This window comes from Pseudorhodoplanes sp., assembly GCF_059499825.1.
This window is the reverse complement of record NZ_JCABZI010000011.1, coordinates 280803-395911: the sequence shown is the minus strand read 5'-3', so window position 1 is coordinate 395911 and position 115109 is coordinate 280803. Positions and strand designations below refer to the sequence as shown.

At 63.7% G+C, this 115109-nt stretch carries 99 protein-coding genes (2 of these 99 cut by a window edge); 54 read left to right on the top strand and 45 right to left on the bottom strand.

The genetic code is table 11. The features are described 5' to 3' along the window. The 8 genes from AC5I5I_RS17920 to AC5I5I_RS17885 all read right to left on the bottom strand — a co-directional run. Positions 1-723, bottom strand: the 5' portion of a protein-coding gene (locus AC5I5I_RS17920; protein WP_495975278.1) for a sensor histidine kinase. Its footprint begins 339 nt before the window's first position; only the first 723 of its 1062 coding nucleotides appear in the window; it begins with the start codon at positions 721-723; its stop codon lies beyond the left edge, outside the window. A 9-nt stretch (positions 724-732) separates the two neighbouring features. Further along, entirely contained in the window at positions 733-1170 is a 438-nt protein-coding gene (locus tag AC5I5I_RS17915; RefSeq protein ID WP_495975277.1) for a response regulator, read from the bottom strand. Beyond that, entirely contained in the window at positions 1167-2660 is a 1494-nt protein-coding gene (locus tag AC5I5I_RS17910; RefSeq protein ID WP_495975332.1) for a sensor histidine kinase, read from the bottom strand. Before AC5I5I_RS17910 ends, AC5I5I_RS17915 begins: the two co-directional genes overlap by 4 nt. A gap of 82 nt (positions 2661-2742) precedes the next feature. After that, positions 2743-4095, bottom strand: a complete 1353-nt coding sequence (accC, locus tag AC5I5I_RS17905; RefSeq protein ID WP_495975276.1) for an acetyl-CoA carboxylase biotin carboxylase subunit — start codon at positions 4093-4095, stop codon at positions 2743-2745. Positions 4096-4244: 149 nt separating this feature from the next. Further along, positions 4245-4730, bottom strand: a complete 486-nt coding sequence (gene accB, locus AC5I5I_RS17900; protein ID WP_495975275.1) for an acetyl-CoA carboxylase biotin carboxyl carrier protein — start codon at positions 4728-4730, stop codon at positions 4245-4247. Positions 4731-4733: 3 nt separating this feature from the next. Continuing rightward, the gene (gene aroQ, locus AC5I5I_RS17895) at positions 4734-5186 is read right to left on the bottom strand and encodes a type II 3-dehydroquinate dehydratase (protein ID WP_495975274.1); all 453 of its coding nucleotides are present in this window, start codon (positions 5184-5186) and stop codon (positions 4734-4736) included. Between the two features lie 140 nt (positions 5187-5326). Further along, on the bottom strand, positions 5327-6073 hold the full coding sequence (locus AC5I5I_RS17890) for a DsbA family protein (RefSeq protein WP_495975273.1): 747 nt from the start codon (positions 6071-6073) through the stop codon (positions 5327-5329). Between the two features lie 23 nt (positions 6074-6096). Beyond that, on the bottom strand, positions 6097-7536 hold the full coding sequence (locus AC5I5I_RS17885) for a M48 family metalloprotease (RefSeq protein WP_495975272.1): 1440 nt from the start codon (positions 7534-7536) through the stop codon (positions 6097-6099). 164 nt (positions 7537-7700) lie between these two features. Here AC5I5I_RS17885 and AC5I5I_RS17880 point away from each other — a divergent pair, with 164 nt between their 5' ends. The 8 genes from AC5I5I_RS17880 to AC5I5I_RS17845 all read left to right on the top strand — a co-directional run bounded on the left by AC5I5I_RS17880 (position 7701) and on the right by AC5I5I_RS17845 (position 16191). Continuing rightward, positions 7701-8876: a pyridoxal phosphate-dependent aminotransferase gene (locus AC5I5I_RS17880; RefSeq protein WP_495975271.1), complete on the top strand. Its 1176-nt coding sequence runs from the start codon at positions 7701-7703 to the stop codon at positions 8874-8876. A 5-nt stretch (positions 8877-8881) separates the two neighbouring features. After that, complete coding sequence (locus AC5I5I_RS17875) at positions 8882-9616, top strand: YoaK family protein (protein WP_495975270.1); 735 nt, start codon at positions 8882-8884, stop codon at positions 9614-9616. Between the two features lie 93 nt (positions 9617-9709). Further along, positions 9710-10231 carry a DedA family protein gene (locus tag AC5I5I_RS17870; RefSeq protein ID WP_495975269.1) on the top strand — a complete coding sequence of 174 codons (522 nt, stop codon included), beginning with the start codon at positions 9710-9712 and terminating at the stop codon, positions 10229-10231. Positions 10232-10362: 131 nt separating this feature from the next. Beyond that, positions 10363-11385: a S1C family serine protease gene (locus AC5I5I_RS17865; protein ID WP_495975268.1), complete on the top strand. Its 1023-nt coding sequence runs from the start codon at positions 10363-10365 to the stop codon at positions 11383-11385. Between the two features lie 347 nt (positions 11386-11732). Continuing rightward, a complete protein-coding gene (locus AC5I5I_RS17860) occupies positions 11733-12641 on the top strand; it encodes a LysR family transcriptional regulator (RefSeq protein WP_495975267.1) in 909 nt (302 codons plus the stop codon). Positions 12642-12850: 209 nt separating this feature from the next. Continuing rightward, complete coding sequence (locus AC5I5I_RS17855) at positions 12851-14458, top strand: methyl-accepting chemotaxis protein (RefSeq protein ID WP_495975266.1); 1608 nt, start codon at positions 12851-12853, stop codon at positions 14456-14458. A gap of 172 nt (positions 14459-14630) precedes the next feature. Next, positions 14631-15599, top strand: coding sequence for a Bug family tripartite tricarboxylate transporter substrate binding protein (locus AC5I5I_RS17850; protein WP_495975265.1), 969 nt, complete (start codon positions 14631-14633; stop codon positions 15597-15599). A 136-nt stretch (positions 15600-15735) separates the two neighbouring features. Continuing rightward, positions 15736-16191, top strand: coding sequence for a cupin domain-containing protein (locus AC5I5I_RS17845; RefSeq protein ID WP_495975264.1), 456 nt, complete (start codon positions 15736-15738; stop codon positions 16189-16191). 157 nt (positions 16192-16348) lie between these two features. On the opposite strand, the gene AC5I5I_RS17840 is transcribed toward AC5I5I_RS17845, so the two are convergent. Beyond that, positions 16349-17326 carry a Bug family tripartite tricarboxylate transporter substrate binding protein gene (locus tag AC5I5I_RS17840; protein WP_495975263.1) on the bottom strand — a complete coding sequence of 326 codons (978 nt, stop codon included), beginning with the start codon at positions 17324-17326 and terminating at the stop codon, positions 16349-16351. 104 nt (positions 17327-17430) lie between these two features. Here AC5I5I_RS17840 and AC5I5I_RS17835 point away from each other — a divergent pair, with 104 nt between their 5' ends. After that, positions 17431-18627 carry an FAD-dependent monooxygenase gene (locus AC5I5I_RS17835; protein WP_495975262.1) on the top strand — a complete coding sequence of 399 codons (1197 nt, stop codon included), beginning with the start codon at positions 17431-17433 and terminating at the stop codon, positions 18625-18627. A gap of 72 nt (positions 18628-18699) precedes the next feature. Here AC5I5I_RS17835 and AC5I5I_RS17830 read toward each other — a convergent pair whose 3' ends face one another. Both AC5I5I_RS17830 and AC5I5I_RS17825 read right to left on the bottom strand, forming a co-directional pair. Further along, positions 18700-19719: a hypothetical protein gene (locus tag AC5I5I_RS17830; RefSeq protein WP_495975261.1), complete on the bottom strand. Its 1020-nt coding sequence runs from the start codon at positions 19717-19719 to the stop codon at positions 18700-18702. A 130-nt stretch (positions 19720-19849) separates the two neighbouring features. After that, positions 19850-20506, bottom strand: coding sequence for a glutathione S-transferase family protein (locus AC5I5I_RS17825; protein ID WP_495975260.1), 657 nt, complete (start codon positions 20504-20506; stop codon positions 19850-19852). A gap of 130 nt (positions 20507-20636) precedes the next feature. On the opposite strand from AC5I5I_RS17825, the gene AC5I5I_RS17820 reads away from it, so the two are divergent. The 8 genes from AC5I5I_RS17820 (at position 20637) to AC5I5I_RS17785 (ending at position 33589) form a co-directional block, all read left to right on the top strand. Then, entirely contained in the window at positions 20637-21848 is a 1212-nt protein-coding gene (locus AC5I5I_RS17820) for a polyhydroxyalkanoate depolymerase (protein ID WP_495975259.1), read from the top strand. A 213-nt stretch (positions 21849-22061) separates the two neighbouring features. Beyond that, a complete protein-coding gene (locus AC5I5I_RS17815) occupies positions 22062-22586 on the top strand; it encodes a chemotaxis protein CheW (RefSeq protein WP_495975258.1) in 525 nt (174 codons plus the stop codon). A gap of 47 nt (positions 22587-22633) precedes the next feature. Further along, a complete protein-coding gene (locus tag AC5I5I_RS17810) occupies positions 22634-24460 on the top strand; it encodes a methyl-accepting chemotaxis protein (RefSeq protein ID WP_495975257.1) in 1827 nt (608 codons plus the stop codon). 77 nt (positions 24461-24537) lie between these two features. Beyond that, a complete protein-coding gene (locus AC5I5I_RS17805) occupies positions 24538-26508 on the top strand; it encodes a methyl-accepting chemotaxis protein (protein ID WP_495975256.1) in 1971 nt (656 codons plus the stop codon). 226 nt (positions 26509-26734) lie between these two features. Next, positions 26735-27244, top strand: coding sequence for a chemotaxis protein CheW (locus AC5I5I_RS17800; RefSeq protein WP_495975255.1), 510 nt, complete (start codon positions 26735-26737; stop codon positions 27242-27244). A gap of 128 nt (positions 27245-27372) precedes the next feature. Then, complete coding sequence (locus AC5I5I_RS17795) at positions 27373-28542, top strand: ABC transporter substrate-binding protein (RefSeq protein WP_495758591.1); 1170 nt, start codon at positions 27373-27375, stop codon at positions 28540-28542. 74 nt (positions 28543-28616) lie between these two features. Beyond that, positions 28617-31418 carry a methyl-accepting chemotaxis protein gene (locus AC5I5I_RS17790; protein WP_495975254.1) on the top strand — a complete coding sequence of 934 codons (2802 nt, stop codon included), beginning with the start codon at positions 28617-28619 and terminating at the stop codon, positions 31416-31418. Positions 31419-31678: 260 nt separating this feature from the next. Then, on the top strand, positions 31679-33589 hold the full coding sequence (locus AC5I5I_RS17785) for a methyl-accepting chemotaxis protein (protein WP_495975253.1): 1911 nt from the start codon (positions 31679-31681) through the stop codon (positions 33587-33589). On the opposite strand, the gene AC5I5I_RS17780 is transcribed toward AC5I5I_RS17785, so the two are convergent. From AC5I5I_RS17780 to AC5I5I_RS17760, 5 genes are all read right to left on the bottom strand, one after another. Next, entirely contained in the window at positions 33586-35091 is a 1506-nt protein-coding gene (locus AC5I5I_RS17780) for a tripartite tricarboxylate transporter permease (RefSeq protein ID WP_495975252.1), read from the bottom strand. The two genes, AC5I5I_RS17785 and AC5I5I_RS17780, sit on opposite strands and share 4 nt — an antisense overlap. 1 nt (position 35092) lies before the next feature. After that, positions 35093-35551, bottom strand: a complete 459-nt coding sequence (locus AC5I5I_RS17775; RefSeq protein WP_495975251.1) for a tripartite tricarboxylate transporter TctB family protein — start codon at positions 35549-35551, stop codon at positions 35093-35095. A gap of 66 nt (positions 35552-35617) precedes the next feature. Further along, the gene (locus AC5I5I_RS17770) at positions 35618-36589 is read right to left on the bottom strand and encodes a Bug family tripartite tricarboxylate transporter substrate binding protein (protein WP_495975250.1); all 972 of its coding nucleotides are present in this window, start codon (positions 36587-36589) and stop codon (positions 35618-35620) included. A gap of 139 nt (positions 36590-36728) precedes the next feature. Continuing rightward, on the bottom strand, positions 36729-37085 hold the full coding sequence (locus AC5I5I_RS17765; protein WP_495975249.1) for a hydroxyisourate hydrolase: 357 nt from the start codon (positions 37083-37085) through the stop codon (positions 36729-36731). Positions 37086-37191: 106 nt separating this feature from the next. Then, positions 37192-37887 carry a GntR family transcriptional regulator gene (locus tag AC5I5I_RS17760; RefSeq protein WP_495975248.1) on the bottom strand — a complete coding sequence of 232 codons (696 nt, stop codon included), beginning with the start codon at positions 37885-37887 and terminating at the stop codon, positions 37192-37194. Between the two features lie 218 nt (positions 37888-38105). On the opposite strand from AC5I5I_RS17760, the gene AC5I5I_RS17755 reads away from it, so the two are divergent. The 4 genes from AC5I5I_RS17755 (at position 38106) to AC5I5I_RS17740 (ending at position 41792) form a co-directional block, all read left to right on the top strand. Next, on the top strand, positions 38106-38447 hold the full coding sequence (locus AC5I5I_RS17755) for a hypothetical protein (protein ID WP_495975247.1): 342 nt from the start codon (positions 38106-38108) through the stop codon (positions 38445-38447). 66 nt (positions 38448-38513) lie between these two features. Continuing rightward, on the top strand, positions 38514-39632 hold the full coding sequence (locus AC5I5I_RS17750) for a TRAP transporter substrate-binding protein (protein WP_495975246.1): 1119 nt from the start codon (positions 38514-38516) through the stop codon (positions 39630-39632). Then, the gene (locus tag AC5I5I_RS17745) at positions 39625-40215 is read left to right on the top strand and encodes a TRAP transporter small permease subunit (RefSeq protein ID WP_495975245.1); all 591 of its coding nucleotides are present in this window, start codon (positions 39625-39627) and stop codon (positions 40213-40215) included. Before AC5I5I_RS17750 ends, AC5I5I_RS17745 begins: the two co-directional genes overlap by 8 nt. Then, positions 40215-41792 (top strand): TRAP transporter large permease, encoded by a 1578-nt coding sequence (locus AC5I5I_RS17740; RefSeq protein ID WP_495975244.1) that lies wholly within the window; start codon positions 40215-40217, stop codon positions 41790-41792. Before AC5I5I_RS17745 ends, AC5I5I_RS17740 begins: the two co-directional genes overlap by 1 nt. Before the next feature lie 13 nt (positions 41793-41805). Here the strand turns inward: AC5I5I_RS17740 and AC5I5I_RS17735 are convergent, their stop codons facing one another. The 3 genes from AC5I5I_RS17735 to AC5I5I_RS17725 form a co-directional block, all read right to left on the bottom strand. Next, positions 41806-42633 (bottom strand): CmcJ/NvfI family oxidoreductase, encoded by an 828-nt coding sequence (locus tag AC5I5I_RS17735; protein WP_495975243.1) that lies wholly within the window; start codon positions 42631-42633, stop codon positions 41806-41808. A gap of 129 nt (positions 42634-42762) precedes the next feature. Then, complete coding sequence (locus AC5I5I_RS17730) at positions 42763-44823, bottom strand: bifunctional aldolase/short-chain dehydrogenase (protein ID WP_495975242.1); 2061 nt, start codon at positions 44821-44823, stop codon at positions 42763-42765. A 46-nt stretch (positions 44824-44869) separates the two neighbouring features. Next, positions 44870-47902 (bottom strand): Rne/Rng family ribonuclease, encoded by a 3033-nt coding sequence (locus tag AC5I5I_RS17725; protein ID WP_495975241.1) that lies wholly within the window; start codon positions 47900-47902, stop codon positions 44870-44872. 832 nt (positions 47903-48734) lie between these two features. Between AC5I5I_RS17725 and AC5I5I_RS17720 the strand changes: the two genes are divergently transcribed. The 3 genes from AC5I5I_RS17720 (at position 48735) to AC5I5I_RS17710 (ending at position 51151) form a co-directional block, all read left to right on the top strand. Then, on the top strand, positions 48735-49097 hold the full coding sequence (locus AC5I5I_RS17720) for a DUF3597 domain-containing protein (RefSeq protein WP_495975240.1): 363 nt from the start codon (positions 48735-48737) through the stop codon (positions 49095-49097). 153 nt (positions 49098-49250) lie between these two features. Then, positions 49251-50789 carry a caspase family protein gene (locus AC5I5I_RS17715; RefSeq protein ID WP_495975239.1) on the top strand — a complete coding sequence of 513 codons (1539 nt, stop codon included), beginning with the start codon at positions 49251-49253 and terminating at the stop codon, positions 50787-50789. A 158-nt stretch (positions 50790-50947) separates the two neighbouring features. Further along, positions 50948-51151 carry a hypothetical protein gene (locus AC5I5I_RS17710; protein ID WP_495975238.1) on the top strand — a complete coding sequence of 68 codons (204 nt, stop codon included), beginning with the start codon at positions 50948-50950 and terminating at the stop codon, positions 51149-51151. A 66-nt stretch (positions 51152-51217) separates the two neighbouring features. Here AC5I5I_RS17710 and AC5I5I_RS17705 read toward each other — a convergent pair whose 3' ends face one another. Beyond that, entirely contained in the window at positions 51218-51442 is a 225-nt protein-coding gene (locus tag AC5I5I_RS17705; RefSeq protein ID WP_495975237.1) for a PilZ domain-containing protein, read from the bottom strand. A gap of 295 nt (positions 51443-51737) precedes the next feature. Here AC5I5I_RS17705 and AC5I5I_RS17700 point away from each other — a divergent pair, with 295 nt between their 5' ends. Then, positions 51738-52991 (top strand): N-acetylmuramoyl-L-alanine amidase, encoded by a 1254-nt coding sequence (locus tag AC5I5I_RS17700; RefSeq protein ID WP_495975236.1) that lies wholly within the window; start codon positions 51738-51740, stop codon positions 52989-52991. Positions 52992-53087: 96 nt separating this feature from the next. Here AC5I5I_RS17700 and AC5I5I_RS17695 read toward each other — a convergent pair whose 3' ends face one another. Then, positions 53088-57332, bottom strand: coding sequence for an autotransporter domain-containing protein (locus tag AC5I5I_RS17695; protein ID WP_495975235.1), 4245 nt, complete (start codon positions 57330-57332; stop codon positions 53088-53090). A gap of 392 nt (positions 57333-57724) precedes the next feature. Between AC5I5I_RS17695 and AC5I5I_RS17690 the strand changes: the two genes are divergently transcribed. Both AC5I5I_RS17690 and prfB read left to right on the top strand, forming a co-directional pair. After that, on the top strand, positions 57725-60244 hold the full coding sequence (locus tag AC5I5I_RS17690; protein WP_495975234.1) for a penicillin-binding protein 1A: 2520 nt from the start codon (positions 57725-57727) through the stop codon (positions 60242-60244). Between the two features lie 99 nt (positions 60245-60343). Further along, positions 60344-61475 (top strand): peptide chain release factor 2 gene (prfB, locus tag AC5I5I_RS17685; RefSeq protein ID WP_495975233.1). Its coding sequence is split into 2 segments (ribosomal slippage): positions 60344-60412 and positions 60414-61475, totalling 1131 coding nucleotides; the frame shifts between segments, so codons are not numbered across the junction. A 444-nt stretch (positions 61476-61919) separates the two neighbouring features. On the opposite strand, the gene AC5I5I_RS17680 is transcribed toward prfB, so the two are convergent. Together AC5I5I_RS17680 and bcp are read right to left on the bottom strand one after the other, a co-directional pair. Next, positions 61920-63332 (bottom strand): M23 family metallopeptidase, encoded by a 1413-nt coding sequence (locus tag AC5I5I_RS17680; protein ID WP_495975232.1) that lies wholly within the window; start codon positions 63330-63332, stop codon positions 61920-61922. 100 nt (positions 63333-63432) lie between these two features. Continuing rightward, positions 63433-63903 carry a thioredoxin-dependent thiol peroxidase gene (gene bcp / locus AC5I5I_RS17675; protein WP_495975231.1) on the bottom strand — a complete coding sequence of 157 codons (471 nt, stop codon included), beginning with the start codon at positions 63901-63903 and terminating at the stop codon, positions 63433-63435. Positions 63904-64181: 278 nt separating this feature from the next. Between bcp and AC5I5I_RS17670 the strand changes: the two genes are divergently transcribed. After that, positions 64182-67604, top strand: a complete 3423-nt coding sequence (locus AC5I5I_RS17670; protein ID WP_495975230.1) for a YhdP family protein — start codon at positions 64182-64184, stop codon at positions 67602-67604. Between the two features lie 12 nt (positions 67605-67616). Here AC5I5I_RS17670 and tyrS read toward each other — a convergent pair whose 3' ends face one another. Next, positions 67617-68870: a tyrosine--tRNA ligase gene (gene tyrS, locus AC5I5I_RS17665; RefSeq protein ID WP_495975229.1), complete on the bottom strand. Its 1254-nt coding sequence runs from the start codon at positions 68868-68870 to the stop codon at positions 67617-67619. Positions 68871-68944: 74 nt separating this feature from the next. Here tyrS and AC5I5I_RS17660 point away from each other — a divergent pair, with 74 nt between their 5' ends. Beyond that, positions 68945-70096, top strand: a complete 1152-nt coding sequence (locus AC5I5I_RS17660) for an anhydro-N-acetylmuramic acid kinase (protein WP_495975228.1) — start codon at positions 68945-68947, stop codon at positions 70094-70096. A 146-nt stretch (positions 70097-70242) separates the two neighbouring features. On the opposite strand, the gene AC5I5I_RS17655 is transcribed toward AC5I5I_RS17660, so the two are convergent. Continuing rightward, positions 70243-72357, bottom strand: a complete 2115-nt coding sequence (locus AC5I5I_RS17655; RefSeq protein WP_495975227.1) for an ATP-binding cassette domain-containing protein — start codon at positions 72355-72357, stop codon at positions 70243-70245. Positions 72358-72455: 98 nt separating this feature from the next. Next, the gene (locus AC5I5I_RS17650) at positions 72456-73121 is read right to left on the bottom strand and encodes an alpha/beta hydrolase (RefSeq protein WP_495975226.1); all 666 of its coding nucleotides are present in this window, start codon (positions 73119-73121) and stop codon (positions 72456-72458) included. A gap of 280 nt (positions 73122-73401) precedes the next feature. On the opposite strand from AC5I5I_RS17650, the gene AC5I5I_RS17645 reads away from it, so the two are divergent. From AC5I5I_RS17645 to AC5I5I_RS17605, 9 genes are all read left to right on the top strand, one after another. Next, positions 73402-74562 carry a cysteine desulfurase family protein gene (locus tag AC5I5I_RS17645; protein WP_495975225.1) on the top strand — a complete coding sequence of 387 codons (1161 nt, stop codon included), beginning with the start codon at positions 73402-73404 and terminating at the stop codon, positions 74560-74562. Positions 74563-74651: 89 nt separating this feature from the next. Then, positions 74652-76151 (top strand): Fe-S cluster assembly protein SufB, encoded by a 1500-nt coding sequence (sufB, locus tag AC5I5I_RS17640; RefSeq protein WP_495975224.1) that lies wholly within the window; start codon positions 74652-74654, stop codon positions 76149-76151. Continuing rightward, positions 76148-76444 carry a hypothetical protein gene (locus tag AC5I5I_RS17635; protein ID WP_495975223.1) on the top strand — a complete coding sequence of 99 codons (297 nt, stop codon included), beginning with the start codon at positions 76148-76150 and terminating at the stop codon, positions 76442-76444. Before sufB ends, AC5I5I_RS17635 begins: the two co-directional genes overlap by 4 nt. Before the next feature lie 13 nt (positions 76445-76457). Beyond that, positions 76458-77213 carry a Fe-S cluster assembly ATPase SufC gene (sufC, locus tag AC5I5I_RS17630; RefSeq protein ID WP_495975222.1) on the top strand — a complete coding sequence of 252 codons (756 nt, stop codon included), beginning with the start codon at positions 76458-76460 and terminating at the stop codon, positions 77211-77213. A 6-nt stretch (positions 77214-77219) separates the two neighbouring features. Beyond that, on the top strand, positions 77220-78539 hold the full coding sequence (gene sufD / locus AC5I5I_RS17625; protein WP_495975221.1) for a Fe-S cluster assembly protein SufD: 1320 nt from the start codon (positions 77220-77222) through the stop codon (positions 78537-78539). Then, the gene (locus AC5I5I_RS17620) at positions 78536-79783 is read left to right on the top strand and encodes a cysteine desulfurase (RefSeq protein ID WP_495975331.1); all 1248 of its coding nucleotides are present in this window, start codon (positions 78536-78538) and stop codon (positions 79781-79783) included. The genes sufD and AC5I5I_RS17620 overlap by 4 nt, the downstream gene beginning before the upstream one ends. After that, positions 79780-80199: an SUF system Fe-S cluster assembly protein gene (locus AC5I5I_RS17615; RefSeq protein WP_495975220.1), complete on the top strand. Its 420-nt coding sequence runs from the start codon at positions 79780-79782 to the stop codon at positions 80197-80199. The genes AC5I5I_RS17620 and AC5I5I_RS17615 overlap by 4 nt, the downstream gene beginning before the upstream one ends. Further along, positions 80199-80621, top strand: a complete 423-nt coding sequence (locus AC5I5I_RS17610; protein ID WP_495975219.1) for a VOC family protein — start codon at positions 80199-80201, stop codon at positions 80619-80621. Before AC5I5I_RS17615 ends, AC5I5I_RS17610 begins: the two co-directional genes overlap by 1 nt. A 126-nt stretch (positions 80622-80747) precedes the next feature. Beyond that, entirely contained in the window at positions 80748-81137 is a 390-nt protein-coding gene (locus tag AC5I5I_RS17605) for a HesB/IscA family protein (RefSeq protein WP_495975218.1), read from the top strand. Here AC5I5I_RS17605 and AC5I5I_RS17600 read toward each other — a convergent pair. Continuing rightward, a complete protein-coding gene (locus tag AC5I5I_RS17600) occupies positions 81104-81997 on the bottom strand; it encodes an alpha/beta fold hydrolase (RefSeq protein WP_495975217.1) in 894 nt (297 codons plus the stop codon). The two genes, AC5I5I_RS17605 and AC5I5I_RS17600, sit on opposite strands and share 34 nt — an antisense overlap. Positions 81998-82000: 3 nt before the next feature. After that, complete coding sequence (locus AC5I5I_RS17595; RefSeq protein WP_495975216.1) at positions 82001-82972, bottom strand: Bug family tripartite tricarboxylate transporter substrate binding protein; 972 nt, start codon at positions 82970-82972, stop codon at positions 82001-82003. Between the two features lie 125 nt (positions 82973-83097). Here AC5I5I_RS17595 and AC5I5I_RS17590 point away from each other — a divergent pair, with 125 nt between their 5' ends. Next, on the top strand, positions 83098-84111 hold the full coding sequence (locus AC5I5I_RS17590) for a LysR family transcriptional regulator (RefSeq protein WP_495975215.1): 1014 nt from the start codon (positions 83098-83100) through the stop codon (positions 84109-84111). Between the two features lie 6 nt (positions 84112-84117). Beyond that, positions 84118-84501 carry a TfoX/Sxy family protein gene (locus AC5I5I_RS17585; protein ID WP_495975214.1) on the top strand — a complete coding sequence of 128 codons (384 nt, stop codon included), beginning with the start codon at positions 84118-84120 and terminating at the stop codon, positions 84499-84501. A 4-nt stretch (positions 84502-84505) separates the two neighbouring features. Here AC5I5I_RS17585 and AC5I5I_RS17580 read toward each other — a convergent pair whose 3' ends face one another. Next, a complete protein-coding gene (locus AC5I5I_RS17580; protein ID WP_495975213.1) occupies positions 84506-85573 on the bottom strand; it encodes a GGDEF domain-containing protein in 1068 nt (355 codons plus the stop codon). Positions 85574-85757: 184 nt separating this feature from the next. Further along, positions 85758-87167, bottom strand: a complete 1410-nt coding sequence (locus AC5I5I_RS17575; RefSeq protein ID WP_495975212.1) for a DEAD/DEAH box helicase — start codon at positions 87165-87167, stop codon at positions 85758-85760. A 201-nt stretch (positions 87168-87368) separates the two neighbouring features. Between AC5I5I_RS17575 and AC5I5I_RS17570 the strand changes: the two genes are divergently transcribed. Further along, positions 87369-88076, top strand: a complete 708-nt coding sequence (locus AC5I5I_RS17570) for an alpha/beta fold hydrolase (protein WP_495975211.1) — start codon at positions 87369-87371, stop codon at positions 88074-88076. 59 nt (positions 88077-88135) lie between these two features. Here AC5I5I_RS17570 and AC5I5I_RS17565 read toward each other — a convergent pair whose 3' ends face one another. The 7 genes from AC5I5I_RS17565 to AC5I5I_RS17535 form a co-directional block, all read right to left on the bottom strand. Further along, positions 88136-88834: an ABC transporter ATP-binding protein gene (locus AC5I5I_RS17565; RefSeq protein ID WP_495975210.1), complete on the bottom strand. Its 699-nt coding sequence runs from the start codon at positions 88832-88834 to the stop codon at positions 88136-88138. 5 nt (positions 88835-88839) lie between these two features. Next, positions 88840-89976 (bottom strand): ABC transporter permease, encoded by a 1137-nt coding sequence (locus tag AC5I5I_RS17560; RefSeq protein WP_495975209.1) that lies wholly within the window; start codon positions 89974-89976, stop codon positions 88840-88842. Further along, positions 89973-91148: an efflux RND transporter periplasmic adaptor subunit gene (locus AC5I5I_RS17555; protein ID WP_495975208.1), complete on the bottom strand. Its 1176-nt coding sequence runs from the start codon at positions 91146-91148 to the stop codon at positions 89973-89975. Before AC5I5I_RS17555 ends, AC5I5I_RS17560 begins: the two co-directional genes overlap by 4 nt. 176 nt (positions 91149-91324) lie before the next feature. Further along, complete coding sequence (locus AC5I5I_RS17550; RefSeq protein ID WP_495975207.1) at positions 91325-92242, bottom strand: DMT family transporter; 918 nt, start codon at positions 92240-92242, stop codon at positions 91325-91327. 110 nt (positions 92243-92352) lie between these two features. Then, a complete protein-coding gene (locus tag AC5I5I_RS17545) occupies positions 92353-93369 on the bottom strand; it encodes a D-alanine--D-alanine ligase family protein (protein ID WP_495975206.1) in 1017 nt (338 codons plus the stop codon). Beyond that, positions 93366-94391, bottom strand: coding sequence for a putative zinc-binding metallopeptidase (locus AC5I5I_RS17540; protein ID WP_495975205.1), 1026 nt, complete (start codon positions 94389-94391; stop codon positions 93366-93368). The genes AC5I5I_RS17545 and AC5I5I_RS17540 overlap by 4 nt, the downstream gene beginning before the upstream one ends. A 4-nt stretch (positions 94392-94395) precedes the next feature. Continuing rightward, positions 94396-95400, bottom strand: a complete 1005-nt coding sequence (locus AC5I5I_RS17535; RefSeq protein ID WP_495975204.1) for a Bug family tripartite tricarboxylate transporter substrate binding protein — start codon at positions 95398-95400, stop codon at positions 94396-94398. Positions 95401-95587: 187 nt separating this feature from the next. Between AC5I5I_RS17535 and AC5I5I_RS17530 the strand changes: the two genes are divergently transcribed. The 3 genes from AC5I5I_RS17530 (at position 95588) to AC5I5I_RS17520 (ending at position 99502) form a co-directional block, all read left to right on the top strand. Continuing rightward, positions 95588-97090 (top strand): caspase family protein, encoded by a 1503-nt coding sequence (locus AC5I5I_RS17530; RefSeq protein ID WP_495975203.1) that lies wholly within the window; start codon positions 95588-95590, stop codon positions 97088-97090. A 144-nt stretch (positions 97091-97234) separates the two neighbouring features. Next, entirely contained in the window at positions 97235-98401 is a 1167-nt protein-coding gene (locus tag AC5I5I_RS17525; RefSeq protein WP_495975202.1) for a 4-hydroxybenzoate 3-monooxygenase, read from the top strand. Positions 98402-98518: 117 nt separating this feature from the next. Then, on the top strand, positions 98519-99502 hold the full coding sequence (locus tag AC5I5I_RS17520) for a Bug family tripartite tricarboxylate transporter substrate binding protein (RefSeq protein WP_495975201.1): 984 nt from the start codon (positions 98519-98521) through the stop codon (positions 99500-99502). Between the two features lie 88 nt (positions 99503-99590). Here the strand turns inward: AC5I5I_RS17520 and AC5I5I_RS17515 are convergent, their stop codons facing one another. After that, the gene (locus tag AC5I5I_RS17515; RefSeq protein ID WP_495975200.1) at positions 99591-100313 is read right to left on the bottom strand and encodes a GntR family transcriptional regulator; all 723 of its coding nucleotides are present in this window, start codon (positions 100311-100313) and stop codon (positions 99591-99593) included. A 90-nt stretch (positions 100314-100403) separates the two neighbouring features. Between AC5I5I_RS17515 and AC5I5I_RS17510 the strand changes: the two genes are divergently transcribed. The 4 genes from AC5I5I_RS17510 to AC5I5I_RS17495 are packed head-to-tail and all read left to right on the top strand — an operon-like array spanning position 100404 to position 104210. Continuing rightward, on the top strand, positions 100404-101330 hold the full coding sequence (locus AC5I5I_RS17510; RefSeq protein ID WP_495975199.1) for a fumarylacetoacetate hydrolase family protein: 927 nt from the start codon (positions 100404-100406) through the stop codon (positions 101328-101330). A gap of 26 nt (positions 101331-101356) precedes the next feature. Then, positions 101357-102352: a TRAP transporter substrate-binding protein DctP gene (gene dctP, locus AC5I5I_RS17505; protein ID WP_495975198.1), complete on the top strand. Its 996-nt coding sequence runs from the start codon at positions 101357-101359 to the stop codon at positions 102350-102352. A gap of 5 nt (positions 102353-102357) precedes the next feature. Continuing rightward, complete coding sequence (locus AC5I5I_RS17500; RefSeq protein ID WP_495975197.1) at positions 102358-102885, top strand: TRAP transporter small permease; 528 nt, start codon at positions 102358-102360, stop codon at positions 102883-102885. A gap of 29 nt (positions 102886-102914) precedes the next feature. Continuing rightward, the gene (locus AC5I5I_RS17495; protein ID WP_495975196.1) at positions 102915-104210 is read left to right on the top strand and encodes a TRAP transporter large permease; all 1296 of its coding nucleotides are present in this window, start codon (positions 102915-102917) and stop codon (positions 104208-104210) included. Position 104211: 1 nt separating this feature from the next. Here the strand turns inward: AC5I5I_RS17495 and parE are convergent, their stop codons facing one another. Further along, complete coding sequence (parE, locus tag AC5I5I_RS17490) at positions 104212-106287, bottom strand: DNA topoisomerase IV subunit B (RefSeq protein ID WP_495975195.1); 2076 nt, start codon at positions 106285-106287, stop codon at positions 104212-104214. 179 nt (positions 106288-106466) lie between these two features. Between parE and AC5I5I_RS17485 the strand changes: the two genes are divergently transcribed. From AC5I5I_RS17485 to AC5I5I_RS17470, 4 genes are all read left to right on the top strand, one after another. Next, positions 106467-107009, top strand: a complete 543-nt coding sequence (locus tag AC5I5I_RS17485; RefSeq protein WP_495975194.1) for a DedA family protein — start codon at positions 106467-106469, stop codon at positions 107007-107009. Positions 107010-107027: 18 nt separating this feature from the next. Further along, entirely contained in the window at positions 107028-107810 is a 783-nt protein-coding gene (locus tag AC5I5I_RS17480) for an FkbM family methyltransferase (protein WP_495975193.1), read from the top strand. A gap of 220 nt (positions 107811-108030) precedes the next feature. Then, positions 108031-109047 carry an MBL fold metallo-hydrolase gene (locus tag AC5I5I_RS17475; RefSeq protein WP_495975192.1) on the top strand — a complete coding sequence of 339 codons (1017 nt, stop codon included), beginning with the start codon at positions 108031-108033 and terminating at the stop codon, positions 109045-109047. Between the two features lie 74 nt (positions 109048-109121). Further along, a complete protein-coding gene (locus tag AC5I5I_RS17470) occupies positions 109122-110090 on the top strand; it encodes an MBL fold metallo-hydrolase (protein WP_495975191.1) in 969 nt (322 codons plus the stop codon). A 76-nt stretch (positions 110091-110166) separates the two neighbouring features. On the opposite strand, the gene copM is transcribed toward AC5I5I_RS17470, so the two are convergent. Further along, the gene (gene copM, locus AC5I5I_RS17465) at positions 110167-110580 is read right to left on the bottom strand and encodes a CopM family metallochaperone (RefSeq protein ID WP_495975190.1); all 414 of its coding nucleotides are present in this window, start codon (positions 110578-110580) and stop codon (positions 110167-110169) included. A gap of 66 nt (positions 110581-110646) precedes the next feature. Continuing rightward, positions 110647-111000 (bottom strand): hypothetical protein, encoded by a 354-nt coding sequence (locus tag AC5I5I_RS17460; RefSeq protein WP_495975189.1) that lies wholly within the window; start codon positions 110998-111000, stop codon positions 110647-110649. A gap of 291 nt (positions 111001-111291) precedes the next feature. On the opposite strand from AC5I5I_RS17460, the gene argC reads away from it, so the two are divergent. Beyond that, positions 111292-112350, top strand: coding sequence for an N-acetyl-gamma-glutamyl-phosphate reductase (gene argC / locus AC5I5I_RS17455; RefSeq protein ID WP_495975188.1), 1059 nt, complete (start codon positions 111292-111294; stop codon positions 112348-112350). Positions 112351-112354: 4 nt separating this feature from the next. On the opposite strand, the gene AC5I5I_RS17450 is transcribed toward argC, so the two are convergent. The 3 genes from AC5I5I_RS17450 to AC5I5I_RS17440 are packed head-to-tail and all read right to left on the bottom strand — an operon-like array spanning position 112355 to position 114057. After that, positions 112355-113143 (bottom strand): sulfite exporter TauE/SafE family protein, encoded by a 789-nt coding sequence (locus AC5I5I_RS17450; protein ID WP_495975187.1) that lies wholly within the window; start codon positions 113141-113143, stop codon positions 112355-112357. Between the two features lie 26 nt (positions 113144-113169). Next, positions 113170-113712 (bottom strand): rhodanese family protein, encoded by a 543-nt coding sequence (locus AC5I5I_RS17445; RefSeq protein ID WP_495975186.1) that lies wholly within the window; start codon positions 113710-113712, stop codon positions 113170-113172. Positions 113713-113760: 48 nt separating this feature from the next. Beyond that, positions 113761-114057 carry an ArsR/SmtB family transcription factor gene (locus AC5I5I_RS17440; protein ID WP_495975185.1) on the bottom strand — a complete coding sequence of 99 codons (297 nt, stop codon included), beginning with the start codon at positions 114055-114057 and terminating at the stop codon, positions 113761-113763. 127 nt (positions 114058-114184) lie between these two features. Between AC5I5I_RS17440 and AC5I5I_RS17435 the strand changes: the two genes are divergently transcribed. Beyond that, positions 114185-115054 (top strand): MBL fold metallo-hydrolase, encoded by an 870-nt coding sequence (locus AC5I5I_RS17435; protein WP_495975184.1) that lies wholly within the window; start codon positions 114185-114187, stop codon positions 115052-115054. Positions 115055-115095: 41 nt separating this feature from the next. Here AC5I5I_RS17435 and AC5I5I_RS17430 read toward each other — a convergent pair whose 3' ends face one another. After that, on the bottom strand, positions 115096-115109 hold the 3' portion of the coding sequence (locus AC5I5I_RS17430; protein ID WP_495975330.1) for an MAPEG family protein. It continues 397 nt past the right edge of the window; the window shows 14 of its 411 coding nt (coding positions 398-411); its start codon lies off the right edge, out of view — the gene reads right to left on this strand; its stop codon occupies positions 115096-115098.

The window sequence follows — 115109 nt, the reverse complement described above, 5'->3', positions numbered from 1 at the left end:
GAGACTGAGGGCGGTTGTGTCCGACGCATCGGTCTTGGCGAGATCGTCCACGAGTGCCGCGAGATACTGGTCGACGGAGACCGACTGGACGTCGTCCGACGTGTACAGCCGCTTGTGCACCTGGGCGACCGCCATCACGCGGCGGGTGGCGTCCGTCAGCGCGACCTTGACCTGTGCGTTCTTGGACGAACCACCCTGCAACTGCAGGAAGGCCGCGATCAGTTGCAGCGAATTGCCGACGCGGTGATTGACCTCGCGCAGCAGCATCGCGCGCTCGACCGCCAGCTTCTCGAAGCGGTCGCGCTGCTCGCGCAGTTCGGCTTCGGCGGCTTCATGGGCGCGGCGCAGCCGCATGGCGTCGGCGGCGCTGGTGAGCGCTGCGAGCAGCAGCGGGACAAACTGGCCGGACGCATCTTTCAGCACATAATCGAAGGCGCCAGCCTTGAGGGCGGCGACCGCCACGGTGGAATCCTGTTCGCCGGTGACGATGATCACCGGAGGATGGTTCGGCACCTGATGGATGCGCTCCAGCGCGCCAAGCCCGTCAAGGCGCGGCATATGATGGTCGAGCGCGACGACGTCGAACTGCTCCTCCTGCAGCCGTTCGACCGCCGCAAGACCGTCCTCCACCGTGACCACGCGAATGCCCTGCGCGCCGAGCCCGCGCTCCACCAGCCGGCGGATCCCCGGGTCGTCATCGGCATAAAGGACGCTCTTCGGCATGCGTATGGCTCAGTCCGTCGCCGGCACCTGGATCACCGAGAAGAACAAGCCGAGCTGACGAATAGCGTTGGCGAAGCTTTCGTAGTTCACCGGCTTGGTAATGTAGACATTGGCGCCGAGATCGTAGCAGCGCTTGATCTCGCGCTCGTCGTCGGTGGTGGTCAGCACCACGACCGGCGTCAGCTTCAAATGCTCGTTCTCTTTCACCCGCTTCAGAATATCGACGCCGCTCATATCGGGAAGATTGAGGTCGAGCAGGATCAGCAATGCGCGGCCGCTATTGGCGCTGCCTGAGCCGTCGGGGCCAAACAGAAAGTGCACGGCGTCGGTGCCGTTCTTGAACGGCAGGATGTTGTTGGTGACGCCGGCCCTGCGGATGTTGCGCTCGATCAGTAGCGCGTGGCCCTCGTCGTCCTCGATCATAACGATGGTAACGTGTTCGCTCATGCGGCTTGTCTTTCGTCCTCTTGCATGCGGCGCGGCAACGTCACGATAAACGTCGAGCCTTCGCCGAGCACCGATTTCAGCGTCATGTAGCCGCCCAGCCGGCGGACCAATGCGCGGGTATGGGCAAGGCCGATGCCTTCACCTTTCTGATCCTGCACGCCGGCGCGGCGAAACAGGTCGAAGACGCGCTGATGATCCTCGGGCGCGATCCCGCGACCGTTATCCTCAACCTCGTAAACAACCTGTGCATTGTCGACGCGCCCGCGAATTCTGATCCGGCCCGGGCGGTCAGCGCGCGAATATTTCAGTGCATTGTCAACCAGATTGGAAAAAATCTGTTCCAGCGCCAGCCGGTCGCTCTTGAGCGGTGGAAGCGGCTCGACCGTGATTTCGGCGTCCTTTTCCGCAGCCTGGTGTGCGACCGCATCGGTCAGCGTTTTGATCAACTGGTCCATGCTCACATATTCAGGCTTGAAGGTCCGTTGCCCCTCGCGGGACAGTTTCAGGATCGAGTTTATCAGCCGGTCCATCTTGCCGATCGAGCTTTTGATGAAAACCAGTGATTCATCAAAGTCTTTTGACAATTCTAGTGTCTTCCGCTCCGCTTCGGTATCTTTTTCCTGCATGGCGGAAAGCTGCTCGAATGTGTCTTTTTTAATAGACTCAATCTCTGTTGTGAATCCCATGATATTGACCAGCGGCGACCGCAGATCGTGGCTGACGATATAGGCGAAACGCTGAATTTCGTCGTTGGCTTCGCGCAGGTCGGCGGTGCGTTCGGCGACCGTGTTTTCCAGATTTTCGTTGGCCTCGATCAGGGCGCGCCGGGCCTGTTCGCGCTGGCGGCTGTTGCGCTGGACCAGGTAGACGGATATCGCGCCGATCAGCAGGATGATGCCGGTGCCGGCGAGGTTGGCGGCGAGCAGAAACTTGCTGGTTCTGGCGGAATCGTTTCGTCTGCTGTCGAGCAGGCGGCGCTCATCGGCAATCATGTCGAGCACGCGGGTGCGGATGTCCTCCATCAGGTCGCGGCCTTCGCCGCCGCGCACGCGTGTTTGCGCCTCTGCGAAATCTCCCTTGTCATAAAGGGCGATCGCGTTTTCCATCTCGGTCAGCTTGCTGGCGGCAAGTGCCGCGACGGTTGCCAGATCGCGCGACTGGTCCTCGTTATCGATGATCGCGTCGCGGGCGCTCTGCAGCGCAGGCAGGGTATTCTTGACGGCCTGCTCGTACTCTGTGCGATACGGCGACTGGCCGGTGAGAAGAAAGCCGCGCTGCGCCGATTCCGCACGCCGCAGGTTTAGCAGGATCAGGGAAAGCCGGTTCTGCACGTCCATCGTGTGAATGACGAGGTCGGATTCCGTGCGCGAGCGTTCGGTCAAAAAGATCGACGCTGCGCTGATCAGAATGAGGATAACAAAGCCCAGCGCGAGCAGGATCGGCTGGGCACCGGGCGACCGGGCAGGACCGGCCGTCTCAACGGAACTCATGGCGGGAAGGCGCTCCTCGTGGAGTCGATAACCTGACCAAACGCCGGCCGACGCATTTTGTTCCGGCCCGCGCCCCGCTTTCTCAGCCGTCCATGCCGCCCTGGGCCAGGAATTTTTCCAGCCAGTGGATCGAGTAATTGCCGTCGATGATGTCCGGATTGCGCACCAGCGTCCGGAACAGCGGCAGGGTGGTCTCGACCCCGTCGACCACGAATTCGTCGAGCGCACGCTTCAGCCGCATCAGGCATTCCTGCCGGGTCTTGCCGTGCACGATCAGCTTGCCGACCATGGAGTCGTAATAGGGCGGGATGGTGTAGCCCTGATAGGCGGCGGAATCGACCCGAACGCCGAGCCCGCCGGGCGGGTGATAATGCAGAATTTTCCCCGGCGACGGCCGGAAGTTGACCGGGCTTTCCGCGTTCACCCGGCATTCGATGGCGTGACCATGGAAACGCAGGTCCTCTTGCCGGCACGGCAATTCGCCGCCGGCCGCGACGCGGATCTGCTCCAGTACCAGATCTATGTCGGTGATCATTTCGGTCACCGGATGCTCGACCTGGATGCGGGTATTCATCTCGATGAAATAGAACTCGCCGTCCTCATAGAGAAACTCGACGGTGCCGGCGCCGAGATATTTCATCTCCCGCATCGCATTGGCGCAGATCTCGCCGATCCGGTCGCGCTGTGCGGTGTTGAGTGCGGGCGAGGGGCTTTCCTCCAGCACCTTCTGGTGCCGGCGCTGCAGCGAGCAGTCGCGTTCGCCGAGATGGATGGCGCCGCCGCGTCCGTCGCCGAGAATCTGGATTTCGATATGCCGCGGCCGCTGCAGATATCGTTCCAAATAAACCGCGTCGTCGCCGAATGCCGCTTTGGCTTCCGAGCGCGCGGTGGAGAGCGCGAGGCTCATCTCCTCTTCGGTCAGGGCGACCTTCATGCCGCGCCCGCCGCCGCCGGAGGCAGCCTTCACCAGCAGCGGATAGCCGATTTCGCGGCCGATCCGGAATGCCTCCTCGTCGGAGGTGACGCCGCCTTCGGAGCCGGGCACCACGGGAATGCCGAGCTTCTTCGCGGTCCGCTTGGCCTCGATCTTGTCGCCCATGGTGCGGATATGCTCCGCCTTGGGACCGATGAAGCCGATATTGTGCTCGGCGAGAATTTCGGCGAAGCGCGCATTCTCCGACAGAAAGCCGTAGCCCGGATGCACGGCATCGGCGCCGGTGATCTCGCAGGCCGCGAGCAGCGACGGCACGTTGAGATAGCTGTCGCGGGCCGGCGGCGGCCCGATGCAGACGCTTTCGTCGGCAAGCCGGACATGCATGGCGTCGGCGTCGGCGGTGGAATGCACCGCGACCGTCAGGATGCCGAGCTCCTTGCAGGCGCGCAGCACCCGCAACGCGATCTCGCCGCGATTGGCGATGAGGATTTTTTCAAACATGTCGGTCTCGCGTCCCGGGCGCGGTGCAGCGCGTTAGCGATGCGCCGCAGAACCGGGACCCTTAAGCCTTGGACGGATGGACCCCGGGTCTGCAGCGCAACACTGCGTATCGCCCTGCGCCCGGGGAACGGAGTTGAGAGACATGCGTGTCACTCGATAATCATCATCGGTTCGCCGAACTCGACCGGCTGGCCGTCCTCGACGAGAATTTGCGTCACGACGCCACTGCGCGGCGCCGGAATCTGATTCATCGTCTTCATCGCTTCGATGATGAGGACGGTGTCGCCGGCCTTCACGCTCTGGCCGATGTCGACGAATGGCTTGGCGCCGGGCGAGGGCGCGAGATAGGCGGTGCCGACCATGGGCGAGGGCAGCATGCCCGGATGTTTGGCGAGATCGGCGCCGGCCGCCGGTGCTGCGGCCGCGGGACCTGCGGCTGGGGCAAGCACGGGTGCACTGACGCTGACCGCGCGCGCGGCGCGTCCGATCCGGATGCGCTGGCCGTCGCGTTCGATCTCGATCTCGGTCAGCCCGGTCTCGTCGAGCAGTTTCGCCAGCCCGCGGATGGTGTCTTCGTCGTAAGCGGCGGGATGCTGGGCCGCCCGGCCCGGTTTCTTGTCTTTGTCAGACGCCACGTGTCAGCCCTTCGATGGTGTGAGCATGGCCGCGAGTCCGTCGATCGCGAGCACATAGCCGTTGACGCCGAAACCGCAGATCACGGCCCTGGCGGCAGGAGAGATATAGGAATGCCTGCGGAATGAGTCGCGGGCATGGACGTTGCTGATATGCACCTCGATGGCCGGGATGCCGGATGCCAGCAGCGCATCCAGGATCGCGACCGAGGTGTGGGTATAGGCGGCCGGGTTGATGACGATGCCGGACGCCTGCTGTTGGCGCGCCTCCTGGATCCAGTCCACCAGCGCACCCTCGTGGTTGGACTGGTGGAATACGATCGAAAAGCCATGCCGCCGGCCGGCGTCGTGGCACATGGCCTCGACGTCCTTCAGGGTGGTGCGGCCGTAGATCTCCGGCTCGCGGGTGCCGAGCAGGTTCAGGTTCGGGCCGTTCAGGACATAGACCGTCGTCGCCATCGGGCCAAAGTCGCGCCGTCACTGGATGCGGAAAAACAGGGCGCGGGCGCCCCGGCGGGCCTTCTTATAGGCGGGTCGACCGGGGAGGAAAAGCCCGCTCGCGGCCGAGGCGCGAGGCCCCGGCCGGCCGGGCCGGCGCCTCAGCAGGTGGCCTTGCCGCAGCGCGCGTTGTTGATCTTGGCCTGCAATTCCTTGACGCCGACGGCGCCGACCACGGCCTCGTTGCCGACCACGTAGGACGGCGTGCCCTGGAACCCGAGCGCCTCGGCCAGCGCGAAGCTCTCCTGCAAAGCGGCCTTGACCTCGGCGCCGTTCATGTCCTTTTCGATCCTGGCCATGTCGGCGCCGACTTCCTTGGCGACCGCGAGCGCGCGAGCCTTGTCGACCTGTCCGCGCCCCGAGAGAAGCTTCTGGTGGAAGTCCAGATAGCGCTTGCCGCTCTTGTCCTGCATCGCGACCGCGACCGCGACCTGGGCCGCGTCCATGCTGCCCTGGCTCAGCACCGGCATCTCCTTCAGCACGACCCGCAGGTTCGGATCGGCCTTGATCAGGGTCATCATGTCGTCGAGTGCGCGCTTGCAGTAGCCGCAATTGTAATCGAAGAACTCGACCATCGTGACGTCGCCGTTCGGATTGCCGAGCGTCACCTGGCGCGGTGAGTTGAACAGCGTCTGCTTGTTCTCGACGATCGCGCGCTTGAGCTTCTCGCTCTGCGCCAGCGCCTGCAGTTCTTCGATCATTTCCGGATGCTTGATGAAATAATCGCGGATGATCGTTTCGATTTCGCTGCGTTGTTGCGGCGTAAAGCTCTGCGCCGTTGCGGCGCCGGCCGTGAACAGGGGTACCGCCACGGCGATTGCGGCGAGCAGGCGGGAGAGGATGATCATCGAAAAGGGTCCTTGTGACAGGGTCAGTTCGGGCGATTGCCCGCCGTCGGTACTTTGGCAGCAACGATATCGTCGGCGCGGACCCATGCGGGCGAGCCCACCGGGAGGCGGATCTTTGCGCGCGCGGCCAATTCGCGTGCGGTCTTGATGTCGCCGCGGGCGAATGCAGCCTGCGCGGAGGCGAGATCGGCCTGGGCGAGATCGCCCTTGCGGCCATAGGCCATCGCCAGTTGCTGATAGCCTTGCGGCGTATCGGGCTCGCGGGCGAGGCCGTTGCGCAGGATCGTGATCGCTTCATCGGCATGCGCCGGATTGTTGGTGGCGACCAGCGCCTGACCGAGCATGATCTGGATCAGCGTGGGATCCGGAGCGAGCGACACCGCACGGCGCAGCGGCGCAACCGCCTCGGCGGCGCGGCCGCTTTCGAGCAGGGCCTGCCCCTTCAGTTCATGGAAATACGGATTGTTGGGCTGCACCGCGATCAGGGCGTCGATCTGGGCGACGGCGGAGCGGATGTCGGAATGACGATAGGTCGCGATCGCGCGCGCATAGCGCGCCGGCAGCGAGGTGTCGCTCAACGGATAGCGGCGCGCCACCGTTTGCGGCGCCTCCATGAAGCCCGACAGCTTGGCGCGCATCATGTCATGGCGCGCCTGCAATTCCGGCGGGTCCTTCTTGTCCCAAAGCGGGCTGGTGCGCGCGATCTCGGTCAGGGCTGCAATACGCTCGGTCGGCATCGGATGCGATTGCGCATAAGGGTCGGCGAAACGCGCAGTGAACATCGACTGGTCGGCGAAGCGCTTGAAGGTCTCGTACATGCCCTTCGCGGACTGGCCGGTCGCAGCCAGGAACTTCACCGCCGCCCGGTCGGCGGCCTCCTCATGCGCGCGCTGGTAGGACAGCAGCGTGCGTTGCGCGACATGCTGGCTGCCCATGATGGCCGCCATGCCGGCCTGACCCGCGCCGTCGGCGGCGCCGCCGCCTGCCGCGCTTCCGGCCGCAATGGCGGCTGCGCCGATAAGCATGCCGATCAGGGCGGCGGTCTGCACATTCGCCAGTTCCTGGCGCAGCTTGGAGAGATGGCCGCCGGCGATATGGCCGGTCTCGTGCGCCATCACGCCGATGATCTGATTCGGCGTCGTCGATTCGGCCAGCGCGCCGGTGTTGACGAAGATACGGCGGCCGTCGACCACGAAGGCGTTGAAAGACTTGTCGTTGATCAGCACGATCTTGACATTGGCCTTGCCAAGGCCGGCGGCGCGCAGGATCGGCTGGGTGTAGTCGCGCAGCAATTGTTCGATCTCGGCGTCGCGGATCAGCGGGATGCCGCCGCCGCGCTTCTGCGCGGCGGCCGGGAGCGGCGGAACAGCCAGCGCCAGCGCCGTCAGCGCCACGAGCAGGCGCGAGACTGGCTTCGCGGTCACCGTCCTGCTAGTCCTGTGCGGGGTTGCGGCTGGTGTCATAACGCTCTGATTTGTCTTGCTAACGACGCGAACCTAATCAGCCCGCCGGAGGCGGTCAAATCACGCCGAGGTCATGGTTCGGAACGGTGGCAAAGCAATCCCGCGAATGCGGCAGGAGCGGGGCATATGCCCGGACGTAAGCCGAAAACAGGCGCCTGAAAGAGATGCTGGAACGCGCTCGCCAGATTTTGTCGCCCTCCGCGCGCAGCGATGTTCCTCCCTTCATGGTGATGGACGTGATCGCTGCGGCGACGCGCGTCGAGGCCGCGGGTCATCATGTGATTCACATGGAGGTCGGTCAGCCGGCAGCGCCCGCGCCGCGGACCGCGATTCTCGCTGCGAAGCAGGCGCTGGACGGTCCGCTGCGCTACACCGAAGCCCTCGGCATCGGCTCGCTGCGGTCCCGGATCGCGCGCCATTACGCCGAGTCGTATAATGTCGATCTCGATCCCGCCCGGGTGATCGTCACCACCGGCTCCTCGGCCGGTTTCATTCTGGCTTTTCTGGCGATGTTCGAGCCGGGCGACCGGGTCGGCATCGCCAATCCCGGCTATCCGCCCTACCGCCACATCCTCAAGGCGCTCGGCTGCGAGCCGGTGCTGATCGAAACCGGCGACGCCACGCGCTGGGCGGTGACTCCTGAAGCGGTGCTGGCCGAACATCGCAAGCAGAAACTTGCCGGATTGCTGGTGGCGAGCCCGGCCAATCCGACCGGCACGATGATGCGGCCCGAGGCGCTTGCCGCCCTGATCCGGGTGACCGGGGAGGCGGGCATCCGCTTCATCTCGGACGAAATCTATCACGGACTCGATTATGCATTTCCGTCCGAGACCGCGTTGCGGATCTCGGATCATGCGCTGGTGATCAACTCGTTCTCGAAATATTTCTGCATGACCGGCTGGCGCATCGGCTGGATCGTCGCGCCCGAACCGCTGGTGCGGCCGATCGAACGGCTGCAGGGCAATCTCGCGATCAGCGTGCCGACGCTGTCGCAGATCGCGGCCGAGGCTGCTTTCGACGGCCGCGACGAGATGGACGCCGTCAAGCACGGCTATGAGGACAACCGCCGCATCCTGATCGACGGCCTGCCGACGGCGGGGCTCGAAACCTTCCTGCCGGTCGACGGCGCCTTCTATCTGTATGCAAACGTGGCACGTTTCTCCGACGACTCGTACGCGTTTGCCAAACGCATGCTGGAAGAGGCGCATGTCGCGGCAACGCCCGGCGTCGATTTCGATCCGGTCGACGGGAGGCATTACCTGCGCTTCTGCTATGCGCAATCGCAGGCCGACATGCACGAGGCGGTCGCGCGCATCGGCGCGTGGCTGCGCAAGCGATGAGCGCGGTGAGTGGACCCGCACCGCTGCCACGGGCGGTGCCGCCGCTGCTCAGTCTCGTCGCCGGCTATGTCGACAGCATCACCTTTCTCGCGCTGTTCGGATTCTTCGCCGCGCAGGTGACCGGCAGCTTCGTGGTGGCGGCGGCCGAACTCGTGGTCGACGATCGCGGCGTTGCGGCAAAGATGCTGGCGATCCCGGCCTTCATGCTGGGCGCCGGCACCGCCGCTGCGATCATCATCGTGCGCCGCGGGAGCAAGCGCTCCTCGCTGCCGCTGGTGTTCGCGCTGGAAGCGCTCTTGCTCGCCGGCTTCGTTGCGCTCATGCTCTATTCATGGCCAATCACCGATCCGGACGCGTGGCTGGGAGCCATTGCCGGCCTGTTGTCCGCGGCGGCGATGGGCGTGCAATCGGCGCTGGTGCGTCTTTTGTTGCGCGGCGTGCCGCAGACCAATGTGATGACCGGCAATTCCACCCAGCTTGCGATCGACGCGACCGAACTGCTCTATGCCCGCCTGCGGCCAGCGCGGGTTGCCGCCGATGCGGATCTCGCGGCGCAGGTGGCGGAGGCGCGCAAGCGCTTCGCCATGGTGTTCGCGGTGCTGATGGGTTTTCTGATCGGCGCGCTCGGCGGCGCTCTGGCCTATGCCGCGGGCGGACCCTGGAGCGCGTGCCTGGCCATCGTGGTGGTCGCCGGTCTGATCGCGTGGTCGGCGAAGCGCGGCGGCACTGATCCGATGTGAGGGCGGTGTCGTAGCACGACTCTTGCACGGGAAAGATGGGTAAGGCAGAGACGGGGTCATGAACAAGCTCGGCGATACGTTTGGGAATTGATCATGCTTGCAACGCTGCATGAAGGCTGGTCGATCTTCGAGCCGTTCATCAAGACCTATGGCGCGTTCGCGATCTTCGCCATGATCTATCTGGAATCGATGGGCTCTCCGGTGCCGGGCGAGACCGGCGTGATCGCGGCCAGCCTGCTGGCGGCTCAGGGCGAACTCTCGATCGTGTCAGTGTATGTCGCGGTGCTGGCGGGCGCGATCCTTGGCGACTCGACCGGCTTTCTGGTCGGCCGGCTTGGCGGCAACACGCTGTTGCGGCGGTTCGGGCCGCGGATCGGACTGACCGAGGAAAGGCTGGACAATATCGAACAGCGCTTCACCAAGGGTGGAGTCTGGATCGTGGTGGTGGCGCGCTTCATTCCCCTGATGCGCCAGGTCAACGGTCTGCTGGCGGGGTCGCTGGCAATGCCGTTTCCGCGCTTCCTGCTGGCGCAGTCATGCGGCGCCTTCCTGTGGACGAGCCTCTATACGCTCGGGCCATACTTCTTCACCGAGGCGTTCAAGCACCTGCGGTGACGGGTCAAGCGCGCTCCCTTTAACTTTCCCGCGCCACGCCTATATCTGCCGACACCCCAACAGCGCGGCCACGGAATGGCGCCCGTAGACCGATCTGCGGCCGCGCGCGTACATGTTTGTGAGAGCGTGCCATGCTCGACGTCACCAATACGTCCGTGTTCGACACCGACCTGTCTCAGCCCCATATCGAGAGCGCCGCGCAGGATGCGGCCCTGCTCGATGCTTATTCCCATGCTGTGATCGGCGTCGCCGATCGAGTCGGTCCCGCGGTGGTGCGGGTCGAGACCCGCAAGACCGACGGCAAGGGCCGCCCTGCCGGCGGCGTCGGCTCCGGCGTCATCATCGCGCCGGACGGCCTCGTGCTCACCAACAGTCACGTTGTCGATGGCGCGCGGGAGGTCCGCCTCACGGATTCGGAAGGGCGGGTGATGGATGCGCGCTTGCTCGGCGAAGACCCCGACACCGATCTGGCGCTATTGCGCGCGGACTCGGTGCGCAACCTGCCGGCCGCACCGCTCGGCGATTCCAAGGCGCTGCGGCGCGGACAGCTCGTGGTCGCGATCGGCAATCCGCTCGGATTTGAATCGACCGTGACCGCGGGCGTGATCTCCGCGCTCGGCCGCTCGCTGCGCGCGCAGACCGGACGCCTGATCGAGGATGTGATCCAGACCGATGCCGCGCTCAATCCCGGCAATTCCGGTGGACCGCTGGTCACGTCGCATGGCGAGGTGATCGGCATCAATACGGCGATCATCATGGGCGCGCAGGGCATCTGTTTTGCGGTCGCAAGCAACACCGCGCAGATCGTGTTGAGCGAACTGATCCGCCATGGCCGGGTCCGGCGCGGATTCATCGGCATCGCCGGCCAGACCGTCGCGGTGCCGCGCCGTCATGCGCGTGCGGCCGACATCGACAATGCGTCGGGCGCGATGATCACCACCATCGAGCAGGGCGCGCCTGCCGATACCGGCGGGCTGATGACTCTCGACGTCATTGTCAAGGTCGATGGCCAGACGGTCACCGGCGTCGACGATCTGATCCGTCTGCTCAATGCCGACCGGATCGGCCGCAAGGTGACGTTCGATGTGCTGCGGCGCGGCATGCTGCGCCAGTTCGATGTCACGCCGTCCGAGCGCGTTGCGGCGCGGGAGTGAGTCCGGCATGCCGGGTGGGTGGATGCAGCAAGACACGCTTGTCTTGCTGCATAAAATCATCTGATTAAATATCAAAATTAATGTTTATGCCAATTTTGCTTCAGCAAATTTTGCGCGCCAAACTGGTTTCCGTCGTGCCGGGTTGACGCTCGGGTAGCATGACTCCTGTGCAACGCAAACGAAATGCAATCGCGTATGAAAAAACGCAGATCGCTTGAGAATCCGCAAAAGATGAATGTAATTAGTGCCATTGTAATGTGTGGCTCGTCGGTTGGCGTTGAACAACCTGGTGCCGAGACAATGGGTCGTGTCGCGTTTGTCCCGGGCCTCAACATGAAGCGACCCAAATGGTTTTGCGATCCGAGGTCATTCCAAGCGAACTCCTCCGCACATTCCTGCTGATTGAAAAAACCGGAAGCTACACTGACGCGGCCGATATCCTCGGCCTCAGTCAGCCGGCAATCAGTTCGCACATGAAGCGACTGCAGCAGATGGTCGGCGGAGAGCTCTTCGATAAAAGTCATGGCGGATTTTCGCTCACAAGCCGGGGCGAAACCGTTAAGCAATATGCGACGCGCATTCTCAATCTGAACTGGCAGATGCTGAGGCTGTGCGGAGCCGGGGAGGGAAAGCGGACCTTTAGAATTGGAGTTCAGAGCGTGTTCGCAGCGACTCATCTCGCGAGCATGCAGCAAAACATCGCCCGCAAGCTGCCAAATCACCGCACGGTCATCACATGGGGAACGGGCGCGGAAATCCACGACGACCTCAAGGCAGGTTATCTCGACGCGGCGTATATCGTTCGCGACGGAACTGATGAGCGCGGCCAGGGCTGGGACGAAACAATGTGCTGGGTCAGTTGTCCCGGCTTTGTTGTCGGCGAAGGGCGTCCGATTCCGTTCTTGAGCTGGCCAGACAGCCTGTCCGACAGGCTCGCGATCGCGTCGCTGTCGCAGAGCGAAACGCCTTATACCGTCGTGCTGGTAGCGTACGATCTGGCGACGCTTCTGTCCGCGATACGCGCGGGAATCGGGGTTTGCGTGTTGCCGCAGCGGCTGGTGCCGAAAGACCTCAGGACGGCCGAGCACCACTTCCTGCCGCCGTTGCCGCTCGCGCGTTCGCGCATCTACGTCAACGAAGGTCTGCCGCAACAGCAAGCGCAGCTTCTGCGGGAGGCGATCGAAGAGGTTATGCCTCCGAACGCGCAATGTGGCCCTGAGGCCCGAAGCCGCTTGCCGGAACCGGCATTGATCTAGATCATTTTCGTTTGCGGATTTTGGTCGCGACGGCTGCTTTTCGCCGACGCGTGATGCCGTATGTCCGGTCAAGTGTGGTCGCGCTGATCCCGCATTCAAAAATCTTATTGCCGCAGAAAGCGCCCATTAATTGAGCGAGGCTATCGTCCAGACAGATGCAAGGCAAAGACGCGCGAATCTTTTGCGCGGTTCGGGGGATACGCTGCACCATGTCTATCAACGACAATTCGTCATTGAACACTCGTCTCGACTTCATGGGGATGGACGAGAAGTCGAAACAGAATCTCAAGGCCCTGAAGCCGCTCATAGACAAGTCGCTTCCGGGCATCCTTGACGACTTTTACAAGAAGCTTGGAACGGTCCCTGACGTGGCGCGCTTCTTCACGGAATCGAGCCGTGCGTCGCAAGCCAAGAACGGTCAGGTTCGCCATTGGGCGCGCATCAGCTCGGCTGAGTTCAGCGAGGACTATCTCAAGAGCTCGCGCGTCATCGGACAGACGCACGCCCGGATCGGACTTGAACCGCGCTGGTACATCGGCGGATATGCGCTGATCTCGGCCGGGCTTATCCATGCGGCATTGAACGAAATGTGGCCGAAGGGATTCCTGAAGGGCAACAAGGGACACGAGCAGGCGGCGGACGCGATATCGGCGATGGTCAAGGCCGTGCTCCTCGATATGGATCTGGCGATCTCGACCTACATCGACGCCGCTGAAGAGGCGCGAAAGGCCGCCGAGGAAGCCAACGCACGGGCGGCGAAACAGCAGGCCCAGGTCGTCGAGCTGCTGAGCCGGAACCTGTCGCTGCTCGCTCAGGGCGATCTGACATGCCAGCTTCCGGACGTGCCCGAGCAATATCAGCAGTTGAAAGACGATTTCGACAGCGCCGTGAACAAGCTCAACGAGGCGATCGGCGCGATTGCCGTTGTCGCTCAGGAGGTGACCGGCGCGTCGCAGGAGATTTCCAGCGCCACCACCGATTTCTCAGGCCGCACCGAAGAGCAGGCCGCGAGCCTGGAAGAGACTTCGTCGTCGATGGAAGAAATCGCGGCCACGGTGAAAAACAATGCCGATAACGCGAAGCGGGCCAACGATCTGGCACAGGGTACGCGCGAGATCGCCAATCGCGGCGGCGAGGTCGTCTCCGAGGCGGTGACGGCGATGGCGCGGATCGAGGAATCGTCGCGCAAGATAGCCGACATCATTTCCGTCATCGACGAAATCGCGCGGCAGACCAATCTGCTCGCGCTGAATGCGGCGGTCGAGGCGGCACGGGCCGGCGAGGCGGGTCGCGGGTTTGCGGTGGTCGCGTCCGAAGTCCGCAGCCTGGCGCAGCGCTCTTCGCAGGCAGCGAAGGACATCAAGGATCTGATTTTGAATTCCACCGGCCAGGTCAAGGACGGTGTCGAACTCGTCAACCGCACCGGTTCGACCCTCAGCGAGATCGTCGAATCCATCAAGAGCGTCGCCCAGATCGTCTCGGAGATCGCAACCGCCAGCGCGGAGCAGTCGAGCGGGATCGAGCAGGTCAACAAGACGCTCACGCAGATCGACGAGATGACCCAGCAGAATTCGGCGATGGTCGAAGAGAATGCAGCCGCGGCCCGCACGCTGGACCAGCAGGCCGAAGCGATGGTGGAACGACTGGCTGCGTTCACGCTCGCAGGCCACGCCGCTCCGGAACAGAAGCGGTCGAAGGTCACGCCGATCGCGCCGCGCCAGCCGGCGAAAAAGCAGGCCGTGGCGGGTGGCCCGGCGCGCAGGATGCAGGCCGCACTGGCGACCGCGGTCAAGACGGATACCTGGGAGGAGTTCTGATCTCTCGGTAAGCGCCACGCGGCGGACTCGTGTCCGCCGCGTTATCGTTTGGAATTGACGTGATCTGCCCGGCCGGCGGGGTGTGCTGTCAGGTCTCTCCCCAGGCGTCTTGCCAAGCGCGTCCCGATATGGCCTTTGCGTCCGCAGCAAAGGATCAATCGGGAGAACGCTCGTGCGCCGCGTCGTCAAAATTGCAAGTGTGTGTTCCGCGCTCGCTGCGTTTGCCGCAACACCGTCCGCGCAGGCGCAGGACTATCCGAACAAGCCGGTGAAACTGCTGGTGGCCTTCGCGCCCGGGGGGCCGGCGGATTCGATCGCCCGCATCATCGGGCAGAAGCTCAACGACCGCTGGAAGCAGAGTGTGGTAGTCGAGAACCGCGGCGGCGCCGGCGGCAATATTGCCGCGATGCAGGCGGCCAAGGCGGATGCCGACGGCTATACGATTCTGGTCACCACTTCGGCCTTCGCGGTCAACCAGACGCTGACGAAGAATCCGGGTTATGTGCCGGGCGATTTCAAGGCGGCGGGGATCGTCGCGACTACGCCGAACCTGATCATCGGCGCGCCGACGCTCAAGGCGAACGATCTGAAAGAAGCGATCGAGGCCGCGAAGACCGAGAAGATGACCTACGGCACTGCCGGCGCCGGCACCACGCCGCATCTGTCGGCGGAGCGCATCTTCAAGCTCGAGGGCAAGGTCGACATTCCGCATGCGCCGTTCACCGGCGCGGGTCCGGCGACGCAGGCCGTGCTCGGCTCGCATATTCCGCTGGCCAGCGTTGCGCTGTCGGCGGCGGTGCAGAATGTGCAGGCCGGGCAGGTTAAGGGACTGGCCGTGACCAGTAAGGACCGCGTCAAGGCATTGCCGAACGTGCCGACCGCGCGCGAGCTTGGCCTCGGCGAGGCCGACGACACCACCTGGGTGGTGTTCTTCGTACCGGCGAAGACGCCGGACGCCGTCATTCAGAAGATCAATGCCGACGTCAATGCCATCCTGGCGGACAAGGACACCGAGGCGCAGCTCGAGAAGATCGGCTTCATGCCGGTCGGCGGCTCGGTGAAGGACGCCGACACTTACGTGCAATCCGAAACCAGCCGCTGGGGCGATATCATCCGCCGCGTCGGCCTGGAGCCGAAATAGCCATCTGTCATTCCGGGGCGCGAGCGAAGCTCGCGAGCCCGGAATCCAGAACCGCACATGCGGTATTTGCAACGCTGTCCGGGCCCGCGCGTCCCGGTTACAACAATCAACGACATCTCGCGATAGAGGTTTTGCAATGCAGGTTCGCCGCGTCGTCACCGGCCACAAGAAAGACGGAAAGGCCACCGTCCTGATCGACGAGATCTCGACGGACGTGATCAATCCGCGCCAGGGCTGCACCTTCTTCAATATCTGGTCGACGCCGCTGCCCGCCAACAACGAGGGCGACAGCGACGGCGCCAAGGAGATCGTTGGGACCGCGATGAAGGATCGTGCGGTGTTCCGCGTGATCGAATACGCGCCGGGTGTTGCGCCGCGCAATCACCGCACCAATTCGATCGACTACGCAGTGGTGCTGTCGGGTGAAATCGACATGACGCTCGACGACGAGATCGTGCATCTGAAGGCGGGCGATGTGCTGGTGCAGCGCGGCACCATCCATGACTGGATCAACAATGGCGACAAGCCTTGCGTGATCGCGTTCGTGCTGATCACCGCCGATCCGGTCGGCGCGCTTCAGGCGGTGGGGTAGGGCACAATCGTTGAACTGTGACCGTCACCCTGACGTGCCCGGCCGAAGGCCGGCCCTCGAAGAGCGATGGCCCCTGAAACGTTCCGTGCTGTTCATCCTTGGAGCCTTGCTACTCGCTCGCTCCTCAGGATGACGGATCGAGTGCGCCGTTATGGCGCTACCCCCCGATCTTCACATTGGCTTCCTTGATCACCTTGTTCCAGCGCGCGACCTCGTCGCTCAGATATTTCGCGGTTTCCGCAGTCGAGCCGCCGACCACTTCGGCCGAAAACGTCTTCAGCTTTTCCTGAATTGCAGGATCGCGCAGCGCCTCGTTGATGTCGGCGTTGATCTTCTCGGTGATCGCCTTGGGTGTCTTGGGCGGAGCCACGACCGCATACCACGCAACGGATTCAAATCCCGGCAGCGTCTCGGCAATGGTCGGCACGTTCGGCAGCGATGACATGCGCTTCGGTGTCGCAACGCCGAGCAGCTTCAGCTTTCCGCTCTGTACCAGCGGCAGCGATACGCCGAGATTGTCGCACATGAAATCAACATTGCCGGCGATCAGGTCCTGCAGCGCCGGCGCAGTGCCACGATAGGGGATGTGCTGCACCTTCACGTCGCCCATCATCTGCAGCATCTCGGAGGTGAGATGCGATGTGGTGCCGTTACCCTGCGTAGCTGATGTGACCTTGCCGGGATTGGCTTTCAGATGCGCGATGAATTCCGGCACCGTGGTGGCCGCGATCTTCGACGGATTGACCATAATGCCGTTCGGCACCTGCGCCATCACGATGATCGGTTCGAATTTCGACGCATCGAAATTCAGGTTCTTGTACAAATTCTGGTTGATGACGAGCGGCGGCGGCGGCGCCGACAGCAGCGTGTAGCCGTCGGGCTCGGCGCGATAGGCTTGCTCGGAGCCGATATTGCCGGCCGCGCCGGTCGGGTTTTCGATGATCACCGGCTGGCCCCATTTCCTCGACAGCCAGTCCGCGACCAGCCGCGGCACAGCATCGGCGGTTCCGCCGGCCGGGAACGGCACGATGATCTTCACCGGACGGTTCGGGAAATCCTGCGCAAAGGCAGAGGTGCCTGCCGACAGAACGACAAGGGCCGCGAGCGCTGCGCGCATAGCGCCGGTTTTCAGCATGGACGTCTCCCGGATTTTCTGTTCTGCAGGCTTGCCGCACACATACTTGAAACCTGCGGATATCCGAAGCATTTTCATGTCGCAGGGGGACAGGAGTGATGGAGATGGCAGCGTTGCGTCCTAATCTGGCCGGCCCAAGCGTTGCGATTGTTGGCGGCGGCATTGGCGGGCTGTTTGCCGCCAATGCGCTGCTTGCACATCGCCTGCAGGTGACGGTCTACGAGCAGGCGCCGGCGCTCGGTGAAATCGGCGCCGGTGTTTTCATCACGCCGAACAGCGTGCGCCAACTCGAGCGCGTCGGATTGGGGCCTGCGGTCGAAAAATGGGGCGCCCGCGTCGGTGCTGGCTCGCATTATTTTCGCGATGATGGAAGTCCGATCGCGCCGGTGCAGGTGACCGATTCCGCAGGCTGGAACGCCACCTTCGGCATGCATCGCGCCGATCTGGTGAACTTTCTCGCCGCCGCATTGCCGGCTGGCGTGGTGAAATGCGGGCACCGCGCCACCGGATTTGTGCAGGACGAAACCTCAGCGCGGGTGACGTTCGAGAATGGCGCGGTGGCGGAGGCCGACATCGTGATCGGCTGCGACGGCATTCATTCCGAATTGCGGCCGTATGTGTTTCCGCCATCGAGGGCGGTGTTTTCGGGCACGGTCGCCTATCGCGGACTGGTGCCGCATGCGGACGTGCCGCACTGGCCGACGGATGTGTGGCAAATGTGGCTCGGGCGCGGCAAGCATTTCCTGGTGTTCCCGGTGCGCGCTGGCACGATCATCAATTATGTCGGCTTCGTTCCGGCCGATGCGGAGATGAAGGAATCCTGGACCGCGAAAGGCGACCCTGACGCGTTGCGCGCGGAATTCGCCGGCTGGGATCCGCGCATCGAAGGATTGCTGAGCAAGGTCGACTCCACCTTCAAATGGGCGCTATATGATCGCGAACCGCTGCCGACCTGGACCAAGGGACGGCTGACGCTGCTCGGCGATGCCGCGCATCCGATGCTGCCGCATCTCGGGCAGGGCGCCAACCAGTCGATCGAGGACGGCATGGCGCTCGCCACCATTCTCTCCCGCACCGACCGCGTCGGGGCACCGGCCGCACTCGTCGCGTATGAAAAGCTGCGCCGCGAACGCGTCGCCGGTGTGCAGCGCGGCGCGCGCGAGAACGGCTTGCGCTACGACACGATGCACGGCGACGTCGCGAAGCGGGACGCCGAAATTGTCGCGCATGCGTCGTTCCGCAAGACGATCTACGACCACGACGTGGTGGTCGGCGCAAAGGAGATCGCGGAGGCGCTGTAGAACCGGTCGGCTTGTAGCCCGCATTGAACGGCAGCGACATGCGGGGCGATGGGTCCCGGGTTTCGCTTGCGCTCAACCCGGGCTACGGTTTTCAGCTGACGCGGAGAGTGCCTTCCGGTCCAGACCGTCCTCCGGGATCGTCCATTGCCGCCGCAACGTGCGCAGCGGCGTCTCGACATAGGCCCAGAAATCCCAGCCCGGCGCGAAGGTGTCGATGGTCGCGGTCTTGCCGCCGGCATAGGCATGCCAGAATTCGACCAGGTCGAGTCCGCCCGCGGCGTCCTTCGCCACCGGATTGATCTCGACATCGAGATGCCAGGAGAAAATCACCGGCAGGATGTGGCCCGCCATCGGATAATGCGGATGCATGGCCGCGGTGAAGGTCGAGGCCAGAAGTTCGCCGCGTGGTGTGGTGCCGTAGCCTGAGACGACATGTACGGTGTCGTGCGGCAATGCGAAGCCGGCATTCAGGCCGTTGGCTTTGCCCGGGAAATCATACTTGTTGCTGGTATAATGCATATAGAACGCATAGCCGAAGCTGTCCCGCGGCAGCTGGCCCAGCGCCTCGCACCGTGCGGCGAGGGCAGGGTCCGGCGCTTTCGCATAGGGCATCAGCCAGCCGGTCGCGTCCGCATCCGTCCAGGTTTTTCCGGTAATGCTCACCATGTTGGCGCGCGTCATGTCGGCGAGCGCTTCCTTGACATGGCCGGCCGCGGCTTCGGCGATTTCGTCGATGAAGCGCTCGTGCAATCCGAGCGCTTTGGCATAAGCGAGCACGGCCGCGATCTTTGCCCTGTCGAGTGTGCCATCGACAAAGGCCATCACCGTCATGAACCGCAGTGCATCCTCGCGCAAAGCCGGATCGGCGATCGCGTCTTGGAGCGCCGCTGGCTCGACCGGCGTCAGCGCCGCGACATCGAGCGGCATTGTCTGTCCGAACATGTAGAGCGAAGCCGCCGCCAGCGCGCGTGCATCGGCGTCGCTCAGGGCGCCCCCGGTTTGCGCAACGTTGCGCATCGCACCGAGGATCGTGGCGATCTGTGCGGAGGTCGCGCCGGTTACGAACGGATTGACATCGAGTTGTGGCGGCATGCGTATCCTCCGTTTGTGAAGACCCGCATCATCCAATAACCCGGCACGATTGCGAAGCCGCCGCGATCGTTATCCGGTGGCATGGTTGTCGAACCATTTGAAACGGTGCAGCGCGACATTGTCGCGCGCACTAGAATTCAACGTCGAGTTCTTCCACCTCGTCGGGCTCTTCCTTCGCCACCTCGATCCATTCCTGCATCAGCGGCATCGCCATGATGGTCTTGCAATAGGCAGCACTCGCCTTGTCGAGCTTGACGTCATAGGTGATGAAGCGTGTGCAGACCGGCGCGTACATGGCATCCGCCATGCTCGGGACCGCGCCGAACAGGAACGGCCCGCCATAGCTGCTCAGGCATTCGTTCCAGATCGTGATGATGCGGTCGATATCGGCTTGTGCGCCGGCCCAGACCTTGAAGCCCGGATAATGCGCCTTGAGATTCATCGGCAGCGCCGAGCGCATGTTCGAGAAGCCGGAATGCATCTCGCCCGACACCGCGCGGCAATGGGCGCGGGCCACGCGCTCTCTCGGCAGCAGCCCGGCATCGGGATTGAGTTCGTTCAGATAGCCGCCGATAGCGAGGGTGTCCCAAACCTTGATGCCGTCATGCGTCAGCATCGGCACCAGGAAGGAGGGCGACAGCAGCAGCAATTCGGCACGCACCGACGGATCGTCGCTGTTCACCATCACGGTCTCGAAATCGATCCCGGCGAACTTGCACAACAGCCATCCCCGCAGCGACCAGGACCCGTAATTGCGGCTACTGATGGTCAAAGTGGCTTGCGCCATCCGAAAATCCCCCGATCGGGCATGCCGGGCGCCCGCCCCCTATCCACCGGCGTGCAAATTATCTCGCAGTGGCAAAAAAAATGCACTAGTCTTTTGCACTGCAACAGGGGCGGCGGGGGCCGCGGGGTGGATGCTGTACCAGGCTTATCAGGCGAGTGCCGACATGATGGTGCCGGTGCGAGCCCTTGCCGGCTTTGCATTGTCTGCGCATGCAGCCATGCCCCATATGAACGGACATGCCGTCCGGAATCTAACCGCAGCCTACGAACTGATTTCGCGCGCCCGGCTGACCCATACCCGCCCGGATTACGGCATCAAGAGCGTGACGGTCGGCAATCGGGAGGTGGAGGTCATCGAAGAGGTGACCCATGTCACCCCATTTGGAACGCTGCTTCGCTTCCGCAAGGACGTCGACACCGCGCAGCCGCGGGTGCTGATCGTGGCCCCGCTGTCGGGGCATTTCGCAACGCTGCTGCGCGGGACCGTGCGCACCATGCTGCCGGAGCATGACGTCTATATCACTGACTGGCACAATGCCCGCGACGTTCCGTTGTCGGCCGGCCGTTTCGGTTTCGACGATTACGTCACCCACCTGATCGAGTTTCTCGAGGCGATCGGGCCGGGCGCGCATGTCATCGCGGTGTGCCAGCCCTGCGTTGCGGCGCTGGTGGCGGCGGCCGTGATGGCGCAGGGCGATCATCCGGCGCAGCCGCGCTCGATGACGCTGATGGCCGGGCCGATCGATACGCGGGTGAATCCGACCAAGGTCAACGAGCTTGCCAAGAGCAAGCCGATGTCATGGTTCGAGAAGAACCTGATCGCGCGGGTGCCGTTCCGCTACGACGGCGCATTCCGGAAGGTCTATCCGGGCTTCGTCCAGCTCGCCGCCTTCCTCAGCATGAACATGGACCGCCACACCAAGGCGCATCGCGAGCTCTACGACAATCTCGCCAAGGGCGAATTGGAAAAGGCCCGGATCACCAAGGATTTTTACGACGAGTATTTTGCAGTGCTCGATCTCACCGCCGAATTCTATCTCGAGACTGTGCGCCTGGTGTTTCAGGAGCACACCTTGCCGCTCGGCCAGCTCGACTATGAGGGCCGCCGGGTCGATCCGTCCGCCATCCGTCGCACCATGCTGCTCACGGTCGAGGGCGAGCGCGACGACATCTGCGCGGTTGGGCAGACGCTGGCGGCGCATGACCTTTGTTCGGGACTGCGTCCGTATCGCAAACGCCATCACATGCAGCCGGGCGTCGGGCATTACGGTGTGTTCAGCGGGAAGAAATGGGAAAGCCAGATTTATCCGCTGGTTAAAAACGTGATCCTTGCCTCGGACTGATCCACAAATGTTTGCTGCATAACGGCGAAAGCCCATCAATTTTAATACTGAATTAAATGAATTGATCGAGTGTAATTTACGTTGAACCCGAGTTGAATTTCACCCGGCGCCCAAACGACGTTTCGAAGCCCCTTCTCAGAAATCCAAGACAGCATCCGAAGCGGCCTCGGTCGCGCGCCTTTGCGCGCGCGGGCCCGACTGCGAGGTCAGCAAATGTCCGACGGTTCATCCAGTGTTGAAGCCGAGGCCGTGATGTCACGGGCCGCCGCCGGCCCGGACAATGGCCCCAGCACCGAACTGATCTCATTCGCGATCGGCGACGAGCAATACGGCGTCGATATCATGGCGGTGCGCGAGATCAAGGGCTGGACGGATATCACCCACCTCCCGCGCCAGCCGGATTACGTTCGCGGCGTGCTCAATCTGCGCGGCGTCATGGTGCCGATCATCGATCTGCGATGCCGGCTCGGCGGCGGGCTGACCGATGCGACCGCGTTGCATGTCGTGATCATCGTGCAGGTTCAGCAGCGCCAGGTCGGATTGCTGGCGGATCGCGTGCTCGACATCGTGGCCTTCGAGGCTGCGCGGGTGCAGCCGGTCCCGCGCGTCGCAGGCCGTGCCGGCAACGATTGCCTGTCAGGCCTGGTCAATGCGGAGGCCGGCATGATCGCGCTGATGGATCTCGAAAAACTGCTCGCAACCGATAGCGACGAAACACCGGTTCAGGCCGCCGCCTGATCCGCCAACAAACATCCCCACACATCTGATCTAGCCGGAGAACACCAATGTCCTTTTTTGGTTCATCGAAGTCCCAGACATCCGGACGTAGTCTCAGCTCGTCCGAGATGGCGTCGCAGATTGCAGCCATCAACCGGTCGCAAGCCGTGATCGAGTTTTCGCCGGATGGAAAGATCCTGCACGCGAACCCGAATTTCCTGCAGGCGCTCGGTTACACGCTGGACGAGGTCAAGGGCAAGCATCACAGCATGTTCGTCGACCCGGCCTATCGCAACAGCCCCGACTACACGGCCTTCTGGCAGAAGCTCGGCCGCGGCGAATTCGACGCCGCCCAGTACAAGCGCATCCGCAAGGACGGCAAGGAAATCTGGATTCAGGCCAGCTATAACCCGCTGCTCGACCGTTCCGGAAAAGTCGTCGGCGTGATCAAGTTCGCAACCGACATCACCGCCGAGAAGCTGCGGAACGCCGATTTCGAAGGCCAGATGGCCGCCATTCACAAGGCCCAGGCCGTCATCGAGTTCAATCTCGACGGCACCATCATCACCGCCAACGACAACTTCCTGAACACGCTTGGCTACAGCCTGCAGGAGGTCAAGGGCCATCACCACAGCATGTTCGTCGAGCCGGGCTATCGGCAGAGCGTGGAATACAAGCATTTCTGGGAGAAGCTCGGACGCGGCGAATTCGACGCGGCGCAATACAAGCGGATCGGCAAGGGCGGCAAGGAGGTCTGGATCCAGGCCAGCTACAACCCGATCATGGATGCCAGCGGGAGGCCGTTCAAGGTCGTCAAGTTCGCCTCCGACATCACCGCGATGCGCATGGCCGTCGAGCAGACCCGCGATGCCGTGACCGCCGCCAAGAACAAGGATCTGAGCCAGCGGATTCCGATGGTCGGCAAGACCGGCGAACTGGAATTGCTGTGCGGCGGCGTCAACGAGTTGCTCGACAGCATGGCGGAGGTCATGAGCGAGATCAAAACCACGTCGCAGGAAGTGTCGAGCGCGGCCGCTGAAATCTCCACCGCCACGACCGACCTGTCGCAGCGCACCGAGGAACAGGCCGCCAGCCTGGAAGAGACCTCGGCCTCGATGGAGCAGATCGCGGCGACCGTGAAGAAGAACGCCGAGAATGCGAAACACGCCAACGACCTGACCCGCGGCACCCATGAGGTCGCCGACCGTGGCGGCGAAGTGGTGGCCGAGGCGGTCTCGGCCATGGCGCGGATCGAGGAATCGTCGCGCAAGATCGCCGACATCATTTCGGTGATCGACGAAATCGCGCGCCAGACCAATCTGCTGGCGCTCAATGCCGCGGTCGAAGCGGCGCGCGCCGGCGAAGCGGGACGCGGCTTTGCGGTGGTTGCGTCCGAAGTGCGCAGCCTCGCGCAGCGCTCCTCGCAGGCGGCCAAGGACATCAAGGACCTGATCACGAACTCCTCGACCCTGGTCCAGGATGGCGTGGAGCTCGTCAACCGGACTGGTACCTCGCTGAAGGAGATTTTGGCCTCGATCAAGCAGGTCGCCGACATCGTGGCCGACATCTCGACGGCCTCCAACGAACAGGCCGGCGGGATCGAGCAGATCAACAAGGCGCTGACCCAGATGGACGAGGTGACGCAGCAGAACTCGGCGATGGTCGAGGAGAATGCTGCGACAGCGCGGACGCTGGAACAGCAGGCCGGCGCGATGGACGAGCGGATCGGCGCCTACAAGCTGAGCAGCTCGGACTCCTCCAGGGTCGTGACCCCGCTGCACAAGCGCCCGGCGCAGTCCAAGCCTGCCGCACCTGTCCGCAAGCCGGCCGCGCGCGCGGTTGTCCGCTCGGGCGCGGCGACTGCCGTCGCCAAGGACGAGTGGGAAGAGTTCTGAGTTCTGACGGGGCGCGGTCACGCACCGCGCCCCGGTTCCGCCAGATTGCATTATTCAATTGAGGTCAGGAAATTCAGATGTTCAAGAAATTGGCACTGGATGTTGCGATCAGCACCAAGATCGCCATCTCATCCGTGATTGCTGTCCTGCTCGTTGCGGCGATTGGGTGTTCTCAACTGATTGGGGACAGCAGAGTTCAGGGGAGCAAGGCGCATGTTGATCGCGAACAGGCGGTCGTCGCTGATGTTATTGACGCGAAGGCTTCGATCCGTGGCATGCAGATCGGTATTCGTGATCTGCGTCTGGCCGCAACGGCGGAAGACTTGAAGCGCGCGGCTGATTATCTTGAGGCACGGCGAAAGAGTGCGGAATACTTCGCTATTCGCGCGCTTGAAAATGTTCGTGCCTCAGGCCGGACAGGTGAGAATGTCGAACGGCTGAAGGGCATGGTCGAGAGCTACTCGGTTGGCGGCAAAGAGATCGCCGCGATCCGGTCGGAGGCGATTGCTGCGCAGGCGAACGGCGAAGCGGAGCGAGCCGGCACTCTTGACCGGCAGGCAGCAACAATAGCACGCGAACGCACATTGCCGCTGGCCGCCGAGATGGAGAAGTTGTCTTCGACCGTCGTGGATGTCGCCCGCGCTCAGGTAAAGGCCGAAAACGAGGCGTTTGTTGGCACGATGGAGTTTTCTGAGCACGTCAACGAACTCCTGGCTGGCCTCGTGGCGGCGATGCTTATCGCCACCGCCATCTTCATGTTCTTCACCGTGATCAAGCCGCTGCGTGCCTTGACCGGCGGCATGCGTGAACTGGCCGCGGGCAATTTCGATGTCGTGCTGCCCGGCGTCGGCCGCAAGGACGAAATCGGCGGCATTGCCGGTGCGGTCGACGAGTTCAAGATGCGGCTGGCCGAGAAGATGCGGATGGAGGCCGAGCGCGAAGCCGAGATCGCGCGCCGCGAACAGGCCGAGCGCGATGAGCGTGCGCGACTCGAGGCCGAGCAGGCCCGCATCGTGGCGGAGGTCGTGGCCGAACTCGGCCAAGGCCTGGAGAATCTCGCCAAGGGCAACCTGACCTATCGCGTGTCGAAGGAGTTCACTGCCGAGTACAAGAAGATCCAGAGCGACTTCAACGGCGCCATCGAACAATTGCAGGACACGGTGCAACGCATCGCATCGTCCTCGATGGAAATCCAGAACGCCGCGGCCGAAATCGCGACCGCGACCACCGATCTGTCGCAGCGCACCGAGGAGCAGGCCGCGAGCCTGGAAGAGACCTCGGCCTCGATGGAGGAAATCGCCGCGACCGTGAAGCAGAATGCCGAGAACGCGCAGCGGGCCAACGAACTGACCCGCGAAACCCGCGAGGTCGCGGGCCGCGGCGAAGCGGTGGTCGCCGAGGCGGTCACCGCGATGGCGGGCATCGAGGAATCCTCACGCAAAATCTCTGACATCATCTCGGTCATCGACGAGATCGCACGCCAGACCAATCTGCTGGCGCTGAATGCGGCTGTCGAAGCCGCACGCGCGGGTGAAGCCGGCCGTGGCTTCGCGGTGGTCGCGTCCGAAGTCCGCAGCCTTGCCCAGCGCTCGTCGCAGGCGGCCAAGGACATCAAGGATCTGATCGTCAATTCGTCGGGTCAGGTCGAGCAAGGCGTGCAGCTCGTCAACCGCGCCGGCGACTCGCTGAAGGACATCCTGCAGTCGATCCGCTCGGTTGCCGATATCGTCGCCGATATCGCCAATGCGAGTTCGGAACAGGCGGCCGGCATCGACCAGATCAACAAGGCGCTGGCGCAGATGGATGAGGTCACGCAGCAGAACTCGGCGCTGGTCGAGGAGAATGCGGCGACGGCCAAGACCCTGGAAGACCAGTCGAGTGCGCTCGATGGCCGGGTTGCGGTGTTCCAGCTCGACACGGCCGGACGGACCATGGCTGCGGTTGCACCGAAAGCGGTTGCGGTTCGCCGTGCGGCGCCGGTGCGCGGCACCGCCCGCCAGATGCAATCGGCGCTGGCGACTGCGGTCGCCCGAGACCAGGACTTCTGATCGCAACCCTTTCTTAAGCGTTCATGCGCGCCGGCGTGGCAACACGCCGGCGCCATGCGTTTGGGACTGCGATGGAACCATTTAGCGTGAAATTAAGACTTGTCTGGCAGCTTGCTGCGGCGAATTTCGCGCGGAACGTCTGTCCGCGCGGGCAGGCCTTCACCGGCCTGCGCGGCACGGACCGGTGCATCGCATGCACCCGCATTTGAGGATGATGGGAAATTCAATGACGCAAGCCATGAATGACTCCGCGAGCAAGGCGTCACAAGCTGTCGCCGCGCGGCAAAGTGAATCGGTCAGCGCCGAACTGATCAGCTTCGCCATTGGCGAGGAGCAATACGGCGTGGACATTATGGCGGTTCGCGAGATCAAGGGCTGGTCCGAAATCAGCCACTTGCCGGGACAGCCGGATTACGTGCGCGGCGTGCTGAACCTGCGCGGCGTGATGGTGCCGATCATCGACCTGCGCTGCCGGTTCGGCGGCGGATTGACCGAGGCGACGGCCCTGCATGTCGTTATCATCGTGCAGATCCAGGATCAGCAGATCGGCCTTCTCGCTGATCGCGTGCTCGACATTGTCGCCTTCGAGGGCGAGCAGGTGCAGCCGGTTCCGACTGTGGTTCGCAATGGTCGCACCGAATTCCTCTCCGGCCTGATCACGGTCGAGGCGGGCATGATCGCGATGATCGATCTCAATCATCTGCTTGACGACCGCTACGAAGCGCAGGCCGCCTGACTGACTGCTTGACCGGGATGCAATTTCTGCGCGCGCAGATGCAACGTTAGGGAGGTATTTACCGCGGGCGTTTATGGTCGATCACAATTCGCGAGGCCGGTTGCCACGCATCCTAGAACGGGGTGTCCATGCGGTACGTGATAGCGCTTGCGGTAAGTTCGCTCCTTGCGGTTGGTCTCGATACTGCCAAAGCCGAGAACGGCGTCTCCTCAAACGCGATCGTATTCGGCCAGGCCGCGGTTCTGCAGGGTCCGGCGTCGGCGCTCGGTCTTGGCATGAAGGCGGGGCTGCTCGCGGCATTCAGCGAAGCGAACCGCAAAGGCGGCGTGCACGGGCGCCAGATCAAACTGATCAGCGTCGACGATGGATACGAGCCATCCAAGGCGATCGCAGCCACCCGCAAGCTCATCGAGGACGACAAGGTTTTCGCGCTGATCGGTCCGGTCGGTACGCCAACCGCGGTTGCCGCGCAGCCGATTGCCGCTGCCGCCAAAGTGCCATTCATCGGCGCGTTCACGGGCGCGATGTTCCTGCGCAATCCGAAGCTCGACACCGTCATCAATATCCGCGCGAGCTATGATGCGGAAACCGAAGCCTGGGTCAGACATCTGACCGAGGATCTGAAGATCAACAGCATCGCGATCCTCTATCAGGATGACGCCTTCGGCCGCGCCGGGCTATCGGGCTTTGAAAAGGCCATGAAGAAGCGCGGCCTGCCGATTGTCGCCGAAGGCACCTACGAACGTAATACGACCGCGATCAAGACCGCGTTGCTCACTCTGCGCAAGGCAGAGCCCGAAGCCGTGGTGATGGTCGGCGCCTATCAGCCCAGCGCGGCATTCATCAAGCTCGCCCGCAAGATCGAATTCAATCCGGTCTTCGTCAATATCTCCTTCGTCGGCGCCTCTGCGCTGGCGCAGGAGCTTGGCAACGAGGGCGCGGGCGTGATCGTCAGCCAGGTGGTGCCGTTTCCATGGGACGCATCGATCAAGGTCGTTGCCGACTATCAGGCGGCGATCAAGGCGGCGGATCCGAAGGCGCAGCCGGAATTCGTTTCGCTCGAAGGCTATCTGGTCGGGCGGCTTGCGATTGCAGCGCTCGAGCGGGCAGGGCCCGAGCCCACGCGCGCGGATCTGCTCAAGGCGATCAAGGAGGGCGGTGCCTTCGACATCGGCGGACTGACGATGACATTCGGTCCGGAGGATAACGAGGGTCTGGACAGGGTGTTCATGACGGTGATCCAGCCGGACGGTTCGTTCAAGGCCGTCGACCGGCTGATCCGGATGTCCGCCAACTAACGCACGTCGACACAATATCAGGGCGGGCCGGGAGCCCGCCATACTGCCGGCTTGGCCGGACGGGGGAAACAGAGATGCGTCTTGGTAACGTGTTCGGCCGGCTGAATCCCGCAAATCTGGCCAGGGCCGGCATCGGGCTGAAGCTGCAACTGGCCTTCGGCGCGGTCGCATTGATGACGGTGGTCGCGTCCGCGGTTGCGATCCTGTCCTTCCGCTCGGCCGAGCACAGCGTCGAACACATTGCCGAACGCGAGGTGCCGCTGATGACCGAGGCGCTCCGGCTGTCGGTGATGTCGGGCGAGATCTCAGCCGGTGCCGCACGCTTCGTCAGCGCCGACAATATCCGCGATCAGCGCCAGATTGCCGCGCAGATCGAGGACCGCTCGATGCAGCTGCGCATGATGATCGACAAGGTGCGTGCCGGCTCGAGCAATCAGGCCTTCGGCGGCGTGGACGTGGCGGCACGGCTGCTGGAAAACAACCTGTCCGATCTCGACACCGTGATCCAGGCTCGCACCAGCCTGCGCGCATTGCTCGACCGCAAGCTCGACACGCTGCACAAGCTGCACAACAAGATCACCGAAGATCTGACGCCGATCGTCAACGCATCCTATGTCAGCGCCGTGAACAAGGCCGAGGATATCGGCAAGACCGGCGACCGCACCATCAAGTCGCTGGTCGAAGACGGCGTCCAGCGCATGCAGACCGTGATCCAGATCGGGACCGAGACCAATCTCGCCACCGGCCTCCTGACCGCGGGCGCGCTGACCACATCTCCGGCGATCCTGGCGATGCTGGAAGACCGGTTTACGGCCTCGGCGCGCCGGGCCGAGAAGCATCTCGCGTCGCTGCCCAAGGTCGATCGTTACAACAGCCTGCGCGAGCGCTCAGCCAACCTGCTGAAGCTTGCCGATTTCCGCAAGGTCGCCGCCACTGATAACGAGGCTGCACGCCTGCAGAATGTGTTCCGCGCCCATGAGGGCCTGGCCAATGTCCTGATCACCCTGATCGACGACCTGAATTTCGATACCGTGATGGAGGGCGAGCAGGCGGTGAAACGAACCGGCACGCTGGTGCGCGAACTCATCGACAACCAACTCGTCAACTTCCGCAATGCGCTGGAGCTGAAGATCCAGACCCATCTGATCGCCAGCCTCGTCAGCGAGGGCGCGGTCGCCAAGAGCGCGGAGCAATTGAAGCCGATCGTGGAGCGGTTCTCGTATTCGGCCAACACCCTGATGCTCGCGGCCCAGAGCATCGAGAACGAAGGGATCCGCAAGGATATCGACGCGCTGCTGGAACTCGGCCAGGGCAGCGACGGTGTGTTCACGATGCGTCAGCAGGAGCTGAGCGCAAACGCAGGTGCGTCGCGCGTCATCAACGAGAACCAGAAGATCCAGAAGCAGCTCGACGATGCGGTCTCGGTGCTGGTCAAGGAAACCGAAACCGGAATGAAGGGCGGCACCGCCGCGCTGCTGTCCGAACTCGCGAACAGCCGCCTGATGCTGATCGTGGTGGCGATCGCCTCACTGCTGGCGGCCGGCCTGATCGCCTTCTTCTATGTCCAGCGCAATCTGGTCCGCCGCTTGAGCACGACCTGCGACAGCATGCGGCGCCTGGCAGCGGGGGACAATGACGTCGCCATTACCGGGGTTCGGGACAGCGACGAGATCGGCGAGATGGCGCGCGCATTGACCGTGTTCCGCGAGGCCGCGGTTCAGAAGGAGCGCCTGGAGGCGCAGGCGGCGCAGGACCGTCAGGCGGCGGAGGAGGAGCGAGCCCGCAGCGATGCGGCGCGCGCCGAGGCCGCACGTCAGGTTGCGCAGGTGGTCGATGGTCTCGGCCGCGGACTGGAAAGGCTGGCCGAGGGCGATCTGACCTATCGCGTCCGTGAGGGCTGGGCCAGCGAGTACACGAAGATCCAGGACGATTTCAACGGCGCCATCGACCAGTTGCAGGAGACGCTGACCGCGATCGTGGAATCGACCCGCGAAGTGTCGAGCGCGTCGCTGGAGATTTCGTCGAGCACGACCGACCTGTCGCAGCGCACCGAAGAACAGGCCGCCAATCTCGAACAGACCTCCGCCTCGATGGAGGAAATCTCGGCGACCGTGAAGAAGAATGCCGAAAGCGCCCAGCATGCCAATAGCCTGATGCAGGGCACCCGCGACGTCGCCGGGCGTGGCGGCGAGGTGGTGTCGCAGGCGGTTTCGGCGATGTCGCGCATCGAGGATTCATCGCGCAAGATTTCCGACATCATCTCGGTGATCGACGAGATCGCGCGCCAGACCAATCTGCTTGCGCTCAATGCGGCGGTGGAAGCCGCCCGCGCCGGTGAGGCCGGACGCGGCTTTGCCGTCGTTGCCGCCGAAGTGCGCAACCTTGCCCAGCGTTCGTCCCAGGCGGCGAAGGACATCAAGAACCTGATCACGAATTCGTCGAGCGCGGTCGGGGAGGGTGTGCAACTCGTCAATCGCGCCGGCGAGTCGCTGCAAGAGATCCTCAAGAGCATCAACGAGGTTGCGGGCATCGTCGCCGACATCGCCAATGCCAGCGCCGAGCAGGCGACGGGTATCGATCAGGTCAACAAGGCGCTGAGCCAGATGGACGAGGTGACGCAGCAGAACTCGGCGCTGGTCGAGGAAAATGCCGCCACCGCGAAGACGCTGGAGCATCAGTCGCAGGCGCTCGACGGCCGGGTCGCCGCTTTCCGGCTGTTCGAGGATGGCGCGGAGGTGCAACTCCCGGCGGCATCGGTACAGACGCGCACGCCGCAATCAGCCGTCCGCAAGCCCGTAGCGGTGCGCGGCACCGCTCGGCAGATGCAGACGGCGCTCGCAAGCGCCGTTGCCAAGGATCAATGGGAAGAGTTCTAGAACTCCGCGGATGCCGAAGCCGCGAGTCATCGGATTTGATTGAGGAGCGGGCGCCGGCTCGGCGTGCCGGCGCCCTGACGGTGGCGATTGTGGCCGCCGTATTGACGGATCGTTAACGGGTTGTCGCAGGGGAGGCCAAGCTCTCGTTTTCCAGTCAGCCAAATTTTCTGAAATTCACAGAAATTCCCCATTAAATTTGATGGAACTTTTACTGGCCCACCTTAGGACTACGGCGTTCGAGGCCAAGGAAAGTTCGAATCATGAAGGTCAAGTCGGCAATCTTTGCATTTGGCGCCACCATTGCAGTCGGAATTACTGTTGTCGCCATCATCGGTGCTATCACCGTGTCCCGGATCAAGGTCGGTGGGCCGATCTACGATCAGATCGTGCAGGGCAAGGATCTCGTCGCAGATATCCTGCCGCCGCCGCTCTATGTCGTTGAATCGTATCTCGAGGCCACGCTGGCGGAGAACCGGGCCAAGCCATTGGCCGAAAGCGTTGCGCGCCTCAAGGAGCTTCGCACTCAGTTCGATGACCGGCAGAAATACTGGCTGTCTTCCAATCTGCCGTCTGCGATCAAGACGACCCTGACCGAAGAATCCTACCGGCACGCGCAGGACTTCTGGACGCGGATCGAAAGCGAATTGCTGCCGGCGCTGGCGCGCAACGATGCCGCAGCCGCGAAGCAAAGCTACGAACATGTCAGCTCCGCCTATCAGCAGCACCGCGCTGTGATCGACCGTATCGTCGCCGACGCCGAGAAGATGAACAAGGACACCGAGGTCAGCGCCGGCCACGAGGAGCGGTCGGCCTATCTCTGGCTCGGCGGTGTGATCGCGCTTCTGTCCCTGATCCTGGTGGCCGGCATCGCCGCGATCAACGCCTTTGTCATCCGTCCGCTGACGAAGCTGACATCCGACATGCAGGTCCTGTCCGCCGGCAATTTCGCCGTCGACGTGAAGTCGGTCGAGCGCGGCGACGAAATCGGCGAGATGGCGCGCGCCGTCAATGTCTTCAAGGAAAACGCCATCGCGCTCGAACGCTCGAAAGAGGCCGCGACCGAACAGGATCGCCAGATTGCCGAGCAGCGCGAGCGCGCACGCCAGCAGGAGCTGGACGCCGCCAAACGCGTTGCCGATGTGGTCGAGGGCCTCAGCCGCGGACTGGAGCGGCTCGCGCAGGGCGACCTGACCTATCGCGTCAACGACGCGTGGTCTGAGGAATACCGGAAGGTCCAGCAGGACTTCAACGTGGCGATCGATCAGCTGCAGGGGACGCTATCGTCGATCCTCGACTCGACCCGCGAAGTGGCAAATGCGTCGGCTGAAATATCGGCAAGCACGTCGAGCCTCTCGCAGCGTACCGAGGAACAGGCCGCGAGCCTGGAGGAAACCTCGGCGTCGATGGAACAGATTGCCGCCACCGTGCGGAAGAATTCCGAAAGTGCGCAACATGCCAATAGCCTGATGCGCGGTACGCGCGACGTCGCCGGCCGCGGTGGCGAGGTGGTGTCTCAGGCGGTCTCGGCGATGTCGCGGATCGAGGAATCCTCGCGGAGAATTTCCGACATCATTTCGGTGATCGACGAGATCGCCCGCCAGACCAATCTTCTGGCCCTCAACGCGGCGGTGGAGGCCGCGCGAGCCGGCGAGGCCGGACGCGGTTTCGCCGTCGTGGCGTCGGAGGTGCGCAATCTTGCGCAGCGCTCCTCGCAGGCGGCGAAGGACATCAAGGATCTGATCCAGAATTCCTCGAACGAGGTCGGGCAGGGCGTGCAGCTCGTCAACCGCACCGGAGACTCGCTGAACGAGATTCTGCAATCCATCAACGAGGTCGCGGAGATCGTGGCCGACATCGCGAATGCCAGTGCCGAACAGACTGCGGGCATCGACCAGATCAACAAGGCGCTCAGCCAGATGGACGAACTGACGCAGCAGAACTCGGCGCTGGTCGAGGAAAATGCCGCGACCGCGAAAACTTTGGAGAACCAGTCACAGGCCCTGGATGGCCGCGTCGCCGCGTTCCAGCTGGGCGATACGCTGCAGCGGGCGTCCGCGCCGGTGCAGAAGCGCGCGCCTCAATCCGTCGGCAAGACGGTGCGCGGCACCGCCCGCCAGATGCAGACCGCGCTCGCCCGCGCGGTGGTCCGCGACGAATGGGAGGAGTTCTAGGTTTCCGGAACGAAGGTCTCTTCGCGACCCTTCCTGATCGCCGGCAGCAGCGTCGATCCCAGGAGCAGGGCCGCGAGCAGGAGCAGAAGAGCGCTCAGCGGCTCGGTGACCAGCACTGTGGCGCTGCCTTCCGACAGTGTGAGCGCACGCCGCAGATATTCTTCCATCGGCGGACCGAGTATGAACCCGAGCAGCATTGGCGTGGGCTCGCAGCCGAGCTTGTGGAAGACGTAGCCAATGAAGCCGAACAGAGCCAGCAGATAGACGTCGAAGGTCGTGTTGCTGATCGAGAACACGCCGATGACGCTGAATACGACGATGGCGGGATAGAGCAGGTGGTAGGGGACGGTGATCATCCGCACCCACAGGCCGATCAGCGGCAAGTTGAGGATCAGCAGAAACACGTTGCCGATCCACATCGATACAATGACGCCCCAGAACAGCGTTGCCTGCTCGGTCACGATCGTCGGTCCGGGCTGGATACCCTGGATCATTAGCGCGCCGATCATCAGCGCCATGACCGGATTGGCCGGGATTCCGAGCGTGAGCATCGGGATGAACGACGTTTGCGCACCGGCATTGTTCGCCGCCTCGGGCCCCGCGACGCCCTCGACCGCACCTTGCCCGAACCGCTCCGGCGTCTTGGACAGCCGCTTCTCGAGTGAGTAGGACGCGAACGACGCCAGGATCGCGCCGCCACCGGGCAGAATTCCGAGCGCGGAGCCGATCACGGTGCCGCGCAGGATCGGGCCGAGGATGCGCCGCCATTCGTCCCGCGTGGGCAGGAGGCCCTTGACGCGCTTCACAATTGCCGTTCGGTTCGCCTCGTTTTCGAGATTGGAAACGATTTCAGCCAGTCCGAACACGCCCATCGCCAGAACGACAAAGCCCAGTCCGTCCGAGAGTTGCGGAAAGCCGAGGCTGTAGCGCGCGACACCCGAATTCACGTCGGTGCCGATAAGCCCGAGGACCAGGCCAACCACCGCCATGGACAGCGCGTGAAGCAGCGAGCCGCTCGCCAGGACGACGGACGCAACGAGGCCAAGCACCATCAGCGAGAAATATTCGGCCGGCCCAAATCTCAGCGCGACCTCCGCCAGCGGCGGCGCGAACAATGCGACCAGGACCGTCGCGATGGTCCCCGCGATGAACGAGCCGATGGCCGCCGTTGCGAGCGCGAGCCCCGCCTTGCCTTGTCGCGCCAGCTTGTAGCCGTCCAGCGCCGTGACCACCGACGCGGATTCGCCCGGCAGATTGATCAGGATCGCAGTGGTCGAGCCGCCATATTGCGCGCCGTAATAGATGCCGGACAGCATGATCAAAGCCGAGACGGGCGGCAGGCCGAAAGTGATCGGCAGCAGCATCGCGATAGTTGCGATCGGCCCGATCCCGGGCAGCACGCCGACCGCGGTACCGAGAAACACGCCGATCAGGCAATACATCAGGTTCGAGAGGCTCATCGCCGTCTCGAACCCGGTGGCCAGATTGGCGAGCATGTTCATGTCAGCCGCCCAGCCAGGCGCCGATCAGTGGCATCGGCATTCCGAGCCCCTTGATGAAGACCAGTACGCAGAATGCAGTCATGCCAATGAGAGCAGCCACCGATGTGGCATCGGGGCGCGAGTAGCGGCTTGCCATGGCTGCGATCAGGATCAGGATGGGCAGGGCGATCAATGCCCCGAGGCCGTGCACGAGCAGCCCGAATGCCACGACCGAGCCGAGGACCAGCAGCAGCGGCCGCCAGGCGAATGGCGTGATTGGCTCTCCTGCACGCACGAAGGACCGCGCGACCGATGCCGCACCGAACACGGCGAGCAGCAGGCCGAGAGCGATAGGAAAGTAGCCTGGGCCCATGCGCGCACTGGACCCGAGTGGATAAGCCCGACCGATCCACAGCACCGCGACCGCGAGCGCGAGATAGATGGTGCCGGCCCAGAAGTCGCGGGGATTTCGGATCGTCATCCAGAGTTCGCCCGTTGCGTATCGACTGGGCGCGGCCGATAGAGCCGCGCGCAATCGCCGATTCTATCAGTTGAGTTTCGCGCCGGACGCCTTGACCGGTTCTGCCCAGCCTTCAACTTGCTTTTTTACGAAATCCGCGAAAGCCGGTTGTGGCATCTTCTGCACCGTTAGTCCCAGATCGCGCAGTCGCGCGACCAGCGCCGGATCGTCGAGAGCGGTCTGGATCGCGCTGTGCAGCTTGCCAAGCACGGGAGCGGGCAGGTTCGCGGGAGCCGAGACGCCAATGAAGTTTTCGGCGACCAGATAGGGCATGCCGGCTTCCAGCACCGTCTGGATATCCGGCGCGACATGCGAGCGCTCGCGCGACGTGACCGCGAGCGGGCGCAGCTTTTCGGCTTTGATGTGCGGTACATTCTGCGGCAGGGTGTCGAACGAGAAGCTCAACCGGCCCGCGATCAGGTCGGTGATCATCGGCGCACTGCCGCGATAACCGACGTGCTCGATGTTGAGTCCGGTCTGCTTTTTGAAAGTCTCGCCGAGGATGTGACCGATCGAGCCGACACCGCCCGAGCCGTAAAAGACTTTTTTGTTCTGGCTCTTTACCCAGTCGACCAGCTCGGCGAGGTTCTTCGCCGGCACCGAAGGATGCACCATCACCACGTCTGGCACGGTTGCAACCAGACTGACATGGGTGAAGTCGTTGACCGAGTCGTAGGGTGCCGGATCGAGCATGAATGGCGCAAGCGAGATCGGCGTCGTGTTCGACATCATGAGATTGTAGCCATCGGGTGCAGCGCGGAAGATTTCCGTACCGGCGATAGTGCCGCCGGCCCCCGGTTTGTTGTCGACCACGACCGGCTGGCCCAGCGCTTTCTGCAGCGGGACCGACAAGGCGCGTGCGGTGACGTCACTCGATCCGCCGGGCGGGAAGGTGACAACGATGCGGACGGGCTTGGTCGGATAGTCCTGTGCCAAGGCAGGCGCGGCGCCAAGGCCGAGCGCCAGTATCAATGGCGCGATATACCGACATGTTTTCATTGCTTCACCCTCCCTGTCGTCTGCTTCAAAGAAGCCGTAGGCCGATCCAATGTGCAGTCATCTATACAAGACTCATCTATGCAAGATGCAGGCCGGGCGATACGAGCGGGTGACCGCCGGAGCCGGCGTCCGGACGATCCTACGCTCCGCCGCGAAAGCAGGAATAGCCCCACGGGGTGCATTTCATCGGCAGGTGATAATGCGCCTGCGGATCGGCAATCCCGAAGCGGTAGCTGATGACATCGAGGAACGGTACCGTGGCGCTTACGCCGGTCGCGGACCGGTAGAAGTCTGCAACATGGAAGCGGGCCTCGTAGAAGCCGGCTTCGAACCGGCGGTCGAGCGCGGCATCGGCGAGCACGCCGGTACCCGACAATAAGCCGGATGCGATCAGTCGCGGTGACGCCTGGTCATCAATGGCGAACAACTCGACGCGCATGCCTTCGGCAACGACGCCACGCGAGACATCGACGACATGGATTGAAACTCCCGGCATGCGTCAGTCGCCCCCTGCCTACCATACTTCATGGCGCACTTACCGTAATCCTGTTTCGCTTGCCGAAGAAGAGCCATCCTGAAGGGCCGAGGCAATGTTCGGAGACTTACGTCGCGGCCTGCTCCTGCAGGAACGCCGCCAGCAGCACGCCGGTCTGCCGGATGTGTTGGTTGAGCAATGCCGCGGCGGCGTCCGCGTTTCGCATCTCGCAGGCCGACAGGATGGCGCGATGCTCGCGTTCGGCCCGCCCGCGGTAATTGGCGTTGGCGATCAGCACCCGGATATAGCGATCCGTCGGGTAGGAGACCTGCCGGATCAGGTCGAGCAGGCGCTTGCGCCCGGCCGGTCTGTAGAGCGTGGCGTGGAATTCCCAGTTGAGGTCGCTCCACCGATCCAGGGCTTCGGTCTCCTCGGCCTGATCGAGGATGCGCGCCGCGTGGGCGATTTCGGCATCCGTCAGACGGGGCATGGCGATCCGCACCGTCTCGCATTCGAGCACCGCACGGATTTCCAGAATCTCCTCGGCCTCCTGCGGGCTGAGCTGCGAGACCGTAAACCCGCGATTGGGATGGGCCGTGACCAAGCCCTCGGCGGCCAGCTGAAGCAACGCCTCACGAACCGGGATTTTGCTGACGCCGTGCCGGGCCGCGATTTCGTCCTGGCGCAGCGGCGAACCCGGGCCGACCTCGCCGCGCAGGATCTCGTGCCGCAGACGCGAAAGCAAGCTATCCGGCTTTGCCTCCAAAAGCGGCTGACCGCCGTTCCTTTCGGCAGGGGAGGCAGAGCTGCGTGGCACGTTCATGCTCCAAACCCAGGCAAAATCGTATAATTCTTCCACGCCCGGTCTCAAGATCAGGATAGCGGCGTCTTGGGTTTTGTCCATATTGTTGGAAGAATGGGCCGTGTGGACGAGGTGAGCGAGAGGCGTTCCGAGCCGCGGTAAAAAATCGTATACGAACTGGCATGGGCCGTGCAGGGCTGCCTGCAACCGGCCAGCCGCGTACAGGAAAGGACGTCCGGATGATCACTGCGATTGTTCGCTACCAGTTGCCCGCTTCCATCAAGCGCGCCGATTGCCTGGCTCATTTTCACAAGATCGCGCCGGGCTTCGGCGGGGTGAAGGGGCTGATCCGCAAACAATTCATCTGGGCCGAGAACGGCATTGCCGGCGGCGTCTATCAATGGGAGTCGATCGAGGACGCGCGCGCCTTTTATACCGGCCCGTGGCTCGACGGCATCGTCGAGCGCTACGGCGAGTATCCCGACATCGAATACTTCACCACCTTCGCGGTCTGCGACGCACAGACCGGCGAGGTGGTCTACCCCGAGCCGAAGGCCGCTCCGAAAGCCAACGCCGCTTAACCCGGCACGTCGCCGCGTGCGCCGGCGCGCGGCTGCTTGCCTGTCTTTATGTCAGGAGTTGTAACGATGACGAAGCCGACCGTTTCGAACAAGGTCGATCGCCGCAGAATGCTTGCGGGTCTCGCCGCCGGCGCGGCCGGGGCGACCACGCTTGCTGCGCCTGCCATCGCGCAGGGCAAGATGGAATGGCGCATGGTCACCGCATGGCCGAAGGGCCTGCCGGGGCTCGGCACCGGCGCAGAGCGGCTGGCGCAGCGCATCACCCAGATGTCCGACGGCAAATTGTCGGTGAAGGTCTTCGCCGCCGGCGAACTAGTACCCGGCCTGCAGACCTTCGAAGCGGTGCAGAACGGCACCGCGGAAATGTCGCATGACACCCCGGGCTTCCATCTCGGCAAGAACCGCGCGTTCGGTTACTTCTTCTCCGTGCCGTTCGGCATGACCTATGTCGAACACATCGCCTGGCTCGATTACGGCGGTGGACAGGCGATGTGGGACGAGCTGACAGCCAATTTCGGGCTCAAGGCGTTCGCCGTCGGCAATATCGATACGCCGCCGTTCGGCTGGTTCAAGAAGGAGATCAAGAGCGTCGACGACCTCAAGGGCGTGAAGATGCGCATGCCCGGTCTCGGCGCCGAGATGATCCGGAAAGTGGGTGCGGTGCCGACCGTGATGGCGCCGGGCGACGTGTTCGCCGCTTTGCAATCCGGCGCGCTCGATGCGACCGACTTCACCGGCCCCGCCAATGACATGGCGCTCGGCTTCCATCAGGTCTGCAAATATTATTACTGGCCCGGCGTGCACAAGCAGGGCGCGATCCAGCAGATGCTGGTGAGCAAGGCGAAATACGACGCGTTGCCCGACTCGCTGAAGCGGGTGATCGCCGTCGCCGCGCAGGCCAGCCATCAGGACATGACCGCGGAATATAACTGGCTCAACGCCAATGCGCTCAACACGCTGAAGTCCAAGCATGGCGTTGAGGCCCGCAAGCTGCCGGATGAAGTGCTGGTGGCGCTGGGCACGGCAGCCGGTCAGCTTCTCAGGGAAGAGCGCGAGAAGCTCGACGCGTTCGGCAAGAAGGTCTGGGACTCGCATTTCGCCGCACGCAAAACCATGATCCAGCTCACCGATCTGTCCAACCGTGCGCTGGCTAATGCGCGTGGCCTCGACTTCCCTTATGTCTGATTTGCCTGCCGGTCCTTCCTCTGCCGGCAATGGTCCGCGATGGCTCAATGCTGTCGCGGACCGCATCGATCAGGTGACCGCCGCCATCGGCAAGGTCGTGGCCTGGCTCACGCTGGCCACCGTGGTGATCTGCTTCGCCACCGTCTATCTGCGCTACGCCATGCATGTCGGGCTGATCTGGCTACAGGAGCTTTATGCCTGGACCCATGTCATCGCCATCACCATGGGCGCGGGCTATGTGCTCCTGAAGGGCGGCTTCGTGCGGGTCGACATGGTCTATGCGCGGTTGTCGAAGCGCGGCCGGGCCTGGGTCGATCTGCTGGGCACGATTTTCCTGATGGCGCCGTTTCTTTACATGATGGCGGTGGCCGGCTGGTCGTTCTTTCGTACCTCGATGATGATGAACGAGGCCTCGCAGCAGGATACCGGGCTGCCGTGGCTGTGGCTTCTGAAAGGCACGTTGCTGGTCTTCGTGTTCGCGGTCGGATTGCAAGGTGTGAGCATGCTCGCCCGCTCGCTCGCCACCATTCTGTCGCCCGCCACGGATGACGGACGGGCGCCGGACGCAGCGGGCGGCGCCTGATGGAAGCCTTGCTGATCGGCGAGATCCTGAGCATCGTCATGTTCGTCGCGGTGATCGCGGCGCTGATGATGGGCTATCCGGTCGTGTTCACTTTGGCCGGTACCGGCTTCGCCTTCGGTGTCATCGGCCATTGGTTCGGCGCGTTCGACCTCAGCTATTTCAACGCGCTGCCGCTGCGCTATTGGGGCATCCTCAACAATGAGGTGCTGATCGCGGTGCCGCTCTTCATCTATATGGGCGTGATGCTCGAGCGGTCGGGGATCGCCGAGGATCTCCTGCGTACCCTGGGTGAATTGTTCGGCCGCCTCCCGGGCGGACTGGCTTTCGCGGTGATCGCGGTCGGCGCCTTGCTGGCCGCCTCCACCGGCATTGTCGGCGCCACCGTCACCACCATGGCGCTGATATCGCTGCCGGCGATGCTGCGCACCGGATACGACAAGCAACTCGCTTCCGGACTGATCTGTGCGACCGGGACGTTGGCGCAGATCATTCCGCCGTCCACCGTGCTGGTCTTCCTCGCGGTCATCATGCAGACCGCCAACAGCCAGGTGCAACTGGCCAAGGGCAATTTCGTCCCCGCGACCCTGTCGGTCGGCGACCTGTTTGCCGGGGCTTTCATTCCGGGGCTGATCCTCACCGGTCTTTATGCGCTGTGGGTCATCGTCATGATCATCCTGCGCCCCAATTCCGCGCCGCCGATGGTGGTCGCTCGTTCACCCGGCCTCTATCGCAAGGTGGTGGTGGCGCTGGCGCCCACGCTGCTGCTGATCGTCGCCGTGCTGGGTTCGATCATCGCAGGCGTCGCCACACCGACCGAGGCGGCATCGGTCGGCGCGATGGGCGCGATCCTGCTCACCATGGTGCGGATGATCGGTAATTCCTTCGCGCAGCGGCTGCCCGAGGAGCGCGTCGAGCGCGCCCTGTTCTGGTACTGGATCGGAACCGTGGCGCTACTGGTGATCCTGGCCTTGCTGTCGGGGGCGAAGGGGGTGCTGACCGGCTCAATGCTGCTGATGGCGGGCACGCTTCTGTCGATCCTGCTCGCGCGCGACACACGTCGTGAATTTCTTCGCGTTCTGACCGGGGTCGCTCAGCAGTCGCTCAATCTTACGGTCATGGTGTTCGTGATCTTCCTTGGCGCCACCGTGTTCTCGCTGGTGTTTACCCGGCTCGGTGGCGAGGCGATTGTCGCGGAGTTTCTAGCCGCAATGCCGGGCGGCGCGCATGGCGCCGTCTTCATCGTGATGGCGATCGTGTTCGTCCTTGGCATGTTCCTCGACACGTTCGAGATCCTGTTCATCGTGGTGCCAATCTCGGCGCCAGTGCTGCTGAACATGGACGTCGATCCGGTCTGGCTGTCGATCATGCTCGCGGTCAATCTGCAGACCAGCTATCTGACCCCGCCATTCGGATTTTCGCTATTCTTCCTGCGCGGCGTCGCCCCGCCGGAGGTGACGACGGCACACATCTATCGTGGCATCGTGCCCTTCGTCGGCCTGCAGATCGTTTGCCTCGCGATCCTCTGGGCGTTCCCGCAGTTCGCCACCTGGCTTCCCGGCGTGATCTACGGGAAATAACCGGGGACCCGCGTCAGAAAAACGCCAGCGTCCTGATCTCGATGCTTTCGCGCGGCCGCGCATCCGGTGCTGCGGTCGGATCGTCGAAGGCGGTATGGGCGCTCCAGCGCGCGCGCCCGTCCTTCAGCGAGTCATAGACCTTGAACACGATCGCTTCCTCGCGCCGCTGCTGCGGAAACCAGAACCATTGATGATCGGGATTGTAGCTGATGGAATAGGTCTGGCCGATGCGGTTCGGATGACGCCGTTCGGTGACGATCAGATCGTCCGGGGAAATCGTCTGTGCATCGCACAGCGCCAGCGGAAATGTCTCGACCGGATAGCGGATCGGCCGCCACACCTGGATGATGGCGAAGTGCCCGGCCAGCAGTTTGTCGGCTTCGTCGGGTAACAGATCGCGCACGCGGTCCGGTCCGGACCATTCGGTATAATCGTTATGCACGCGCGGCACGACTTCGCGGATCTTGCGGGCGGCGCGGTCGGACTCGTCGGCGGTACGCAGCGTATGATCGAACACCACGACGCGCTTCGCGCCGCTCTGTTTCTTGATGAGATCGATCATCTCCCGATAATACACGTCGCGAACCTGCGCTTCGTCGAAGAAATCCGTCACCGCGGTCTCATGCCAGGCGAGCAGAAAGCCTTCGCCGTCCAGCGACGTCTCGAACTTCCGGCCGTTGCGGATGAGAACGGAATGTGGGTCGAGCGTGCCGAGTGTCTTCATCTCGGTCGAGCCGCCGCCGACCGGTTCGACCACGATCTTCTGACCGTCGTTCTTGATGTAATTCAGTGTCGCCTCGATCGAGGGGATTTCTGCGGGCCGCGTTGCAAGTTGCGTCATGATTGTCATCCCGGCGGTGTGTCAGCATCAATTTAGGCGGCGATGAGGTTTCGCGAAAGAGCAGAACCGTCCAATCTCGAGGCTGATTGGTGCCGATTGTTCCCGCACCCGGCGGATCGCCGGAAAAACTTATCGCAGCGCCGCAGCGATATTGCCGCCATCGACCGTGGTCACGTCGGCGGTGGTCTTCAGCGCCAGTGCCTGATGCAGGAACGCCTGTGCCACGTCCTCGGCGGTGACCTCGCGGCGCAGCAGGTTGCCCGCCATGTAATCCGCTTCGCTCACACCGCGCGCGGCCGAGCGCTCCTTGATGAAGTCGCCGGTCAAGAGGCCCGACCGGATGCGGTCGGCATTGACCGCGTTCGAGCGGATGCCGTCGGCGCCGTGGTCGAGTGCATATTGCCGCGCCAGAAACAGTGTCGCCGCCTTCGGTAAGCCGTAGGGGCCGAAATCCGGTCCGGGATTGATCGCCTGTTTCGAGGCGTTGAACAGCAGGCACCCGCCGGTGCCCTGTGCCAGCATGATGCGCACCGCATTCTGCGCCACCCGCTGATGCGAGAAGAAATTGAGCTCGAAGCTCTGGCGCAGCGTTGCATCGTCGACCAACCCGATGCGCCCCTGAAACGCCGCGCCCGCATTCGACACCAGGATGTCGACGCCGCCGAAGGTCTCCACAATCCGGTCGAAGGCGCTGCGCACCGAGGCATCGTCGGTGACATCGCAGCGCACCGAGAGCGCCGTGCCGCCGAATGCCTTGGCCGCCTCGACCAGTGCGGCGCCGTCGACATCGAGCAGCGCGATTTCGGCGCCGGCTGCGGCGAAGGCTTTTGCGGTCGCAAAGCCGATCGCGCCGGCGGCGCCGGTGATGACGGCGATCTGCCCGGCCAGCGGCAATTCTTTCGCGCCGCCGAGCTTGGCCTGTTCGAGCGACCAGTATTCGACGTCGAACATGTCGGCTTCGCCGATCGGCGAGAAGCGGCCGATCGCTTCGGCTTCGGTGATGGCCTCGACCGCGGCTTCGGCCAGATCGGCGGCGACGCGGGCGTCTTTCCGCGTTCGGCCCAGTCCGAACAATCCCAGGCCCGGCACCAAAACGACGCGCGGCGCCGGATCGAGCATGGTTTTCGTTCCGCGGACGCGGTCGTTGTTGCGTTCGAAATACGCGCGGTAGCGGTCGGCGAAATCGGATGCGGCCTGACGCGTTCGGTCGCCAAACTCGGCAAGCCGGTCGGCATCCGGTGCGGGCGCGATCATCGGCCAGTTCTTGGTGCGGATGGTGTGATCCGGCGTGATCACGCCCGCGCGGGCATAGCGCGCGACATCGGCACCATTGACGAATTTCTCGATCGCATCGCTGGTCCGGAATTCGAGGATCAGCCGCTTCCATGCACCGGCAGCGTTGGGGTCGGGGAGGGCTACAGCGCCGCGCAGGATCGGCGCGACCTCGGACAGCGTGCCGGCGCGCTGCGGCAACGGCGCGCGCACGAACACCGTCCTGCGGTCCTTGCGCAGCCGCTCCTCCGCGAGCGTGACCATCTCGATCATGCGCTCATAGGCCTCGCGTGCGGTGTCACCGAAGGTGAACAGCCCGTGCTTGTCGAGGATCAGTCCCTCAACGCTCGGGTCGGCGTCGAATACGTCGGCCGCTTCCTTTGCAAGCGCGAAGCCGGGCATGATGTAGCGCACGAAGCCCATGCGCGCGCCATAGACCTCCGCGCACAGCTCGCGGCTGTTGGCCTGATCGACCAGACCGAGCACCGCGGTGGCATGGGTATGGTCGACGAATGTGTGGGGCAGGAAGGCGTGCAGCAATGTCTCGACCGATGGATTGGGCGCCATCGGATCGATCAGGTTGGCGCGCTGGATGCGCACCATGTCCTCGTCGGACATCGCGTCGCGGGATCGGGTCTTGCGCAGATTGTCGAGTCGGACGGCGGGCAGACCCGCCGGCTCGATCCGCCCCATGTCCCAGCCGGAGCCCTTGACGCACAGGACATCGACGCGCTCGCCGTTGAGATCGGTGAGCGTTGTCTTGACCGAGGTATTGCCGCCGCCATGCAGCACGAGCTTCGGATCGCAGCCGAGCAGGCGCGTCGTGTAGACGCGCAGTGCAAGGTCGGCCGCGATACCGTTCGCCTGGTAACGCGCGACCAGGGCCTGCGCGTCGGAATCAGCCCACGCGCTTTTCATGTGCCGCTCCGCGTTCGCGATCCGGGTCCGAGATCCGCTTCCGGGATCAGCCGCGCAACGACCACCAGCCCCGGCGCCGCGGCTTGTCGGCCTCAGCCTCGGTTGGCGCCGGCTCCGCCGCTGCGACCGGCGGTGCCGGCGGAGGAGGCGGGGTCTGCGGCGTATAGGCCGGGTCGTCGATCGAGGTGTAGGCCGGTGGCGCTTCGCGCACGGTCGACCGGCGGCGTGGCGTCGCTTCGGCGGCCGGTTCGGGCGAGGCCGCAGGTTGCGCGGGCGCAGCGCTGGCCGCCGCAACCGGAGCAGGCTTGGTTTCCGGCGGCGCGGCTTCGTTCACGACGATGGGCTGCGGCTTGTCCTGACCGCGATCGTCGCGGCCGCTGTCGTCCCGGCCGCCTTCGTCAGAGCCGTTCACATCCTGTCGCGCCACGATCGCGTCGCCTTCGACCGCGTGCCCGCCATCGGACGTTGCGATCTCGTCGCCGTCGTCCTCGCGGCCCCTGCGATTGCGGCGTCCGCCGCGGCGTCCGCGCCGCCTGCGGCGCTTGTCGCCATCGCCGTTCGCAGACACCGTTTCGGTATCGCCGTCGCTGTCGTCGGATTCCGCATCGCCGGATTCGGCTGCGTCGTCGGAGTCGGGGCCGGCGGCAGCGAGATCCGGACTCTCGACCTGCTCGCGCGGCTCGCCATCGCGACCGCGCCCGCGCCGTCCGCGCCGCCGCTTCCGGCGGCCGCGGCCCTCCTCGCTGACTTCGGCGGCGTCGGCGGTCTCGCCGGACGAAACCTCCTCGCCCTCGGCTTCAATCTCGTCGAGCAGGTCGTCACCCATGTCTTCCGGCGACTCGCCCTCATAGGCCGGGATCGTGTCCGGACGGATGGTGGCGGCGATCGCCCTGGCCTGATCGATCGACATGATCTGCTCGCCGCGATCGATGGCGAAGGCAGGATGCCCGGTCAAAGTCGGGTCGACATTCACGGCAATCGAAATCTTGAACCGCTCCTCGAGCATGCGCAGATGGGCGCGCTTGTGGTTGAGCACGTAGATCGCGACCTCGGATCGCGAGCGGACGATCAGGTTGTGCGTGGCGCCCTTCAGCAGGGTTTCTTCCACTGCGCGAACGAGCTGCAGCGCCACCGACGATACCGAGCGAACATGCCCGGTGCCGCCGCAATGCGAGCAGACCTCGGTCGAGCTTTCCAGCACCGACGAGCGGATGCGCTGGCGCGACATTTCGAGCAGGCCGAAATGCGAGATGCGGCCGACCTGGATGCGAGCGCGGTCGCTCTTCAGGGCTTCCTTCATCTTGCGTTCGACCGCACGATTGTTGCGGCCTTCTTCCATGTCGATGAAGTCGATCACGATCAGGCCGGCCAGATCGCGCAGCCGGAGCTGGCGGGCGATTTCCGCCGCGGCCTCGCTGTTGGTCTTGGTCGCGGTCTCCTCGATCGAATGTTCTCTGGTCGCGCGGCCCGAGTTCACGTCGATCGCGACCAGCGCTTCGGTCTGGTTGATCACGACATAGCCGCCGGACTTGAGCTGCACCGTCGGCTGGAACATCGCATCGAGCTGTGACTCGATGCCGTAGCGGGTGAAGATCGGCTGCGCGTCGCTGTATGACAGCACGTTCTTGACCGCGCTCGGCATCAGCATGCGCATGAAGTCTTTCGCTTCGCGATAGGCGCCTTCGCCCTCGACCACGATCTCCTCGATGTCCTTGTGATAGAGATCGCGGATGGCCCGCTTCACCAGCGAGCCTTCCTCGTAGACGAGGGTCGGAGCACTCGATTTCAGTGTGAGATCGCGCACCGTCTCCCACAGTCGCAGCAGATATTCGAAGTCGCGCTTGACCTCGAGCTTGGTCCGCGAGGCGCCTGCGGTGCGCAGGATCACGCCCATGCCCTCCGGCACCTCGAGTTCCTCGGCAATCTCCTTCATGTTGCGGCGGTCTTCCGCATTGGTGACCTTGCGGGAGATGCCCCCGCCGCGCGCGGTGTTCGGCATCAGCACCGAATAGCGGCCGGCGAGCGACAGATAGGTGGTGAGCGCCGCACCCTTGGTGCCGCGTTCTTCCTTTACGACCTGCACCAGCATGACCTGGCGCCGCTTGATCACTTCCTGGATCTTGTAGTGGCGGCGATAGCGCGGTGCGCGCTCCATCACCTCCTCGATGGCGTCGCCGCCGACCGACTCGACGATCTCTTCTTCCTCTTCCTCGTCGTCGTCGGCTTCGTCGGAATCCTCTTCGCCGACATCGTCGCTGGCCGCTTGTCCGTTGCCGTCGCCGGACCGATTTTCGTCCGGCTGGGTGGCGTCGTCGTGATGAGCGGCGTCCTGATCGGTGACGTCGTCCCGATGCGCAGCCAGGTCCTGCGGCTCGGCTTCGGCAATCGCTTCCACCAGATCGGAAGAGGCGGACCTTGTCTCGACCACCGGCTCGGGGTCAGCCGGGCTCTCGACCTTGGCCTCGACCGGATTCGCCGCGGCTTGCTCGCCGGCCGCGTCAGCGGCGTCGCCGCCCATGGCCGCGGCTTCGTCGGCGGTCTCGTGGCCGCGCGCTTCATGGTCGCTCGGGGCATGGTCGCCATGCAGATGCTCGGCCGGAGCTTGCGCGATCGACTGGTTGACCTCGTCTGTCGCGGATTGCGGCGTGTCGCCGTCCTCGGGGGAGGCGACCACATCGCTTTTTACGACATCGCGACCGCGGTTGCGGCCTGCGCCGCGTCCGCGATTGCGTCCGCCGCGCCGTCCGCCGCCGCGGCGCTGCTCGCCGCCATTGTCGTCTTCGTCACGATGCGCACGCTTCTCGTCATCGAGCAGCGCTTGCCGGTCGGCGACCGGGATCTGGTAATAATCCGGATGGATTTCCGAAAAGGCGAGAAAGCCGTGCCGGTTGCCGCCGTAATCGACGAAGGCAGCCTGCAGTGACGGCTCTACGCGCGTGACCTTGGCCAGATAGATATTGCCGCGAAGCTGTTTGCGGCTTGCGCTCTCAAAGTCGAATTCCTCGACACGATTGCCGCGCAGGACGACCACCCGGGTCTCTTCCGGATGGGTCGCGTCGATCAGCATTTTGTTGGACATCGAATGTTCTCTTGACCCCGGGCGGCGCTGCGTCCGTCAGGCGGAATTCGCGCGTCGAAACGCGGCGCGAGCATCCGGGGAATGGTGTGCGTGAATGAGTGGGTCTTGCGACCATGCGCGGACCGGTCTCGTGATCGCGGACGGATCCGCGTCTCGGAGAACTGCCCCTGGCTTCCACCTGCGCCATCACTTCAAAACCCGTGGCGGGCGGCCGCTCTTGTCGGTGCGGCCGCAATTCGTTGTTCTCGCTTGCGCTTTCGCATGGCGCCCAAAATGAACTGGCACCGGTTTCCGCCGTCCTTGCGATCCCATCGCCAACGTCTGCGCTGGGTCCCAAGACACACAAAACTCGCTGACACCAGCTGATCGGGCCGTCCGCCGCCTGCGCGTGGCAGTGGGTCGGGTTGAGCCCTTACGCCCACCAGCTCTGCGTCCGGACCCTCATGCCGGCGCGGTCTTCGAGGTGAGCGTGCCGGTGCCTGAACGCGGCACGGCCGAAACGGTGCGAACCGTAAGCAATGACCTTATTAAGGCGCTGATGAACGGATAGCAAGCGAGCAATCGCAGATACGCTTTGGTAGTCCCTCGTTAACCTGTTCAATTCGCTGACTTATTTCAGCGATCAAGAGTTCCGTGCGGGCGAACCGTAAGATAGCACCATTGCCGCGCGACTATCCGTCATCGGGCCTTCAATGTCTCGTTACACAACAATTTCAGCGTCCCATTTCGGCGACTCGGACGAAAATTGCCACTAGAGTGCCGCCGGTCCCTGGAGCGCTTGCTCGATGAGAACACGGTGTTCGGTAGGCGACGTGCAAGCAGGAGGAAGTAGATGAGCATTTTCGGAAAAATCTTGTCGGCCATTGGACTTGGATCGAGCCCGGCGGCGGGTAGCGGCTCGGCGGCCGTGCCGGCTGGCGGCGGCGCGGGCATGGCCCAGGTCGACGTGGATAAGGTGGTGTCGGGTCTGGCCGCCCAGAAGAAAGAGAAGCTCGACTGGAAGAAGTCGATCGTCGACCTGATGAAGGTTCTCGACCTCGATTCGAGCCTCAAGAACCGTCAGGAGCTGGCCAAGGAGCTTGGCTATACCGGCGACATGAACGACTCCGCCAAGATGAATATCTGGCTGCACAAGCAGGTCATGACCAAGCTGGCCGAAAACGGCGGCAAGGTTCCCGACAGCCTGAAGGCCTGAATTCCACTGAATGCTGCGGCCCCCGGCGCGACGATCGCCCGGGGGCTTTTCATTTCATCTTTCGCTTTTGCAGATCATCTTGCGCGTTTGCCGACCTCCGCATTTTTGAACCTTTTGGCTGCTTGCTGAGACGAGACCGAAGGGAGTGAAAGGATGCGGCGATGGCTTTGCGCGATGTTTGGACTGTTTGTCCTTACCGGGGCCGCGCATGCCGACCGGATCGCCCTGGTGATCGGCAACGATTCCTACCCCAATCTCGGCGCCGACCAGCAACTGGGAAAAGCCGTCAATGACGCGCGCACCATGGGTGAGGCGCTGGAAGCGATCGGCTTCTCGGTCATTCTCGGAGAGAATCTCGATCGTCAGAGCATGATCGACCGCATTTTCGCTTTCACACAGCGCATCAAGCCCGGCGACACTGCGCTTTTGTTCTACGCAGGCCATGGCGTTGCGATCGGTGGCGGCAATTATCTTCTGCCATCCGACGTGCGCACCGCGAATCCCGGCGAGGAGGCGCGCGTGTGGGCGATGGCGATCGGCGAGGCCGATATCATCGCCGATATCCAGGATCGCAAGGCGAGGGTCGCGGTGCTGATGCTGGATGCCTGCCGCGACAATCCATTCAGGCAGCCGGGGCTGACGCGATCGGCCGGATCGGCGAAGGGGCTCGCACGCAGCGCCGAGGCCGAAGGTGTGTTCGCGATCTACAGCGCCGGGTTCGGTCAGACAGCGCTCGATTCGCTGGGCGGCAACGACGCGTCGCCCAACTCCGTCTTCACCCGCGCCATGGCGCCCGCGCTGAAGCGCAAGGGCGTGCATCTCGCCGATCTCGTCATCGATGTCCGGCAGGAAGTCGCCGGGCTGGCGGAGACCATCAATCACCAGCAGAATCCGGCCTATTACGATCAGACGCGCGGTGGCCGCATCTATCTTGTTCCGGGTGAAGGCGGCGGCGGGGGCGGGCCGGCGAAAAGCGAGCCGGTGCAGCAGGCGATCATGGTGGCGCCGGCGGCACCGGCTATCGCGCCTGCCGATCGCAAGGGTTCGGTCGGTCGCGTCTGGGTGGTGCAGGAGAATGATAAATGGCGCGGTGTCTGGACCCGTCGCGGCACCAGCGACACCTTCGACGCCATCAGCGGAAACGACATGGATACGACGCGGGGGCCGCAGGCGACGAACGGTCTTCAGGTCGATATCTCGACGGCGGAAATGGAAATCCGCGACGGCCGCATCCTGGTCCGGCGAAAATTCCCGCATGTCGTCTGCATCTATGAGGGGCAGCTTGCCGCCGACGGGTTGAGCGCGGCCGGGACCTATGAATGTAATCATGTCGGCGGACGTTACCGATGGAGCGCCAGGATCAGCGACAGCTTGCCGGCCGGTCCGCGCAACGACTGGCGCGGCCAGGTCTGGCAATCGAACGAAGGCGGCGAGGACTGGAAGGGCATCTGGCAGCGGCGCGGCCGTTCGAATCTGTTCGATGCCGAATGGCGCGACGTCAATAACGGCGGCTACGATTCCTCGCAGCTCTATATCTCGATCGATGGCGACAACGTCACCGTCTTCCGCCATCAGGAGAAGGGGCGATGTGTCTATAGCGGGCGCCTGCAGAAGGACCGCAAGACCATCATCGGCAACGTGACCTGCAACTGGGTGCGCAATGCGCCCTGGCGGGCGTCGCTGATCAACTGATCGCACGCCGTCGCGGACTGCTCTTCGTTTCGGTCGAGATGGGCGTGATCGAGACGCGTAACGCGTCTCGTGCGGGAACCTTGGCCGTAGTTCAGAGTTCCTTGCCGCGCAGCGGCTCCCGATCGCGGCGCTGCCGGCGAACAGGATAAGGAGACATCATGGCCAAGCAATCGAGCAACGCATTGTCACGACTTGCCTCGCAGATCATGGCGGGTGCCGAGGCGACGCGGCAGGATATCATGAAGCTTGCGGCCTCCGTGCTCAGCCAGGATGAGACCAAGGGCACGCGCCAAGCGAAGACGCGCACGACAAAGACCGTCAAGAAAGCCGCGAAGAAGCGCAAGGCGACGAAACGCAAATAGCGTTGCCCGACTCAATGGGGCTTGCAGCGAATCCATTTGGCTCAAGCCGTCCCTGGCGGGCGCAGATCACCTGCCAGCGGACAATCCGGATTTGGCCGCTATAAATTTCACGCCCGCCGAGCGGCCGCGCCGCCAGCGCAACTCGCAACGCGGCCCGGTCCGCGAGGAGCGTGAGAAGATCAGCCGGAACGATTTCGGCAGCCGCTCCGCTTCGTCCAACTCAAGGCGCGCACCTTCGTCGGAGAGGTCGATCACCTTGCACGGGCGCAACGCGAAGCTGTCGTCGGCCATCAGCCAGGCCTCCTGACTGCGCCTGGTCCGCGGTGCGCGCGATTTTCGTCCGATCAATGCCATGACGTGATGCCCCCCGCGCACCTAATCCACAGTGCGGGATAGTCCATAACCGATCGCTGCGAAACGGGCAGAGCGCGCCGGAATGGTTACCCGATCGCTAACGGGCGGCGGCATCTGGATGCCGCGCGTCGCCCGCGCGCCACACCGCCACGCGAACCGTCCGCGCGCGCTTAACAAGTCGTTAACTCGCCACTCCGTAAGGGGTATGGATCGGGCGGGGGAGGGCGACTGATTGGCCGGCCGCTTTGCGACAGCCATCTGCGCGGGGCTTGTGACGCTGGCGGCCATGTCCGCGGCGGCAGCCCAAAGCCGTGCGACTGCGCCTGCCGGATTCCCCGTCGCGACTGATATCCGTCTGGCCGGTGACGAGCGCGGCACCCGCCTGGTCATGGACGTGACCGCCACCATCGGAGTTCGCGCCTTCACGCTCGCCGATCCCTACCGGGTGGTGCTCGATCTGCCGCAGACAGTGTTCCAGTTGCCTGCGAAATCCGGTGAAAGTGGGCGCGGGCTGATCAAGGCCTATCGCTATGGCCTGGTGATGGCCGGCGGTTCGCGGATCGTCATCGATGTCGCCAAGCCGGTGCGGATCGAAAAGACGACGGTGCTGGAGGCGCGCGGCGGCGAGCCGGCGCGGCTGGTGCTCGACCTCACCGCCACCGATCGCGAGGCGTTCCTGCGGCAGCTGGCGCTGGACCGTCCGGCGCCACCGCAGGGGTCGACGACGTCGTCCCTGGCGCGGCCGCAGGACCAGCGCTCCGGCGATCCGCGGCCGCTGATCGTGATCGATCCAGGCCATGGCGGTCTCGATACCGGCACCAAGGCTGGCGGCGGCGAGATCCTGGAAAAGAATGTGGTGCTCGATTTCTCGATCGCCCTGCGCGACCAGCTCGAAAGGACCGGCCGCTACCGGGTGACGATGACCCGCACCGACGACACCTTCATTCCGCTGGCCGAGCGCGTGAAATTCGCCCGCCAGCGCCAGGCCGAGCTGTTCATCTCGGTGCATGCCGACGCGCTGCCCAAATCGGAAGGGGATGTGCAGGGGGCGACGATCTACACCCTGTCCGATACCGCCTCCGACGCCGAGGCCGCCAAGCTCGCCGAGGACGAAAACCGCTCCGACGTGATCGCGGGCATCGACCTGACCAACGAGCCCGACGATGTCGCCGACATCCTGCTCGATCTCGCGCATCGCGAAACCAAGACCTTCTCCCATGCCTTCGCGCGGCTGCTGGTCGGCGAGATGCGGAACACGGTGCGGCTGCACAAGAAGCCGCTGAAATCGGCCGGCTTCGTGGTGCTCAAGGCGCCGGACGTGCCATCGGTGCTGATCGAACTGGGCTACATGACCAACCGCTCCGACCTGAAGCTGCTGACCTCCGAGGCCTGGCGCGCCAAGACCGCGAAGACCATGGTCCAGGCCGTCGAGCAGTTTTTCCGCACCCGGATTGCGGGCGCCGAGGCCTCGGCCGGCCCGCGATAGAGCGTGTTCGAGCGAAGCGGATACCGCTTCGCGTGAAGGAAACGGGTCAATGAAAAGGCGTCGGATGTCACCGCGATCCGCAACCCGATCCGCCGCTCACCACCGATATCGGACGGCGCCCTTGCCGGCATAGCTTTCGGTGTTGCCGGAGAACTCGCCCTCGAACGAGCCGGCGATCGAGAAGCCGTTCAGGAAGGCGAATTCGGCGCCGGCCGCGAGCAGCAGCGAGTTGGCATCCGGCCGCGCGCCGTACACGGTGAAGGCGGTGCCGGGCAGCGCGAGGAAGCCGGCATTGGCGATGCGGTCGGTGTCGTAATCGTGCGCCCAGGCGGCGCGGCCGCGGAGCGTCATCAGCGCTGCCTGGATCGGCATCGCGTAATCGAAGCGTGCGCCGAACTCGCTCCGGGTCTGCGTATCGGTGCGGCCGGCATAGGACAGGACGAAGGCGTTGCCACCCGACGTCGCGCGCTCGGTGTAGCCGGGCAGATCGAGGCTCGTCACCTGCAAGGCCGCGTAAGGGGTGATGCCCGCCATCGGGCCGCCGAAGCGCCAGCCGCCTTCGGCCCGACCGGCGAGGGTGCTGGCGTTGAAGTCGGCTGTGAGCTTGTCGGTGCCGGCGATGCTGACCGTGCGGTTGAGCGTGAAGTCCTGCCAGCCGTAACCCAACGCGCCCATGAGGTAGGCCGCACCCCAGTTCTGCCGTGCATAGACCGAGGCCTGGAACATGTCGGACGTGCCGCCGCCCAGTCCCTGATCGAGACCGAACGATGTGCCGCCGCCGGCCAGCGCGAAGCCGATCAGCGTGTCGGGTGCAAGCCAGTGGTCCGCGCCGGCGGCGAACCCGTATGCCCGCGAGGTCGTGTCATGCGATCCGGTCTGCGCGTTGCCGTCGGTGGTGGCTGAGCCGCCATAGCCGCCGCCCCAGACGCGCCAGCGCGCGGCGAACGGATCGGCGAGGGCAGGGGCCTCAGGCGCTTTCGTGACAATGCCGCTCTTGAGATCGCCGCGTGGTGACACCCCGGCATAGGCGAGGCGGATCTCGTCGGACTGCGTATCGGCCGTTGATGCGAATGGCATCGCGTTTGCGCCGTCGCCGAAGCCGCCGCGGTTCTGCGCGAACGGATCGAAGATCATGTTGAAGAACGAATTCCACGCCATGAAGGTCGCGGTGGACACCGATGCGCTGGGCTCGCCCGAGACTTGGCCTAATCCATGGCGCAAGCTCTCGCCGGTCAGCCCGAACAGCGTCATGAATTGGGGCGGCAGTGCGCCGCCAGTGTTGAAATAGCTGTTGAGCGTCGTCGCGACATTCTGCTGGCTGGTGGCGAGAGAGCTCGCGCCGAAGCCGAGCTGCGCTGTCAGGATCAGCGACACGTCATTGCCTTCATAGTCGAGCACCGTTGCGAACCCAGCCGGGTTGCCCGTGACGCCAGCGAACTGCGTGCCGCCCAGTCCGCCGCTTGCGGTCAGGATGGTGTATTGCCGCGCGACATAACTGCCGGGAGCAAATTGGGCCTGCACCACCCCGTTCGACAGCGTGGCGGCGCCATTGACGATGGCGGACGACACGGTGGCGGGATCAAGACGCACGCGATAGATGCCGCCGCCGGAGAAGTCGAGATTGCCGTTCACTGTCATCTGCGAACCGGGCGTGGCGCTGCCCGGCGCGAATACGCCGCCATTGACGGTGACATTCTGTACGACACCGGTGCCGCCAAACGTGCCGCCGGCATTCACGAATGTGTTGGACTGCGTCAGCGTCGTGTTCACCAGCAGCGAGCCGCCATTCACATTGGTGTCGCCGCTATAGGTCTTGCCGGTGCCGTCGAAAGTCTGCGTGCCGGTGCCGGTCTTGGTAAAGCCGATGGTACCGGCGCCATCCTGCAGCGTGCCGCTGAAAGCGGTGCTGGTATTGTCCCCACCGGCCGTCAGCGTCACCGCGCCCGCGACGCTCGATGTGACCGTTCCTGTCCCGGCGAGCGAGCCGACGCTCTGGTTGAAACCGCCGAGATCCAGGGTCCCGCCCGTCGCGATGACATGCGCGCTGACGGCCGAGAAGGCGTTGGCCGCGCCGCCGAGCAGCGTGTTGCCGGCCCGGATATTGGTCGCACCGGTATAGGTGTTGAGCCCGGTCCCGCTGAGGGTGAGCGTGCCGTCAACGGCGGTCGCCACATCGGTGACATTGATCCCGCCCGCGCCGGTAATGCCGCCGGCGAACGTGCCGCTGCCGATATTCAGAACGCTGGCGGAGTTGGATCCGATATTCACTGTGCCGGCGCCAAGAAGATTTCGCACGCCTCCGGAGGACGCCGTCGTGGTGTCGTTGAAGTCGAGAACCGCCCCCGCATTTACGGTGGTGGATGCGGCGGTGAAGGTGAGGGAGGACAGCCGAGTCTCGCCGGTCGCTGCCTGCAATGTGCCACCGCCGACGGCGATGTCAGCCGTCGTTGAGATCGTGAACGAGCCCGGACCGACGACGACCGTTCCGGTATCGGTCGCGGTACCGAACTGGGCCGTATTGCCGTCCCCGAATTCGAGGCGGGATCCCAGCGTCAGCGTGGTACCCGCGGCCGCCGACAGCATCGACGTGCCTGCACCGGAAAAGTTGACTTGGTTGCCCAGATCTCCGGTCACTGTGCTGCGCAATGCGCCGCCGGCGTTGATGACCGCGGTGCCGGTCCCAAGCGCATCGATGTTGTCGATCTGCAGCACGCCGGAACTGATATTGGTCAGGCCGGTATAGGTGTTGGTCCCCGACATCACGAGCGTGCCGGCACCAACCTTGTTGATTCCGAACAGGCCGGTCGATGAGATGACGCCCGCATGCGTTCCGGTCGCGGCCGCATCGACATTGATGTCGAGATCGGCCTGCAGGCTGGTCGCGTTCGAAATCGTGACGCCATTCGCAATATCGAGCGCCGCGCCGAGGACGGTGAAGGTGCCGGTGCCGAGCGCGTTGTTATGGCCGGTTCTGATCGTGCCGCCATTGACGGTGACGCCGCCGGTAAAGCTGTTGTTGCCGTTGAGGACGAGCGTGCCGGTGCCGGTCTTGTTCAGCGCCCAGGAGCCGGCGCCGGAATAGCCCGCGCATCCGACTCCGATGGTGCAGGTCGGACCGCCGGCGGCGAAATTCGGTGCCCCCGGGATCGAGCCGTTTTGATCGGCGATGACGTTGCCAATGATCTGGGTCTGCAGCGCGCCCGGATCGAAGGTCAGGGTGCCGCTGCCCTGCATGAACAGGCCGGAGCCGAAGGCGGAGCCTGCGGTCCCGCTGGTGCCGCCCGTGCCGCCAGCGCCGGCTGCCACGGTGTTTCCGTTGATGCTGAGGTTGCCCTGCAGGTTCAGGGTGCCGCCCTCGACCACGAAGATCGCGCCGCCCATGCCGGCGCCGCCGCCGCCGCCATACGTAGCCGAAGCGAAGTTTCCGCCCGCGCCACCGCCGAAGCCGCCGGAGCCACCCGTCGCGCCGCCGCCGCCACCAAAGCCCCCGAGCGCGCCGTCACCGCCGCCGCCGCCGAACCCTCCTACGCCGCCAACGGCACCGCCGCCGCCGCCGAATCCGCCATTCCCTCCACCGCCCACGCCGCCGCCGCCGCCGGACGCGGCACCCTGGCCGCCGCCGCCGCCGTTAGCGCCTCCGGCGGTGGCGTTCAGCCCGGAACCCGGCCCGCCTCCCGGAGCACCGGTGACGATGCCCGCCGCTCCGGCTCCGCCGCCGCTGCCACCCGTGGCGCTGCGGCCGATGCCGCCGCCGCCACCCGAAGCCGGGGCGTTGCCGCCATCGCCGCCGAGGCCGCCGCCACCGCCGCCCTGGCCGCCGCTACCCCCATTCCCGCCAGTTCCGCCCGATGCGGCGTTGCCGGTCAGGCTCACATTCTCGACCGTGACCGTGGCGCCGGCGTTGACGAACAGCGCGCCACCCAGACCGGCGCCGCCGCCGCCGCCACCGGATTGACCGTTGCCGCCGTTGCCGCCTTTCGCAACGGCATTGGTGATGGTCAGATCCTGGACGGTCGCACTGCCAGAATAGACGAAAAGGCCGCGAAACTGGCCGGAGCCATTAATCGAGAAGGCGTTGCCGGTGGACGAGCGGAGCACAGTGGCGGTCCCCTGCAGTGCGGGGAGGTCCTGTGTCAGCGCGATATTGGCGGAGAGGACGATCTCGGTGTTCGGCGTGGTGCGGGCGGTCTCGATCGCCGCGCGCAACTCGGTCTCTGTCGCGACGTCGATCGCGAATGCCGACGGGGAAAACAGGACAATAGCGGCAGCGGTCGCTGCGAGATGCGTCTTGTGCCAACGCAGCACCGACGGCACCCCCGATCGGGCGTCCGGAACACTCACACGCTACTCCCAAACACAAAAGGGGGGGAGACGCACGTCCCCTCTGCTCGCCAGACCGAGAATCACCCGATGGAGTAACCATTGGACCCAGTTCCAATGCGTTTGAGTAAAATTTGAGGGGTTGTGGTAAATACTTCGAAACCATGCTGATCGGCGTGCCCAGGGCCGGCGGCGGTAACCCTGATCCGCGAAAAGCCTCAGTTTCGACATGAAAAACCGTCACCAGATTGGTGTCGGGCCCCTGTAAAATCAGCAGAAAATCCGACATATTGTGCCGATTAAGGTGTAGTCTGTGCGTATCGGCGCGCGACCGGTGGCCGGTTCGATTCGCGCCGATGTAATTGCGTTATGATCTGCCCTCCGATGTCACGTCGTGGAATGGTTGAACCGTCATGAGACTGATGCTGCGATTTTTCGGCTTCCTGTTCGCGGCGGGGACGATCCTGTTTCTGGTCGGGGTCGCCGGTGTCGCCGGCCTGATGTGGCATTACTCGAAGGACCTGCCGGATTATTCGCAGCTGCAGGATTACGAGCCGCCGGTGATGACGCGGGTACATGCCACCGACGGCTCGCTGGTCGCTGAATATGCGCGCGAGCGGCGCTTGTATCTGCCGATCCAGGCGGTGCCGAAGAGGGTGATCCACGCCTTCCTCTCGGCCGAGGACAAGAACTTCTACGAGCATGGCGGTCTCGATTTCACGGGCATGGCCCGCGCCGGCCTGCTGTACGCGCAGAATTACGGCACCGGCCGCCGTCCCCAGGGCGCCTCCACGATCACGCAGCAGGTGGCGAAGAACTTCCTGCTGACCAACGAGGTGTCGTTCACCCGCAAGATCACCGAAGCGCTACTGTCGATGAAGATCGAGCGCGCCTATACCAAGGACAAGATTCTCGAGCTGTATCTGAACGAGATCTATCTCGGCTTCTCCGCATACGGAATCGCGGCTGCCTCGCTTTTGTATTTCGACAAGTCCGTGCACGAGCTGACGATTGCAGAGGCGGCCTATCTCGCCGCGCTGCCGAAGGCGCCGTCGACCCTGCATCCGTTCCGCCAGCGTGAGCGCGCCACAGAACGCCGCAACTACGTCATCGATCGCATGGTCGAGAATGGCTACGTCAAGGCCGAGGACGGCGAAGCCGCGAAGAAGACGCCGCTTGCGGTGACGGCACGCACCACCGGCTCGCATATCTTTGCCGGCGAGTTTTTCGCCGAAGAGGTGCGCCGCGAAATCTACGACCGCTACGGAGAGAAGAAGCTCTACGAGGGCGGATTGTCGGTGCGCACCACGCTCGATCCGAAGCTGCAGCAGCTCGCCCGCAAGGCGCTGGTCGACGGCATGATCCGCTATGACGAGCGCGCCGGTTATCGCGGCGCGGTGCAGAAGCTCGACATTTCGGGCGACTGGGGCGTCAAGCTGTCCGACATCAAGGCGCTTTCCGACATCGGCTGGAAGCTCGCTGTCGTGCTGGAAACGTCCGACCAGTCCGCGCGCATCGGCTTCCAGCCACCACGGGAGCCGGGCGGGGCAGTTGTGCGTGAGCGCCGCGTCGGCATCGTGCCGCTGGAGGGCGTGAAGTGGGCGAAGGCCGCCGCCGGCCCGCAGCGCGGCAAGGTACCTGCCAAGGTCAACCAGGTGCTGGAAGCCGGCGACGTGATCTATGTCGAGCCGCTCGACGCCAAGAACGGTCAGGAAGCGCAATATCGCCTGCGCCAGATCCCGGAAATCTCCGGCGCCATCACCGTGATGGACCCGTGGACCGGCCGCGTGCTCGCGATGGTCGGTGGCTTCTCGTTCGACCAGAGCCAGTTCAACCGCGCGACGCAGGCGTTGCGCCAGCCGGGTTCGTCGTTCAAGCCGTTCGTCTACGCGGCGGCCCTCGACAACGGCTACACGCCGTCGACGGTGGTGATGGATTCGCCGATCTCGATCAATCAGGGCCCCGGCGCGGGTGTGTGGACGCCGCAGAACTATTCCGCCGGCAAGTTCTACGGTCCGCAAACCCTGCGTTTCGGGATCGAGCATTCGCGGAACGTGATGACGGTGCGCCTCGCGCAGGATGTCGGCATGCCGCTGATTGCCGAATATTCCAAGCGGTTCGGGGTCTATGACGATCTGCCGCCGTATCTGTCCTTCGCGCTCGGCGCGGGCGAGACCACGACCCTTCGCATGACCGCGGCCTATTCGATGTTTGCGAATGGCGGACGCCGCATCAAGCCGACCCTGATCGACCGCATTCAGGACCGTTACGGACATACGATCTACAAGCACGACCAGCGTGAATGCCGCGGTTGCGATGCCGACCGCTGGGCCAACCAGCCGGAGCCGACCCTGATCGACAAGCGCGAACAGGTCATCGATCCGATGACCGCCTACCAGATCACCTCGATGATGGAAGGCGTGGTCCAGCGCGGCACCGCCACGACGCTCCGCGAAGTCGGCAAGCCGATTGCAGGCAAGACCGGCACCACCAACGACGAGAAGGATGCCTGGTTCGTCGGCTTCTCACCGGATCTCGCGGTCGGCGTTTATCTCGGCTTCGACAAGCCCAGGCCGATGGGACGCGGCTCAACCGGCGGCCAGATGGCGGCGCCGGTCGTGCGCGACTTCATGAAGGCAGCTCTGGCCGACAAGCCCGCGGTTCCGTTCCGCGTGCCGGCCGGCATCAAGCTCATTCGTATCGACCCGAAGAGCGGCATGCGTGCTGGCCCGGGCTCAGAGCGCGTGATCCTTGAGGCGTTCAAGCCCGGCACTGCGCCGCCGGATTCGTATTCGGTCGTCGGCTATTCGGATTCGGGCGAGCGCTCGTTCGAGCCGTCGGGCGGACCGGCCCCGCAAGCGGCGCCGCCGCCACCGCAATCGATGAATCCGTTCGAGCGGCTGTTCCGGCCGGGGCTCGGCGGGCTGCACTGAGGCGGCACGCCCCCCGCATCGCCTTCGGCAATTGTCGGGGACCGGTTGCATGACGGCCGGTCACGGTCTAAATGCGCTGACACTTTCGTGGCAGAGAAAATGCGCGCAGAAATCGAAAATCTCGTCGAGGAAATCAAGCGGTCGGTCGGGCTGCTGAGGAGGCATCTTTGACTTCGATGCGTCCAATGCCCGCCTCGCCGAACTGAACCAGATCTCCGAAGATCCGACGCTTTGGGACGATCCGCAGCGCGCTTCCAAGGTCATGCAGGAGCGCAACGCGCTCGAGGACCAGCTCTCGGCGATCGGCCGGATCGAGCAGGAGGTGGAGGATCAGGTCGGCCTGATCGAACTCGGTGAAGCCGAGAAGGATCAATCCGTCATTGCCGACGCGGAAGCCGTGCTTCGGAATCTGAAAGCCGAGGTGGCCCGGCGCGAGCTGGAAGCGCTTCTGTCAGGCGAGGCCGACGCCAACGACGCGTTCGTCGAAGTGCATGCGGGTGCCGGCGGCACCGAGAGCCAGGACTGGGCGAACATGCTTCTGCGCATGTTCGTGCGCTGGGCCGAGCAGCACGACTACAAGGTCGAGTATCTCGAAGAATCGGAAGGCGAAGAGGCCGGCATCAAGTCCGCGACCGTCAAGGTCGTCGGCCACAATGCCTATGGCTGGCTGAAATCGGAAAACGGGGTGCATCGTCTGGTGCGCATCTCGCCGTTCGATTCCAATGCGCGCCGACACACCTCGTTCGCAAACGCGCGAATTTACCCGGTGGTCGACGACCGCATCGTCATCGACATCAAGGAATCCGATGTCCGCGTCGACACCATGCGCGCCCAAGGCGCCGGTGGACAGCACGTCAACAAGACCGACTCCGCGGTCCGGCTCACTCACATCCCGACCAACACCGTCGTCGCCTGTCAGGCCGATCGTTCGCAGCACAAGAATCGTGCGCAGGCGTGGAACATGTTGCGGGCGAAACTGTACGAGGCCGAATTGAAGCGGCGCGAAGAAAAGGCCGCCGCTGAAAACGCCCTGAAAACCGACATCGGTTGGGGCCATCAGATCCGCTCATATGTGTTGCAGCCGTATCAGATGGTGAAGGATCTTCGCACCGGTGTTGCGACGTCGGACACAGGCGGCGTGCTTAATGGCGACCTTGATCAGTTCATGGCCGCAGCGCTCGCGCAAAAGGCCTTTGGCGGCGGGCCGGAGCAGGTCGAAGACGTCGATTGAAGCCGTCAGTATTGACGCGGTCAGTATTGGAGCCGGCAGCAATATGCCGATCGCGGCGAGGTTCGCAGCTTCAGCCGACGTCGGATTCGTATGACGAGCGGTTTCGCCCCAGCACTGCCCAAACAGCGCGGAAAGCCGCGCATTCACTCGGTCGCCTGCGATACCGAACAAGAGAAGCATCACCGGGGCGGGCCAAGGCGGGGCATTGCCTGACTGATGCTGCCCCTGAGGCCCGCGCCGGCAACCCGTCCGTGTTTTGTTTCGCCGCTACGCTGCCGGCCGAACGATTCCGACGGCGATCATCGCGGCGTCCTGCATCGGTGGTTCCATTACGACCTCCGTGCTCGTTTCGTTACAGTCGCGAGCCTGAATTATCTGCGTCCGAAGTCAAGTCACGAAACGTCGCAATGTGGATGACTGATTGATTCGGATCCGACCAGGAGCTCAATGCAGGCCCAGCCGGATGCCGGCGCGCAAAAATTTCTGCGGGTCGACCGCGTCGCCATCGACACGTGTTTCGTAATGCAAATGCGGTCCGGTCGAGCGTCCGGTCGAGCCGAGTTTTCCGATGATCTGTCCGATCTTCACGGATTGGCCGACCTTTACATCGATGGCTGACAGATGCGCGTAGCGCGTCGACAACCCGTTCCTGTGTTCCAGCTCGACCATCTTGCCGTAGCCGCCATTGGTTCCCGCCATCGTTACGGTCCCATTCGCGGTCGCGCGCACCGGATCGCCGGTATCGCCGCGCATGTCGAGGCCGGTATGCATCGCAGGCGAGCGCAGAAACGGATCCATGCGCGTGCCAAAGCCCGAGGACATGTCGATCTCGCCGCTGACAGGTTTGCGCACGGGCACGTCGAGCAGCGTGCGAGTCAGCCGATCGACCTGCGTCCGCGACAGATGGATGCGATAAAGCTGGCGTTCAAAGGATTTTTCTTCGGTGCCCAGGTTCGCGGGAACGAAGGGGCCGCCGACGCCGGCGGGCGGAGGTGGCGCGGGCTGGGCCTTGCCGGGATTGATTCCAAGATCCGAGAGCACAGAGCGCATGCGTCTTGCGCGCGCCTCGAAGCTCTCTTCGAGAACTGCGAGCGACTGGGATTGCTTGGCTTCGATCCGTTCGAGCGATTCCTGCATGCGGGCGAGGGCGCCTTCGACGCCGCCGCGTGTCTTTGCAGCGTTGCGCAGGTTCAGCGCCGGCGCTGAGCGGGATTCGAGCCGTGCTTCGCGATCCGGCGGCGCCTGGAAAATCACGGTGTCGTTGATCGGTGAGGGCTTTGGCGTGCCGCGCCCGGTGTCGCTGCCCCGCGCGGGCTTCGGGATCGAGCCGGTCGTGGTGAGGTCGGGAAGCGAGTTGAGTGTGGCCGCGCGCTGCTCGAGCGTGGATTGCTTGCGCACCAGCGTTTCGAGCTTCTGTTCGAATTGCTCCTGGTCCAGCAACTGGCGGCTGGTGATGCGGTCGACCTGCGCGCGCAATTCCGCGATCCGGTCCTCGTAGGCGTATTGCATCTCCGCCTGACGGGCGATCAGGCGCTTCAGGACATCGTCGTGAAATGCGAAATAGGTGCCCGTCACCACCGACCAGCCGGCCATCACCACCAGGCTGCCGACCACGATCCAGAATGCGACCGGTCCGAGACGAACCTGACGGCCTGCATGCACCAGGGTGTAGTCGGTGGACCAGCCGCTGCGGCGCGCCTTTTGGGTCTGACCGGAAGGGTGCGCGGGCGCTTGCGGGCGCGGCTTGGCCGCATGCATCGGACGGCCATCGCCCTGATGGCCTGCCGGATATTCATAGGCCCAGCGATCCGCAGATTGGCTCGGATTGGGATGGTGTGAATGCGGCCTGTAGGACATGGACACTCCCCGCCAGACCCGCCGGGCGGGCCCACGCTGAACAGCGTCGATTTCAGTCCCGTATGGTTAATTTTCCGCAAATGATTGGCTGATAGAGCGATTATAATGCCTTCGCAGCTGCCAGGACCTCTTCCGCATGCCCGGGTACTTTGACGTTGTGCCACAGTTTGGCGATCCGGCCGTCCGGGCCGATGAGGACGGTGGTGCGCTTCACGCCCATGAAGGTCCGGCCGTACATGCTCTTCTCGCCCCAGACGCCATAGGCCTCCAGCATGGCGTGCCGTTCGTCGGACAGGAGCGGCACGCTGAGGTCATGTTTTTGCCGGAAGCGGACCAGCTTCCCGACCGGATCGGCGGATACACCGAGCACGGCGGTTCCGGCTTTGGCGAAGCTCTTTGCAAGCTTCGAAAAATCCATGGCCTCCTTCGTGCATCCCGGGGTATCCGCCTTCGGATAAAAATAGAGGACGAGCTTTTGTCCGGCGAAATCAGCCAGCGATACGTCGTCGCCATTTTGGTCGGGGAGCTTGAAGGCGGGGGCTTTCCCACCCTCGGCCAATCCGTTTGTCATATGCCTTCCTTTCGACGTTTTCGGCGGCTCAATCTGCCGTTAACCCACCCTGGGGCGAGGGCGGGCGAACACCCGCACGGGTCCGTTCAGCGCAACCAGGTGAACCTGTCTGGCGACGTTAGCGGCGCCGGCGACACGGACAAGGGGATGTCCGACCCGGCATGAAAAAACCGGCTCCGCGTCTTCATGGATTGCGTGTTCTCGAAGACACCCTTCGCGAGCATCGCGATTCGTGCGGCCATGATCTGAAATCCCGAGCCCGGCGAATCTGGTGGCGGATGCGTCGGCTGGCGCGGCGGCCGCTGGTGCGCCGCATCGGATACGGCGTCGGCAGCGCCGCAGCGGTTGTACTCGTTCTCTTCATCGGTCTTTGGTTGCGGCTCGGTGCCGGGCCGATCGAAATCAATTTCGCATCGCCCTGGCTCGCATCGGCAATCGAACAGAATATCGGCAAGTCGCACCGGGTTGTGATCGGCGGGACCCAGATCGAGCGCGACGATGCCGGCCGCACCGCGGTCCGCATCCGCGACATGCAGATCCGCGACACCGACGGTGTCGTGGTCGCCAGCGCTCCCAAGGCCGAGGTGGCCATGTCGGGCGAGAGTTTGCTACGTGGCGAACTCCGTGCGCGCCGGGTCAGTCTGGTCGGCGCCGAACTTTCGGTTCGCATCGAGGAGGACGGTCAGGTCACGATCTCGACCGGCGCTGAGAAACGTCCTCTTGCGGTGACGCCTGCGATCATCAGGCCGGCGCCTGCCGGCGCCGAAAAGCCTGCCGCAGACCGGGCGCAGAACGAGCCCACCGGCGCCGAGCGATTCGCCGGACTGATCGGCTGGCTGGATCGGATTTCGTCGCTCGGACTCGACGGACAAGGGCTGGGCGAGATCGGCCTGAAGAACGGGACTCTCAAGGTAGACGACCTGCGTACCGACAAGCACTGGATCTTCGAGCAGATCAATTTCAGCGTGAACCGGCCGGGTAACGGAATCAGTATTCGCCTGAGTTCGGAGGACGAAACACGGCCATGGGCAATGGCGGCGTCGATCCGGCCGGCCGGCACTCAGCGCCGGCTTCTCAGCCTCGACCTGAGACAGGTCTCGACCAAAGATCTGTTCCTGGCGACTCGAATCGGCAGCGGTCAATTCCAGGCCGACATTCCGCTGTCCGGAGTGATCCGTGCGGAGATCGGGCCGGATTCGCTGCCCCGAATACTCGAAGGCAAGATTGTCGCTGGCGCGGGCCTGATCGGTGACCCGGCCGATGTCGACGGACATTTCAGGATCGACCACGCCGAATTGACGCTCGATTGGGATTCGCAGCGCCGCAATCTCACCATGCCGTTCCAGATCCTGTCGGGGGCGAACCGGTTCACATTGCTGAGCCGGTTCGAGACGCCGTCCCAGCCGGGAGAGCCCTGGCGCGCGATGGTGACGGGCGGCTCGGTGGTGTTGAGCGAAGGCGTCAACGATCCGAGTCCGGTGGTTCTCAACAAGGTGATGCTGCGCGCCAATGTCGACATTGCGCGCAAGCGGATTGAACTGGTCCAGGGCGATGTTGCCGGTGCGGGCATCGCCGGCTTCCTGAATGGCAGCGTGGATTTTTCAGGCGAACCGCGGCTTGCGGCCGGCCTCGCCGTGACGCCGATGTCGGCGCAGATGGCGAAGAAGGTGTGGCCGGTTTTCGTCGCCTCGAAGGTGCGCAGCTGGGTGGTCGAGAACCTGACCAGCGGCGATATCGAGCGCATCGATGTCGCCACCAATTCTCCGATCGAAAACCTGCAGGAAGACGGACCGCCGATTCCGCAGGATGGCCTGTCTGTCGATGTGACCGTTCGCAATGCCACCATCCGGCCGGTCACGGGCATGCCGCCGATCACAGAGGCTGACCTGAAAACCAGCATCAAGGGCAGGCGCGTTCTGGTGACAGTCGATCGCGGATTTGTCGATCTCGGTGGCGGGCGAAAGCTCACTGTCAGCAACGGTACGTTCGAGGTTCCGGACACTCATCCGAAGGCGCCGCCGGCGCGTGCGCAGTTCCGCATCGACGGGCCGGTGCCGGCTGCGCTCGAATTGCTGGCCAGCGAACGGCTTCGCGGTCAGGCATCGGTGCCGATGGAATCCGGCAATAGCCGCGGCAATCTCAGCGGACAGGTCAGTGTGGATTTGCCGATCACCAAGAATCCTGCGCCAGGCGCGACCCAATATACGATCGCCCTCGATGTGGCAGGCTTCGCCGCCGACAACATGGTGATGGGACAGAAGATCGAGGCGCAGGCGCTGAAAGTGAGCGCCGACAATCGCGGCTTCCAGATCAAGGGCGATGTCCGGATCAATGGCACGCCGGCGGTGCTGGACTATCGCAAGCTTGCGGACAGCCCTGATGCCGATGTGCAGGTCCGTGCGACACTCGACGAGGCGGCGCGCGCGCGGTTCGGTTTCGGTACCGGGCCCTCGCTTGCGGGGCCGGTGCCGGTGAAAATCTCCGGCAAGATCGCCGAGAACAAGGATGTCCGGCTGACCGTCGAGGCGGACCTGACGCCGGCGAGGATCGACAATCTGCTGCCGGGCTGGGTGAAGCCTTCCGGCCGTTCGAACCGCGCCACCTTTACCGTGCTGACTCGCGACAAGAGCACCCGCTTCGACGATGTCGCGGTCGACGGATCGGGCGTGACGGTGCGCGGATCTGTCGAACTCGACGACAAGGGCGCTCTCGCTGCTGCACACTTCCCGGTCTTCGCATTGTCGGACGGCGACAAGACCAGCGTGAAGGCAGAGCGCGGCACAGACAATGCGCTGCGGGTGTCGCTGCGCGGCGATGTCTATGACGGGCGCAGCTTCATCAAGGCGTTCTTCGGAGGCGGTGAGCAAGGCGACAGACCGCGGACCGAGAAGCCCAAAAACGAGCCGATCGATCTCGATTTCGATATGCGGCTCGGTGTCATTGCGGGGCATAACGGCGAAGCGTTGCGCGGCGTGGAAATGCGGATGGTCCGGCGCAACGGAGAGATCAGAACCTTTGCCCTGAGTTCGAAAATCGGACAGACCGCGACTCTGACGGGGGAAATGCGCGCCTCCTCGCAGCGCCGTAACGCGCTGCATTTCGAGACCCCCGATGCCGGCGCCTTGATGCGCTTTACCGACACGTATCCGAAGATTCAGGGCGGCCAGATGTCGGTCGCGATGGAAGTACCGACCGCGGATCAGGCCCCGCAGGAGGGCATCGTCAACATCCAGAACTTCGCGGTGCGCGGCGAGCCGAAACTGAACGGCGTCGTCGGCGGCGCCCAGAACGAGGCGCGCGGCGTCGACTTCACCCGCATGCGGGTGGATTTCACCCGCACGCCCGGCCGGCTGCAGATCAAGGAAGGCATTGTCCAGGGTCCGGTGATCGGCGCCACGATCGAAGGCAATATCGATTTCGCCAGGAACGACGTGCGGATGCGCGGCACCATCGTGCCGCTCTACGGCATCAACAATCCGCTCGGACAGATCCCGCTGGTCGGGCTCGTTCTCGGCGGCCCGAAGGAAGGATTGTTCGGCTTCACCTATCAGGTGGTCGGCCCGCCGAGCGCGCCGACGCTCAACGTGAACCCGGCATCGGGACTGGTCCCGGGCTTCCTGCGCAAGTTCTTCGAATATCCGACCGCGCGACCGCTGGAGCCGGCGGAACTGGCGCCGATCCCGCCGATGCCGATCCGGTAACGCTGAGACGCGTCAGCCCGGCCTGACCAGCACGTGTTTCTTGCGGCCGAGCGACAGCTTGATCACCGATTGCGGGGTCAGGTTCGCGGCGCTGAGCGTCATCTTCTCGTCGGTCACGGTCTCGTCGTTGACCTTCAGTCCGCCGCCCTTGATCTGCCGCCGTGCTTCGCTGGTCGAGGCGACAAGACCCGCCTGCACGAAGGCACTGAGCACGCCGAGCCCGTTGTCGAGTTCGCCGGACGGGATTGTCACCGTCGGCAGGTCTTCCGCCAGCGCGCCTTCCTCGAAGGTGCGCCGCGCGGTGCCTGCGGCCTGCTCGGCAGCGTCGCGGCCATGCAGGAGCGCGGTCGCTTCGGTCGCCAGCGTCTTCTTGGCCTCGTTGATCTCCTGACCCTGCAGTGCGGCCAGCCGCGCGATCTCGTCGAGCGGCAGCACCGTGAACAACTTCAGAAAGCGCTCGACGTCGCCGTCTTCGGTGTTGCGCCAGTATTGCCAATAGTCATAGGGGCTCAGCATCTGGGCATTGAGCCACACCGCGCCGGCCGCGGTTTTTCCCATCTTTGCGCCGGACGACGTAGTGATCAGCGGCGAGGTGAGCGCGAACAGTTGCGCATTCATCAGCCGGCGGCCGAGATCGATGCCGTTGATGATGTTGCCCCATTGATCCGAGCCGCCCATCTGCAGCACGCAGCCGTAACGCTTCTGCAGTTCCACGAAATCGTAGGCCTGCAGGATCATGTAGTTGAATTCGAGGAAGGATAATTCCTGCTGGCGTTCAAGGCGCAGCTTAACCGAATCGAACGACAGCATCCGGTTGATCGAGAAATGCTTGCCGACGTCGCGCAGGAAATCGATGTAGTTGAGGGTGTTCAGCCAGTCGGCATTGTTCGCCATGATGGCGCTGGAGGGGCCGTCGCCGAAGGTAAGGAATTTCGAGAAGGTGGCGCGAATGCTGCGCAGGTTCTCGTTGATCAATTCCTCGGTCAGGATCTTGCGGCTCTCGTCCTTGCCGGAGGGATCGCCGACGCGGGTGGTGCCGCCGCCCATCAGCGCGATCGGCCGGTGGCCGGTCTGCTGCATCCAGTACAGCATCATGGTCGGCAGCAAATGGCCGACATGCAGCGACGGCGCGGTGCAGTCGTAACCGATATAGGCGGTTATCGGCTGCGAGGCGGCCAGCGCATCGAGCTGGTCGGGTTCCGACACCTGATGGATGAAGCCGCGCTCCGACAGAACGCGTAGAAAGTCCGATTTGAATTGGCTCATGGTAAGACCGTATTCGCCCGCGGCGCGGACGTGGTGTATCAGGTCCGGCAGGGGATTGAAACGGGGCGGCGGACGTGCGGACCTATCGGGCGATCGGGCTGATGAGCGGCACGTCGATGGACGGGATCGACGTCGCGGCGCTCGAAACCGACGGCGAGACCATATCCCGCTTCGGCCCGACCGCACTGCATGCCTATCGCGAGGACGAGGTCGCATTGTTGCGGCAGGCGCTGGACGAGGCGCGCGGCCTGACCCATCGCTGCGCGCGACCGGGCGCGGTCGGCGAGGCCGAGCGCATGATCACGGCTCTGCATGCCGCCGCGGTTCGCACATTTCTCGATGTCAACGGCATCGATCCCGCCAGCGTCGATGCGATCGGCTTCCATGGCCAGACCGTGCTGCACCGGCCCGACGACAGGCTGACGATCCAGATCGGCGACGGCCAGGTGCTGGCCGACGAGACCGGCATTCGCGTGGTCTACGATTTGCGCGCCGCCGACGTCGCGGCCGGAGGGCAGGGCGCGCCGCTGGTGCCGGTCTATCATCGCGCGCTGGCCGCCATGCTCGACCGGCCACATCCAATCGCGGTGCTGAATATCGGCGGCGTCGCCAATGTCACCTTCATCAACGGCGTGCCGGACCCCTATGCCTGCGATACCGGACCGGGCAATGCGCTCATCGACGACTTCATGCGCGCGCGCAACGGCTGTGCCCGCGACGAGAATGGCGGCGCAGCGGCGCGCGGACGCGTCGACGAGGCGGCGGTCGCGCGTGTGCTCAGGCACTCGTTCTTTGCGTTGAAGCCGCCGAAATCGCTCGACCGCAATGCCTTCCGCGAGTGGGTGGCCGACCGTGCGCAACTGGCGGACAAGAGCCTCGAGGACGGCGCGGCGACGCTTGCGGCGATCACGGCGGCTTCGGTCGCGACCATCGTTGCGCATTTGCCGGAGGCGCCAAGGAGCTGGATCGTCTGCGGCGGCGGCGCCAGCAACGCGACCTTGATGCGCATGCTCGGCGAGCGGCTGGCGCCCGCCCATGTCGAAACCGCGAATGATGCCGGCTGGAATGGCGATGCGATCGAGGCGCAGGCCTTCGCCTACATGGCCGTGCGCTCCTTGAGAGGATTGCCGATCACGTTTCCGACGACAACAGGGGTCCCGGAGCCGATGAGCGGCGGGGTGATAGCCGAGCCGCGCGTTGCGGAGCTATTGCGGATGAGCTTATAAAATCGGCCTTTCCGCGCCGGTGTTTCACATGAAAATAGTCCTATCGCCGATTGCGCTGTTCTTTTCATGCTCCTAGAAGTGTCGACCCTCACCGCCTGATACCCGGCCGTGCGCCGGGATCGCCGCGATGCTCGCTTGCGACGATCTCACGCCGCTCTGTCAGCCGGACCGCCACGCATCAGCAGCCGCTGGATCAGCCGTGGCTGTCCGGGCGGACGCACCAGCAGAATGTCGCTGACCAGCTTGGCGCCGCCGCGCTTGCGTTCCAGCGTCAGCTTCCGGGAATGGAACCGCTCGAGCTCGGGGCGATGGCCGACACTCAGGATGGTCAGGCCTTCCATGTCCTCCGACAGGATTTTCATCAGGTCGTCCTGACTCTTCGGATCGAGCGCCGCCGTGGCCTCGTCGAGCACGATGATGTCGGGCCGGTGCAATAGCACGCGGGCGATGGTCAGCCGCTGCTTTTCGCCGCCCGACAGGGTCTGGTCCCAGGGCTGATCGTCCTCGATGCGATCCTTCAGATGGCCCAGGCCGACCCGCTCCAGCGCCTCGCCGATGGTCTCGATATCCCAATCCTCCGCAGCGCCCGGGTAGGCCACCGCGCGGCGCAGCGTTCCGGTCGGGACATAGGGACGTTGCGGCAGCAGGAACAGGCGCGCGTCCTTCTGCACGTCGACTTCGCCGCCGCCCCAGGGCCAAAGTCCGGATATGGCGCGCACCAGCGTGCTCTTGCCGCTGCCCGACGAGCCTGCGATCAGCACGCGCTCGCCCTTCTTGATGACGACATCGGTGTCGTCCACCACCGCCTTGCCGCTGTCGAGCGAGACGCTGAAATCCTTCAGCCGCAGCGCCGCATCGGTGGTCTCGCCGCGCTTGATGCGGTTGAGGCCTTCGCCGGTTTCGGCGCGCTCCAGCGCGTCGAGGGACACCATCAGCGAGGAGACGCGGCGCGCGCCCGCACTCCATTCGGCCAGACGCGGGTAATTGTCGACCAGCCAGTTGAAAGCCGCTTGCACGATCGTGAAGGCGGACGCGGCCTGCATCACCTCGCCAAGCGACATGGTCCCGTCGAGAAATTTCGGCGCGCACAGGATGATCGGCAACACCGGCGCGATGATGCCGGATCCCTGCGAGACGATCGTGGTGCGCATATGCTGGCCGCATAGCGCGCGCCAGCGCCGCAGCACGGTGACCAATGCGCGGTTGAGACCGGCGCGTTCTTCGCCTTCGCCGCCAAGGAGCGCGATGCTCTCGCCATTCTCGCGGACGCGGGTGAGCTGATAGCGGTAATCGGCTTCGGCCTGGTTCTTGGATTCCGAGACGGCGACGAAGCGCTTTCCGACGATGGTCATGGTGCCGCTGGCGATCACCGCGTAAAGCACCGCCGCGATCACGAGGAAGCCGGGGATGGTGACCACCGTGTCGCCGAGCGGGATGCTCAGTGCCCCGCCGATGGTCCAGAGCACATAGATGAAGGTGATCGCGGACAGGGAGGCGGTGGTCACGCCGACCGCGAAATCAACCGGTGCATCGGTCGAGATCCGCAGGTCGTCGGTGAGACGGCCTTCCGGATTCTGGTGATCGCCGCTCACGAGGTTGAGCTGGTAATAGCGACCGTTCTTCAGCCAGTTATCCAGCAAATGATCGCTGAGCCAGGCCCGCCAGCGGCGTTGCGTGGACATACGGGCATAGACGCTCACCACCCCGACGCAGACGCTCGCTGCCGCCAGCGGGAAGAAAATCGCTGCGAGCCAGAACACCCGCGGCGCCTCCTTTTTCTCAAGGGCGTCGAAGATCGCCCGGTTCCAGACGTTGACGCCGTATTGCGCCGCGACCGTCAGCAGCACCAGAATGAGCAGGCCGATCGTCAGCGGCCATGCCAGACGGTCGCCGCTGCGTCCCCAGAAGCCGGACGCCGACGACCAGAAGCGGCTGCGCAACGCGCGCCGGCGCTCGTGCTCCTTTCGCGCTTCCGCCTCGGGATCAATCTTTGGATCGAGCGGAGGAAGCTCCTCCGGTTCGGCGGCGGTATCGTCGAGTGACGGCTCCGGTTCGTCTGTTGTGGCGGCTTCTGCGGGCGCGTCCTGCTGCGCAGAGGCGCGTTCGCCAGCCGTTGTCTTGTCTGACGCGTTTTCGCTCGCACTGCGTGTGCTTGCGGGATCGTCAGCCGCCGCGGATTCCGGCCTCAGCGAGGCGGACTTCTCGTCCGACGGCTTTGCATCGGCACCATTGTTGTCTCGTGAAGTGCCGACGCCGTCCATTTTGTTCGCCCCGTGACATAGCAACGCAGGCAAACGCTCATGTGGAACTCCGGTTCCACACTATTACTGGCGTAGTAAGGCCGGGAGTATTGGCGTCGTTACGCCGCGCTCGGCTTCTTGCTGGTGGTGCCGAGGCGCTTGTCCAGATAGTCGTTCACCGACAGCATCAGCGTGTCGATCTTCTGGTCGAAGAAGTGGTTGGCGCCGGTGACGACCTTCTGCTCGATCACGATGCCCTTCTGCGTCTTCAGCTTGTCGACCAGCGTGGTGACGTCCCGGTGCGGCACCACCGCATCCTTGTCGCCATGGATGATCAGGCCGGAAGAGGGGCAGGGCGCAAGGAACGAAAAGTCATAAAGGTTCGCGGGCGGCGCGATCGAGATGAAGCCCTCGATCTCCGGACGGCGCATCAGGAGCTGCATGCCGATCCAGGCGCCGAAGGAGAAGCCGGCGATCCAGCAGGACCGGGCTTCCGGATTGATGGTCTGCGCCCAGTCGAGAGCGGAGGCCGCATCCGACAATTCGCCGACCCCGTGATCGAAAGACCCCTGGCTGCGACCGACGCCGCGGAAATTGAACCGCACAACCGAGAAATTGCGGTGCACGAACGCATAATACAGCTGGTAGACGATCTGATGGTTCATGGTCCCGCCGAATTGCGGGTGCGGATGCAGGATCAGCGCGAGCGGCGCATTTTTTTGCGCGGCGGGGTGATAGCGGCCTTCGATGCGTCCCGCAGGACCGGTAAAGATGACCTCAGGCATGGAGAAACCTCGGCTGAAACCGCGGGGGCAAACGCCCTGCCGCATGGGCTCTAGTGGTCCGGAACGTTCGCGCCACCAGGTGCGCTTGACGGATGGATCGGGCGCACGTAGTTTTTAGAATAATTCTAAGCTTGGTCTTCAAGCGGCTGAAGCCGTGAGGACTGGTTCCGTTTGGATGTGACGGGCGGTTTCTACCATAAGGCCAGGGGCCAAATGCAAGCTTTCTCGTTCCCTGTGCTAGGACATTCGCAAGTCCGCCCGGGACGGTAACAAGGTATCCATGACGGAGCGTACCTATCTCGACTGGAATGCGACCGCGCCGCTGCGGCCGTCGGCGCGTGCCACCATGATCGAGGCGCTCGACAAGGCGGGCAATCCGTCCTCGGTTCATGCCGAGGGCCGGGTCGCGCGGCAGATCGTCGAGCGGGCCCGTGCGCAGGTCGCGGCCCTGGCCGGGGCCGATCCGGGTCAGGTCACTTTCACCTCGGGCGCGACCGAAGCCAATGTGATGGCGCTGTCGCCGGGCTGGTCGGGCAGGCCCGGACGCCCCTCGCTCGAGCGTTTGCTGGTATCGGCCGTGGAGCACCCTTCGGTGCTCGGAGGCGGGCGCTTCGGACCGGATCGCACGCATGCCGTTGCCGTGGATGCGGACGGCGTGATCGCCGGCGACACGTTGCGGGCTTTGCTTCGCGGGGTGCCGGCGATGGTTTCCGTGATGCTGGCCAACAACGAGACCGGAGTTGTTCAACCGATCCGCGAGATCGCTGAGGTGGTTCACGAGGCCGGTGGTCTCCTGCATGTGGATGCGGTTCAGGCTCCGGGGCGGATCACGTTTGATTTCAATGATCTGGATGCCGATCTTATGACGCTGTCTTCGCACAAGATCGGCGGGCCGAAAGGTGTCGGCGCCCTGATCGCGAAGGCGGGCCTGCACCTGCACGAGCCGCTGATCGCCGGCGGCGGGCAGGAGCGCGGTCTGCGCGGCGGGACCGAGAATGTCGCAGGAATTGCAGGCTTCGGCGCGGCTGCGGCTGACATCGCCAGCCAGCGGGCGACGGAAGCTGCGCATCTTCTGCGGCTGCGCGAACGGCTGGAGGCCGGACTGCGCGCCGTGACACCTGAAGTCATCATTTTCGGCGAGCGCGCCGAACGGTTGCCGAATACCACGGCGTTCAGCCATCCGGGCCTGCGGGCCGAGACCGCGGTGATCGCCTTCGACCTGGCGGGACCGGCGGTATCATCCGGCGCGGCCTGTTCATCGGGCAAGGTGCAGCCTTCGACCGTGCTGTCCGCAATGGGCGTCGATCCGGCCCTGGCGCGAGGCGCGATCCGGGTCTCGACCGGGCATTCGACCAAGGATCAGGACATCGAACGCTTTCTAAGTGCTTGGACAAAGCTCTCTGAATCACTACTTAAGGGGCGAAACGTCATCGCCGCTTGAGCGGCTTCGCGGAGGGAAACCGACGCAGGGCTGACCCACCATCACCGACACATCCGCTGCGGTCCTTGAAACCGCGAGGGGAGACCAGAATGCCGGCCGTACAAGAGACCGTCGAACAGGTTCGCCGTATCGACGTTGATCAATACAAGTATGGGTTCGAGACGCTGATCGAATCCGACAAGGCCCCGAAGGGCCTGTCCGAGGACACCGTCCGCTTCATTTCGGCGAAGAAGAATGAGCCGCAATGGATGCTCGACTGGCGGCTCGACGCCTACCGGCGATGGCTGACCATGCGCGAGCCGAGCTGGGCGCGTGTGTCCTATCCGAAGATCGATTTCCAGGATTACTACTACTACGCCGCGCCGAAGAAGCGCCCGGAGCTGGGCTCCCTCGACGAGGTCGATCCGGAAATCCTGCGCACCTATGAGAAGCTTGGCATTCCGCTGCGTGAGCAGGAGATGCTGGCGGGCGTGGTGCGCCGGGATTCCGAAGGCAACGAACTGGGCGAGCGCCGTGTTGCCGTCGACGCCGTGTTCGACTCGGTCTCGGTCGCGACCACCTTCCAGGCCGAACTGAAAAAGGCCGGCGTGATCTTCATGCCGATCTCGGAAGCGATCCGCGAGCATCCCGAGTTGGTGCAGAAGTATCTGGGTTCGGTGGTGCCGGTGACCGACAATTTCTATGCGACGCTGAACTCGGCGGTGTTCTCCGACGGCTCGTTCGTCTACGTGCCGCCGGGCGTGCGCTGCCCCATGGAATTGTCGACCTATTTCCGCATCAACGAAAAGAATACCGGACAGTTCGAGCGCACGCTGATCATCGCCGACAAGGGCGCCTATGTCAGCTATCTCGAAGGCTGCACCGCGCCGATGCGCGACGAGAATCAGCTGCATGCGGCGGTGGTCGAACTCGTCACCCACGACGACGCTGAGATCAAATACTCGACCGTGCAGAACTGGTATCCGGGCGACTCGGAAGGCCGCGGCGGCATCTATAACTTCGTCACCAAGCGTGGCGATTGCCGCGGCAGGAATTCCAAGATTTCTTGGACCCAGGTCGAGACCGGCTCGGCCATCACCTGGAAATATCCGAGCTGCATCCTGCGTGGCGACGGTTCGCGCGGCGAGTTCTACTCGATCGCGATCTCGAACGGCATGCAGCAGGTCGATTCCGGCACCAAGATGATTCATCTCGGCAAGAACACGACCAGCCGGATCATCTCCAAGGGCATCTCGGCCGGGCGTTCGCAGAACACCTATCGTGGTCTTGTTACTGCGCATCGCAAGGCGACCGGCGCGCGCAACTTTACCAATTGCGACTCGCTTCTGGTCGGCGACAAATGCGGCGCGCATACCGTGCCGTATCTGGAGGCCAAGAATTCCTCCACCGTGTTCGAGCACGAAGCAACCACCTCGAAGATTTCCGAGGACATGCTGTTCTATTGCCGCCAGCGCGGGCTGTCGGCGGAGGAGGCGACCGCACTTGTGGTCAACGGCTTCGTCAAGGACGTGCTGCAGCAGCTGCCGATGGAATTCGCGGTGGAAGCCCAGAAGCTGATTTCGATCTCGCTCGAAGGAAGCGTGGGATGAGCACCGATCAATTCAGAACTGCGGCCATGGCCTGCCTCGGCGCGAACAAGCCGGCGGGCGATCTGGTGGATTGCATCGCCGAGCACTTTCCCGAGGTCGAGGCGTTCCGCGAGAATGACGACCTGATCGTCAAGGGCGGCGGCCGCTTCCTGGTGGTGCGCCGCGATGGGCCGGATACGTTCCGGGTCACCGATAACGTCGCCGTGCCCTCGACCAACACGGTCGATCAGGGCGGCGGCACCAAGCGAACACTGAACGAGCTGATCGACGATATCGTCACGCTCGACGACTGACTGGATAGAACCAATGCCATTGCTGGAAGTTAAAAACCTGCACGTCGAAGTCGCAGACAAGAAAATCCTGAACGGCCTCGATCTGACGGTCGAGAAGGGCAAGGTGCATGCGATCATGGGCCCGAACGGTTCGGGCAAATCGACGCTGTCCTATGTGCTGGCCGGCAAGTCCGGTTACGAAATCACCGCCGGCGAAATCCTGTTCAACGGCGAGAACATCGTCGACATGGAGCCGGATGAGCGCGCGGCCAAGGGGCTGTTCCTCGCCTTCCAGTATCCGATCGAAATCCCCGGCGTTGCCACCATGACGTTCCTGCGCACCGCGGTGAATGCGCAACGCAAGGCGCGTGGCGAAACGGAACTGTCGACACCCGACTTCATGAAGAAGGTGCGCGAAGCCGCGGGCGAACTCGGCATCAGCCAGGACATGCTGCGGCGCGCGGTCAATGTCGGATTTTCCGGCGGCGAGAAGAAGCGCAACGAAATCCTGCAGATGGCCATGCTGCAGCCGCGCCTGGCGGTGCTGGACGAAACCGATTCCGGACTCGATATCGACGCGCTGAAGATCGTGGCCGACGGCGTCAACGCGCTGCGTTCGCCGGAGCGCTCCTTCATCGTCATCACCCATTACCAGCGGCTGCTCGATTACATCGTGCCGGACGTCGTGCATGTGCTGTCGAAGGGCCGCATCGTGCGCACCGGCGGCAAGGAGCTGGCGCTCGAACTGGAAGAGAAGGGCTACGCCCAGTACCAGGACGAGGCCGCGTAAGCTGACATGGCCGAACTCACGATCATACGCTCCACCGCAGAGGATGCGATCCAGAGCCGCTTTGCCGATTACGCCGCCGGGCAGTCGCATTGGGGCGGGCCGGCCATTGCGCGCCGCCGGCAGGACGCCTTCGAGACGCTGAAGGCGACCGGACTGCCGACGCGGCGCGTGGAAGAGTGGAAGTACACCGACCTGCGCGCCTTCATGCGCGATCTGCCGCCGCTTGCCGGTGTTCCGGATCGCGCGGATGTCGAGGTCGCGGAAAAGACCAAGCCGCTGCTGGCGCTTGCCGATGTCTGCCGGTTCCTGTTCGTGAACGGCCGCGATTTCTCCGCCGCCAAGGTGGACGGTGTCGCGTGGTATCGGCTCGGCAACGACGACGAACTGCCCGATAGCGTTCTGGCGGCGCTGAACCGCGAACGATCCTATGCGGCGAATACGGCCGTGGCGCTGAACACGGCCTTCATGCACGACACCACCATCTTGCATGTGCCGCCGGGCGTGACCGTCGCAGCGCCGTTGTATCTGGATTTCCAGACCGTGGCGAACGCTCCGCTCGCAACGTTCGGCCGCGTGCTGATCGTGGTGGAAGAGGGCGCCTCGGCCACAATCGTCGAAACGCATCGCGGACCGGACGGTGTCGCCTATCAGGCCAACACCCTGGTCGAGCTCGATGTGTTCGACGGCGCGTCGCTCAATCACATCCGTTGCAATGCTGCCGGCGATGCGGCCTTGTCGCTGTCCACGCTGGGCCTGCAGACCGGCCATAAGGCGAAGGTCAGCAGTTTCGCGATGACCTATGGCGGCGCCATGGCGCGGCACCAGATCTTCGCAACCTTGTCGGGCGAGGGCACCGAACTCATCCTGAATGGCGCGACGATGTTGCGCGCGCGGCAGCATGCCGACACCACGATGGTGATGAACCATGCGGTCGGGCATTGCGACAGCCGCGAATTGTTCAAGTCGGTGCTGGACGGTGAAAGCCGCTCGGTGTTCCAGGGCAAGATCGTGGTGCAACCGCACGCGCAGAAGACCGACGCGAAGATGGCGGCGCATGCGCTGCTGCTCTCCGAAGATGCCGAGGCCGACGCCAAGCCGGAACTGGAAATCTTCGCCGATGACGTGGTCTGCGGCCATGGCGCGACCGCGGGGTCGCTCGACGACGACCTGCTGTTCTATCTGAAGGCGCGCGGCATTCCGCAGAAGGAGGCGGAAGCCTTGATGGTGGAAGCCTTCATTGGCGAGACGGTGGAATCGGTCGGAAACGAGGCCGTGCGCGAGTCGCTGATGGACATCGCGCGGGCCTGGTTGAAGGCAAGGGCCTGACCATGCATCCCGCGGTCAGCAACGGCTCCTACGACGTCGCCCGCATCCGCGAGGATTTTCCCGCGCTGGCGATGCAGGTTTATGGCAAGCCGCTGGTCTATCTCGATAACGCGGCGTCGGCACAGAAGCCGAAGGCGGTGCTGGACCGTATCCAGCACGCCTATACCCACGAATATGCTAACGTGCATCGCGGCCTGCATTATCTCGCCAATGCCGCGACCGACGCCTATGAGGGTGCGCGCGAAACGGTAGCTAAATTCCTCAACGCGCCGAACAAGGACGAGGTGATCTTCACCCGCAACGCCACCGAGGCGATCAACCTGGTCGCCTACACCTTCGGCCGCGAGCACCTGAAAGAGGGCGACGAGATCGTGCTCTCGATCATGGAGCACCATTCCAACATCGTGCCCTGGCATTTCCTGCGCGAGCGGCAGGGCGCCGTGATCAAATGGGCGCCGATCGACGACGACGGCAATTTCCTGATCGACGAGTTCGAGAAGCTTTTGACCCCGCGCACCAAGATGGTCGCGATCACGCATATGTCGAATGCGCTCGGCACCTACGTCCCGGTCAAGGAGGTGGTGCGGCTGGCGCATGCGCGCGGCATTCCGGTGCTGGTCGACGGCAGCCAGGCGGCGGTGCACATGCCGATCAACGTGCAGGACATCGGCTGCGATTTCTATGTCTTCACCGGCCACAAGATCTACGGTCCGTCCGGCATCGGTGTGCTGTGGGCGAAGTACCAGCACCTCGAAGCGATGCCGCCGTTCAATGGCGGCGGCGAGATGATCCGCGACGTGTTCGAGGACCGCGTCACCTATGGCGATCCGCCGCACAAGTTCGAGGCCGGCACGCCGCCGATCGTACAGGCGATCGGGCTCGGCGCCGCCATCGACTATGTGAATTCGATCGGCAAGGATCGCATCCAGGCGCACGAGACCGACTTGCTGCGCTATGCGCAGGACCGGCTGCGCGAGATCAATTCACTGAAGATCATCGGGCAGGCGAAAGAGAAGGGCGCGGTGGTGTCGTTCGAGATGCGTGGCGCGCATCCGCATGATATCGCCACCATCATCGACCGCTCCGGGGTCGCGGTGCGGGCGGGAACCCATTGCGTGATGCCGCTGTTGAACCGGATCGGCGTCACCGCCACCTGCCGGGCTTCGTTCGGGCTCTACAATACCAGGGACGAGGTCGACAGCCTTGCGACCGCCCTTATCAAGGCCCAGGATTTCTTCGCATGACCGACGATACCAAATCCGAAGAGACCAAAGTGGCATCCGAAGAGACCAAAGTGGCGCCGGCTGGCGAGGCTGCGGTGGCCGCGCCGGAATCCGCGCTGCCGCAGGAAGAGATCGCGCGCATGACCGACGATATCGTGGCGGCGCTGAAGACCGTCTATGACCCGGAAATTCCGGCCGACATCTATGAGCTCGGCCTGATCTACAAGGTCGACATCCAGGACGACCGCGGGGTCAATGTCGACATGACGCTGACCACGCCCAATTGTCCGGCCGCCGCCGAACTGCCGATGATGGTGGAGAATGCCGTCGCCAGCGTCGCCGGCGTGGGCCCGGTGAAGGTGGAAATCGTGTGGGATCCGCCCTGGGATCCAAGCCGCATGTCCGACGAGGCGCGCCTCGTCCTGAATATGTGGTGATGGCTGCGCCGCCCAAGCTTGGCCGTGTGCTTGAGACGGCGCTCTACGTCGACGACCTCGAACGCGCCGCGACCTTCTACGAGCAGGCGCTTGGGCTCGCCTCCGTCAGCAAGGATTCGCGCTTCCACGCCTATGACGTCGGTGGAGTCAGCGTGCTGCTGCTGTTCAAGCGCGGCGCGACGCTCGAGACAGTCCGCCTGCCGGGCGGCACCATCCCGCCGCATGACGGACATGGACCGATCCACATGGCGTTTGCCGTCGGTGCCAGCGACCTGCCGGCCTGGGAGCGGCAGCTGGAAGAGCAGGGCGTCCCGATTGAAGGCCGGACCGACTGGCCGCGCGGCGGCCACAGCATCTATTTCCGCGACCCGGACGGGCATCTTCTGGAACTGGTGACCCCCGGTGTGTGGCCGACCTATTGAAGACTTTGAGCCCCGGGCTGGAGCAAATCCAGTTTTCGGGGCTTCACAGCAGGGATTTCGTTGCTACCTTAAAGGGCAAGCGAGTCCCGCACCGGACCTTGAATCCGGCGACAGGAGAAACGATTGATGGCTACCGCCCGTCCGAGGCCCCAGGTGATGCGGCTGACCGAAGCCGCCGCCGATCGCATCAAGGAATTGATGGCGTCGTCGGAGCGCCCGATCGCGGGGTTGCGCGTCGGCGTTCGCAACGGCGGTTGCGCGGGCATGGCCTACACGATGGAATATGCCGGCGAGGTCGCGGCGAATGACGAGGTGATCGAGGACAAGGGCGTTCGCCTGCTGATCGATCCCAAGGCGGTGCTGTTTCTGCTCGGCACCGAGATGGACTACAAGATCGACAAGCTGTCCTCGCAATTCGTGTTCAACAATCCGAACCAGACCTCCGCCTGCGGCTGCGGTGAATCCGTGCAACTGACGCCGGCTCAGGACGAAGGCGCCGAGGCCGCCGCGCATTGAGGCACCTCGTTCATCAGCCGCGTGCTGAGGAATCGCAGGACTATGTCGTTGAAGGCTGACGGATTGTCCCGGTGGACCCCGTGGCCGCTCTCCGGAACGCGCAACTGCTTTGCCTGTGGCATTAACTCGCACAAGCTGCTGAAGATCGTGCTGTGAATTGGCTGAGTGTTCTGCCCCGATAACAGAAGGGTCTGCACTGCGAGCGCGCGAAGCTTCCCGATGTCCAGCGCCGGATAGGCGCATGAGGACACCGACAACGCGCGCATGGCCTCTGCATTCCGCAATCGGCGAGCCAGTCCATCGGCCGATGTGGCTTCGCCGGCGGCGCCGCCGTTAATTCCCGTCGTCAGGAGTCTGACGGCTCGTTCGGTCGCGCCGCTGAGAAAGGCCTCATTCGCCGGATGCAGTATCTCTTCTTCGAAAGCGATCCGCGTCGCACGGCCGCCCGGAACCAGGTCAGCGAGGGGAAGGACCGGCGGTTCGGTCAGCACCATCGCGCCGATCTTGCGGTGTGACGTCAACGCCATTTGCAGGATGGTGTAGGCGCCATACGACGTGCCGACCAAGATCGGCGCATCAGCTTTCCAGACGTCCAGCAAAGCCTCCAGATCGCGCGCCTCGGCGATGACCGAATGATCCGTCTCCGTACTACGATTGCCGTTCGGCGTGCTGTAGCGGCGGCTGTAAGTGATACAACGGAAGTGCGGGACGAAGGCCGGCCATTGCGGCGCCCAGGACAGCCAGTCGCCGAAGCCGCCATGAACGAACACGAGAGGACTGCCGTGGCCGGCCTCGGCAAAATGAATATCGATGTCGCCTGCGATCCGCGTTCGCCGGATTTGAACGTCTTCTAGTTTCATCGCTTATTCGGCTTTGACCGCGGAAACGATCGGCTTCATCCGCGCCTCTTCGCTCTCGACGAATGTCTTGAACGACGCGGCCGGAGCGAAGTCGGCCACTACGCTGCCTGCCCGGAATTCGGCGTCCCGGTAGGCCTGGTCAGCCATCATGTCGCGGAGCGCAGCCGACAGTCGATTGACAATCGGCTCGGGCAGGTTGGGTGGGGCGAACAGGCCGGTCCACAGATCGACTTCAACCCCTTTGACTAAATGCCCTTCGTTGACTGTCGGAATATCCGTCGCGGTAGGATCCCTGCGTGCGGAGATCACTCCCAGCGCCTTGAGCTTTCCGCTCCGGATAAAGGGCAAAGCCGACGGCAGCGCGACGGTCCCGAACTGCACCTGTCCGGCCACGAGATCGTTGAGGAGAGGAGCGCCGCCCTTGTAGATGACGTTTTCGATCTTGAAACCGCCGGCGTCGGCCAGCAGCATCCCGCCGATCGTTTGCATCATTGCGACGCCTGCCGCGCCTGCGAGCAGGGGCTTCTCCGACTTGCGTCCGAGCGCCACCAATTCGTCGACGGAACTCGCAGGGAAGTCGGGATGTGCGACCAGGACCGTGGTGTTGAGCGAGAGCTTGGCGATCGGAGTGAACTCGCCTGTGGTGTAGCCAGCCTTCATCGCGATCGGTGCGACGACCGTGTCATTCGCTGTCCCCAGGAGAAGCGTGTAGCCGTCGGTAGGCGCGCGCACCACGCGCCTACCGGCGAGCGTGCCCGATGCGCCGCCGATATTTTCGACAATGACCGATTGGCCGAGCCGTTTGCTGAGTTCGTTTCCAACGCCGCGTGCAAGGCGATCGGTCGCTGCACCGGCCGGGAACGGGACCACCAGGGTGATCGCCCTGTCCGGATAAGATTGGCTCGAGGCGGGGGAGGAAAGAGCAATCACGAAAAGCGCGGCGAGCAAGTGCCGGAGTGACGATGTCAGCGTCATGTTCCGTCTCCTTTGAGAAGCTCGGATCAATGTCACCGATCACGAAATAGGCGTCCAATCGATTGTTGGTCTTTGCTATAAGAAATGCCAATATCGGCGAGGCATCCATCACGCCGGCAGGTGTCATGCAGATCAACGCAACGGTCTTGCGCAACCGCCTTCTCAGCCGCGCCAAGTTGCGCCACCTTCAGGTATTCGTGAAGACAGCGGAGCTGGGCTCGGTGAAAGGGGCGGCCGAGGCCGTCGGACTGTCTCAGCCGTCGGCGACGCAGGTGCTCGCAGACCTGGAGCTCCTCTTGGAATGTCGGCTGTTCCTGCGCCATTCCAGGGGGATGACGCTGACCTCAATTGGGGACGGTCTGTTGCCGCTGGCCCGCCGTTTCGTCGGGCTCGTCGATGAGAGCGCCACGCAGGTCGCTGCCCTTGCGGGACATGCCGGCAGCGTCGTGCGCATCGCCGCTATTACCGCCGGTGTCGCCGGATTGCTGGCCGAGGCGATCCCTGCATTCATCAGGGCCCATCCCGCTATTCGCGTACACTTGCAGGAGGTGGACGCGGCACGGCAGGCCGCCCTGGTTGCGAATGGCGACGTGGACTGCGCGATCTCGCGAACACCGGCTGTTATTCCCGAAGGCTGGGAGTTCATCCCGTTGCTGCGAGACCGCTTCGCCGTGATTGCCGGACCGCATCATCCGCTCGCGCAGAAGCGTGTCCTGACATTGGAGGATCTTGTCGGTGCGACCTGGCTGAGTATGCCGGTTTCTGTTCCCGCAAGAGGCGTCCTCGATGCGCTGTTTGCGGAGTCATCAACGCAACCCACACTTTTCAACGCGATCACCGCGTCGCCGGGCATGATCTGGGCGCTGTTGAGTCAGGAGCGGCTTCTCGCTTTGTTACCGCTGAGCGTCGTGAAACAACTGCTCGATGCGCGACTGCTCGTGGAGCTTCCCATCGCTCAAAAGATACCGTTTGACGAGATCGGTCTCCTGATGCCACGCGAGAGCAGGGGCGAGGCCGTGGACACGCTCTGTACGTTTATGAAGTGCTTCGCAGGACCAGACATGGGTCAGCGCGTTCACGAAAAGCAGAGCGCGCGACCGCGCGCGACTCAAGGTCGCCGGCGTGCGAAAAGCGGCTAGTGCGCCATGGACCCCGACTATCTCCGCGATCTGTTCGCCTCGTTTCGCCCGGTGACGGTGCGGCGAATGTTCGGCGGCGCCGGACTCTATGCCGATGGCGTGATGTTCGCGCTGCGGTCGTCGGGCGGGACGCTTTACCTCAAGGTCGACGAGAACAACGAGCCGGACTTTGTGCGCGAAGGGCTGCCCTCATTCGCCCCGGTGATGAAAAGCGGCAAGCACGCCGTCATGCCCTATCGTCAAATGCCGGAGCGCCTCTACGACGATCCCGACGAACTGGCGCAATGGGCCGCGCGTGCGCTCGCCGCAGCGCACCGCCGGAAACGCGAACCGTCGCGTCCGCGGCGTGCAACGAAAAAATCGAAACCGAAAACCGGAATGAAGGTGTAGCCGGTTAGGCCACCGCGGCGGCCTGGGCGCCGGCGGTGAATTCCGGATCGCTCTCGCAAACCACGCGGTTGCGGCCCGCGCGCTTGGCCGCGTAAAGGCAGGCATCGGCGCGTCCGATCAGCGCCTGCGTCGTGTCGCCGGGCTTGAGCGTCGCGACGCCGATCGAAATGGTGATGCGGCCGAGATGCTCACCGGTCGAACGCTTCATCAATTCCTTGCTCATGACGGCGCGGCGGATGTGGTCGCCGACCGTGACGGCCGATCGCAGCACCGTGTTGGGCAGGATGACCACAAATTCCTCGCCGCCATAGCGCGCGGCGATATCGCGTCCCTTGACGTTCTGTTTCACCGAAAGCGCCGCCAGCCGCAGCACCTGATCGCCGGTCAGGTGACCGTAGGTGTCGTTGAAGGCCTTGAAGTGATCGATATCCGTCATCAGGAGCGACAGCGGCTCCTTCTCGGCAAGTGCTTCGGCGACGGCCTTGTCGAGGGATTCGTCGAAGGATTTGCGGTTCGAGAGAGAGGTCAGCGGGTCGGTGAGGCTCTCGTTGCGCACGACTTCGAGATGCCGCTGCAACTGGTTGATCTCGAGCTTCGACGCCGTCAGCCGCTCCTCGAGCCTTTGGTTCATCTGCTCCATTTCTTTGGCAGTGTGAACCAGGCTCTCGACGATGGTGCGCAGATCGTTGCGGTCGGCGGCCGGTAGGTCGCGCGATACGCCGGCCAGATTCTGCGAGCAGGTGCTGGTCGAACCGATGGCGACATCGACCATGGCCATGACCTGATCGATCTCGTCGACCACGCGGCTGCCGACATGATCGATGCGCTCGCTCAGCCGGGTCGGCGACAGGAACGTGCTGCAGATCCGCTCGACATCGGCTTCGGTCAGGTGCCCGCGGCGCGACAGTATCTCGTTGATGACTTCATTGAGGGTGGGGTGATAGCCGGTCGCGTAGGAATACCAGACTTCGAAATTGCGAGGCGTAGCGGGCTGGCGAAGGGCCTTGATCTGCCCGATGGCGATTTCGGCGAACGCCATGGTTCGCTCGTGTTCGTCGCCGCTCGTCCCCATCCCCGGCTCCCCGAAAGCCACGCAATCAATGTCAGCCGCACCGGTCCCGGAAACGGCTGATTTCAATGACGTTGACTCTATTTCACAGTGGTGAATGAGGGGTAAACAAGGTTCTGAAACGGCCGTCCAGCAGCCCGTAAGGCCGCAGCTTTACGCCTTTCTCCGCGGAAAAAATACGCTCTGATCAGGCCTTCACGCGCACCGGCCGCAGCAGGAAGGCGGGTAGGTGGGAATGATCGGGTTCCAGATCGGCCTCGGGTTGCGGCCGTCGGCGCGGCGCCTCCAGGCGCGTGACCGGAGCAGGCGCTTCGCCGCTTGCGGACTCTCCGCGCGGACCGGGCTGGCTGCGGTTCGAACCGCCGCGGTTGCGTTCGCCGCGCCCGCGTTCGCCGCGGCCGCCACGTTGGCGCTCGCGCGGCCGCTCTGTGCGCACGGGCTCGCTTGCGCCTTCGGCTTGCTCCGGCACAACGATGTCGGAGGCATAGGGGATCGTCGTGCCGATCAGCTTCTCGATCGCGGCCACCGCCTTGCTGTCGGCGGAGGTGACGACCGTGTAGGCGGTGCCGGTCTTGCCGGCGCGGCCGGTCCGGCCGATGCGGTGGACATAATCATCGGCATGGAAGGGGACGTCGAAATTCAGCACATGGCTGACATCGGGGATGTCGAGACCGCGTGCGGCGACGTCGGAGGCGATCAGCAAATCCGCCTCGCCCTTGCGGAACTTGTCCAGTGCCGCGGTGCGCGACGGCTGATCCATGTCGCCATGCAGCGCGACCGCGTTGAAGCCGTGCTTGACGAGCGAGCGATGCAGCAGCGCGACCTCGCGCTTGCGATTGCAGAAGATAATGGCGTTCTTGAAATTCTCGGTGGTGTTACGGATCAAACGGCGCAGCGTCTCGCGCTTCTCGTGAGGCTCGCGGCCGCATTTCACCAGCTGTTGCGTGATGGTCGTTGCAGCGGTCGCCGGCTTTGACACCTCGACCTTGACCGGGTTGGAGAGGAATTGCTCGGTGATGCGCCGAATTTCCGTCGGCATCGTTGCGGTGAAAAACAGCGTCTGGCGGGTGAAGGGGACGAGCTTGCAGATGCGTTCGATGTCCGGGATGAAGCCCATGTCGAGCATGCGGTCGGCTTCGTCTATCACCAGCAATTCGACGCCGGTGAGAAGCAGGCGGCCGCGCTCGAAATGGTCGAGCAGCCGGCCCGGCGTTGCGATCAGCACGTCGACGCCGCGCATCAGCTTGGCGTCCTGTTCGTCGAAGGAAACGCCGCCGATAATCAGTGCAACGTTCAGCTTCTGGCCGACGCCGTATTTGTCGAAGTTTTCCTGCACCTGGGCTGCGAGTTCGCGCGTCGGTTCGAGGATGAGCGTGCGCGGCATCCGGGCGCGGGCGCGGCCGGTTTCGAGCATCGTGATCATCGGCAGCGTGAAGGCCGCGGTCTTGCCGGTGCCGGTCTGCGCAATGCCGAGCACGTCGCGGCGCGCGAGAACGTGCGGAATGGCTTCGGACTGAATGGGAGTTGGTGTGGTGTAACCGGCAGCCTGCACGGCCGCTAAAACTTTATCGGACAAGCCGAGTTGGGAAAAGGACATAGAACCTCTGAACGGCGCCGCCCACCAATGGGTTCGCGCCGGACCACAAATCATGACATTTTGCGCGAGGGGCGGTCGAATCTGTCTGTCTGACCGTTGCCGGGAACATAGACCCCGGGGGCCGAAAGTCAATGCTCGAACGGTCGTTAAGTTAAATAAATACAAGCGTTTTTGGCTCTCAAGCGATGACGGGACGATGACATGACGAGTGCTGCCAGCCTGCCGATCCTGCTGATTCCGGGCCTCGGATGTACCGCCCGCCTCTATACCGAGCAGTTGCCCGATTTGTGGACCTGTGGCCCGGTCACGGTCGCCGATCACCGCCGGGCCGACAGCATGGACGCGATTGCGCGCCAGATCCTCGAGACGGCGCCGCCCCGGTTCGCGCTCGCCGGGCTTTCGATGGGCGGCTATATCGCGCTGGCGATCATGCGGATCGCGCCGGAGCGCGTCGCGAAACTGGCGCTGCTCGACACCGGATCGCGCGCCGATACGCCGGAAGCGGCCGAAAAGCGCAAGGCCTCGATCGCACTCGCACAGGCCGGCAAGCTCGACGAGATCAACGCCATGCTGTGGCCCGTGCTGGTCCACAAGGACAGGGTGGGGGATTCCGCGCTTCGGAAGATCGCGGGCGGCATGTTGCTGGCGGCAGGCGCCGACGCCGTCGTACGGCAGCAGACCGCGATCCTGACTCGGCCGGACTCGCGCTCTGGACTTGCCGCGATCAAGTGCCCGACACTGGTGCTGGTCGGCGACGGCGATCAGCTCACGCCACCCGCCTTGTCGGACGAGATGGCGGGGCTCATCCCGAACAGCAAGCTCGTGATGATTCCGGATTGCGGCCATCTGTCCACGCTGGAGCGGCCCGAGCCGGTGACGCAGGCGCTGGTTGAGTGGATCTTGGGGTAGTTTTCGTTTGATGCGCTTTCGTAACACGAACCGGCACCCACTCGCTAAGGCGCATCGGATCACGCCGCAAGCGTCTGTGGGTTCTCCAGGACGCCGTCGCGCAGCGCGTAGATGTAATCGAAGCGGTTGAAGATCTTCTCGTCATGCGTGACGACGATCACAGCGGATCCCTGCTCGTGGGCGACCTTGCGCAACAGATCCATGACCGTTCCGGCCCGATGGGAGTCGAGCGCCGCGGTCGGCTCGTCGGCGAGGATGATGCGCGGATCGTTGGCGAGGGCGCGGGCGATCGCGATGCGCTGGGCCTCGCCCCCCGATAACTGGCCCGGCATGGCGTCACTGCGTTTCTCCACGCCCAGATAGGCGAGTAGTTCCATTGCACGCTTGCGCGCCGCGTTACGTCCGGTGCCTGCGAGGATCAGTGCCACCGCAACATTTTCCCATGCGTTCAGAAACGGCAGGAGATTGTGCGATTGGAAGATAAAGCCGATCTTCTCAAGCCGGAGGTGGCGCAAATCCCGTCGCAGCCATTTCTGGTCGTAAACCAGCTCGCCGTTCAGTGTCAGCCGTCCGGAATCCGGCTCAAGGATACAGCCGATGACATTCAGTAATGTGCTCTTGCCGGACCCACTCGGCCCACGCAGCCCGATCACCGTGCCACCATGAATGTCGAGCGATATGTCGCGCAATGCGTCGACGCGCGCGGTGCCTTCGCCAAAATGTTTTGAAATGTTTCTGATCTGGACGACAGCGGTCATGCGCATCAACCAGCCAGCGCCGAGGCAGGATCGATCTTCATCGCAGTTCTCACGCCCAGCGCGCTTGCAACCAGGCACACCACCAGCACGATGCCGAACAGCAGCGCCGCGTCGTCCGGTTCCAGTACGACACGGCGGGGAAAGTAGCCCTTTGCCGCATTGATCAGTGCCGCGCCCACCACAAAGCTGATCACGCCCATCGCCAGCGCCTGCTGCACGATCAAGCCGATGATCCGGCGATCGGGCGCGCCGATTAGCTTGAGAGTGGCAATCGACTTCTTCTTGTCGAGGGTCATGGTGTAGATGATCAGGCCGATGACTACCGTCGAGACGATCAGCAGCAGAGTCGTAAACAATCCAATTTGCCGGCGCGCCCGTTCGATCACGGACCGTGACAGGATCGCTTCCTGCTGCTCCTGCGTCAGGGCGCCAAGGTGCTTCCAGCGGATCGCCTCTGCCGCAAATTGATCCGGCGTGATCCCCGGCCGCAATTGAACGAGCACGGCGTTGGCGGTGTCGATTGACCCCGCCGCGCCAAGATTTCGCGCGAGCTCGCGCCGGGACGCCGCCGGGGTGAGGTCGAATTGCAGCTTCTGCGCGTCACGGAGAGTCATGAACACAACCGGGTCGCCGCCCGATGCCACCAGGTTTTTTGTCAGCCCGACGATCGTGAACGTGTCACGGCCAAGTTTGATTTGCTCACCGATCGACAGGCCTGCGCCGACATCGGCGACTGCCTCGTAGCGATTGCGGCTGATCGGCCGGCCCTCCACGATATGCGGCGGACCGCCGATGCGACCGATCTCGGATCCCACGATCATCAGACGACGGCTGGTTCCGCGATGCTGTAACTCGGCATTCTGATACGCGACCGCGCCTGCGGCGGCGACCCCCCATTGCGCCGCGATGATCTCGCGGACATCGGCCGGCAGACGCGACGCCTCTGCGAAGGGGCCACGGGTGCCGCCTTCCACGATCCAGACATCGGCCTTGGCGGCGCGCAGCAACCCAAGCGATTCCTCGACCAGGCCGCGATAAATGCCGACCATAGCCAACACGATGCCCAGCAGGAGGCTCAAGCCCAGACAAGTGAGCAGGAAGCGGCCAAGATTGTGCCGGATGTCGCGCAACGCCAGATTCACTTGCCTTGCTCCGATGGATTGCTCGCTTTCGCCGCTCGTCCCTCACGCAGGCCGGCGGGATCGCTGGCGACGATCGCCGCGCCGGCGGGGATGTCGCTCGCAATCCGGATACGGCCGTCGAGCAGGCGGTCTGCGAACTGCACGTGTCGCTTGGTCAGCCGGTTGCCGTGAATGAGCCAGATCGTGCCGGAGCGGCCGTCATATCCCTCGACGAATTTCAAGGGAATGAAATAACCGGATGCAACCACGCCCTTGACGATCTCGACCTCCGCCTGTTCGCCGAGAAAACGGATTTGATGTTGAGGACCGCATTCGCGGCAGCGCAGATAGACCCTGCGCTCCTCGGTGACGCGATCGTTCTCCTGATCGATACGAACGACCTCGGTGTCGAAGACGCTGAGTGACTCGGAGCGGAGCCGCACCTTCGCCTTCTGGCCCAGCTGCAATCCGCCGGCCGAGGTTTCGTCGATGAAGGCGCGGATCCAGATCGAATTTGGCTCAATCAGGGTGAAGACCGCTTCGCCCGCACTCACGACCGAGCCAAGCTCCTTGTGACGTGCGACCACACGTGCATCGAATGGAGCCCGCAATTCATGTTGCTCAACCAGAACGGTATCGATCCGCCGTTGTGCCTCGGCGTCATCCTGCAGGACCTTGGCGACGGCCACTTCGGCGTCGGCAAGCCTGAGATCGCCGCGGGCAATCTCCTCGGCGGCTTGTGTATCCTCGGCGGCCTCCTGTGAGACCGCGCCGCGCCCCACCAGCGTTTGCCGGCGCGCATTGACATTTTTCTTCTGATTATAGGACACGTCGGCACGATCACGCTGCGCCTGTGCCTTCAAAATGCCAGCAGCGGCCTGACGAACAGTCGCTTCACTTTTCATCAGCTTGGCACGCTGCGAGTCGTCATCGAGCGTTGCGAGCAGCGTGCCGGACTTCACGACGTCACCTTGATCGGCGCTGAGGGACCGGATCTTTCCGGCCAGGTGAAAGCCGACCTTCGAGACGACCTGAGCTTCGACAGTGCCGATCCCGAACACGCGCACTTCGACGTTCTGCTCCGGCGACAGCACCGGCATCGCAATTTCGCGGCTCCTCGACCACACGAATGCGCTCGCGCCGATCGCGAGGACCGCGACAACGATCAGGCCGCGTTTGAACACAGGGCGCATGAGTATTTCCGTTCGGTCCTGGACAATAACCAACAAGGATAACGTCCGGAGCGGCAAGTCGATATGACTTCGATCATATGCCTCTCGGGATGGTCAGCGGTGGACGCTGTCCAGTGGCGCGTTGCCTACAGCAGTCGGCAGCGTCCGGGATTGCGATTGATCAATAATTCACGGCGTCAGTGAACGCGTCGTGTCGTAATCCATCCAACGATCCGTCCGTCGATCACCAGCAAGGCCGCACCGATCACCAATGCGCCGACTGTCTCGCGCAGGCCCAGTGTTTCGCCGAGCGCAAAATGCGCCAGCACGATCGTGCTGACCGGCATCAGCAGGGTCACCAGCATGACATTGGTGGCACCGGAACGCGCAAGGATCCGGTAGAAAACGAGATAGGCGATGCTGGTCGCGAAGATGCCAAGGCCGACAAGCGAGAGCCAGACCGGCGCGCTCGGCATGGAGAAGGTCCAGGGACGGTCGATCGCGATCATCATCACCAGCAAGATCGCGCTCGACGACACGGTCTGACAAAACGCCGACGTCAGCGGCGGGACGCCCTTCATCCTGCGGCGGCCCCACAGCGCCGAAAACCCGTAGGACAGCGCGCCGCCGAGGCAGAGCAGGATGCCGATGGTCTGCGCCGACGACACGTCCAGACCTGCGCCGCGCAGGATCGCGACCCCGGCAAATCCCATCACTACGCCGGCGACCTTGTGTCCCGTCAGCCTTTCCTCGCCGAAGGCCGATGTCACCATCACCGTGAACAGCGGCGTGGTCGCATTGATGACAGATGCCAGCCCACTCGTGATGTATGTTTGTCCGGCCGCGACCAGTGCAAACGGGATCACGTTGTTGAGCAGGCCCATGACCGCGAAGGGCATCCAGCCGGAGAGCCCGCGCGGCAGCGTCGACCGGAAATACAGCACCAGCGGCAGCAGAAACATCGCGCCGAACGCCACCCGCCCGAATACGACCGTGACCGGCGGCAACTCGCGAAGCGCGAGCCCGGCCATGACGAAGCCGCCGCCCCACAGGAGCGACAGGAAGACGAGCAAAGCGGCGTCGGTCCGGTCGATCTGGCCGGGCTTGTCAGTCATGGGGTCGGCTGCCGTTGTCCTTAACGTAGATGACACCATGCCCGCGTCGTGATGCGGGCGCCACCCGAATTGCGGGTTGTCTCGAGCGGGACGAAGGCGAACAACAGGGCTCAGCGCGCCTTGGTACGCGAGCGCTGGATGCCGAGCGCGACAATGCGCCGGACCATTTCGGAATATGTCATCCCGTCATAGGCCGCGGCTTCGGCGAAGACTTCGTGCCGCGCGATCTCGGGGTTCGGATTGGCTTCCAGAAAATAGGGAATGCCGTCGGCCGACAGGCGGAAGTCGACGCGGGCATAGCCGTCGAGTTCGAGCGTGCGGCAGATGCGCCGCGTCAGATTCTGGATGCGCTTGTAGATTTCAGGCGGCAGATCCGCGGCCGGACCCTGCAGGATGCCGCGCTCTTCCTGATACTTGACGTCGAACTTCACCTTGGCGGTCGCGATCTTGCTCGCGGCGTCGCCGAAATACAGTTCCCAGATCGGCAGCACGCGCATGCGGTCGTTACCGATCACGCCGACATATAATTCGCGGCCGTCGATATATTGTTCGGCGATTGCCGCGGTGCCGATCTTTTCGTGAATGAAGGTGACGCGTTCCTGCAGCTTGTCGTCGCTGTCGACGATCGATTTCTGTGCGATGCCGAGTGAGGCGTCTTCCGACAGGCTCTTGATGATCAGCGGGAACGGCAGCCGGGCGGGGCGCTGAACCTTCTTGCGCATCGGGAAGACCGCGAATGCCGGAACCGGAATGCGGTGATAGTGCAGAAGCTTCTTTGACAGATCCTTGCCGCGCGACAGCATCAAGCCGCGCGGATTGCAGCCCGTATAGGGAATACGGATCAGTTCGAGATAGCTCGCGACATTCTGGTCGTAGGCCGGTTCGCCGTGAAATTCCTCGAGCAGATTGAAGACAATGTCCGGCTGGAAGGAATCGATTTCGGCGCGGATCGGCCGCAACTCATGCTGCACGCCGAGCACGCGGACTTCGTGGCGTGCCTTGCGCAACGTATTGACGATGTCATAGCCGGTCTTGAAGGCGAGAATATCCTGCTCGCTGTAACCCTTGATGGAATCGGGTGGCACTTGTTCCGGATGCAGCAGCACCAGAACGCGGGTTTTCTTCATAGAGCGAACCATTGTCGGCGCGACGGACTATACAGCGAGTGCACCGTCTTGGCCGTTAACAACACAGTGAAATCTGTCAGCATCTGACGCTCCGGGCCTGGCGCCCGCAGCTTCAACTCGCGGCAGCGATCGATCATATCATCAAGCAGCGAGTCAAGCGTCAGCTGGTATTCGCCGGTCCAGCGCGCAACGGTCTGCCGAAAATATGAACGGTGCCGGCGAATGAACGAGGCCGCGGTGGGCGATGTCCGGTGCTTCGGATCGGCCGAGAAGATACGGTGCAGTTCTGGGTCATAAGTGCGCGGCGTGTTGACTGCATAGAACGCCTGCTTCTTGCGGTAATGCGCCGCCAGCGTGGTGTCGATCTGGCTGAGTGGATGGACGGCGGCGCCGCGCGGCAATTGCGAGCGCTGGCCCGCGATCTCGTTCATCACTTCATCGACATATTCGAGTTTGCGCAAAGCGGGCCATCCCGCATAGCGCTTCCTCCAGTCCGAACGGGGCTTGAGCCAGACTGCGAAGGTTTCCGCGAAGTCTTCGTCGGGATGGCTTTGCGCATACCAGAGGCGAAGATGCTGCACGTAATTCTTGCTGGCCGGATTGGGACGATAGAAGCGCGGATAATGGGTCGAGGAACGGCCGAACAATTCCTGCCAGCGGCGGCGGCGCTGCAGCCGGAACGCATTCTGCACCACGTGTCCGGTCTCGTGGCGGAGAATGCGCATGCATTCGTGGCGCGTGCCGCCTTCCACGTCGATGATCATCTTGCGTTCGAGCCGCATCAGGCGCGGATGCGCAAGGTAGAACGGGATTGCGATGCCGGGCGTGGTGTCGGGGCTGAACCACTCGTCCGACAGCCAGGCATGCGGGCGGATGCGCAGGTCGCGTTCTTCAAGCTCCTCCTGCAGGTCGTCGAGGCAACCTTCCAGCCAGGTGTCCTCGACCGTAAGCTTCAGGTCCCTGAGCCTGAGCTTCAGGAGCTTGTCATCCGGCAACGACGCCCATGCGTGTTTTCGGCGCATCTCGCTAGTTGTTCGGTTTGAGATCCAGGGCCTTCGCAATATGCGCGGTCAAGGCCGACTGTTCCTTGATAGTGGCGGCGAGGACATCGGGACCACCCGTCCGCACCACCTGTCCGGTGGCAAGCAGTTTGTCGGTGATCGCCTTGTCGGAGAAGGCCTCGATCACGTCGCGCGCGATCTGTTCGCGCAGCGGCAGCGGCATGTCCTTCGGACCGTAAAGCCCGGCGGTGGTCTCGACCGCAAGTCCGCCCCAGCCGAGTTCGTGCACGGTGGGAATGTCCGGCGCAAATGACGCGCGGTCGCGGCTGGTCACCGCGAGGATACGGATCTTGCCGGCTTCGGTGAGCGGCCGCACGATCGCGGCCGAAGTCAGCAGAAAGTCGATCTGGTTGCCGGCCAGCGCGGTTGCGGCTTCGACGATATTCTTGAACGGGATTTTCTGGACCTTCAGGCCACGCGTCTTGATGAAATAGTCGAGTGTGAAGTCCGGCACGCCCGGTGCGCCGGTGACATTGAGCTTGCCCGGCCGGGCCATCGCCTCGGCGACGAACTCGCCGAGCGTCTTGATCGGGGAGGAAGCGGGAACGTTGACGGTCAGCACCGTGTCGGTGACCTGCGCGATCGGCGTCATGTCGCGCGCGAAGTCGTAGGTCAGTTTCGCCTGGGTGTAGGGATGCGCCATGAACGAGGCGCTGGATGAATAGAGCAGGGTATGGTCGTCATTGGCCTGCAGGAAGGCATTGATGGCCAGAAGCCCGTCGGCGCCGGGGCGGTTCTCGATCACCACCGGTTGGCCCCATTTCGCCTGCAGCTTTTCGGCCATCAGGCGGGCGGCGACGTCGGTCGCACTGCCGGCCCCGAAGGGCAGGACGAATTTCACCGTCCGCTGTGGCCAGGCCAGTGTCTGGGCGTTGGCCGGGGCCAGGCCGGCCAGCACCGGCAGCGCGAGCCACAGCGCAGCGAGGACGATACCGGCGACGCGCTGCACCTCATTCGATCCCGCCAGCATGTCATTCCTCCCGCCTTCGTGACTTCACATCATCACGTTGCCATTGATAGCTGCGATTCCGCACGGTCACAATTCTTGCGACGCGGGGCGGTCCGGTTCGGAAATTGAACCCGGCCCGCGGTTCGTGCGACAATGGCTGACCGGCGCGGCCGGAACCGGAAGGCCGGCGTTCCGTCGGGGAGCTGAGATGACGAAACGGATCGTTTTTCTTGCCGCCATCTGTCTGATGCTCGGGCTCGCGCCGTCACCCGCCGCCGCCCAGAAGCGCGTCGCGCTGGTGATCGGCAACGACAGCTATCAGCATGTCACGCCGCTGCGGAAGGCGGCCAACGATGCCGACCGGATGGCAAAGACCCTGAAGGGCCTGGGCTTCCAGGTGATCGCCGCGACCAATCAGGACCGCCGCGGCATGAGCAACAGCCTGTCCGCCTTCGAGCGCGCGCTTGGCCCCGGCGACACCGCGTTCTTTTTCTTCGCGGGCCATGGCTTCCAGATCAAGGGCGAGAATTACCTGCTGCCGACCGACGTGCCGCTCGCTCTCGCGGGCGAGGAGGAGAAGGTCCACGAGAATTCGTTCCTCGCGCGCCGGATCATGGAGCGGGTCAAGAGCAAGGGCGCGCGCACCACGGTGGTGGTGCTGGATGCCTGCCGCAACAATCCGTTCGAGCGGGCCGGGACCCGTAGCGTCGGCGGCGCCGGTGGGCTAGCCGCGATGAGCGAAGAGGGCGCGTTCGTCATCTATTCGGCGTCGGAGAACCAGACCGCGCTCGATTATGTGTCCGACGACGACAAGGATCCGAATTCGGTCTTCACCCGTTTCTTCGTCAAGGAACTGGAGACGCCAGGCCTGTCGCTGGTGCAGGTTGCCAAGCGCACCCAGGCGAGCGTCACGGCGCTGGCGCGGAAAGTGAAGCATAACCAGCGGCCGGCCTATTACGACGAGATCGTCGGCGACGTGGTGCTGAACGGCACGCTCGACCCGGCCAAGGCCAAGGAGACCATCCCGCAGCAGGTCGCCGCGGTGACGCCGGTGCAACCCTCGCCCTTGCCGCAGCGGAGCGAGCCGGAACAGCTCAACGCGCCGCTGGCGAGCTTCATGCGCCACAACGGTGGTTGGTCGGTGACGCTGTCCTTTGCCGATCCGGTGACCGCGATTTCCTGGCGGTTCGGGGAGAGCGGCAGTTTCAGGGAGACCGGGCATCTCAACACGCTCGATCCGCGGACCCGCAAGCGCATGCCCAATCCGTCGATCCAGCTCGATGCCGATACGCCGGAGGGCACGCTGTATGTCCGTTACGCCGATGCCCGCGGCGAATGGGCGGAGCCGTTCCCGGTCAAATTCGATCCGGGAGGTGCGCTCGAGCGCAGCCAGCGCGAGATCCTGGAAATGACGTCGGGAAGCTGGCTGTCGTTCCGGCAGTTCAACGGCCTGATGGTCTATTACACCCATCTGGTCTCCCATCGCTGTGGCATCCGCGAGGTGAAGATCGGCATCGATTCCACCGTGCCGGACCAGAAGCTGGCGATGCCGCCCTGCGACCCGCGCGATCCCTCGGCGATCCCGTCCAGCGCGCAGCCCTACATGAAGCTGCCGCCCAATACCAAGGTGATGTCCGTGGAATTGACCTATCGCGACGGGACGACGTCCGAGGTCAAGACGTTCCGCGCCGATCCGCGCAACAACCGCTGAGAACTCGGTCGTCCCCGCGCAGGCGCGGACGACGTCGAATCTGGCGGCGTCGATCATGCCATCGCTTCCGGAAAAATGACCTTTGCCGCGGGGGCGAACCCGCGCTAACACCCGCGCATCATTTTTGTAAGGAACGGCGCGGCTATGCGGACCAAGGTTGGAATCATCGGTGCGGGGCCCGCCGGCCTGATGCTGTCGCATCTGCTGCATCTTCAGGGCATCGACTCGATCGTGATCGAAAACCGCAGCCGCGACTATATCGAGCAGCGCATCCGCGCCGGCCTGATCGAGCAATGGGCCACCGACATGCTCACCGAGACCGGTGTCGGCGAGCGGATGGCGCGCGAGGCGATGTTCCATGACGGGAACTACCTCTGCGTCAACGGCGAGGCCCACCACCTGAATTTCCGCAAACTGGTCGGCAAGGGCATCACCATCTACGGGCAGCAGGAGGTGGTGAAGGATCTGGTGGCGCGGCGGCTCGCCGATGGCGGACAGATTCTGTTCGAGGTCGAGGACACCGCGATCCACGATTTCGGCACCGACAAGCCGTCGATCACCTTCCGCCACGATGGGAAGGACCAGCGCATCGATTGCGATTTCATCGCCGGCTGCGACGGCTTCCACGGCATCTGCCGCCCCGGCTTTCCGGCCGGCGAACTGACATTCTACGATCGTGAATATCCATTCGGCTGGCTCGGCATTCTGTCGGAATCGCCGCCGCCCGATCACGAACTGATGTACGCCTATCACGATCGCGGCTTTGCGCTTTACACGATGCGCTCGCCGACACTGGCGCGGCTCTACATCCAGGTCGCCTATGACGAAGACGTCAGCAACTGGCCGGACCACCGCATCTGGGAAGAACTGCACCTCCGCCTCGGCGGCACGCGCAAGCTGCAGGAAGGCAAGATCCTGCAGAAGGGCGTGACGTCGATGCGCAGCTTCGTCTGCGAGCCGATGCAGACCGGCCGGCTGTTCCTCGCAGGCGACTCCGCACATATCGTGCCGCCGACCGGCGCGAAGGGCATGAACCTCGCGCTCGCCGATGTGCGCATGCTCGCGCGTGCGCTGGATGCCTTCTACAAGAAGAACGACAACGATTTGCTGGCTGGTTACTCGCGGACCTGTCTTGAGCGGGTCTGGAAGGCGCAGCGCTTCTCGTGGTGGATGACGCAGATTTTCCACGTCTTCCCCGACGAAGTGCCGTTCGATCGCCGTCGTCAGCTTGCGGAACTCGATTATATCGCGCACTCGACGGCGGCCCAGACCTCGCTCGCCGAACAATATACCGGCCTGCCCATCGTGTGACGGTGGGCAGCTCCGCCGTGGCGGAACTTGCGCGGTCGACAGTCGCAACGCTATGGTGAGATTCGAAAGGCCGCCCGGCATTCCCGCCGGAGACAAGGCCGCAAACGGGAGGTTCGCATGACAACAGGGTGGGGCCTTCGGGCGTCGCTTGGGATCATGGCGCTTGCGTTTTCCGCGGGGATTGCACCTGCGCAGGATCCGGCGGCATCGTTTCCAACCAAGCCTATCCGCATGGTGGTCGGATTCGCCGCAGGCGGTGGCAACGACATTTTCGCACGGCTGATCCAGAGCGAATTGCAGAAGCGCACCGGTTGGACCGTGGTGGTCGAAAACAAGCCGGGAGCCGGTGGCCGCACGGCGGCCGAGTTTGTGGCGCGCGAGCCGGCCGACGGTTATACCATCCTGGTCGGCGCGAGCGGCGCGATGGCGATCGGTCCGCTGATCTACAAGACCGACTACGACACGTTGAAAAGCTTCACGCCGGTCACCATGATTGGCGATTTCCCGCTATTCCTTGCGGTCTCTGCCGAGAATCCGGCGAAGACGGCCAAGGAACTGGTCGAATGGACCAAGACCAATTCCGGGCAGGCGAATTACGCGACATCGTCGCCCGCCTTCACGCTGCCGTCCGAATTGTTCAAGATGAAGTCGGGCGCCAACGGCACCGCCATTCCCTATAAGAGCTCGGGCGAATCCATTCTGGCGGTGATCGCCGGCAACGCCGCGATGACGATCGTCGATCCGCCGCCGATGGTGCCGCAGGTGAAGGGTGGCAAGCTGAAGGCGCTGGCGGTCCTTGCAAAAGAGCGGTTTCCCGATCTTCCGGATGTGCCGACAATGACCGAGGCAGGCTTCCCCGACGTCAATGTCAGTCTGTGGAGCGGGTTCTTCGTGCCGGCCGCCACCCCGAAGCCGATCGTCGAGAAGCTGCACAAGGAACTGAGTGCGGTCATCACGCAAGGCGAAGCGCGCGACAAGCTGCGTGCAATGGCCGTCCGGACGACGGGGACGGGTACGGCGGAATTCTCCAAGATCATTGCCGACGAACAGAAGCTGTGGGCCGACGTGATCAAGGCCGGCAATCTGAAATTCGGCAATTAGGCAGACAACGAAAAGGGCGGTGCCGGGATAACGGCAAGAAAAGAAAGTGCCGCTAACACTGACGCGGGCGAGCAATCGCCCGCGTTTTTTATTGAGACTGCGCTGAAACGCCGCCGCCGCTCGCCGCGAGCTGCAACAACGCGGCGATCGCATGTTCGGTGGCCGCGAGATGCGCGTCCATGACCTGTGTCGCGTGCGCCGGATCGCGCGACAGGACCGCGTCCATGATCGCTCGGTGATCGCCGACCGCATCGCGCACCTTGGCAGCGGTCTCCTTGCGCCGCAGCAGACGCAGCTTGCGATAGCGTTCGGAATGGTCTGTCAGCGTGGTCCAGAAGCGCAGCCGCCACGGCGATCCGCAGGCGGACACCAGCGCGAAATGGAAATTGCGATGCCGCACCTCCCACAGTTCGGCCGCCTTACGGTCGCTGGCACCCTTCGGCAGCGAGGTTCGCGCAAGCTGAGTCATCGCGTCGGCGATGCGTTGCTCCCAGTCCGCGTCGCCGCGTTCGATCGCCTGCGTCAGGCAACTGCGCTCAAGTTCGCGTCGCGCCGACATCAGGTCATGCCATTCTTCCGGTGAGACGCCGCGTGCACGAAAACCGCGCTGCGACTCTCCCTGCACCAGCCCGTCGACCGCGAGCCGCATCAAGGCTTCGCGTATCGGGGTCAGTCCAAGTGCGTGGCGCTGCTGCAAGATCTGCGGCCGCAAGCGTTCGTTCGGCAGCCATTCGCCATTCAGAAGCTCGCGCCGCAACACCAGATAGGCGCGCTCGGCTTCGGAGCGCGGCTCGACAGCGAATGGGAGCATCGGGTCCTGCATCTGCGGCCGTTCCGGGTTCGGGTTTGACAGAATTTATAAATCTTGCTCCACTCGATTTTATAAATTCTGGATCACCCGATGGCAACAGGGGCCGATGCCGTGAACTGGTCGCTGGCAACCGTGATGCTCGACGCACCTGTCGGCTGCATCGAAGTCGATGGCGCGCTGTATCGGCTCGAGCCGTCGCTGGCCCGTGTCGGCCTCACCGGCGTGGCGGCCGTGATCGATCTGTTTCCCGACTGGGAGCGTTCACGCGCGGCGCTCGATCGCGCCGCCAATCAGGTGAGCGCCGAAGACCGCGTCGCTGCGGGCGCGCCGCGGCTCGCGCCGCTGCTCTATCCCGGCAAGGTGCTGTGCGCGGGCGCCAATTATTACGATCACATCAAGGAGATGGGCGTTCCCGATACGCGCAAGGAAGCGCAGCGGCTGTTCTTCTTCTTCAAGCCGTCGCGTAACGCGGTGGTGGGCGAGGGCGCCACCGTGCATATGCCGATCGGGACCAAGGCATTCGACTGGGAGGTCGAACTGGCCGCCGTGATCGGCCGCAAGGCGCGAGCGGTGAAGGCTGCCGATGCGCTGTCGTATGTCGCGGGATACACCGTCGCCATCGATTTCTCCGCCCGCGACCACAACCGCGCGCCGGAGACCTTCTACAAGCTCGACTGGGTTGCGGGAAAAGCGCACGACACCTGCGGCCCGATGGGGCCGCGCTTCGTTCCCGCTTCCGCCATCGCCGACCCACAGAATATCGGTCTGAAGCTCTTGGTGAACGGCGAGGTCAAGCAGGACGGCCGCACCACCGACATGATCTTCTCGATCGCCGAGCAGATCGAAATTCTCTCGGCGATCATGACGCTCGATCCGGGCGACGTGGTGATGACCGGCACGCCGGCCGGGGTCGGCGCGCCGAAACAGACATTTCTTTCGGTCGGGGACCGCGTCGACGCGCAGATCGAGGGGATCGGCAAGCTATCGGTGACGATTCAGGAGCCGCTGATCGGGTGAACGGCGCAACACAGGGGAGTGTCGACATGATCACCAGACGGACCATGATAGCGGCTGCTGCCGCGTTTACGCTTTCGATGCCGGGCCTGGCGTTCGCGCAGAGCCAACCGATCCAGTTCCGGATCTCTACCGCGGGCGCCGAACAGGATTGGCTGGCGCGCTCTCTCTATCAGTTCAAGGAAAACGTGGAAAAGGATCTGCCTGGGCAGATCGCCGTCTCCGTGCATCCGAACTCCTCGCTGTTCCGGCAGGGCACCGAATTGCCGGCGATCCAGCGCGGCAATCTCGAAATGAGCACGATGACGACGTTCGAGATCGAGCAGCAGCTTCCCGAATACGGAGTCTTTTCGGGCGGTTACGTGTTCCGCGACTACGATCATATGCGCAAGGTCATGGATGGCCCGATCGGCAAGGAATACATCGCCGCGGTCGCATCGAAGATGGGAATTCAGATCATCGATTTCATCTATCTCGGCACGCGACAGGTCAACCTGCGGCAATTCCGCGAGGTGAAGACTCCGGCCGATCTCGCCGGGGTCAAGCTGCGCATGCCCGCCGGCGGCAACTGGAATGCCATCGGTCGCGGCCTCGGCGTGACGCCGACACCGATGGCGATGCCGGAAGTCTATCTCGCGATGAAGAGCGGGGCGATCGACGGGCAGGAAAATCCGATCGCGCTTGCGCGCTACAACAATCTCCACGAAGTGTCGCAGCAATTCGTGATGACCAACCATCTGGTCCAGCCGGTCGCCTTCGCGATCGCCAAACCGGTCTGGGACAAGCTGACCCCGGCGCAGCAGGACGTGATGCGCAAGCACGCGCGCACTGCCGCCGAGTTCAACGACAAGGGGCGGCGGCAGGACGAGGTTGAAATCGTCGAGTTCTTCAAGAAGGCCGGATTGAAGATTACCGAACCCGATCTCGCTGCCTTCAAGGCCTCGGTCGACAAGCATTATGCGGATGCCGGGTTGTCGCAGAAGTGGCAGCCGGGCCTGCTGCAACGCATCGCCGACACGAAGTAGGCGGCGTGGCCGCCCGGTTCGAAACCTTCGTCACCCGCTTCCGCACTGTCGCGGAGTGGGTGACGACGGCGATGTTCTTCGCGATCTTCGCGATCTATCTCGCGGGCATCGCCGCGCGTTACCTGTTCTCCGCGCCGATCGCCTGGTCCGATGAACTCGCGATGATCGTGTTCATCTGGTGCATGTTCCTGACCGACGCCTTCGTCAACCGCGACAGCGATCATGTCGGCTTCGACATTCTGTGGGAGAGGCTCGGTCCGGGCGGACGCCGCGTCACCGGCTTGCTGCAGACCGGCCTGTTCGGGATCCTCTTCGCACTCGCATTCCCGACCATCGTCGATTACGTGATGTTCCTGTGGCGGGAGCAGACCGCGGCGCTGCAATGGCGGCTGGACGTCGTCTATACGTGTTTTGTCATCTATTTTGCGATGATGATCGTCAGGCTTGCGGCCAAGTTCATCACCCTTGCGGGGCCGGGCTGGCGCAGCGCTGTCGAGGATGACGTGCCCGCCACATCAGATGTGGTCGGCTGAGATGGCGACAGTCCAGCGATGACCGCACGATGAGCTGGCCCTTCATCTCGTTGCTGAGTGTATTCGTGGTCGCCGCCGCCCTGAGGCTGTCGATCGTCTTGTCGATGTTTGCGGCCGGCATCGTCTATCTGTGGGCCAGCAAGCAGGACATCGGCCTTCTGGTCGACCAGACTCTCAACAGCACCATCACGCTCAATATTCTGCTCGCCATTCCGCTGTTCATCCTGACCGCGAACATCATGAACGCCTCGACGATTTCCGAGCGGTTGTGGTCGTTTGCCAATGCCGTGGTCGGCCGGCTGCCGGGCGGGCACGGTCATGTCACCGTGCTGACGAATTTGATCATGTCCTCCATGACCGGCTCCGCGGCGTCCGACGCGGCGGGCGCTGGCATGGTCGCGATCGGCATGATGCGAAAGCAGGGGCATTATCCGGGCGGGCTGGCCGTGGCGGTTGCCGCGGCCTCGTCGCTGCTGGGCCCGCTAATCCCGCCATCGATCCCGATGGTGCTGTACGCGCTGATTTCTGGCGCCTCGGTCGGCGCACTGTTTCTGGCCGGCATCGTCCCCGGGCTGCTGATGGCGCTGTCGATTTCGATCCTGATCCTGCTGATCGCGAAGCGGCGCAATCTGCCGCGCGGCGAGCCGGTGCCGCTGCGGCTGTTGCCGGAAGCGTTCGGGCGCGCCGTCGTGCCGCTGACTTTGCCGGCGGTCCTGCTCGGCGGAATCTGGGGCGGCGTCTTTACTCCGACCGAGGCGGCCGCCGCGGCAGCATTCTGGGCGATCATGATCGGCGCCGTCTGGTACCGGACGCTCTCCCTGGCGGGATTGTACGAGGCGTTCCGCGAATCGTCGCGCCAATCCTCGGTGGTGATGCTGCTGCTGATCTCGTCGTTCATCGTGAACTATGCCATCACTAATGAAGGGCTCGGCGAAGGCCTGTCGCGCTGGATCGCGGCGCTGAACCTGTCGCCGTTTGCGTTCCTGCTGCTGGTCAACGTGATGTTTCTCCTGCTGGGCACGGTGCTCGACGCCGCGGTCATGCTGCTGGTGTTCGTCCCGGTGCTGCTGCCGACGGTGAAGGCGCTCGGCATCGACCTGGTTCACTTCGGGGTGGTGGTGATCGTCAATTTCATGATTGCGATCATCTCGCCGCCCTACGGACTGATCCTGTTCGTGCTGTCGTCGCTGACCAAGGTGCCGATGCGCCAGATCAATCGGGAGATCTGGCTGTTCATCCTGCCGCTGGCGATCGTGCTGCTGCTGCTGATCGCGTTTCCGCAGATCACATTGTTCGTGCCGCAGCTATTCGGACTGATCGGCTAAACTAGACGTCCAGCAAATCCTCGCTTGCGAATTCGGCCTTCTCCTGAATGAAGGCGAAGCGCGCTTCCGGCTTGGTACCCATCAGCTGGTCGACCGATTTCGCCGTGGCGGCGCGGGCTGCGTCTTCGAGCCTGACCCGCAGGAGCGTGCGCTTCTTCGGATCCATCGTCGTTTCCTTGAGCTGGGTGGCCATCATCTCGCCCAGGCCCTTGAACCGGCCGATCTCGACCTTGGCGTTGGCGTGGAATTCCTTCTTGAGCAGTTCGTCCCTGTGCTTCTCGTCGCGCGCATAGAAGGTTTTGCCGCTATGCGAAAGACGGTAGAGCGGGGGCACCGCGAGATAGAGGTGGCCGTCGTCGATCAGCTTCGGCATCTGCCGGTAGAAAAAGGTGATCAGCAGTGACGCGATATGCGCGCCGTCAACGTCGGCGTCGGTCATCACGATGATCTTGTCGTAGCGCAGATCCTGCTCGCGGTAATGGCTGCCGTAGCCGCAGCCGAGCGCCTGGATCAGATCGGCAAGCTGCTGGTTCTGGGCGAGCTTGTCCTTGCCGGCGGAGGCGACGTTGAGGATCTTGCCGCGCAGCGGCAGTACCGCCTGCGACGCGCGGTCGCGCGCCTGCTTCGCCGAGCCGCCGGCGCTGTCGCCCTCGACGATGAAGAGTTCGGAGCCCTGCGCCGCGGTATTGGTGCAGTCGGCAAGCTTGCCGGGGAGGCGAAGCTTGCGCACCGCGCTCTTGCGCGAGACTTCCTTTTCCTGCCGCCGCCGCAAGCGTTCGTCGGCGCGCTCAATGACGAAGTCCAGGAGCTTGTTGGCCTGGGTCGGATTGCCGGCCAGCCAGTGATCGAACGGATCGCGGATCGCCTGTTCGACGACGCGTGCGGCTTCCGGGGTCGCCAGCCGGTCCTTGGTCTGGCCCTGGAATTCCGGCTCGCGGATGAAGACCGAAATCATGGCGCAGGCACCGGCCATGACGTCGTCGGCGGTGATCACGGCCGCGCGCTTTTCCTGGTTGGTGCGGGCGGCGTGATCGCGCAGTCCCTTGAAAAGAGCGGTGCGAAGTCCGCTTTCGTGGGTACCGCCGTCGCGCGTCGGGATCGTGTTGCAATAGGAGGAGACGAAGGGGTCGATGTCCGCCACAAAGGCGATGGCCCATTCCGCCGAACCGTGCCCGGCTTTCTTTTCCGAGCCGCCGGCGAAGATGTCCGGATGAACCCGGGTCGCGCTCTCGATCGAGGCTGATAGGTAGTCCTGCAATCCGCCCGGGAAATGCAGCACGGCTTCCGCGGGCGTGTCGTCCTTGATCAGGGACGGATCGCAGGACCAGCGAATCTCGACGCCGCCGAACAGATAGGCCTTGGCGCGCGTCATTCTGAACAGCCGCGCTGGATCGAACTTCGCCTTGTCGCCGAAAATCTGCGGATCGGGTTTGAAGCGTATGCTGGTACCGCGCCGGTTGTTGACCTTGCCCAGCTTCTCGAGGGCGCCTTTCGGGACGCCGCGGGCGAAGGTCATCTTGTAGAGCTGCTGGCCGCGCGCGACCTCCACCTCCATCTTTTCCGACAAGGCGTTCACCACCGATACGCCCACGCCGTGCAGGCCGCCCGAGGTCTCGTAGACCTGCGAGTCGAACTTTCCGCCCGCATGGAGCGTGCACATGATGACTTCGAGGGCGGACTTTTTCGGGAATTTCGGGTGCGGGTCCACCGGAATGCCGCGCCCGTTATCGGTGATCTGAAGCCAGCCGTCTGCGCGAAGCTGCACCTCGATGAAGGTGGCATGGCCCGCCAGCGCCTCATCCATCGAATTGTCGATCACCTCGGCGAAGAGGTGGTGGAGCGCCTTTTCGTCGGTGCCGCCGATATACATGCCGGGGCGGCGGCGAACCGGCTCGAGCCCCTCCAGAACCTCGATATGGTGCGCGGTGTAGCCGCTTTCGGCGCCGCCTCGCGCGACACTGCCGCGGGCAGCCCCGCGCTTGCGCGCCGCCGGCGACGCCTCGAACAGATCACCGGATTTCTGGGCCTTTTTGTCCGTCTGGCCGGGCTTGTTCACGTTTCGGACGGGCTTGTTCATTTTTGCCATGCGGTTCTTGCAATCCGGGCTGGGTGCGATTCGGAGTGCGCCCACTATGCCACGCGCATGGCAAATCCTTGATAGCGCCAGTGCCCGTTCATAATTTTACCGCGCGCCCGCTGGAACATTGGGAAGCGTCGGGCTAGACCATGGCCCCCGCCGGGTCTTTCACCGAAGTGATGCAAGAATACTCCCAGATCGTCATCGAATTCGTGCGCCAGAATCACTGGTGGGCATTGCCGATCGTATTCGTGCTCGCTTTCGGCGAGTCGCTGGCCTTTCTCTCCCTCTTCATCCCGGCCTGGGCGCTGCTGGTGGCGATCGGGGCGCTGATCAACGCTTCCGGACTGGTGTTCTGGCCGATCTGGCTCGCCGCGGCCGCGGGTGCGGCCGTCGGGGATTGGGTTTCCTACTGGTTCGGATTTCATTTCAAGGATCGCATCGCCCATATGTGGCCGCTGTCGCGACATCCCGACATGCTGCCGCGCGGGCATGCCTTTATGGAGAAATGGGGCATTCCCGGCATTTTCATCGGCCGCTTTTTCGGCCCGCTCCGCGCGACCGTGCCGCTGATCGCCGGTATCCTGGAAATGGATTACTGGAAGTTCCAGATCGCCAATGTGGTGTCGGCGATGCTGTGGGCCTATGTGCTGCTCGCTTTCGGCGATTACGGGATGGGAATTGCCAAATGGTTCGGTCTGACCGGCTCATGGTTCCAGTGAACGGGGCGCGCTGAACCGATGACCGTCCGCACCTTCCGCCATCCGATCGGAGCGGCCGAACGCAAGGCGCGGCATGTCTACGACACCGTCATGCGTTCACTCGGTCGTGTGCCATATGTCGCACGCGCGCAAGGCGCTCGCTTTGTTGTCGACACCACCGATCTGATCGACCGTGAGCTCGCGATCAATGCGATCTGGGAAGCTGAGCAGCTCGAGGATTTCGCGACGATCTGCCGGACGCGGAACGTCGATCGCTTTCTCGATATCGGCGCCAATGCCGGCGTCTATTCAATCATGCTGGCGGCGAAGGGACTGGGCGGGGAGATCACAGCCTTCGAGCCGGATCCGGGAAACCGGGCGCGGCTTGTTGCCAACATCGCCGCCAATGGCATGCAGGATCGTATCCGTGTCGTCCCCTATGCGGTCGGCGACAAGGCGTCGACGGTCACGCTGATGGAAGCCGGCAGCCATAACCGCGGTGAATCCTGGATCGCACATCCGGACAAGCCGCCGGAAGAGGCGCCCGGGGTCGCCAGTCACGAGGTCCGGCAGATCCGCTTCGATGACGAATTCGCCATCGCCGGCGAGACGTTGCTGATCAAGATGGATGTGGAGGGGTCGGAGTTTCACGCCCTGGTCGGCATGGAGCGGACGCTGCGCGACAACCTGTGCTATCTTCAAGTTGAGCTGTATTCGGACCGTTTTGACGAGCTGAAAGCCCTGTTCGCCCGACTTGGCTATCGCTACCTCAAGACCAGTTATATCGATCACTACTTCACGAATATTCAGGACGTGGCCTGACCCGTCGGCGCCCCGCGCGCCCGCGCAGCTGTGCTGCGACCGGGTCGCACAGGACGACGGCAGCGGCGTGGAATATCTCCGACCGCCCGGTGTTCGTCGATCGTTGCAACAATGATCGGGTTTCGGGCCTCTCGCGGCTGGGCTATGGTCGCGGCCGGCGTTCTGAACGGGCAGCAAAAACCGGACAACGAAAGCCGCGCCGATCCAAGGAGGGATAAGCATGAGTGATGTGACACGCCGTAATGTGATGGCCGTAACGGCCGGTGTTTCTGCCGCCGCCATGTTTGGCGGCATCCCGTTTTCGAGACCGGCTGCTGCCCAGGCGGCGGCGTCCGCGCCGGGCGGACAGGCGCCTGGATGGTACCGCTACAAGGTCGGCGATATCGAAGTCACGGCAGTCACTGACGGGATCAATCGGTTCAAGTTTCCGGACGGCTTCGTCGCCAACGTGAAACGCGACGACGTCAACAAGGCGCTCACCGCCGCCTTCCTCGAACCGGACCAGATGGCGATTCCCTACACGCCGATCGTCGTTCGCAATGGCGGCAAGACCACCGTGATCGACACCGGCACGGGTGAAGCCAGTTTCGAAAGCAGCAAGGGCTCGGCCGGTCAGTTCACCCGTAATCTTGCGGCGGCAGGTATCGACCGCAAGGATGTGTCGACCGTCATCATCTCGCATTTTCATGGCGACCACGTGAACGGGCTGCTGATGCCCGACGGCTCACTGACCTATGCCAATGCCGAAATCCTGGTGCCGGACGCCGAGTACAAGTTCTGGATGGACGATGGCGAAATGAGCAAGGCTGCCGGCAACCAGAGAATGGAAGGCCTGTTCAAGAACAATCGCCGCGTGTTCGGTAACGAGAATGTCAAGAAGCAGGTGAAGCCTTATGCGGCCGGCAAGGAGCTCGTGCCGGGCGTCACCGCGGTGGCGACGCCGGGGCATTCAGTCGGGCACACCTCGCATATGATTTCGTCCGGCGGCAAGAGCGTGTTCGTACAGGCCGATATCACCAACGTGCCGTTCCTGTTCGTGCGCAATCCCGGCTGGCACCTGATGTTCGACCAGATCCCGGATCAGGCCGAAGCGACCCGTCGCATGACCTACGACATGCTCGCGACCGACCGGACGATGGTGCAGGGTTTCCATTTTCCGTTCCCGGCCGTCGCCTATATCGAGAAGACCGGCAACGGATTCCGCGAGATAGCGGTGCCGTGGAGCCCGACGCTCTAAGGATCGATTACATGCAAGGCCGCCCGTGAGGGCGGCCTTGTTGCTGCTGGGCATCGTTTTTCGGGAGAGGTGGCATGACCGATTTGACGCGACGACATATGTTGGGTGGCGCAGCGGCGCTCTCTATTGCGGGTGGCTTCGACATGCGGCTTGCGCTTGCGCAGAGTCCGCAGCCTGCGGCCGAAGGTGTGCATCGCTTCAAGGTCGGGGATATTGAAATCGTGTCGATCCTCGACGGCGTGCGCAACGTGCCGCTGAAGGCCAGTCCGACCCGGAGCGCGAGCCTTGCCGAGTTTCAGGAGGCGCTCGCGTTGGATGGGTTGTCGCGCGACGAGATCAATTCGGTTTTCCATCCGCTGCTGGTGCGGACCGGCGGGCGCCTCGTGATGATCGACACCGGCAATGGGCCGCGCAGCCTGTCCGCGGGAACAGGACTGACCGCGCAGCGGCTTGCGGCGCTCGGCGTCGATCCGAAACAGATCGAGACGGTGCTGATATCGCATTTCCACGGCGACCATATCGGCGGGCTCGTCACGATGGAGGGCGCGCCGGCCTTTCCCAATGCCGAGATCAAGGTGCCGCTCGACGAATGGAATTACTGGCTCGATGACGCCAACATGAACAAGTCGGCGGAGGGCTCGAACCTGCGAAATGCACACGGCAATGTGCGGCGTGTATTCGGTGCAATCCCCGGCAAGAGCCTGACGAAATATGAAACCGGTAAGGAGGTGGCGCCCGGCATCGTTGCGATGGCGACGCCCGGCCATACGCCGGGACATTCCTCCTTCATCATCGCGTCAGGTCCAGACAAGCTCTTGGTGCAGGCCGACGTGACGTCCGGCATCGCGTCGGTGTTCGTGCGCCACCCGGACTGGTTCGGCGGCGGCGACATGGACGGCCCGACAGCGGTCGCAACCCGGCGCAAGCTGTACGACATGGTGACAGCCGAGAAGATGCTGATGACCGGCTATCACCTGCCATCTCCCGCCGTCGGTCGCCTCGAGAAGAGCGGCGCGGGCTACCGCTTCATGCCGGCGGCCTGACGCAGACACCGATTCACGGTCCGGATGCCCGAGGCCGCCTGGCACATGCGCCAGGCGGTCTCGATTTTCCACGTGCCTATTTTGCGTTCTGCTTGAGCCAGCCCTGCATCAGCGCGATCTCGCTTTCCTGCGCCTTGATGATTTCCTCGGCCAGTTTGCGGATCTGCGGGTCCTTGCCGAAAGCGAGCACCGTCTTCGCCATGTCGACCGCGCCCTGATGATGCGGGATCATGCCCCGCACGAAGTCGATATCGGCATTACCGGTGAAGGTAATGTCCATGCCCTCGTGCATCTTGGCGTTGATCGCGTGATAGGCGAGGCTCGAGGGGCCGGTATCGCCTTTCGGCTTGGCGCTGCCGTGCGCGGAATGGTCGACAGCTGCGGGCGTTTGATGCGAGCCATGACCGTGGTGGTGCTGTTGCGCGAGGGCGAGCGCGGTGCCGAGCGCCAGGGTGCCGGCCGTGAGGCCAACGATGAGTTTCCGTTTCATTATTGTCTCCAAAGCTGGAATGACGCGCGCAGCCGTAACGGCGCGCGGATTGTGGATCGTCGAGGGTCAGCTTCGGACGCGGGGAGGGGGCAGCGCCGGCGGCGTTTGCAGCGGATCGAGTGCCGGTACCGGTGCCGCGGCCATGATCGTGAACAGGATCGGATGGGGCGGACGCGCTATCGCCGACAGCGGCTCGACCGCGATGAAACAGGCGAAGGCATTGCACTGGCCATGTCGCGGCGCGGGCGCCTGGTCGTCATGGCAGTCCGGTACGGCATGATGCAAGGCGTGATCGGACGGTGCGGGATGCTGACGCTCCGCGGGTGCGGATGCGTGCGCGGGCGAGAATGTCATGACCGGCCCGTGCATCAGGCTCATCGCTCCGTACAGGAGAACGAAGCTCAGACGCAGAAGGGTCATGGCTGCCATCATATGACGTCCGTACGACAGGGCGGGGGCAACCGGAAGCCCGGTGCACCACGGAATTGACCCCAAGACTGCCGCAGCCTATATGGCCGCATCATGACGACTGGAACCATACCTCTGCGCCGCCGCGCGACCGCTTTCGCGGCCGGGCCGGGTTCGTTCGTCTGATCCCAACCTGCCGTGTGCCCTGGAGCCGCGGCGTTTCCTTAAAAATCCCCGCTTTCCAAGGTGCATCCGGCAACTTAAGTACCCGGCGGCGAAATCGGCCGCCTTGCGGAGACTGACATGGCGACTAAAGCGAAAATCGGCATTCTGGGAGCCTCGGGCTATACCGGCTCAGAGCTGGTGCGTCTGCTTATGCGCCATCCGCGCGCCGAGATCGCGCTGCTCACCGCCGACCGGAAGGCCGGGCAGGCGATGCGTGATGTGTTTCCGCAATTCTCGCCATTTGACTTGCCGACGCTCGTTTCCATCGAGGGGCTCGACTGGAAGGCGCAGGCGCTCGATCTTGTGTTCTGCGCGCTGCCGCATGCGACGACGCAGAAGGTGCTGAAGCAATTGCTGGCCGATGCGCCGAACACCAAAGTCGTCGATCTGTCCGCGGATTTCCGGCTCAGCGATGTTTCGGCCTATGCGCGCTGGTACGGGCACGAGCATCACGCGCCGGAATTGCAGACCGAAGCGGTCTATGGCCTTGCCGAAATCCACAAGCGCGAGATCAGGAAAGCGCGGCTGGTCGCCAATCCCGGCTGCTACACCACCTGCGCCCAGCTGCCGCTGGTGCCGCTCCTGAAGAACAAGGCGATCGAGACCGAGGGCATCGTGATCGACGCCAAGTCCGGTATGACGGGAGCGGGGCGTTCGGCCAAGGAGGCCATGCTGTTCTCGGAAGTGTCGGAAGGTTTCCACGCCTATGGCGTCGGCGGCCACCGGCATATGGCCGAGCTCGATCAGGAATTTTCGGCGGCCGCCGGCAAGGAGGTGATCGTCAGCTTCACGCCGCACCTGGTGCCGATGAACCGCGGCATCCTGTCGACGATCTATGTGCAGGGGCGGCGCGGCCGGACCCCGGAAGAGCTTCACGAGATACTGTTAAAGTTCTACGAGAAGGCGGACTTCGTCCATGTGCTGCCATTCGGCGAGACGCCGCAGACGCGGCACGTACGCGGATCGAACTGGACCTTCATCGGGGTTGCGAAAGATCGGGTGCCCGGCCGCGCCATCATCGTCTCGGCGCTGGACAATCTGGTGAAGGGTGCGTCGGGCCAGGCGATCCAGAACATGAACCTGATGATGGGCTATCCCGAGACGATGGGCATCGATCAGGTCGCGCTGTTTCCGTGATTGCCTAATAGGCCGAGCGCAGCAGCGATGTGGTTACGACATAAAGACCGGTGGCGATCACGACTGCGGAGAACACATAGGTGAGGGCGCGCTTCTGGCCCGCGAGCTCGCGCGCCAGCATGAGACCGATGATGCCGCCCGCAGTGCCGCCCAGCACGAACAGGCCGGCGATCCGCCATTCGACGAGGCCGGCAAATGCGTAGCTCGTTGCGGTGGTGGCGCCGAACAACGTGACCGACACCAGAGAGGAGCCGATTGCCTCCAGCATCGGCATGGCGGTGGTGCCGATCAGGCCGGGCACGATCAGAAAGCCGCCGCCGATTCCAAAAAAGCCGGACAGAAGTCCGACGCAGAACCCGGTCGCGGCGAGCAGGGGAAGCAGGCGCGGCGCGGTCGCGCGGTCAAGCCTGACGCCAGCATCATCGCCGCCCTTGCGCGGCCGCAGCATCAGCGCGCCGACCACGATCATCAGTGCGCCGAACAATGCCAGCAGCCTCGCGCCATCCATCATCTTGCCGAGCTGCGCCCCGGCCGCGGCTCCGGCAATGCCGGCCAAGGCGAACGCGATCGCGCAGGGCCAACGGACATTGTTCGCACGCGCATGTCCGATCAGGCTGATCGCAGCGCTGGCCGCGACCGCGACCGCACTGGTGCCGATCGCCGCATGCACCGACGGCATGCCGACCACGTAGATCAGCAGGGGTACGGCCAGGATCGAGCCGCCGCCACCGATCAGGCCGAGCGACAGGCCGACAAGGCTGCCGGAGGCGATCGCGGCGATGGGCTGAATCATCTGCTTTCCAGAAAAGGTGAGCGGGTTCAGACGGCAGATGAAGTCGGCTGCCGGTTCCACGGCATCAGTGCGAGTAGATTTGCCATGCCGCAGAATCCGGTGACACCGGCGTAGACCAGCCCCACGCCGACAAACCCGGCGAGCAGATAGAAGCCGGGCGACACCGTGGCGCCGAGCAGGGTGCCCAGAACCACGAGACTGCCAGCTCCGATCTGAACCTGACGCATGATCGGAAGCGGCGCTTTGCGATCCACCGTGACGGGGAGGCCGGCCTTCTTCCAGGCCTCGATGCCGCCGTCGAGGAGATAGGTCTTGACCCCCGCCGGGACGGAGCCTGCGAGTTGCGTCGCGTTCTGCGTGGTGCGGGCGCCGGAGCGGCAGTGGAAGATCAGCACGTCGTCGCCCGGCCGGGCCGGATTCTCGCGGTCGAGGACCGTCAGCGCGTGATGGCGTGCGCCTTCGATGCGCTCGCGGGCATGTTCGTCGCGCTCGCGGATATCGACGAGAACGGCGCCTTCGCGCATCAGTTCGGCGGCGCGTTCGGGAGAGATCGGTTTCACGGCGGTCATGGTCGGTTTCCTTTTGATGTGTCGCTTTGCGTTGGCTCAACGCCGCGATCACGCATCGTGGCAATAAATATCCTTCAGCACCGCGATGACGCGGGCCACGTTCCGGTCCGCGATGCGGTAGTGGATGGTCTGGCCGTCGCGGCGGGTGGTGACGAGATTGTCGTCGCGCAACTTCGCCAGATGCTGCGAGACCGCCGATTGGCCAATCCCCGCCGCGGCGACGATTGCATTGACGGACATTTCGCCCGTGGCGACCAGGCGGCACAGGATGAGCAGGCGGGTCTCGTTGGCGAGCAGCTTTAACAGCTGCGCCGCTTCACCTGCGCGCTGTTCGAGAATGTCCATTGCCAAAACGGCCATCGGTGAGCCTTGGGTTTCGCTTTGTGTATATTACGTATTGCTAAATTAGAATTTATGAATATGTTTGTCAAGGCAGCGATGATTTTAAACCCATCAGGGAGACTTTGGAGCCATGAGAACCATGCCGGACATCAAGGCTTTCTTCGACGAGCCCACCAATACCGTGAGCTATCTCGTGGCCGACCCGCAGACCAAGCAGGCTGCGGTGATCGACCCGGTCCTCGATTACGACCACAAGAGCGGCAAGGCCCACGTCCGCTCTGCTGATGCGATCCTGAAATACGCCGCCGATCATGGCTTCACCATCGCCTGGGTGCTGGAGACCCACGCCCATGCCGACCATTTGTCAGGGGCGCCCTACATCAAGGCCAAGACCGGCGCCAAGGTCGCCATCGGCGAGCACATCAAGGATGTGCAGCGCATCTTCCGTCCGGTCTTCAATGCCGATGACGTGTCGGGCGACGGCAGCGAATTCGACAAGCTGCTGGCAGATGGCGAGAGCTTGAACATCGGCAATCTCGTGGTTGAGGCGATCTACACGCCAGGCCACACCCCGGCCTGCATGTCCTACAAGATCGCCGACGCGGTGTTCGTGGGCGATACGCTATTCATGCCGGACTATGGCACCGCACGCGCCGATTTCCCCGGCGGCGATGCCCGCACGCTGTACCGGTCGATCCAGAAGCTCCTGGCGCTGCCGCCGGAAACGCGCCTGTTCATGTGCCATGACTACAAGGCGCCGGGCCGTGAAAATTATGCGTGGGAAACGACGGTCGGCGAAGAGCGCGCCCGCAACGTGCATGTCGGCAAGGGGGTGAGCGAGGACGACTTCGTCGCCATGCGGGAAAAGCGCGACGCGACGCTGGCTGCGCCGGTCCTGCTGCTGCCTTCGATCCAGGTCAATATCCGCGCCGGCAAGTTTCCGCCGGCGGAGTCGAATGGTGTCCGTTACCTGAAGGTTCCGATCAAGCTGGCCTCGTAACGTCCGGGGGCATGCGCCAACAGCGCATGCCCCTTCCGGTTTCAGACGATACGGA

Excerpts from the sequence above, each read along its gene's own strand:
- copM (WP_495975190.1), bottom strand. The coding sequence starts at position 110,580 with ATGAAACGGAAACTCATCGTTGGCCTCACGGCCGGCACCCTGGCGCTC.
- AC5I5I_RS17795 (WP_495758591.1), top strand. The coding sequence starts at position 27,373 with ATGCGGTACGTGATAGCGCTTGCGGTAAGTTCGCTCCTTGCGGTTGGT.
- AC5I5I_RS17720 (WP_495975240.1), top strand. The coding sequence starts at position 48,735 with ATGAGCATTTTCGGAAAAATCTTGTCGGCCATTGGACTTGGATCGAGC.
- AC5I5I_RS17475 (WP_495975192.1), top strand. The coding sequence starts at position 108,031 with ATGAGTGATGTGACACGCCGTAATGTGATGGCCGTAACGGCCGGTGTT.
- AC5I5I_RS17835 (WP_495975262.1), top strand. The coding sequence starts at position 17,431 with ATGGCAGCGTTGCGTCCTAATCTGGCCGGCCCAAGCGTTGCGATTGTT.
- AC5I5I_RS17800 (WP_495975255.1), top strand. The coding sequence starts at position 26,735 with ATGACGCAAGCCATGAATGACTCCGCGAGCAAGGCGTCACAAGCTGTC.
- AC5I5I_RS17615 (WP_495975220.1), top strand. The coding sequence starts at position 79,780 with ATGACCGACGATACCAAATCCGAAGAGACCAAAGTGGCATCCGAAGAG.
- AC5I5I_RS17775 (WP_495975251.1), bottom strand. The coding sequence starts at position 35,551 with ATGACGATCCGAAATCCCCGCGACTTCTGGGCCGGCACCATCTATCTC.
- sufD (WP_495975221.1), top strand. The coding sequence starts at position 77,220 with ATGGCCGAACTCACGATCATACGCTCCACCGCAGAGGATGCGATCCAG.
- AC5I5I_RS17785 (WP_495975253.1), top strand. The coding sequence starts at position 31,679 with ATGAAGGTCAAGTCGGCAATCTTTGCATTTGGCGCCACCATTGCAGTC.
- sufB (WP_495975224.1), top strand. The coding sequence starts at position 74,652 with ATGCCGGCCGTACAAGAGACCGTCGAACAGGTTCGCCGTATCGACGTT.
- AC5I5I_RS17645 (WP_495975225.1), top strand. The coding sequence starts at position 73,402 with ATGACGGAGCGTACCTATCTCGACTGGAATGCGACCGCGCCGCTGCGG.
- AC5I5I_RS17540 (WP_495975205.1), bottom strand. The coding sequence starts at position 94,391 with ATGCGCCGAAAACACGCATGGGCGTCGTTGCCGGATGACAAGCTCCTG.
- AC5I5I_RS17480 (WP_495975193.1), top strand. The coding sequence starts at position 107,028 with ATGACCGTCCGCACCTTCCGCCATCCGATCGGAGCGGCCGAACGCAAG.
- AC5I5I_RS17855 (WP_495975266.1), top strand. The coding sequence starts at position 12,851 with ATGTCTATCAACGACAATTCGTCATTGAACACTCGTCTCGACTTCATG.
- AC5I5I_RS17585 (WP_495975214.1), top strand. The coding sequence starts at position 84,118 with ATGGACCCCGACTATCTCCGCGATCTGTTCGCCTCGTTTCGCCCGGTG.
- AC5I5I_RS17880 (WP_495975271.1), top strand. The coding sequence starts at position 7,701 with ATGCTGGAACGCGCTCGCCAGATTTTGTCGCCCTCCGCGCGCAGCGAT.
- AC5I5I_RS17765 (WP_495975249.1), bottom strand. The coding sequence starts at position 37,085 with ATGCCGGGAGTTTCAATCCATGTCGTCGATGTCTCGCGTGGCGTCGTT.
- AC5I5I_RS17745 (WP_495975245.1), top strand. The coding sequence starts at position 39,625 with ATGTCTGATTTGCCTGCCGGTCCTTCCTCTGCCGGCAATGGTCCGCGA.
- AC5I5I_RS17520 (WP_495975201.1), top strand. The coding sequence starts at position 98,519 with ATGACAACAGGGTGGGGCCTTCGGGCGTCGCTTGGGATCATGGCGCTT.
- bcp (WP_495975231.1), bottom strand. The coding sequence starts at position 63,903 with ATGACAAACGGATTGGCCGAGGGTGGGAAAGCCCCCGCCTTCAAGCTC.
- AC5I5I_RS17910 (WP_495975332.1), bottom strand. The coding sequence starts at position 2,660 with ATGAGTTCCGTTGAGACGGCCGGTCCTGCCCGGTCGCCCGGTGCCCAG.
- AC5I5I_RS17885 (WP_495975272.1), bottom strand. The coding sequence starts at position 7,536 with ATGACACCAGCCGCAACCCCGCACAGGACTAGCAGGACGGTGACCGCG.
- AC5I5I_RS17820 (WP_495975259.1), top strand. The coding sequence starts at position 20,637 with ATGCTGTACCAGGCTTATCAGGCGAGTGCCGACATGATGGTGCCGGTG.
- AC5I5I_RS17890 (WP_495975273.1), bottom strand. The coding sequence starts at position 6,073 with ATGATCATCCTCTCCCGCCTGCTCGCCGCAATCGCCGTGGCGGTACCC.
- AC5I5I_RS17805 (WP_495975256.1), top strand. The coding sequence starts at position 24,538 with ATGTTCAAGAAATTGGCACTGGATGTTGCGATCAGCACCAAGATCGCC.
- AC5I5I_RS17580 (WP_495975213.1), bottom strand. The coding sequence starts at position 85,573 with ATGGGGACGAGCGGCGACGAACACGAGCGAACCATGGCGTTCGCCGAA.
- sufC (WP_495975222.1), top strand. The coding sequence starts at position 76,458 with ATGCCATTGCTGGAAGTTAAAAACCTGCACGTCGAAGTCGCAGACAAG.
- AC5I5I_RS17610 (WP_495975219.1), top strand. The coding sequence starts at position 80,199 with ATGGCTGCGCCGCCCAAGCTTGGCCGTGTGCTTGAGACGGCGCTCTAC.
- AC5I5I_RS17485 (WP_495975194.1), top strand. The coding sequence starts at position 106,467 with ATGCAAGAATACTCCCAGATCGTCATCGAATTCGTGCGCCAGAATCAC.
- AC5I5I_RS17590 (WP_495975215.1), top strand. The coding sequence starts at position 83,098 with ATGCAGATCAACGCAACGGTCTTGCGCAACCGCCTTCTCAGCCGCGCC.
- AC5I5I_RS17760 (WP_495975248.1), bottom strand. The coding sequence starts at position 37,887 with ATGAACGTGCCACGCAGCTCTGCCTCCCCTGCCGAAAGGAACGGCGGT.
- AC5I5I_RS17565 (WP_495975210.1), bottom strand. The coding sequence starts at position 88,834 with ATGACCGCTGTCGTCCAGATCAGAAACATTTCAAAACATTTTGGCGAA.
- AC5I5I_RS17780 (WP_495975252.1), bottom strand. The coding sequence starts at position 35,091 with ATGAACATGCTCGCCAATCTGGCCACCGGGTTCGAGACGGCGATGAGC.
- AC5I5I_RS17865 (WP_495975268.1), top strand. The coding sequence starts at position 10,363 with ATGCTCGACGTCACCAATACGTCCGTGTTCGACACCGACCTGTCTCAG.
- AC5I5I_RS17750 (WP_495975246.1), top strand. The coding sequence starts at position 38,514 with ATGACGAAGCCGACCGTTTCGAACAAGGTCGATCGCCGCAGAATGCTT.
- AC5I5I_RS17635 (WP_495975223.1), top strand. The coding sequence starts at position 76,148 with ATGAGCACCGATCAATTCAGAACTGCGGCCATGGCCTGCCTCGGCGCG.
- AC5I5I_RS17595 (WP_495975216.1), bottom strand. The coding sequence starts at position 82,972 with ATGACGCTGACATCGTCACTCCGGCACTTGCTCGCCGCGCTTTTCGTG.
- AC5I5I_RS17450 (WP_495975187.1), bottom strand. The coding sequence starts at position 113,143 with ATGATTCAGCCCATCGCCGCGATCGCCTCCGGCAGCCTTGTCGGCCTG.
- AC5I5I_RS17755 (WP_495975247.1), top strand. The coding sequence starts at position 38,106 with ATGATCACTGCGATTGTTCGCTACCAGTTGCCCGCTTCCATCAAGCGC.
- AC5I5I_RS17575 (WP_495975212.1), bottom strand. The coding sequence starts at position 87,167 with ATGTCCTTTTCCCAACTCGGCTTGTCCGATAAAGTTTTAGCGGCCGTG.
- AC5I5I_RS17845 (WP_495975264.1), top strand. The coding sequence starts at position 15,736 with ATGCAGGTTCGCCGCGTCGTCACCGGCCACAAGAAAGACGGAAAGGCC.
- AC5I5I_RS17715 (WP_495975239.1), top strand. The coding sequence starts at position 49,251 with ATGCGGCGATGGCTTTGCGCGATGTTTGGACTGTTTGTCCTTACCGGG.
- AC5I5I_RS17670 (WP_495975230.1), top strand. The coding sequence starts at position 64,182 with ATGCGTCGGCTGGCGCGGCGGCCGCTGGTGCGCCGCATCGGATACGGC.
- AC5I5I_RS17435 (WP_495975184.1), top strand. The coding sequence starts at position 114,185 with ATGAGAACCATGCCGGACATCAAGGCTTTCTTCGACGAGCCCACCAAT.
- AC5I5I_RS17525 (WP_495975202.1), top strand. The coding sequence starts at position 97,235 with ATGCGGACCAAGGTTGGAATCATCGGTGCGGGGCCCGCCGGCCTGATG.
- AC5I5I_RS17830 (WP_495975261.1), bottom strand. The coding sequence starts at position 19,719 with ATGCCGCCACAACTCGATGTCAATCCGTTCGTAACCGGCGCGACCTCC.
- AC5I5I_RS17790 (WP_495975254.1), top strand. The coding sequence starts at position 28,617 with ATGCGTCTTGGTAACGTGTTCGGCCGGCTGAATCCCGCAAATCTGGCC.
- AC5I5I_RS17470 (WP_495975191.1), top strand. The coding sequence starts at position 109,122 with ATGACCGATTTGACGCGACGACATATGTTGGGTGGCGCAGCGGCGCTC.
- AC5I5I_RS17710 (WP_495975238.1), top strand. The coding sequence starts at position 50,948 with ATGGCCAAGCAATCGAGCAACGCATTGTCACGACTTGCCTCGCAGATC.
- accC (WP_495975276.1), bottom strand. The coding sequence starts at position 4,095 with ATGTTTGAAAAAATCCTCATCGCCAATCGCGGCGAGATCGCGTTGCGG.
- AC5I5I_RS17815 (WP_495975258.1), top strand. The coding sequence starts at position 22,062 with ATGTCCGACGGTTCATCCAGTGTTGAAGCCGAGGCCGTGATGTCACGG.
- AC5I5I_RS17555 (WP_495975208.1), bottom strand. The coding sequence starts at position 91,148 with ATGCGCCCTGTGTTCAAACGCGGCCTGATCGTTGTCGCGGTCCTCGCG.
- AC5I5I_RS17870 (WP_495975269.1), top strand. The coding sequence starts at position 9,710 with ATGCTTGCAACGCTGCATGAAGGCTGGTCGATCTTCGAGCCGTTCATC.
- dctP (WP_495975198.1), top strand. The coding sequence starts at position 101,357 with ATGATCACCAGACGGACCATGATAGCGGCTGCTGCCGCGTTTACGCTT.
- AC5I5I_RS17735 (WP_495975243.1), bottom strand. The coding sequence starts at position 42,633 with ATGACGCAACTTGCAACGCGGCCCGCAGAAATCCCCTCGATCGAGGCG.
- aroQ (WP_495975274.1), bottom strand. The coding sequence starts at position 5,186 with ATGGCGACGACGGTCTATGTCCTGAACGGCCCGAACCTGAACCTGCTC.
- AC5I5I_RS17460 (WP_495975189.1), bottom strand. The coding sequence starts at position 111,000 with ATGACCCTTCTGCGTCTGAGCTTCGTTCTCCTGTACGGAGCGATGAGC.
- AC5I5I_RS17515 (WP_495975200.1), bottom strand. The coding sequence starts at position 100,313 with ATGCTCCCATTCGCTGTCGAGCCGCGCTCCGAAGCCGAGCGCGCCTAT.
- AC5I5I_RS17530 (WP_495975203.1), top strand. The coding sequence starts at position 95,588 with ATGACGAAACGGATCGTTTTTCTTGCCGCCATCTGTCTGATGCTCGGG.
- AC5I5I_RS17600 (WP_495975217.1), bottom strand. The coding sequence starts at position 81,997 with ATGAAACTAGAAGACGTTCAAATCCGGCGAACGCGGATCGCAGGCGAC.
- AC5I5I_RS17605 (WP_495975218.1), top strand. The coding sequence starts at position 80,748 with ATGGCTACCGCCCGTCCGAGGCCCCAGGTGATGCGGCTGACCGAAGCC.
- parE (WP_495975195.1), bottom strand. The coding sequence starts at position 106,287 with ATGAACAAGCCCGTCCGAAACGTGAACAAGCCCGGCCAGACGGACAAA.
- AC5I5I_RS17510 (WP_495975199.1), top strand. The coding sequence starts at position 100,404 with ATGGCAACAGGGGCCGATGCCGTGAACTGGTCGCTGGCAACCGTGATG.
- AC5I5I_RS17650 (WP_495975226.1), bottom strand. The coding sequence starts at position 73,121 with ATGCCTGAGGTCATCTTTACCGGTCCTGCGGGACGCATCGAAGGCCGC.
- AC5I5I_RS17810 (WP_495975257.1), top strand. The coding sequence starts at position 22,634 with ATGTCCTTTTTTGGTTCATCGAAGTCCCAGACATCCGGACGTAGTCTC.
- AC5I5I_RS17725 (WP_495975241.1), bottom strand. The coding sequence starts at position 47,902 with ATGTCCAACAAAATGCTGATCGACGCGACCCATCCGGAAGAGACCCGG.
- AC5I5I_RS17440 (WP_495975185.1), bottom strand. The coding sequence starts at position 114,057 with ATGGACATTCTCGAACAGCGCGCAGGTGAAGCGGCGCAGCTGTTAAAG.
- AC5I5I_RS17680 (WP_495975232.1), bottom strand. The coding sequence starts at position 63,332 with ATGTCCTACAGGCCGCATTCACACCATCCCAATCCGAGCCAATCTGCG.
- AC5I5I_RS17690 (WP_495975234.1), top strand. The coding sequence starts at position 57,725 with ATGAGACTGATGCTGCGATTTTTCGGCTTCCTGTTCGCGGCGGGGACG.
- AC5I5I_RS17840 (WP_495975263.1), bottom strand. The coding sequence starts at position 17,326 with ATGCTGAAAACCGGCGCTATGCGCGCAGCGCTCGCGGCCCTTGTCGTT.
- AC5I5I_RS17705 (WP_495975237.1), bottom strand. The coding sequence starts at position 51,442 with ATGGCCGACGACAGCTTCGCGTTGCGCCCGTGCAAGGTGATCGACCTC.
- AC5I5I_RS17915 (WP_495975277.1), bottom strand. The coding sequence starts at position 1,170 with ATGAGCGAACACGTTACCATCGTTATGATCGAGGACGACGAGGGCCAC.
- argC (WP_495975188.1), top strand. The coding sequence starts at position 111,292 with ATGGCGACTAAAGCGAAAATCGGCATTCTGGGAGCCTCGGGCTATACC.
- AC5I5I_RS17860 (WP_495975267.1), top strand. The coding sequence starts at position 11,733 with ATGGTTTTGCGATCCGAGGTCATTCCAAGCGAACTCCTCCGCACATTC.
- AC5I5I_RS17545 (WP_495975206.1), bottom strand. The coding sequence starts at position 93,369 with ATGAAGAAAACCCGCGTTCTGGTGCTGCTGCATCCGGAACAAGTGCCA.
- AC5I5I_RS17535 (WP_495975204.1), bottom strand. The coding sequence starts at position 95,400 with ATGCTGGCGGGATCGAATGAGGTGCAGCGCGTCGCCGGTATCGTCCTC.
- AC5I5I_RS17825 (WP_495975260.1), bottom strand. The coding sequence starts at position 20,506 with ATGGCGCAAGCCACTTTGACCATCAGTAGCCGCAATTACGGGTCCTGG.
- tyrS (WP_495975229.1), bottom strand. The coding sequence starts at position 68,870 with ATGAGCCAATTCAAATCGGACTTTCTACGCGTTCTGTCGGAGCGCGGC.
- AC5I5I_RS17655 (WP_495975227.1), bottom strand. The coding sequence starts at position 72,357 with ATGGACGGCGTCGGCACTTCACGAGACAACAATGGTGCCGATGCAAAG.
- AC5I5I_RS17740 (WP_495975244.1), top strand. The coding sequence starts at position 40,215 with ATGGAAGCCTTGCTGATCGGCGAGATCCTGAGCATCGTCATGTTCGTC.
- AC5I5I_RS17550 (WP_495975207.1), bottom strand. The coding sequence starts at position 92,242 with ATGACTGACAAGCCCGGCCAGATCGACCGGACCGACGCCGCTTTGCTC.
- AC5I5I_RS17730 (WP_495975242.1), bottom strand. The coding sequence starts at position 44,823 with ATGAAAAGCGCGTGGGCTGATTCCGACGCGCAGGCCCTGGTCGCGCGT.
- AC5I5I_RS17495 (WP_495975196.1), top strand. The coding sequence starts at position 102,915 with ATGAGCTGGCCCTTCATCTCGTTGCTGAGTGTATTCGTGGTCGCCGCC.
- AC5I5I_RS17770 (WP_495975250.1), bottom strand. The coding sequence starts at position 36,589 with ATGAAAACATGTCGGTATATCGCGCCATTGATACTGGCGCTCGGCCTT.
- AC5I5I_RS17570 (WP_495975211.1), top strand. The coding sequence starts at position 87,369 with ATGACGAGTGCTGCCAGCCTGCCGATCCTGCTGATTCCGGGCCTCGGA.
- AC5I5I_RS17445 (WP_495975186.1), bottom strand. The coding sequence starts at position 113,712 with ATGACCGCCGTGAAACCGATCTCTCCCGAACGCGCCGCCGAACTGATG.